The organism is Rahnella sp. CFA14(1/10), from assembly GCF_004195095.1.
GTDB lineage: Bacteria > Pseudomonadota > Gammaproteobacteria > Enterobacterales > Enterobacteriaceae > Rahnella > Rahnella perminowiae.
In genome coordinates, this window is the sequence record NZ_SEWS01000002.1 from 173015 (window position 1) to 288357 (window position 115343).

Sequence of the window (115343 nt, forward strand, 5' to 3'; positions counted from 1 at the left end):
GCATAAAGGTACCGGCGATACCTTTTTGTACCAGCGTGAAGTTTTTGTCGTTGATCAGTGGACGTAACTGTTCAGTGGTGAGGTTCCGGGCGATATCCACATCGCCTTTTTGCAGCATCAGTAACTGTGCGGAAGGGTCAATGATATGACGCATAATGATGCGCTGGATCTTGCCCGCGTGCGGGTTGTTTTTGTTGCTTTCCAGAATCACAGATTCGCTGACTTTCCAGTCGCGCAGTTTGAACGCACCTGAACCGGCACTGTTTTTCTTCAGCCATCCGTTACCCAGATCATCTCCAACCTGATTCGCCAGACAGGCAGATTTTTGCACGATGCTGCCGACGTTGGCGGTCAGGCAATATAGCAGGAAAGATTCAGATGCCGGTTCAGCGGTTTTAATCACCAGCGTTTCGGCGTCAGGGGCGGTGATCAGGCTTTCGACGTTATCTTTGGTGTAACCAAACTGGTTAATAATATAGGCCGGGCTCTTATCAAGTTTTACCACGCGTTGCAGGGAGAAAGCGGCGTCTTCTGCGGTGACCGGTTTGCCATCGGCCCATTTGGCTTTCGGATCCAGCTTGAAGGTAAAGGTTTTTTTGTCGTCAGAAGCGGCCCATGAAACAGCCAGATCACCTTCGATTTCATCAGGGGACGCCAGTTTAGGTTTCACCAGTTGCTGATACATATTGCCGGTAATTTCACTGCCCACGGATTCGAAGCTTTCATGCGGATCAAGGCTGGTAACGATGTCGAGCTGAATGGCCATGACCAGTATTGATGCCGGAGTGGCAGCAAACACGGCATCAAACTTCAGGTAGGACAGCACAGGTATTGCGGAAAAACCGGTAACAAATTGACGCCTGGTAACCATAACTACTCCCATGAGATTGATATATAAAAGTAAAATTAAAAATTACAGTGCCATACCCTTGACTTAATTCCGGGCAACGGGCTTAAATGAAAAACACGTCGTCGACATCTCATATCGAAAACGCATTTGAAGCGTACTGTCTTTGTTCAACGCTGGTGCAGCATGACGGTCTTACTGCACCCCGCACGAACAAATCTCCGTTGTCTTAGTCATGCTTAATCAAAGGTAGAGCTTTTTATGAATAACGTAGCGCACGGAACTGAAGAATTAATGCCGGTTTTTGATGGACATAACGATGTGTTGCTGCAGCTTTGGACAGCACATCGCCAGGATCCTGAGCGTGCATTCCTTCAGGGACCCGCCAGCGGGCAACTGGACCTGCCGCGCTGTCGTGAAGCAGGCTTTGCTGGCGGGCTTTTCGCCGCCTGGGTGCCGACTCCTGATGTTGATCTAGCAAATAGCGTGCCGGATCGTTCAGTGGATACGCGTTTTCTGCCGGAAGGTACTCAAAAACATCCTGATTTTTCCCCGACACCTTCTTTCGATTTTGCACGTGATGTCACATTTGGCATGATGGCATTCCTGCTGAGAATCGAAGCGCAGTCGCAGGGGAAGGTGAAAATTTGCCGCACTGCGCAGGAGATCAGACAGTCAATGGATAATCATGCATTAGCAGTGGTTATGCATATTGAGGGCGCCGAGGCGATTGATGAGGAGTTGTATAATCTCGATGTGCTTTACAGCATGGGGTTGCGTTCTCTGGGGCCGGTATGGAGCCGGCCTAACATTTTCGGTGAGGGTGTCCCGTTTAAATATCAAACCTCACCGGATACCGGGCCGGGGCTGACGGAGGCGGGGGTGCGTCTGGTGAAAGCCTGTAACCAGAAACGCATCATGATTGATCTCTCTCATCTCAACGAAAAAGGGTTCTGGCAGGTGGCTGAGTTAAGTGATGCGCCGCTGGTGGCGAGCCATTCCAATGCATTCAGCATCTGCCCGCAGTCACGTAACCTGACCGATCAACAACTGGGAGCAATCAGAGAAAGCCAGGGGTTCGTCGGGCTGAACTTTGCGGTGCCATTCCTGCGCGAAGATGGCAAGCGCAGCGATGATACCGGCACCGATATCATGGTGCGTCACGTGGATTATCTGCTTGAACACCTGGGTGAGGACGGGGTCGGATTGGGATCGGACTTTGACGGAGCTTCAATGGCGCCGTTTTTAAAAGATGTGCGCGGGTTACCGGTGCTGGTTGAAGCGTTGCGCAAAGCGGGCTACGGCAAGGAACTGCTGGAAAAAATCTGCTATAAAAACTGGGTGAACGTGCTGGAGCGTACCTGGGGAAGCTAATCTGACCAGAAAGGTTCTCGCGGTAAAAAAAGAAAAGGCAGCCACCGGGGCTGCCTTTTTGCTGCTGTTATTCAGACTTATTTGAAGAAGTCTGCGCTCACAGTCAGGTTGCCGCCGCTTTTGTTCTGCCACTGGCGGGTAATGTGGTAGAACTTGGCGCCTTTGGCCGCTGCACGGTTCGCGACTTCTTGCGAAACATCCGTGGTGCTGTTGAAGTGGCCGGTGAAAGTGGTGGAATCAAACGGAACCATCTGAGCAGCGGTCACGTCATTCACTTCCTGAATCTTAGCACCGTTAGTAGCAGTCACCGTGTAGCGCTGACCGGTTGAGGATTGTGTTTCAAAGAAACGGCCGACATCACGGCTTGGGCTACCAGAGGAAGCCACGCCGGGGATCTCAACCCTGGCTGCTGCTGCACCGCCTGCTGCCAGTGCTGCTTTACCGGCTTCAGAATCAGCAGGGATAGCATCCGGAGACTGGACAACACGCTTTTGCGCATCTTTCTTGTAAATAAATGCAGTGATGTACTGATTGCCGCCGCTGTTGGCATCAATCTGGCGAACGATGAAGAAGGAATATGCCCCTTTTTCTTTCGCTGCTTTCGTAATGGCATCATTGACGTCTGGCTGGCTGCGGTAGAAACCGTTAACTGTGACGGTATCGAAAGGTTCGAGGCCGTAAGCAACGTCTTTAGGCAATTCAACCACCCCGTTGATAACACGATAGTGCGGATCTTTGCTGATTTCTGGCGCATCTTTTTTATAGATGTCTGCAACTACGCGCCAGTTGCCGCTATTGTTAGTGCTGTTGGTATCCTGAATATAAAAATAATCTGCACCCAGCGTATCGGCACGGCGGGAAACGGCGTCAGCGGCGTCGCCCAGCGTGTTGAACCGCCCGGTAATAACAATGCGATCAAAAGGCTTGATGGCTGCTGCTTTCTGCGGGCTAATTTCCTGCGCGGCATGTGCAGCAGACAGCGCAGAAACAGAAAACAGGGCCGATGCGATGATCGTTTTTGTCAGCTTCATAAAAATCCTTTCACCTTGCGCAGTAATGTTGAAACGTGCTGAATTTTTGATGTGTAACAGGTTAGCGGCCGATTATTGCATGTAACAATGCCGAGTGTCTCAGCAATTTATGGCAATAATGCGAGCACGTACGACATATCACATTACTTTTTTCACTACACATAACGTATATAAGTTTGTTGAATAATCCAGGTAGTGAAATAAATGTTAATTATTCACTATTTTCTAACTTCTATGCCCACCATGAGCGGGTTAAGGAAGGGGGGAGCTGAGTGATTGATCCGGCGTTATGCGCGTTATAAGGTGGATTAAAGGCTTGGTTCTCAAGGTTTGCAGCAGGTTTGCGGACTATATCAATTTTTTTATTATTAATTACCTGTCTATCACTGTGATACGTAGATTATTGATTAGATATTCAGTAGGTTATAACCAGCCTGAAAAAATAAAATTCGGTGACGGCTATTAACCGACAGGCTTGTACGTGATTTGTTATGTCGATGACAAAATCATCAATGAAAAGGGTGAAGGGAATAAATTATGCGTATTGGTGTACCAAGAGAGCGGTTGACCAATGAAGCCAGGGTCGCAGCTACACCGAAAACGGTGGAACAGTTGCTGAAGCTTGGCTTTACGGTCGCTATCGAACAGGGGGCCGGTAAGTTAGCCAGCTTTGAAGACTCTGCGTATGAACAAGCGGGAGCGACGGTCGTCAGTGGCGATGATGTATGGCAATCCGATATCGTGTTGAAGGTGAATGCGCCTGAAAACGATGAAATCGATAAATTACAGGCAGGCACCACGTTAGTCAGCTTTATCTGGCCTGCGCAAAACCCTGAGCTGATCCAAAAACTGGCCGACCGCCAGGTGACCGCAATGGCTATGGATTCCGTGCCACGAATTTCCCGTGCGCAATCCCTCGATGCCCTGAGTTCCATGGCTAACATCGCCGGTTATCGTGCGATCGTTGAAGCGGCGCACGAATTTGGCCGTTTCTTTACCGGGCAAATCACCGCTGCGGGTAAAGTACCTCCGGCAAAAGTGATGATTATCGGCGCCGGTGTGGCCGGTCTGGCTGCTATTGGTGCGGCAGGTAGCCTCGGTGCTATCGTCCGTGCGTTTGATACCCGTCCTGAAGTGAAAGAGCAAGTCCAGAGTATGGGAGCTGAATTCCTCGAGCTGGATTTCGAGGAAGAAGCGGGCAGCGGTGACGGTTATGCCAAAGTGATGTCCGAAGCGTTCATTAAAGCGGAAATGGCGCTGTTTGCAGCGCAGGCCGAAGAAGTGGACATTATCGTTACGACGGCGCTGATCCCTGGCCGTCCGGCACCGAAGCTCATTACCCAGGAGATGGTCGCATCCATGAAGCCGGGCAGTGTGATCGTCGATCTGGCTGCTCAGACCGGGGGTAACTGTGAACTGACCGTCGCCGACAAAATTACCACCACTGAAAACGGCGTGAAGATTATCGGCTATACCGACTTGCCAAGTCGTCTGCCTACGCAATCTTCCCAGCTTTACGGCACCAACCTGGTTAACCTGTTGAAGCTGCTGTGCAAAGAAAAGAACGGTGAAATTGAGATTGATTTCGAGGATACCGTTGTGCGCGGCGTAACCGTGGTCAGATCCGGTGAAGTCACCTGGCCTGCACCGCCGATTCAGGTATCTGCTCAGCCTCAGGCTGCGAAAGCCGCAGAACCGGTTGCCAAAGTTGAAGCCAAACCGGCGTCGCCGTGGACCAAATTCATCATTATGGCGGTAGCGATTGTATTGTTTGGCTGGCTGGCGAATGTGGCTCCGAAAGAGTTCCTTTCCCACTTTACCGTGTTCGCGTTGTCATGCGTGGTCGGTTATTACGTGGTGTGGAATGTCAGTCATGCGCTGCATACTCCGCTGATGTCGGTCACTAACGCCATCTCAGGGATTATCGTGGTCGGTGCCGTACTGCAAATTGGCCACGGCGGTTGGGTGAGTTTCCTGTCCTTCGTCGCGGTTCTGATTGCCAGTATCAATATTTTCGGCGGATTCACCGTCACTCAGCGCATGCTGAAGATGTTTCGTAAGAACTAAGGGGTAACATATGTCTGGGGGTTTAGTAACAGCAGCATATATTGTTGCCGCCATTTTGTTTATTTGCAGCCTTGCGGGGCTGTCGAAACATGAGACATCGAAGCAGGGTAATATTTTCGGTGTTACCGGGATGGCAATCGCGTTAATCGCGACTATCCTCGGGCCAGACTCCGGCAATGTTGGCTGGATCATCGTTGCTATGGTGATAGGCGGTGCGATTGGGGTTTATCTGGCACGAAAAGTCGAAATGACCGAAATGCCTGAGCTGGTGGCGATATTGCACAGCTTTGTGGGTCTGGCCGCGGTTTTGGTAGGCTTTAACAGCTATCTGGATCATGGTGCAGTGCCGATGGAAGGCGTGATGGAAAATATCCATCTGACCGAAGTGTTTCTCGGTATCTTCATCGGCGCAGTGACCTTTACCGGATCGATTGTGGCGTTTGGCAAACTGCGGGGGATTATCTCTTCCAAACCGCTGGCGTTGCCACACCGTCATAAACTGAATCTGGCGGCGCTGGTTGTTTCCTTCCTGCTGATGGTGATGTTTGTTCGCACTGAAAGCATCGGACTTCAGGTTCTCGCATTACTGATCATGACCGTGATCGCACTGGCGTTTGGCTGGCATCTGGTGTCCTCAATCGGTGGCGCTGATATGCCGGTTGTGGTTTCCATGCTGAACTCCTATTCCGGTTGGGCTGCGGCTGCAGCGGGTTTCATGCTCAGCAACGACTTGCTGATCGTCACCGGTGCGCTGGTGGGGTCTTCCGGTGCGATCCTTTCCTATATCATGTGTAAAGCCATGAACCGTTCATTCATTAGCGTGATTGCAGGCGGCTTCGGTACGGATGGTTCTTCTACCGGTGATGCTGAAGAGATGGGTGAATATCACGAAGCCAGCGCGGAAGAAGTGGCTGACATGCTCAAAAACGCCAGTTCAGTGATCATTACTCCTGGCTACGGAATGGCAGTTGCTCAGGCACAGTATCCGGTACATGACATCACCGCGAAATTACGGGCAAAAGGTATCAAGGTGCGTTTCGGTATTCACCCTGTTGCAGGACGACTGCCGGGACATATGAACGTATTGCTGGCCGAAGCAAAAGTGCCGTATGACATCGTGCTGGAAATGGATGAGATCAATGATGATTTCAGCGATACCGACGTTGTGCTGGTTATCGGGGCCAATGACACCGTGAACCCGGCTGCACAGGAAGATCCGCGCAGTCCGATCGCGGGTATGCCAGTGCTGGAAGTATGGAAAGCGCAGAACGTGATCGTATTTAAACGTTCAATGAATACCGGTTATGCCGGTGTGCAGAACCCGCTGTTCTTCAAAGAAAATACCCAAATGCTGTTTGGTGATGCCAAAGAAAGCGTAGAGAAAATTCTGCGTGCATTGTAATCACCCTCAGTAATGAAAAAGGCCAGTCAGTCGACTGGCCTTTATTTATGCATGAATCAGATTTTATTCGTCTTCATCTTCTTCGTCATCGGGCGTAATAGGGCATTCGAAATCATCCGGTTTGATTGCCAGCAAATCGCATTTCAGATGGTCGATCACCTGCTCGGTTGTGTTACCTAAAAATGCAGCGGAAAGGCCGGTGCGGCCAATAGCGCCGAGAACAACGACACCCGCCTGCAAATGCTCTGCAAGGTCAGGAATGACTTCTTCGGGCAGACCTTTTTCCACATGCGTGAACTTCTCATCCAGCTGGAATTTTTGACGCAACGCTTTCATCGCGATCAGATGCTGACCGCGGATTGCATCGTTATACACGCTCGGGTCAAAATCGGGCAGTTCGATAGCAATGTTGATAGGGGTAACCGGATAAGCGCCCACCAGATGTACTTCCGTCTGGTTAACGTGAGACGCCAATTCAATAGTTTCTTTCACCAGCTTAATGTTGAGCGGATCGTGATAAGGCTCTTCGCTGGAAAGGTTGACGGCAACAACCGCTTTGCCACCTTCCGGCCACGGCTGGTCTTTCACCATCCACACCGGACACGGACATTTACGCAGCAAGTTCCAGTCTGTCGGGGTGAAAATAACTGACTCAAGGCGATCGTGCTGATGGGCCATTTTTAACAGCAAGTCGTGATGTGAGGAAACGACTTCCTGAATAATGGCTTCGAAAGGTTTGTTATGCCAGACAACTTTGATATCAATGGGAATGCCCGCTTCGATATAATACCGACACTGTTCTTTAATCCATTCTTCCCGTTCGCTGATCACACTTTGTCGCATACTGGTCCGTTCGTCTGGCGACAGCATAGTGGTCATCTCATAGGAGAAGTCATAAATGGACAGAAAGGCTTTAATACGGCCGCCATTACGTTGCACCAGATAAACGGCACGACGCAGTGCGGGTTGGTCATCCTGATTGGGGTCTATAGCAACCAGTAAATTCTGATACTTAGCCATGGGGACTCCTTAACACCTGTAAAAGAACGGCGGTCAGTGTATTAAGTACAGAGTAAACCAAGATTAAGCAATCGGACAGAGGAGAAATTGAGTCGGATCAACAAATTATTGCTTGCAGATCCGATTCACAATTATCAGGCAGAAACCGGGGCCGACTGACCGGCTAACTGAGAAAGCATTTCATGATTCTCAATGGTGATATATTTACCTTTTACGCTCAACATTTCTGATTTCTGGAAACGGCCGAGTAAACGGCTGATGGTTTCCACGGTCAGGCCGAGGTAATTACCGATGTCGCCACGGGTCATGGTCAGGCGGAATTCGCGCTGTGAGAAACCACGTTGTGCAAAGCGGCGGGAGAGGTTGTAGATAAATGCAGCCAGTCTTTCTTCCGCATTTTTCTTCGACAACAGCAGGATCATATCCTGGTCGCCTTTAATCTCACCGCTCATCAGACGCATCATTTGCTGGCGCAGATTCGGCATTTTTCCTGAGAGATCGTCGAGGGTCTCAAACGGAATTTCACAAACCATGGACGTTTCCAATGCTTGTGCAAAACTTGGATGCTGTAAACCACCAATGGCATCAAAACCCACTAAATCGCCCGCGAGGTGGAAGCCAGTGATTTGCTCATCGCCTTGCTCAGTGATGGTGTAACTTTTAATGGTGCCGGAACGAATCGCATATAAAGACTTCAGTTCATCACCGGCTTTAAACAATGCCTGACCTTTTTGGATCGGCTTTTTCCTTTCGATAATGTTGTCTAACTGATCGAGTTCATGTTCGTTCAGGGTGAAAGGAATACAAAGCTGGCTGATGCTACAGTCCTGACAATGGATTGCACAGCCACCAGACTGGATACGTCGAATAATACGCTTTTCCGGGATCATAAGAGTCACTCTGGCAATATTGATATGGGTCAATTTTAACATCTTTTGCAGCGAGTGATAAGTGGCTGTAAGGTGCTAAAAGGGCGAAATGTTAAAAAACCCCGTTTTTTAACGGGTTTTTTTTCTAATTATTTTGATCTGCACGAAGAATTAAAGCTAATTGAGAATCAATGAGCTTAAAAGCGGGATCAATTTATTAAGCAAATGAATATTGAGATTTAAGAAAATAAGTCGAATGAATCAATTTAAGAGAGGAAATGTGAACTTCAATATCCGTCTGGGGGCGGTATCGGTCAGATTTTTTGAATCCTGGCAGCAAAAAAACGCTCCGGATTATGGCATAAAACGCCGTGGCGGATCGACTTTGATACCCATTCACCTCACAACCGCTTACAATGCCTTAATTCGTTTAGCTTTCGTTTACTTTTAGGAAAGGTGTAATGCAGTCTGATTCTCTGGGGTTTCCGTTTGAAACCACGATCGTTTTTATTGTTGTAGCCGTTGCGGCATTGCTGACCGACATCTTTGCCCACCGCAGTCATAAGCCTATCGGCCTGATAAGTGCCTCCCTCTGGACCGTATTCTGGATCGCTGTTTCTCTGAGTTTTGCCGGATTTTTATATATTCACCACGGGAAGGAAGTCGCCAGTCTTTTCCTCACCGGTTATGCACTGGAACAGGTACTTTCCATTGATAACCTGTTTGTGATTATGGCCATTTTCGCCTGGTTTAAAGTACCGGATGGCTATCGTCACCGCATTCTTTACTGGGGGGTGATTGGCGCGATTGTTTTCCGCGGCATTTTCGTGGTGATTGGTACCAGTTTGCTGGCACTGGGGCCCTGGGTAGAAATGGTATTTGCGGTGGTTATTCTCTGGACCGCTATTCTGATGATGCGCGCCGGGAAAGATGATGAGGAAACTGATGATTACTCTGATCATATTGCCAACCGACTGGTGCGCCGTTTCTTCCCGGTATTTCCTAAACTGGTGGGGCCACATTTTCTGGTCAGCAGTGAGCAGGTAGAAGCTGAACTGGCAAAGCCTGAAAATCAGGGATTCAGTTTTACCGTGAAGAAGGGCATGCGCTATGCAACGCCGTTATTGCTGTGCATCGCCGTGGTGGAAATTTCTGATCTGATGTTTGCCTTTGACAGCGTGCCCGCGGTGATCGCTGTCAGTCGTGAACCCCTGATTGTGTATTCCGCAATGATGTTTGCCGTTCTCGGTCTGCGTACGATGTATTTTGTGCTGGAAGCGCTGCGTAAATATCTGGTGCATCTGGAGAAATCAGTAATTTTCCTGCTGTTCTTCGTGGCCGCCAAACTGGCGCTGAACGCCAGTAATCACTTGTGGCATCATGGTATTGAAATCAGCGCATTAGCCAGCCTTTATGTGGTGCTGGGCGTTCTGGCGTTAGGTATTATTGCCAGCTTACTTTTCCCCGGAAAAAAAGACGCCGTATAACACAACCCTGAGATTCACCCATAAAAAACGCTGCGATTGCCGCGTTTTTACGTTCAGTGGTCATTCGTTTGAAACGGCGTTACACGTCGCCTTCGTTATCTTTTTCAACCGCCTCATGAATGCGGTCAAGCATATCAGGGAAGGCTGATTGCACGCGGCTCCAGCTGGGGATAAAGGGTTTTTCGCTCGGTGTATCCACAAAAGCCTGACCTGCTTCCATGATCGCACCCGAGAACAATTCTACTGCCGATTCCTCGCTGTGACGGTCAAAAGACAAACCGTTCATACGCGCATCATTTTCAAATCCGTCAATCATATCCAGCGCATTCCGGTAATAAGTGGCTTTCAGTATCCGGAAAGACTCACTGGTAATATTGACACCCAGAATTGCCATCTTACGGTACAGCGCTTTGGTAATATCAATACTCATGCGCTGTAAACCATTTGACGCATCTTCTTCTGACATCGGCTGGTGCTTATGATCGTAATTGTCGGCGATATCCACCTGGCAAATACGTTTGGTCGCCGTATTTCGATGCAATTCTGACAACACGCCAATTTCCAGCCCCCAGTCACTCGGAATACGTAAATCGTTCAGAACATGCGTGCGCATCGCGAATTCACCGGAAAGCGGATAACGGAAAGTACGCAGATACTCAAGAAAATCAGAGTGGCCGTAAACGATTTGCAGGGATTTCAGCAACGGGAAGACCAGCAGGCGGCCGACACGACCGTTGAATTTTCCGTCTGCCACACGGGCATAATAGCCTTTGCAAAAATCGTAGTGGAAGTTCGGATTCGCCACCGGATACATCAGACGCGCCAGCATCTCACGGCTATAAGTGACAATGTCACAATCATGCAGCCCGACGACAGAGGTGCGGCGTGAGGCCAGCGTGTAGCCCACACAAAACCAGACATTACGACCTTTACCGGGTTCATTGGGCGAAAGATTTTCTTTCTTCAGCTCTTCATCCAGTGCTGTCAGGCGCGGACCGTCATTCCATAAAATGCGGTGACGTTGTGGCAGTCGGGAGAAAAATTCGCGGGCAAATAAAAATTGATCGCGGTCAGCGCGATCTAATCCAATAACTATTTCTTCCAGATAGGGGACTTTCGTCAGCTCATCAACGATACGGCTCAGCGCCGGGCCTTCCAGTTCGGAAAATAATGACGGTAATATTAATCCCATCGAACGGCGGCCGGAGAACACCTGCAAATCGTATTCGAGTTCTTCAACTTTACGGTTTGTCAGATTATGGAAATTAGTAATGACACCATCCTGATAAAAATCGCTCATACGGTATTCTCCAATTTTAGAATAGATAAAATTATTGGAAGTCTTCTGTGTAAACACAAAACGTTAAACAATGTGAAAACAATCTATTAATAAAGTCATTTGCCTTTTACGTATTACCGTCAACGAAGGGTAATAAAATTATTCAGCCCCTGACTCCAGCCGTGCGGACCAGGCTCATCAGTGCGGAAAACATGTGCCACATCCTCCCGCTGCAGCGGCATCTCATGCTCATGATGGCCTTTGATCACCACGGCATAATTCACCGCTTCCAGCATTGATAAATCATTCGGACCATCTCCCAGACCCATGCTTATCACCGGCTGACCGCGTTTTTGCTGATAGCGATCTGATAACCATTGCACCGCCTGACCTTTACCGGCACCGGTTCCCATCACATGCCAGAAACGCCCGCCGCGTGTCAGTGAGAGGCCTTCGCGCATCAGACATTTTTTCAGACGTGCGAAATCCAGATCATTACCGAACCAGAGCAGCGGTTCAGATGCATCACGCTGCATCGCCAGTGCTGCCTCTTCCTCTGAGAGTCCGGTCCACAGGGCAACCTGCCTGGCCGTGACATCACCAAAGCCACGAAACTCGAAATCATAACGCTGGCGCAGAGCCACCAGAATCTGGCGGATCTCAGGATAACCCGCGCCGGAAATGTGAAATGGCACGGCGGCTTCGTCCCGCCAGTCAGGCGGCAAGTGAATGATTGCGCCATTTTCTGCAATAAAAGGCTGTTGTGTCAGGTTCAGGGCAGATTGCAATTCCGCCACTTCGGCTGACGTTTTGCTGGTCGTCAAAATTAACGGAACCTGTGCCGCCGAGAGTTTATCCAGCCAGGGCTGCGCGGGTTGCCAACTGTAATCATGATGGTCAAGCAATGAGCCATCCAGGTCAGTGAAAATAATCAAGGGATCATCAAGGTAAGGCATCTTTTCTCCTCAATTGGGGCAGGGAATGTCAGCGTAAGCTCAATGGTTTACTTCTTCCCCAGCAGCTAAGTATAGATATAAAAATGAGTTTTAACGGTTGTCAGGCCATTTCCGGAATTTTTACCGGCGCAGTTCCACAGGCATGCGGCTTTACCCGCAGCGGGTTTATGGCGATAATTTGGTGCAGTTCCACCGCTGAAAAAGAGGTAATCAGATGAGCGAAGATGGTGATTTATTCAGTCAGGAGATGGCAGGTGTACAGCCACTGGCGTCGGATAAACGGGTGGTCTACCTCAAAAACTCCGCTTCCGGGCATAAGGTGAGTGCAGATACGGTGTCAGAAGTGCGTGAGAATCCGCTGACTACCGGTTTTCTGAATATTCAGCCTTGCGATGAGCCTCTCGAATACAAACACGACGGTGTGCAACAGGGAGTGCTGGATAAACTCCGGCAGGGGAAATATCCGCTGGAAGCCAGCCTGAACCTGCTGCGCAAGCCAGTAGAGCAGTGCCGTCAGGAACTTTTCACTTTTTTCTGTCAGGCGCAGGCTGAAAATTTACGCACTTTGCTGATCATTCACGGGCGTGGTCGGGAAGATGAAAGCCATGCAAATATTGTACGCAGTTATATTGCCAAATGGCTGCAGCAGCTCGACGACGTGCAGGCGTTTTGCGTTGCTGTTCAGAAAGACGGCGGAGCCGGTGCCTGTTATGTCGCGTTGAAGAAAACCGCGCAGGCAAAACAGGAGAACTGGGAGCGCCATGCAAAACGCAGCCGATAGTTTTTATGGCGCGACCGGTCATCGGGGTGTCCGTTGTGTCGTGGTTTAAGCATTACCCTTTACTGTCCTGATACTTTTCATGCCCGGTGACGGGCACCTAATCGAGTTATATCCATGTTCTTAAAACCGGTTTACCTGCGCTGTACACTTGTGTTGTGCGGCGTCAGCCTTTTATCTGCCTGCGATCGCAATGTTCCTGAGCCACTGGTGATTGAGGGCAAAACGATGGGTACGTTTTACCGTGTCAGTCTGGCTGGCGTGGATAAAAACCGGGAACCGGCGCTGCGTGAACAAATTGAAATGCAGCTCAAGGAAGATGATCACCAGTTGTCGACTTACAAAGATGATTCTGTACTGTCGCGTTTTAATCAATATCAGGGCAACGTGCCGCAGCCCGTCAGTCAGGGGATGGCGGATGCGGTTGTCACCTCCCTCCGGATTGGCCGACTCACTGGCGGCGCGATGGATATCACTGTCGGCCCGCTGGTGAATCTGTGGGGATTCGGGCCGGACAAACAACCGGTAAAAATCCCGACGCCGGAACAAATCGATGCCGCCCGCGCCCGCACCGGTTTACAGCATCTTAAAGTGATCCAGCAAAGTGACGGACAGTACCTTCAAAAAGATTTAGCCGGTATGTATGTTGATCTCTCGACCGTGGGCGAAGGCTACGCGACTGATCATCTGGCACGTTTAATAGAAGGTAACGGCATCAGCAATTATCTGGTGTCAGTTGGTGGCGCGGTGGTTTCCCGCGGGCATAACGCGCAGGGCAAACCCTGGCAGGTGGCAATTCAGAAACCAACTGATAAAGAAACGGCGGTACAGGCGATTGTTGATTTACAGGGCATGGGGATCAGCACCTCCGGCAGTTATCGTAATTATTACGAACTCAATGGCAAACGTCTCTCGCACATCATTGATCCGGCGACCGGTTCGCCGATCACGCACAAACTGGTATCGGCGACAGTGATTGCGCCGACGGCGCTGGAAGCGGACGGCTGGGATACTGGCCTGATGGTGTTGGGGACCCGTAAAGCGCTGGCGCTGGCAGAGCAACAACATCTGGCGGTGTACCTCATCACCAAAGACGGCGACACGTTTAAAAGCTACATGTCTGAGCAATTCAAAGCCTATCTGAAAGACCCGGAGTAGGTTTCAGGCTAAGGCTCACCGTGCCGTTTTCGGATGCAAAGCCTGGCGGGACAGGGCTGTCTGAAGGCATGACTGTGCACTTTACGCAGCAGGGCGGCAGGCGCGGCTTCAGATGCTTATTAATCTGAAGCCGCGCCAAAACCTTAGTGTTTCGCGGTGCTGAGCAGCTCGAATAACACCACAGTGCGGGACGTGCAGATGTACTCGCGGCCAAATTCAAAGTTATGCTCGTTGATGTCATCCGGCTGGAAGGTATCGAAAATATGTCGCCAGCTTTCACCATGCGCCACCGAAGGCAACGTGAACACCACGTCTTCATGTGACGCGTTGAACAGTAGCAGTACCGTGCTTAGCGAGCCCTGCCGCACCAGACCGGTCGGCTGGGCACGGCCATCGAGCAACATCGCAATGCATTTGGCATGGGGATCTTTCCAGGCTGCATCGGACATTTCCTGCCCCTGTGGCTGGAACCAGCTCACATCCTTCACTCCCAGTTTTTCATGCAGCGCGCCAGTCAGGAAGCGTCCCCGGTGCAATATCGGGAAGCGTTTACGCAAAGCAATGAGCCGGTAGGTGAATAGCAACAGCGCCTTGCCTTTGTCTCCAATATCCCAGTTTACCCAGGCAATATCCGTGTCCTGACAATAGGCGTTGTTATTTCCGTTCTGCGAGCGGCCAAACTCATCACCCGCAAGCAGCATAGGCGTCCCCTGAGAAAGCAACAACGTCGCCAGCATATTGCGCATTTGCCGCTGTCGCAGTTCATTGATGGCCGGATCGTCAGTCGGGCCTTCCACACCATAGTTCGCGGAAATGTTGTTATCGCTGCCATCTTCGCCGTTTTCGCCATTTGCCTCGTTGTGTTTATTGGCATACGACACCCAGTCATTGAGCGTGAAACCGTCGTGGGCAGTAATGAAATTCACGGAAGCATAAGGCTTGCGGCCCCGGTGATTAAACAAGTCTGCTGAACCGGAAAGTCGTGTAACAAACTGCGCCAGCTGACCTTCATCGCCACGCCAGAATTTACGCACCGTGTCACGGAACCGGTCGTTCCATTCCATCCAGCCTGGCGGGAAGCCGCCCACCTGATATCCGCCGGGGCCACAATCCCAGGGTTCGGCGATCAGTTTACATTGGCTGAGGATAGGATCCTGGCGGCAGGTGTCGAGAAAGCCGCAGCCCTCATCAAAACCATAGCTTTCACGTCCTAGGATGGTTGCCAGATCAAAGCGAAAACCATCGACCTGCATTTCAGTTGCCCAGTATCGCAGCGAGTCGGTGACCATCTGTAATACGCGGGGATGGCTGAGATTGAGCGTATTGCCGGTACCGGTATCGTTTATGTAATAACGCTTATTGTCCGGCATCAGCCGGTAATAGCTGGCGTTGTCGATACCTTTGAAAGACAGCGTCGGACCCAGCTCGTTACCTTCGGCGGTGTGGTTATAAACGACATCCAGAATGACCTCAATGCCTGCGGCATGCAGGGTGGCAATCATCTGTTTGAACTCATTAACGGTTTGCGTCGCCATATATTGCGGATGCGGCGCAAAGAAACTCAGCGTGTTATAGCCCCAGAAATTATGCAGACCATTATCCTGCAAATGCCGGTCATCGGTAAAAGCATGAACAGGCATCAGCTCGACAGACGTGACGCCGAGAGAACGGATATAGTCCACGATATGTGGCGTGCTCATGCCGGAAAACGTGCCGCGCAGATGCTCGGGTACTGCCGGATGGCGCATGGTATAACCGCGGACATGGGTCTCATAAATCAGAGTTTTTTCCCAGGGAATGTGTCTTTTTCGGGAACGGGCCCATGAGAATGCGGGATCAATCACCCGGCATTTAGGCAAAAACGCGGCGCTGTCAGTATTATCAATGTGCAAATCTTTCTTCGGGCTTTGCAGGTCATAGGCGAACAGCGCATCGTCCCATTTCAGTTCGCCGACAATCTGTTTGGCGTAAGGGTCGAGCAGTAACTTGGCGGGATTAAACCGGTGGCCATCGTGCGGCGCATAGGGGCCGTGTACGCGATAGGCATACAGCAGGCCGGGACGGGCATCCGGCAGATAACCGTGCCAGACTTCATCGGTATATTCCGGAAGTTCGATGACATCGTATTGCTCACCGTCTTCGTTAAAAAGACACAGCTCAACCTTGGTGGCGTTAGCTGAAAACAGCGCGAAATTGACGCCCAGTCCGTCCCAGGTCGCACCCAGTGGCACCGGCAATCCTTCGCGTACCCGTGTGGTGTGCCCGGAATCGAAACTGCGAACAATCTCACCATCACTGTAAGGCTCAATAATCCGCACGCCAAACTCATCTACTGCAATATCAACCTGTAAATGTGCCGGAATGGTGCGGGTTTCTTCCGTTGTTACAACAGGCTTACTTATCTTCTTGCTGGATCGGGCCTTTGCCATACTTGACGTCACTCCGTTTCAGGGAAATCTGACAAAAATTGCCGAAGGGGTCGACTGCGTGCATGCAGACGATAACAAGCAGTGTAGACCGGACTTGGTAACTTCTCCTGTAAACCGCCGAAAAGCTGTACAAGGGAAAGCGCATCGTTGATAGTGAAAGCGAAAAAGCTAGCCTGCTAGTGATTGACTGACATTATCCCGAGGAAACTCCATGACCATTGCGTTGCTCAGCCATATTGAACTTGATGCTGACTATCCTGGCCGTTTTGAGGCCGCCGGTTTTTGCCTTTATTTTGCGACCTCGCCTGAACAGCGCGCAAACCTTGATCCGCAGATCGCCCGGCAAATCCGCGGGGTATTAACCATTGGCAGCATCGGATTAAGCGCAACGGAAATGGAGGTGTTACCGGCACTGGAAATCATTTGTGCGCAGGGAGTGGGCTTTGAACATATTGATGTCGCTGCAGCAAGACAACGGGGTATTCATGTCACCAATGGCCCCGGCACCAATAACGCCTCAGTGGCGGACCATACGCTGGCCCTGATGCTGGCTATTACCCGAAGAATTCCCCAATTTGATGCCGCCGTACGCACGGGGGAATGGAAAAAAACGCGCTGGAATACACCGGGAATGGCGGGTAAACGTCTGGGTATTATCGGCCTGGGTAACATCGGTGCATTGATTGCCCGCCGCGCATCAGGCGGATTTGATATGGAGATTGGGTATCACAACCGGCGGCAACAGGAAGACAGCCCGTACCGTTATTTCCTCACGACCACGGATCTGGCTGAATGGGCTGATTATCTGGTGGTGGCGACGCCGGGCGGCAAAAACACTGTCAGGCTGGTGGACGCCGCGGTGCTACATGCGCTGGGGCCTGAAGGTTTTTTGATTAATATCGCGCGGGGAAGCGTGGTGGACAGTGCCGCACTGATTGCCAGCCTGCACAATAATGCCATCGCCGGTGCCGCGCTGGATGTGGTGGACGGTGAGCCGCAGGTTCCGCCGGAAATGTTCACGCTGGATAATCTGGTGCTCACGCCACATGTTGCAGGTCGTTCGCCGGAATCCGTCGAAAACATGCTGACACTGGTTCTGGCAAACCTTGAGGCTCATTTTAGCGGGAAACCGGTCATGACGCCGGTGCCAGAGTAATCTGCGGATTGTTAGCATGTTGCTGAGAGGTTTTAAAACCTGAAAACGCCGGTTACCGGCGTTTTTTACGATCGTCAAAAATCATCGCCTGTCTCCTATAGTCGTAAAAAGCATAAGTAACCGCTTTTTCTTATTTGTCTGGCATAGCAACAGATCGTAACAATAGGGTTTTCGGCAAGCAAAGAGGCAGACTGCGGTGAACTTTCAACAACTCAAAATTATACGGGAATCAGCGCGATGCAATTACAACCTGACAGAAGTATCGAACATGCTGTTCACGTCGCAGTCAGGTGTCAGCCGTCATATCCGCGAGCTGGAAGATGAGCTGGGCGTTGAGATATTTATCCGTCGTGGAAAGCGCTTACTGGGGCTGACTGAGCCGGGTAAAGAGTTGCTGGCAGTCGCCGAGAGAATTCTTAACGAGGCGCAGAATATCCGGCGTCTGGCGGATGTTTTCTCCAAAGAAGACGCGGGTGTGCTGACCATCGCCACCACTCACACTCAGGCACGTTACAGTTTGCCTAAAGTTATCAAAGCCTTCCGTGCGATTTATCCGGGGGTCCGTCTCGAGTTACATCAGGGTTCACCACAGGAAGTGCTGGCAATGTTGCTCAGCGGGCAGGCGGATGTGGCCATCGCCAGTGAAAGGCTGATGAATGATCCGTCAGTCGCCGCATTTCCTTATTACCGCTGGCATCATGCCATCGTGGTACCGCAGGGGCATCCGCTGACGCTGCAACACCCGCTGACGTTACAGCATCTGAGCGAACAGCCTTTGATCACCTATCGTCAGGGTATCACCGGACGTTCCCGTCTTGATGAGGCTTTCAGCCGTGCCGCACTGACCGCTGATATCGTGCTGAGTGCGCAGGATTCTGATGTGATTAAGACATACGTCGAGCTGGGACTGGGCGTAGGGATCCTGGCTGATAAAGCATTTGAAGCCAACCGTGATACCGGTCTTCAGTTGATCAACGCGGAACATTTATTTGAAGCCAATACGGTCTGGCTGGGGCTGAAGAAAGCCCAGTTGCAGAGAAACTACGTCTGGCGATTTATCGAGTTATGTAATCCGGGGCTGTCGGTCAATGAGATTAAAGAGAAGGTGTTTGCAACGGGCGGCGAACCGGTGATTGACTATCAGATCTGAGATAACGGGCTGGCTCCCTGCGAAGGGGGAGGAGCGAACAGAGCACTTTCTCAGCACTGCCGCTTTAGGACATAAAAAAACCGGTCAAATGACCGGTTTTTTATCTTCGCTGAAAGCGAAACCTTAAACTGCCGGTTTGGCAATCACATTCCGGTTTTCCATGCGGACTTCCGCAATGTTCACATCAATGATGTCACTCTGACGATAGGCCACTTCACCTTTGATCAGCACGGTGCCCGTCTCTGCGCTGCAGACCAGCTCATCACGCACACTGTGCAGGAACGGAGCCGGGATAAATGCTACGGCACCGATATCTTGCAGACGGACACGCAGGCCGCCGCGCGTGACATCGATGATCTCGGCGCTGAACTTAACCTCAGTACCGACTTTATCTTCCAGATAACGGGCATACAGCCAGTCACCGACGTCACGTTCGGCCATGCGGTTAGCACGGCGACGTTCTGCCAACTGAAGGGTCATGTCATCCTGAGGTTTTTCAGCAGACTGTTGCAGGATCATCGCTTTCAGCAAACGGTGGTTCACCATATCGCCGTATTTACGGATAGGTGATGTCCAGGTGGCGTAAGCTTCCAGGCCCAGACCGAAGTGCGGCCCTGGTGTGGTGCTGATTTCCGCAAAGGTCTGGAAACGGCGGATGCGGCTGTCAAGGAACTGCGTGGGTAAAGCATCAAGCTTGCGACGCAGTGCGCAGAAACCTGGCAGGGTCAGCAGTTCTTCAGCATTAGCCTCAACGTCATTGGCCTGCAACACGGTGATTGCGTTTTCAACCAGTAACGGGTCAAAACCGGTATGCACGTTGTAAACGCCGAAACCGAGGCTGTCACGCAGGGCAATCGCTGCACAGACGTTGGCGGCAATCATCGATTCTTCAACAATGCGGTTGGCAATACGGCGATGCTCAGCGATGATTTCCAGTACATTGCCTTTCTCACCCAGCACGAAGCGGTAATCAGGACGATCTTTGAACACCAGTGCATGCTCGGTACGCCATGCACTGCGCACGTCACAGACGCGTTTCAGCAGACGGATCTGGGAGGCAATCACATCGCTGGCCGGTTGCCATTCGCTTTTCTCATCCGCTTCCAGCCAGTCAGACACGTCGTCGTACGCCAGCTTGGCTTTTGATTCGATAGTCGCGGCGAAGAAGCGAATGTCGCTGCCCAGTGAGCCATCAGTGCCCACGGTAACAGAACACGCCAGAACCGGACGGCTGACGTCCGGCCACAGTGAACAGATATCATCGGACAATTCGCGCGGCAGCATCGGGATGTTGAAGCCTGGCAAATAGTTGGTGAAGGCGCGTTTTTTCGCAATATTGTCCAGATCGCTGCCTTCGCTGACGTAAGCCGTCGGGTCAGCAATCGCGACAGTCATTTGCAGGGTGCCGTCACCGTTGTCTTTAACATACAGTGCGTCATCCATGTCCTGCGTACTGCCGCTGTCAATAGTGACAAATGGCAGGGCAGTCAGGTCTTCGCGGGTCAGACCTTCATCGCGCAGTTCGGCAATATCCGTTTTTGGCGCTTCACGTTCGAGGTTATGACGGGCCAGCGTCACCCACCACGGCGCAAGTTCGTCGGCCCCGGTCGTGATCCATTCGGTGATTTCAGCCTGGAAACTGTGGTCGCCTTCTTTCAGCGGGTGGCGGCGCATCTCAGCCACACACCAGTCACCGTCGCTCACTTCATGATTGATATTGCGGGCAACGCGGCACTGAATAGCATCACGTAATAAAGGATGATCAGGAATGACAGAAAGGCGGTCATCTTTCTTCGTTACACGGCCAACAAAACGGCTGAGAAAAGGTTCAACCAACTTTTCCGGCTGGACGACTTCACGCTCTTTTTCGGTTTGCAGTGAAGCGATAACGCGATCCCCGTGCATGACTTTTTTCATGTACGGAGGGGGAATGAAATAGCTTTTTTGACCCTCTACTTCAAGAAAGCCAAAGCCTTTCTCAGTGCCTTTCACGATGCCTTCAACACGTGGAGTCTGAGAGTGAAGTTGCTGTTTTAGCTGCGCGAGCAGCGGGTTATCTTGAAACATATCGTCCAGAGAATTGGGGGTTAATGTGGCTCGATTAGCGGCAGACAGTTTTACGCGATCTGGCCCCTTCGGGCAAGCAGCATCTGCCCCTTTCGCCTCATAACCCTGAAGCGAAAGGGGAGATTTGCGCGATGTCTCGCAAGTAACACTTATGCGATACGTTGCAGGTCAACTTTTGGTTGGCAGCGACGGATAGTCACCGGCACAGCTTTCGAGGTCGGGGTGTGGGTCTGATCACCAAAACTGGACATCGGCACCAGCGGGTTGGTTTCCGGATAATAGGCCGCCAGGTTACCGCGTGGAATATCATAGCTGACCAGTTTGAAACCTGTGACTTTACGCTCAATACCGTCATTCCACAGCGTTTCGATTTCTACCAGTTCGCCGTCTTGCAGGCCGAGATCCGCCAGATCCTGCGGGTGGATAAACAGCACCTCACGCTGACCGTAAACGCCACGGTAACGGTCATCAAGGCCGTAAATGGTGGTGTTATATTGGTCGTGTGAACGTAACGTTTGCAGGGTGAACGGTGCATTCCGGTCGCCCATCGGAATCAACACTTCTGGCAACGGTGATGCACTGAAATTCGCCTTACCGCTCAGGGTGTTGAATTTCAGTTCTGCTGCCGCATTACCGAGATAGAAACCGCCTTTAATATCGCAGCGCGCATTGAAATCTTTGAAACCCGGAATGGTGGCTTCAATATGATCACGGATCAGATTGTAATCGTCAGCCAGCGCCATCCAGTCAAGGTATTTATCACCCAGAACGGCATTGGCGATACCGCAGACAATTGCCGTTTCCGAACGCTGCTCTTTGGATAACGGGATCCCCACACCTTCGGAGGCATGGACCATGCTGAAGGAGTCTTCAACCGTGATAAATTGCGAACCGGTTGCCTGCATATCCAGCTCGGTACGGCCCAGCGTTGGCAGAATCAGCGCTTCTGCGCCGGGTGTCAGGTGCGTACGGTTTAGTTTGGTGCTGATCTGAACTGACAGTTCCAGATTGCTCAGCGCCTGTTCGGTACGTGGCGTATCCGGTGCCGCCGCCGCCAGATTACCCCCGAGGCAGATCAGGACCTTGGCTTCTTTACGCAGCATGGCTTCCAGTGCTTCAACCGTGTTGTGCCCCGGTACACGCGGTGGCGTGAATTTGAAGTGGCTTTCCATCGCATCCAGCAGGGCGGCTGGCGCTTTTTCATCGATACCCATGGTGCGGTTACCCTGCACATTGCTGTGACCGCGAACCGGACACAAACCGGCGCCAGGCTTGCCAAGCTGACCAAACAACAGTTGCAGGTTGGTGATTTCACGCACGGTCGGTACGGAGTGTTTATGTTGCGTCACACCCATTGCCCAGGTACAAATCACACGTTCTGCATTCATATAAATAGATGCCGCTTCGCGCAAGTCCTGTTCGCTCAGACCTGACTGTCCAGTGATTTTTTCCCAGCTGGTGGCATCGACCACAGCCAGATACTCATCGACACCGGCACAGTGGGCTGCGATAAATTCTTCATCAAACAGGGAAGGCTGGCCGGAAGCAATACGTTCGCGGTGAGTCTGCAATAGCGCTTTAACCATTCCGCGTACGGCGGCCATATCACCGCCAAGGTTTGGCTGATAATAGGCTGCGCTGATGCGACCGGCTTTCGGTGTCACCACTTCCAGCGGTTTTTGCGGATCAGCGAAACGCTCCAGACCCCGTTCACGCAGGGTGTTAAAACTGACCACTTTTGCACCACGGTCGGACGCATGACGCAGGCTGTGCAGCATACGCGGGTGGTTAGTGCCCGGATTCTGACCGAAGACGAAAATCGCATCGGCTTTCTCAAAATCATCCAGGCGGATGGTGCCTTTACCGACGCCGATACTTTGTTTCAGACCAACACCACTGGCTTCGTGGCACATGTTTGAGCAGTCAGGGAAGTTGTTCGTCCCGAACATTCGGCCGAACACCTGATACAAATAAGAGGCTTCGTTACTCGCACGACCGGAGGTGTAGAAATCCGCCTGATCCGGGCTTTCCAGTCCATTCAGATGACTGGCGATCAGTGAGAATGCGGCATCCCAGCTGATAGGTTCGTAATGGTCGGTGGTGCGGTTATAACGCATCGGATGGGTCAGACGACCCTGATATTCGAGGAAGTAATCGCTCTGCGCACGCAGTTTGCTCACACTGTGTTGAGCGAAGAATTCGGGTTCAACGGCTTTACGGGTGGCTTCCCAACTGACGGCTTTCGCACCGTTTTCGCAGAAGCTGAAAGTACTGTGATTATCATCCCCCCAGGCACAACCCGGGCAGTCAAAACCTCGACCTTTGTTAACACGCATCAGGTTACGTAAGTTTGAAAGGACTTTCTTACTGTCGAAGACGAAACGGGTGGTTGATTCAAGTGCACCCCAACCGCCGGCCGCGCCGTGGTAGGGTTTGATCTCAGTTTTGAATTTCATAGTTATGCTTCGCAGGTGGTTTTTGTTTTGTCTGTGAACAAACCGGATGATGAATTGTTATCCGGATTGTTAATTTTATGTCACAAGTTTAGGAGGGGCATGCAAGAACGTCTAATCGAATGCTGTGATGGAGCGATAGAAATCCTCTATCGCAATAAAATATCGGGGAATAACGGAAATTCCCTGAAAGAAAAGGGGTTCATCCCTGTATTTGATCTGTTATGAAAACAGCGTGTTGCGATAACAAAACCTGATTGCAGCGGCGGATGAGGTTTTTGGTGAAAATTAACGCAAGTTGTAACAGAACCGTTTCACTATGAAATGGTTAGCAAAAGACTAAGGGTTTTTCTGACGGGGGTTTTAGTGCAACCTATGCCGCAGATTTTTATCCCATAGGTTTTTGATATATTGCCCCGTCTGTTAATAGATCGGCAATATGGCGCGTTTAAGGAAGATTCAGTGAAACGTAGTGTAATGAGTGTTTTATCTTGTGTATTGATGTTCTCCGCAGGCAGTGCGAAAGCTATCGCACCACTGGATTTCCCTGTCGTGCCACCGAGCATTGACGCAGCGTCTTTTGTGCTGATGGATTATGCCAGTGGTGATGTGCTGGCCGCCGGCAATCCGGATGAACGCCGTAACCCGGCCAGTCTGACCAAACTGATGACCGGTTATGTCATTGACCGCGCGTTAGATCATAAAAAAATCACCATGGATGACGTGGTGACCGTTCCGCAGGAAGCCTGGGTCGCCGGTAATAAAAGTCTGGCCGGTTCCTCACTGATGTTCCTCAAGCCGGGCGACCATGTCACCGTACGTGACCTGATCCGTGGCATTATCATTACTTCTGGTAATGACGCCTGCGTAGCCATGGCTGATTACGTGGCGGGCAGCCAGGATTCATTCGTAGGAATGATGAATCAGTACGTGGTCAGCATGGGCCTGACCAATACCCATTTCGAGACGGTACATGGCCTGGACGCGCCGGGGCAGTACACCACCTCTTACGATCTGGCGAAACTTTCCCGCGCCATTATCGGCGGGGAACCCGAGGAATATCATATGTATGCCGAGAAGTCGCTGACATATGACAACATCACTCAGCAAAACCGTAACGGACTTTTGTGGGATAAAAACCTGCAGGTGGATGGCCTGAAAACGGGTCACACCGAAAGCGCCGGTTTCAACATTATTGCCTCTGCAACACAGGGTGACCGCCGTCTGATCGCTGTTGTGATGGGGGGTAAAAGTGCAAAAGGGCGCGAAGAACAGGCGCGCAAACTGCTGACCTGGGGTTTCCGCGAATACACCAGTAAACAGATTTTCAAAGCTGATCAGACCGTTTCCAACGAACACGTGTGGTTCGGTGCGAATTCACAGGTCAAAGTCGGTTCCCTGAGTGATGTGTTTATCAGTGTGCCGCAGGCCGATGCCGATAAACTGAAAGCCCAGTATGTGCTGAGTAATCCGCAAATTGACGCACCGCTGAAGAAAGGCCAGGCGCTCGGCAGTATCAATATCGTGGATAACGGCAAAGTCATCAAAACCGTGCCGCTGGTAGCGCTGGAAGATGTTGCCCAGGGCGGGATCATCAGCCGTGCGATTGATTATGTGAAACTGAAAATCTAAGTGCTGTCCCGCTTGTCAAAACGCAAACAAAACGCAAAAAGAGCCTGCCCGAAAAGCAGGCTCTTTTTTTGCACCTGCTGCACCACAGGTGAACATTCTGCAAGACCGGCGTGACATCTTTATGACTGTCGGTCGGACAGGGCAGGTGTAATTACCTGAAAAACCTATCGAATCAATGTGGCATGTTTGTTGCTGAGAACTTATTTCTTGCTAGCAATGTTAAAAATCTTTGGCTGGCGTTGACAGGAAATAAGGGAGACGACGAATGACAACATTGAATATGCCCATGACAATCGCGGCTGGCGCACGGTGGCGGCAGTTAGTGCTGGGGCTGATTTGCATGGCGGCGATTTCCAGTCCGCAATATGTCTGGACTCTGCTGACTAAACCGCTCGCGCTTAAACTGGGGGTTCCGCTGGCAGAGTTACAGGTTACGTTCTCGCTACTGATTATTCTGCAGACCTTCTTTTCTCCTTTTCAGGGCAGCCTGATTGAACGTTTTGGCCCGCGGAAACTGATTTCAATCGGCACGCTGTTATCAGGGTTCAGTTGGGTACTGGCCTCACAAGTCAGCAGCATTGCCGGCCTTTATCTGGTCTATGGCTGCATCGGCGGACTGGGTACCGGCATTGTTTATGTCGGTGTCGTCGGGTTGATGGTGCGCTGGTTCCCGCATAAACGTGGCTTTGCGGCGGGAATGGTGGCAGCCGGATACGGCATGGGGGCAATTCTGACCACGTTCCCGGTTTCGACGTCACTGACCAGTCGCGGGCTGGAAAGTACGTTGATTGTCTTTGGCGTTATTTTCGCTGTCATTGGTTTTTTGGCCAGCCAGGGATTACGGCTGCCGCCGTCGCTCAGCGAGCGTCAGGATGTGCCGGTCATGGTTACGGAAGGCAAACAGTACCGTCCGAAACAAATGCTCAGGCAGCCCCTGTTCTGGCTGATGTTTTTCATGATGGCGATGATGTCGACTTCAGGGCTGATGGTTACATCGCAAATGGCGGTGTTTGCCCATGATTTTGGTATCACGGAGGCGGTGGTGTTTGGCATGGCTGCATTGCCGCTCGCACTGACCATTGACCGTTTTACCAACGGGCTGACACGTCCGCTTTTCGGTTTTATTTCGGATAAATTTGGTCGTGAGCAGACGATGTTTATCGCATTTGCGCTGGAAGGCTGTGCGATGATTTTATGGCTGATGTGCCGCGACAATGCTGTCTTGTTTGTTCTGCTCTCCGGTGTGGTGTTTTTTGGCTGGGGAGAAATTTTTTCCTTGTTCCCGTCAACGCTGACCGACACCTTTGGCAGTCAGAATGCCACAGCCAATTATGGCTGGTTGTATATGTCGCAGGGCATAGGATCCATTTTTGGCGGCCCGCTTGCGGCACTGATTTACCAGCACACGGGAGGGTGGAACGTTGTATTCACCTGTGCCATCACGCTGGATTTTGTCACGGCCATTCTGGCACTCTGGGTACTGAAACCCTGGCGCGCCCGTTTTATGCAGGCAGCCCGTGACTGAATAACCTTAAACAGCAAAAAGGCACCCTTTCGGTGCCTTTTTGCTGTTTATACTTTCCTGTCATAACTTCACATCAAATTTCCCGGCCTGATAATCCAGAATTGCCTGGTTAATTTCCTGTGTGGTGTTCATCACAAACGGCCCGTGTGACACCACCGGTTCATTGATTTTATCGGCATGGCCGAACAGGAACGTAGCGTCATCTTTTGCAGTAATGATGACGCGATCTTCATTGTTATCCAGCTCAATCAGATGCCAGGCTTGCGCCTCGTCACCCTCAATCGTCAGGCGGCCTTTCACGGTATACAGAAACACCTGTCGCGCAGCGGGTGCCGGTAAGGTCACTTCACTTCCCGCTGTCATTTCTACCGTCATCATGGTTACGCCGGTGAGTGATGCGATCGGGCCGGTGACGCCTGCTACGCTGCCGGAAATCAGATTGACCGTACCCTGACCTTTGCTCAGCGGGATCTGCGGGATTTCGTTTGCCTGTAAACCAACATAGCCCGGTGCTGTCATTTTCAAACGTGAAGGGAGATTAATCCACAGTTGCAGGATTTCCAGTTCGCCACCGCTACGTTTAAACGATTCCGGAGACAGTTCAGAATGGATCAGGCCGGAACCGGCTGTCATCCATTGCACACCGCCGGGGCCGATAATACTTTCATGACCACCGGTATCGCTGTGTGCCAGCTCACCACGGAGAATAAAGGTCACGGTTTCAAACCCGCGGTGCGGATGCGGACCAAACGGCAGACCGAGATTATCCGGCGCATACACCTGCGGACCGTGATGATTGAGAAACAGGAAAGGGTCGAGTTGTTCGAGCTGCGGTCCGGGGACTGGCCGGCGGGTTTGCAGATCACGAATATCATCGCGATAAGCTTTATATTGCTGAACAATTTTGCGGGTCATGGTGATGCTCCGGGAAAACATTGGGCTTTTTACGAAGACTAGCGAGGTTTTATGATGTTGTCACAGATGAATGTTAATAAGCTGTAATTCAGGAGAGCTCTGAGGGGCGACCGGCTCACGGACGCCCCGGAAACTTCAGAATACTTTGGATGAAAAATCAGTTTTCACTTCGCTTTCGATATAAGTATTTAATCCCCAGCCAGCACGCGCCAGTTCCTTCATCTTTTCAAGATGTTCAGGGCCGGGATGACGGATGTCATAAAGATAAACGTGATTATTTTTAAAGCGGACTTTAATCGAATTGGCATCAATCTGGAAGCTGACAACCTGTGAATCACCGCTTTTGTTGGCGTAATTTTCCATGCTGCATCCTGTTAGCTAAGCCTGATTTCGGGCGACATCCTCTATTAACCACGTCCGGGCTTTACTTGCAGGGCGACAGTTCACAGTTTATCCAACTCGCTGAAAACTTAGCGTATCTGTGTATGAATAAACTAGCCTTTGGGTAATTTAAGCCCTGCGGCGGCTGTCGCGAGGCGCCTTGTCTCAATAAAGGAGGCCATGTTTTTTTTGGCCTGCTCAACGTGTTTCGCGGATGCAACACGGGGAGAACCTGATAAAAAGGGCGGTTCAGGGTCGTATTCCATTTGCAACTGAATACCTTGCGCTATGTCGTTGCCATAAATATCGGCAATGACATTTAAAGCGAAATCTATGCCTGATGTTACTCCCGCACCGGTAATCCTGTTGCGATCCCTGACCACGCGTTCATTCACGGGCTCGGCACCGAGTAAGGTAAGTTGGTCAAGCGAAGCCCAGTGGGACGTGGCTTTGTACCCCTGTAACAGGCCAGCTGCGCCAAGCACAAGAGAACCTGTGCATACGGAAGTCACCAGCCGGGCATTTTCACTTTTATGGCGAATAAAAGTGAGCGTCTCATCATCGGACATCAGTTTTATCTGGCCGGGCCCACCGGGGATGCAGATGACATCCAGTTCAGGGCAATTTTCAAATGTATGCGTAGGTAAAATACGCATGCCCCGGTCAGACGTCACGGGATCCGACGTTTTCCAGATAAGATGGATTTTGGCCCCCGGTGCTCTGGCGAAGACTTCAAACGGCCCCGTCAGATCCAATTGTGTAAGTTGCGGAAACAAAAGCATGCCGATTGATAAAGCCGGAAAGTCGCTCATTTACTGCTCCCTGTTTGCCGGACATCTGAGGTCAGATTGACAAAGAAAGTGATTAAGCAGAGTAGTCAATTAACATCCGGATGACTACATATCCCTCCCCGATTTTTCGGGGAGGGATGCAACAGGCAGTTGTCATGCTTCTTTGCGATTATTTCAGCAGAAACGAGTGATCAAAGGTACCGGCGACGTTCAGGGCGACGGGCAATAATCCCTGCGCATGATAGAAATCCGCCGTTTGCTGTTGCTGCGTCTCGGTCGTGGCATCTATTGGTTGCCAGTAGGACTGACGGCGCTCGAACCCAAGCTTCGCGGCCTCCAGCGGGAAACCGATGATTTTCGCCAGTTTTTCGCTGTACGTATCCAGATTTTTATACGCCCATACCTGCGCATCACTCAGACGTTGCAGATAATCAGCGATGGCCTCGCGTTTAGCCTTTTCTTTCAGCGCCGTATCCGTCGCAGCAAGGAAGCTGTTACCCGACCACAAACCGCGACCATTGACTAAAACACGCAGGTGATCCTGCGTTTCTGCGAATGCAGTGTAGGGCTCCCAGGTCGCCCAGACATCCACAGAACCTTGCGTCAGCGCCAGCTTCGCATCACTGGGTGGCAGGAAGCGGAACGTGACGTCTTTGGCGCTCAGTCCGGCAGAGGCGAGGGCTTTCAGCGCAACGAAGTGGCCTATGGAACCGCGGTTGGTCGCGATACTTTTGCCTTTCAGATCCGCCGCACTTTTGAGCGGGCTGTCTGGTTTTACCAGCAGCGCGGTGCCGTAGGCGTCTGACTTATCCACGGCGATGGCTTTCACTTGCGCACCTGCGGCTTGCGCAAATAACAGCGGCGCATCGCCGATAATACCCACATCCACCGCCTGCGCATTCAGCGCTTCTGCCAGCGGTGCGGCGGCCGGGAACTCTGACCATTCAATCTTATACGGCAGATTTTCCAGCTTATTCGCCGCTTCCAGCTGTGCCCGCATGTTGCCTTTCTGATCGGCGACCCGCAGGGTAATTTGTCCGGCACTGGCAGCAAACACGGCGCCGGTCAGCGTGACCAGCAGAAAAAGATTTCTCACATTCAGTCGCATCGGGGTTCCTTAACTCAGTGCGGTAACGGCGGTATGTTGTCGGGCTTCACGGGTAGCGATTTTCTGCTTCGTCAGCGGGATCAGGCTTTTGCCGTATTCGACGGCGTCGTTAAGGGGATCAAAGCCGCGGATCAGGAAAGTGGTAATGCCCAGATCGTAATATTTGAGCAGTGCATCGGAAACCTGTTCCGGCGTGCCGACCAGGGCCGTAGAGTTGGAACCGCCGCCAATCAGCCCGGCGATGCCAGTCCACAGGCAGGAATCCAGACGGTCACCCTGCGCGACGGCATTGAGTAAACGCTGAGCACCCACACTTTGTGGTTTAGCTGCCAGCGTCTGACCTTTTTCAGCCTGCTGGGCTGTTGCTTTCGCAAGGATTTCATCGGCTTTCGCCCAGGCTTCTTCCTCTGTTTTACCCAGGATCGGGCGGAAGGAAATACTGAAGTTGATCGCCCGGTTGTGTTTTGCCGCTGAGGCTTTCACGGCTTCCACCGTTTCTGCGGCACTGGCCAGTGGCTCTCCCCATAACGCAAACACGTCGGCCTGTTTGCCCGCCACGCGGATGGCATCATCGGAAGATCCGCCGAAAAATACCGGCAGTTTTTTCTGATAAGGTTTAATGGCGGAGAAAGCATTTTCCGCCTGATAAAACTCGCCCTGATGATCAAAACCGGTTTCTGAATACCAGCTCTGTTTCAGCACATCGATATATTCATCCGTGCGCTGATAGCGGCCGGACTTCGCCACGAAATCGCCGTCACGACGTTGTTCCGCATCGCTGCCACCGCTGATAATGTGCACCGCCACGCGGCCATCCAGCAGATGATCGAGGGTCGCCAGCTTTCGCGCAGCCAGCGTCGGTGCGACAAAGCCCGGGCGATGAGCGAGAAGGAAATGAATGCGGGATGTACTGGCCCCGGCATGCGCGGTGACCAGAAAAGCATCGGGCTGGTCGGAGGCATAAGCCACCAGAATACGGTCAAAACCGGCATCTTCATGGGCTTTGGCGAAATCAGAAATGTATTTTTTATCGAAAATGGGACCGGTCGGCGGGATGATTTCAGAAGCCAGACGGTGTCCGATCATACCAATAAATTGCACGCTCATAGGCTGTCACTCCTCGTGATGAGGCCAGCGGATGACATTCTGCGCTGGCAGGAGTTATCACCATAAACGGCAACTTACTATGTGAGAAATTCATTATCTTCATAAGCTAATATGAAAAATGTGCATCACCGGGGCGGGGGAGTGACACCCCGGCTGGCCTTAAGGCCAGTCCGGGGAGGCAGGCATACAGAAACGGTTATTGTTTGCGTAAATGCTCAGCATTCAGCACTATTTCGTGCCCTTTCTTTTCGGTGCGTCCGCTTAAACTCACCAAATCCGCAGGGGTAATTTCCTGACCTTCCCAGGCTGATTTCTTAATAAACACATTCATCGTGCCGGTTTTATCACGGAAAATATACGTATCTTCACCGGTCTTTTTAATTAAATATCCTTCAATCGTCACCCAGTTGAGCGACTGTGTTTTCTGGATATTGGCAACATTATTCTCATGGGCATCCTGCGTGCCACGCTTACCGCTGTCCTGTTTTTGCTGAGGCGGGGGCGTGTCGTCACTTTTAAATCCGCCACCGGTATCGGCCATAGCCTGTGTATTAATAGCGAATGCGGCCAGCAAAATAATAATCCATGATTTCATCATCAGTTTCCTCTGCTTATTTCCAGTAATAAAAAGCATGGCAGAAAATAACTATTTTGCCCGCAAACGGGGATGTTCCAGATTATTCCCCAAAACTGTTCGCGCTGTGCAGCGGTAAATCCAGCCCGTGAGCAATTGCCGCCGCAAACGCATCTATTGCCGGTACCTGACTTGCAGGAACGTTGGGATAAATCAGCCACAACTGGCTGCGGGGGGCGAAATCTTTCAGCGCATACAATGTCAGTTCCGGACGTAGTGCATGTTTTTCAACCAGTGCGCGTGGCATCAGACCGAGGCCGCGCCCTTCGGCGATAAGGGATAACTGTAAGGTAGTGCCAAATGCCTCAAGGTTAATGAGCAAAGGTAAACCCTGTTCTGTCAGCGCGCGTTGCAGGGCGGCACGGAAACCACAACCCTGCGGATTGAGGATCCACCCGTGCTGATAACAATCTTCCAGACGTTGTGGTTCAGCCTGTGTGGCTTTCGGGCCGACAACCACTAAATCGACAGTGCCGAGCGGCTGGCTTTCGACACCCTCCGGGAATTGCTTACTGGCGGGGAACAGCACGACCGCCGCTTCCAGTTCCTGCTGCTGTACCCGTAACAACAACTCTTCGCCCCAGCCACTGGAAAGTCGTGGCTGGATTTCCGAAAACTGTGCAGACAGGGTTTTCAGGGCGGGTAACAGACTGCTTTCACTCAGACTTTGTGGCACGGCCAGACGCAGAAGTCCCGACGGCGGGCTGTCGGCGGCCACCAAATCACTGAGCGCATCCACTTCACGTAAAATATGCCGGCATTGCTGATAAACACGGTTGCCCATCAGCGTCGGTTTCAGGGGCTTGGTCTGGCGGTTGAGCAGCGCAATACCCAGCGATTCCTCAAAATTTTGTACCCGACGGGTAATTGCCGGCTGGGTCAGCCCCAGCTCATCAGCAGCCAGCCGGGTCGATTGCAGGCGGATAACAGCAACGAAAGCAGTCAGGTCTTCAATTTTCATGGGCACTCAGTGTCAGGATTAGTCATAACGTATCCGGGCAGAATAAAACAATTTTATGCAGGAAGCTGGATCCCGATGCACATTTTTATGTGTGATTTGCATATTAGCTTATCCATAAAATGAATTTTGGTTGCATCTGCCCGGTGCTAGCCTGTGAAGAAAATCATGAGACAGGAGCAAAGCGATGACCCCTTTACAGCTCGCGCCGCTGAGAGAGTTTCTGGCGGATTTCACCCGGCTGGTACAGGAACCGCATGAGCAGACGCAAATACTCGCGCAGGGAAGCCATCTGCTGGGCAGGCTAATCCGTGAGGATAACTGGTTGCCGCATGAGTTTGCGCAGCCGCATCCCGGGCATTATCAGCAATATCTGTTGTATGCCGATCCCTTGTCGCGCTTTTCCGTAGTGAGTTTTGTCTGGGGTCCGGGGCAGAAAACACCGGTACATGACCATCGCGTCTGGGGGTTGATAGGAATGCTGCGCGGCGCAGAAGTCAGCCAGAATTTTATCCGCCACCCGGATGGTACCCTGCAGCCCGAAGGAAACGCGGTGACGCTGCAACCGGGGGATGTGGAAAAAATCGCGCCAGATCAGCTGGATATCCACCAGGTCAGCAATTTTTATCAGGACCAGGTATCGGTCAGCATTCATGTTTATGGCGGTAATATCGGCGCGGTATCACGGGCGGTTTACCTGCCAGACGGCACAGAGAAAACCTTTATTTCCGGCTATTCCAGCCCGCATCTTCCCAATATCTGGGACCTGTCAAAAGAGAAAAATCATGTCTGATTCAAATTCGCTGCCTTTACGTCACTTTTCCGAACTCCGCGAAGCCCTGCTCGCCGGTCAGGAGGTGGCGCTGGTTGACCTGCGTGAGGAAGCGGCATTTGCCACCGGGCATCCGCTGTTTGCCGCTAACCTGGCCCTGTCTAAACTGGAACTTGAGGTGCAGGATCGCATTCCCAACCGCCATACACCGGTCACGCTGTATGATAACGGCGAGTTTTATAATGTGCAGCGCGGTGAGCGTAAAACTGTGCGGGCGGCTCAATTACTCAAATCGCTGGGGTATCAGGATATCGCGTTGCTGGCTGGCGATCTGGCGGGCTGGAAAGAGGCGGGCGGTGAGATATTTACGGATGTGAATGCGCCCAGCAAAGCCTTCGGGGAATGGGTTGAACATCACTACCGCACACCGTCACTGAGCGCGGAGCAGGTGCTGGCGTTGCAACAGCAGGGCGCCAATATTGCCGTACTGGATGTGCGCCGGTTTGATGAATTTCAGGTGATGAGTATTCCGGGCGGTGTGAGCGTGCCGGGAGGCGAACTTGTGCTGCGCCTGAAAGATGTGGTGCCTGATGAAAACACACACGTGATCGTTAATTGTGCGGGGCGTACCCGCAGCATTATCGGTGCTCAGTCACTGATTAATGCCGGATTTACGCAGCCGGTGTCTGCACTGCGTAACGGGACAATTGGCTGGACACTGGCGCGACAGAAGCTGTCTCATCTGCAACATACCCAGTTTCCTGCGCTGACTGAAACCTCCCGCAGATTCGCCTTAAAAGGCGCACAGACACTGGCTTTACGCGCAGGCGTGCGTTCAGTGACGCTGTCACAAATACGTGACTGGCAACGAGATGAGACACGCACGTTATACGTGTTTGATGTGCGTACGGCAGAAGAATTTCGTGCCGGGCACCTGGCCGGGGCGCGTCACGTTCCGGGCGGCCAGCTGGTTCAGGAAACCGATCACTACGCCAGCGTTCGCGGCGCACGTGTGGTGCTGGTGGATAATGATGGTGTGCGTGCACACATGGCGGCTTCGTGGCTGGCACAGATGAACTGGGAAGTGTATGTCGCGGAAGTTCAGCCCGAAGATCTGACTGAACAGGGCGACTGGAAATCCCGGGTTGCACCTGCACGGGCAGTGGAATCCATCAAACCGGAGCAACTGTTGGGCTGGCTGAGTGAGGGCAATACCGGCGTTATCGATCTCACGACCAGCGCGAATTTCCGTAACCGGCGCATACCGGGAGCAGTCTGGACCACGCGGGGGAATATCCCGCAGATTATCGCCTTACAGCCGGAGAAAGAACGTTGGGTTGTCACTTGCACCAGCGGTTTACTCGCACGTTACGCTGTCACGGAATTGGCTGAATTAACCGGCAAACCGGTTTACTTACTGGAAAGAGGCACGGTGGGCTGGATTGATCAGGGGCTGCTGCTCGAACGCGGTGATTCTGTTTATCTGAGCGATGCGCAGGACAGGTATCGTCGTCCATATGAAGGCACGGATGTCAGCCCGCAAGCGATGCAGGATTATCTGGACTGGGAATACGGGCTGGTCGGGCAGTTAGAAAAAGACGGAACGCATGGTTTCAGATTACCGGAAGCCTGAGGCTGAGGCCTCTGCGTGATGAACGCAGAGGTTCAGTTAGTTTTTAACGGCGACCGCGCGGATGCGTGCGGGCTGTCCAGTCGTATGTTGCAGAGGTGCTTGGAACGGCTTTATTACGGCGCTTTTCGGCACGCGCTTTCGCAGCGACTTTTTCTTTTTCTGCCATCAATGTATCGATGTAGTCATCTTTAATCCGGTTATTTTCCGAATTCGTCAGCTCACGGCCCTGTGCTTTACGGGCTTTATCCAGCAGAGTTTTCAGCTCACGCTGTTCGCTTTCCGTCATATCTTGTTGGGTCAGTCTTTTCATTTTTACTGCATCCTGTGAGGAAAGTGGCTACCAGTGTAGTCGAAATGACCGCGGGAGTCGCTGCAACATTTTGGGTTGCCACCTAAACACCCCCTGTTGCTGCGCGGTGGCCTCCCACCGGGTTACTCATCCCGATCAAACCCTCACTGCAAGTGAAAAGCCGTCCCGTCATATCCGGTCTGAGATCACTGTGAATCCTGGCTCGTCCCGGTCTTAGGACTGGCTGCTGAATTATCACCTGCGTCTGCAGTTTTGGTATAAACAATCTTCTGACTGTCATTACCGCAGTGACCAACCACCTGACCACCGGCCTGATCGGCCTGATCATTGGGCACGATATCCAGTTTAAATCCTGATTCAGGCAAACCGTTTGCCACGATTTTCTGGGTAATGTCCGCTTTCACGCTTTCACAGGAAGCCTGTGCTACCAGCGGTGCGAGCATAACGACAGCCAGAGCCGCCAGAAGTGTCTTTTTCATCATTCATTCCTTTTATGAAAACCAGTGTACTTATGAGTCTAGCAGACAGGATTTACGGAGCCAGTAACTGACGGCCGGTACGGCGATCAAGACAGCGCTCGGTGTTCGGTTCCCAGTACGCATTGATGTTCTGGCTGGCTTCACACTTGTCACGCAGATCAATTGAATTATCGTATTTGGAGAAATCTTTCTCGTTACGCTGGTTTTTCATGGCCCGCAGGCGCTGAGTTTCATTCCATTGCTCTTTGCTCTGACGTGCTTCTTCGTTGGTCATGGCATCATTGCCGGTTCCGCCAAAGACACAGGTTCCCCCCGCACAGTTGGTGGCCGCGAGCGCAGGCGCCTGCCAGCCGGCGGTCATGACCAGCAAAGCCACCGGCAGTACACTGCGGGTCAGTCGGGTTATAAACGTTGTATTCATTAGCTCATCCTTTTATATAGACATATCGCTCAGGCGAATCCCTAAATTATAACATCCGGCTGAATGACGTCACCTTTTGCCTGTAAACTGGTTGATATCCTATTGAACTACGGACTGTAAACCTGGCCCTGTTATGCTCAAAACATCTTTACTGTTCTTTGCGACTGCGCTGGCAGAAATTATCGGCTGCTTTTTACCTTATCTCTGGCTGAGGAAAGGGGGAAGTATGCTGCTGTTATTGCCTGCGGCGGTCAGTCTGGCAGCCTTTGTCTGGCTGCTGACACTGCATCCTGCGGCCAGCGGCAGGGTGTATGCAGCTTACGGCGGTGTTTATGTCATGACCGCCATGCTGTGGTTGCGCTTTGTCGATGGCATGAAGCTCAGCACCACCGACTGGCTGGGCGCTTTGGTCGCCCTGGCGGGGATGCTGATCATTATTTCAGGCTGGAAACCATCCTGAAGCGTTAATGCGACAATCTTTCCATCAGCACAATCACTTTCTGAATCACAATCTGTGCCGCACGGGATAACTGGCGGCGTGGCGCAACACACAGCGCCAGTGTCAGCGGTTTGGCACTGCGACCCTGCAGCGGCACAAACGCCAGCCGCTTTTCCTGTAAATCCGGCAATACGTCTAACAAACTCAGTACGCCGACACCGGCCCCTTTACGGATAAGTTCGCGCATCATGCGCACGTCATTGCAGACGATCGACGGCGTTTCCAGTAGCTGATAACGGTTATACAGCAATCTGGCGCGGGCATTCACCATCAGCGGCTCAGAGGGAATGATCTGCCGGTAAGCGGCAATATCACTGAACGACAAGGATTCCTGCTGCGACAGTTTATGTCCGACCGGCATCGCGATGCCGATGGGTAATTCCGCAAAAGCGCGCACTTCCAGCCCGGTATGCTCGACGGGGTCAAGCAACAGTCCAAAATCCACTTCCGCTGAACTGACCTGTTCACTGATATTCCGGCTGTCTTCGATGCGGATATCAAAAGTCAGATAAGGGTGCTCTGCACCCACATCGGCAATCAGCTCCGCCACCATGCCTTCACTGAGTGCGGCAATCATGGATATGGTGACATGCCCACGCCGCAGCCCCTGGATTTCATCAAAACGTTCGCGTGTGCGGGAAAACTCTTTCCGCCAGCGGCGGATGTCATCAAATAAAATTTCGCCTGCTGACGTCAGTTTCAGGCCCGTGGGTAAGCGCTCGAACAGCGGAGTTTCCAGCGTTTGTTCAGCCTGCAGGATTTGCCGGTTGATGGCCGATGCTGAGACGTGCAGCACTTCTGCCGCTTTGCGCAAACTTCCTGTTCGGGCGACTTCGGTAAAATATTGCGAAAAACGGGAGAATGGGGACATGGGTGTACTAATTTATGCAGTGAATAAGTGAGATAACTATTATGGACTGCATCACTCATTTTTCCTAGATTGTGCGATGCCCCTTTGTAAAACAATCACCTCAGGTTGTTTTACAGGCAAAGCGGGCAATGACAGGGTTCGTCAAAACACGTTTAAGCTCGCGTGCCTTATTCCACGGGATAATTGTGGGACGAATTGTGGCGTTCGTTCTGCTGTCGCGCGTGCGTGTTTTGAAAAACAACACTAATAACAAGCGTGCATTTTTGATCACCAGACTGAAAGTGATCACGCGACCAAGAGATTCTTTCTCATGTTAGAAAAACTATTTAAGTTAAAAGCTCACCGTACTAACGTGCGGACTGAGATTGTGGCCGGACTGACGACATTTTTAGCAATGGCCTATATTCTGTTTGTTAACCCGTCTATTTTGGGCGCGACGGGGATGGATAAAGGCTCGGTTTTCGTGGCAACTTGTCTTGCTGCCGCAATCGGTTCCGCACTGATGGGCTTTATTGCCAACTACCCGATCGCACTGGCACCGGGCATGGGGTTAAATGCCTTTTTCACCTACACCGTGGTTCTGCATATGGGTTACACCTGGCAGATCGCGCTGGGTGCTGTTTTCCTTTCAGCCTGTATTTTCTTCGCATTATCGATTTTTAAAATCCGCGAATGGATTATCCGCAGTATTCCGCTGCCTCTGCGCTCGGCCATTGCGGCGGGTATCGGTCTATTCCTCGCGCTGATTGCGCTGGAAAACGCCGGTATCGTGATCGCGAACCCAGCAACACTGGTGGGTCTGGGCGATCTGACCAAGCCGGGTCCGTTGTTTGCGATGCTGGGCTTCGTTCTGATTGTGGTGCTGGAAGCCCGTAAAATCACCGGCGCGGTGTTGATCGGCGTGCTGGCCGTGACTGTTCTGGCCATTGTGCTCGGCTACTCACCGTTCGGCGGCGTGATGTCGATGCCACCTTCGATCGCGCCAACCTTCATGCAACTGGACATCAAAGGCGCGTTTAACGTTTCTCTGATAAGCGTGGTGTTTGCCTTCCTGTTCGTGGATGTGTTCGACAACTCCGGCACCCTGATTGGCGTGACCAAACGTGCCGGTCTGGCCGACGAAGATGGCAACATCCCTAAAATGGGCCGTGCACTGGTGGCGGACAGCGCGGCTGCATTGTTCGGTTCACTGCTCGGAACTTCAACGACCACCAGTTACATCGAATCAGCGGCAGGCGTAAGCGCAGGCGGCCGTACCGGTCTGACGGCGATTGTTGTCGCAATCCTGTTCCTGCTGAGCCTGTTCTTCGCTCCGCTGGCGGGTAGCGTTCCGGCCTTTGCAACGGCTCCGGCTCTGCTGTTCATCGCGGTGCTGATGACGTCCGGCCTGGCTGAAATTGACTGGAAAGACATCACCGTGGCAGCGCCGGTCACCGTGACTGCGCTGACCATGCCGTTCACGTATTCCATCGCCAACGGCATCGCGTTTGGCTTCATCACCTGGACGCTGGCAAAACTGCTGACCGGCCGTGCACGTGAACTGAACGCAGCGCTTATCGTCTTGTCGATTCTGTTCGTGATTAAACTGGGCTGGCTGAGCGCGTAATCGTTACGTCAGTCATCAGCAGAAAAGGGGGCGCGGGCAGTATAGCCGCGCCTTTTTTGCAGGCACTGATAACGTGCAGATAATAAAAAAAAGCAGCCGGAGCTGCTTTTTTTGTCAATCAGCAAGCAATATCACTCTTCGCGATGTACCTGTAAACCCGCGAGAGACTGGCTGACCGGCATCATTTCGATGCTGTTGATGTTGACGTGCGCCGGCAGGGTGGATGCCCAGAATACGGATTCGGCCACATCGGCTGCGGTCAGCGGATTCGTATTGTCGTAGGTTTTACTGACTTTCTCATCGTCACCTTTAAAGCGTACGTTGGAGAATTCAGTCCCGCCGCACAGGCCCGGTTCGATGTTAGTGACGCGAACATGGGTGCCGTGCAGGTCGGTGCGCAGGTTCAGACTGAACTGACGGACAAACGCTTTGGTTGCGCCATACACATTGCCACCCGCATAAGGCCAGTTGCCTGCGGTGGAACCAATATTAATCACATGACCGGTGTTGCGTTCCACCATGCCCGGCAGCACGGCGCGGGTCATGTACACCAAGCCTTTGGTGTTGGTGTCGATCATTTTGTCCCAGTCTTCCAGCGAGGCTTTATCCGCTTTTTCCAGACCGAGAGCCAGACCGGCGTTGTTAACCAGAACATCAATGTTACGCCAGTCAGCAGGCAGGCTGGCGATAGCCTCTTCAATAGAAGCACGGTTAGTCACGTCCAGTTCAACCGCGTACAACGCATCTCCCAGTTCGGCTTTCAGGTCATCCAGACGCTCTTTACGGCGGCCGGTGGCAATCACTTTATGACCTTCTTTAACAAACTTACGTGCGATTTCAGCACCAAATCCGGCAGTTGCGCCGGTAACAAAAATAATCATCCCGGTATTCCTCTGTTTTAAAGCAAGGTGTGCACGAGGCCCACTAAAGAAACTCTTTAAGTATTAACACAAAAATAACGAGACCGGCAGAGTTAACCGGTCTCAGTGCGTATCATTTTATTGCAGTTACTTCTTCAGATAGGGCGCGATCAGCGATAAATCCGCCGCAGACAAGCGATCCGGTGCGGTCTGCGCCTGATGCCAGTAAGGATACAACAAAGGCAACTGGCTGACTTTATTAAGTCTTTCAATTTCTTCGTTATTGAGGATTAAACCGGCGGCGAGCAGGTTATCCTGTAACTGTGTGTCGTTGCGCGCGCCGACAATGACCGATGTTACCTGCGGACGGGCAATCAGCCACGCCAGCGCAATTTGCGCCGCAGAAACGCCACGTGCTTCGGCGATATCTACCAGCACATCGACTACGTCATACAGAGCACTTTCGTCACGCACCGGCGGTTCACCCCAGTCGGCCAGATGGCGTGTACCTTCGGGTGCTGCCTGATTACGGCGATATTTACCGGAAAGCAGGCCGCCTGCCAGCGGACTCCAGACCAGTACGCCCAGCCCCTGATCCTGCGCGGCGGGCAGCAACTCATATTCAGCTTCACGTGCCTGCAGGGTGTAATGGATTTGCTGACTGACCGGACGGATGAAGTGATTAGCGTCCGCTACACCCAGCGTTTTCATCACGTGCCAGGCAGAAAAATTGGAGACACCGACATAACGCACTTTGCCGCTGCTGACCAGATCATCGAGCGCCCGCAGCGTTTCTTCCAGCGGTGTCAGGCCGTCCCATTCATGCAACTGGTACAGATCAAGGTAATCTGTATTCAGCCGCTTCAGGCTGGCTTCACAGGCGCGCAGAATATGATGACGTGACGAACCCCGGTCGTTCGGGCCTTCGCCCATCGGGAAGCGGGCTTTACTGGCAACCAGTACGTCGTGACGTTTACTGCCCAGCGCTTTACCGAGAATAACTTCCGATTCACCGCCTGAATAGACATCGGCGGTATCGAACAGGTTAACCCCTGCATCAAGACATAATCCTATCTGGCGCTTTGCGGCCTCAACGTCAGTTTGCCCGGTTTTGGCAAATTTGCCCTGACCACCAAATGTCATGGTGCCGAGACTGAGTACTGAAACTTTCAGGCCAGACCGGCCTAACAGACGGTATTCCATCATTTATCTCCCTCGAGAGTCATTTTTACCTCAAATCTTCCACCAGCCGTTCACCCGTTTGCGCGTCAAACAGATGGATCGCCTCGCAGTTAGCATCCAGATACAGCGGCTGACCGGCACTGACGCGGGCGCGTCCGGCGAACTGAACGTGCAGCGGGAAACCGTTCCAGTCGATGTGCAGCAGGCTGCTTTCTCCGGTCACTTCCAGCAATCGTAATGTGGCGGCGGGTTGAGCGTTGTGCGCTACCGGTTTTAAATCATGCGGACGCACACCGAGCGTGACAGGTTCTCCCTCAGAATGCCGCGCCTGCAATGCCCACTTCTCCGGTAGTGCGAACCACAACTGATTACAGTTCACACCGGGCTGACCGTCAACATGGCAGAAGACACCGCTGAGCAGGTTCATGGGCGGTGAGCCGATAAACCGCGCCACAAAGGTGTTTACCGGTTTGTCGTAAATCGACAGAGGGTCGCCTTGTTGCACGATAAAACCGTCTTTCATTACCACGATATTATCGGCCAGTGTCATGGCTTCAACCTGATCATGCGTCACGTAAACGGTAGTGGTGCGGAACTGCTGATGCAAAGACTTGATTTCGGCGCGCAGTTCCATGCGCAACTGTGCGTCGAGGTTGGACAGGGGTTCGTCAAACAAAAACACTTTTGGATTACGCACCAGCGCGCGACCCATTGCCACACGCTGACGCTGCCCGCCGGACAAATCTTTCGGCAGCCGTTTCAGCAAGTGATCAATACCCAGCACTTTTGCGGCCTGTTGTACTTTGGCCTGCTGCTCGGCTTTAGGCACTTTCTTCACCTGCATGTGGAACGCCATATTCTCGGCCACGGTCAGATGCGGATACAGCGCGTAACTCTGAAATACCATCGCGATATCGCGATCGGCGGGGTCGAAATTGTTGATCTGCTGTTTATCGAGCAGAATATCGCCATCAGACAGGGATTCCAGACCGGCCAGCAGGCGCAGTAAGGTAGATTTTCCGCAGCCCGAGGGGCCGACCAGCACGGTGAAACTGCCGTCAGGGATGGTCAGATCCAGCGGTTTCAGCACCTGTACTTTGCCATAATGTTTGGCGACTTTTACCAGTTCTACCAGAGCCATTTAGATTTTCTCCACAAGGCCAAAAAGCGATTGCCAGTCAGGATAACGGCGCGGGGAACTGCTGATGGCACAACCGGCAACGCGAACTCCCCATTGCAGCGCCGTGGCAGGCGGCAGGCCATAAATCAGCGCGGATAAAAATCCGGCATTAAAACTGTCTCCGGCACCAATGGTATCGACCACCCCGACCGGTTCAGCATGCTGATGCAGCGTCAGGCTGTTTGCCCACAAACGTGCGCCATCCGGTCCGCATTTCGCCACGCAAAAAGCGTTGTCCGCCATCTGTTCCAGTAACATCAGCGCGGCGACATCCAGCGTGACGGCATCCGCCAGCCCGAGGGTTTCCACTTCATTGAGCAACAGTGCATCGCAGAACGGCAGCCATTTTGCTGCCTGTTCGCGCAATGCATCGCTCCAGTCTTCCGGCGGCCAGCCACTGTCGACGGCCACCTGGTAACCACGCTGTTTCAGTTGTGCCAGCAGTTGCGGATAGTCAGCATACAGTGCGGTACACAGCCAGGTACCGCACAGTAATACCCAGTCTCCGTCCTGAGCCGTTTCTGGGATTTGCCCCAGAACGTCCTGCATGGACAGGCGCACAATATGCCCCTGATTACTGAAGAATGTTCTTTCGTGATCAGGATGCGTCACGCCAAAGGTCAGTGAGGTTTCGCAGTCACAGGTTGGCCAGCGCGATGCGCTTTCCGGAAACATACCCGCCAGCCAGCCGCTGAACTGGTCATTGCCCTGATTCGCCACCAGCCGGAAAGGAGAACCGAGCGCAGAGAGCGCCAGCGCGCAGTTTCCCGCTGAACCGCCCGGGCGCAATGAACTGCTTTCGAGCATCGCCTCCGTGCCTTTTTTCGGCCATTCATGCAGCGTACTCATGATCAAATCGACGTTAATATTGCCCGTGACATACAGCGTGGCGCGGGTCTGAGGTTTGGTTGTCATTAATGAGAATTCCCTGGTGTTCATATTCAGCCTTTGCTGCCGCCGGCGGTTAACCCGCTGACCATGGTTTTTTGCAGCCAGAGCGCAATAAAGAGCGGCGGAATGGCCGCAAGGATCCCGACTGCGGCAATCAGACCGTCGTCGGTGGCGCGCCCGGCGGTGAATCCGGCGATGGTCACCGGTAACGTCTGGGCATCGATATTATTGGTAAACAGCAGGGCGTAGAAAAATTCATCCCAGGCCAGCAGCCAGCCAAACATGGCCGAGGCACCCAGCGCCGGTTTAGCCAGCGGCAGCGTAATACGCAGCAACACCTGCCAGTAACGCAACCCGTCAAGGCGCGATGCCTGTTCGATATCCACCGGCAGCGCGTCAAACTGATTTTTCAACATCCAGGTAAGGAACGGCAGGATCATTGAGCAATACACCAGAATCAGCCCGACATGGGTGTTCAGCAGTGTCAGCTGTTGCAGGATGAAATACAGCGGCAACACAAATGCTACCGGCGGCACCATGTAGATCGCCAGGCTGCCAAACAGCCAGCCGTCGCGGCCAGGATAACGGGAGAAACTGTACGCCGCCGGTATCGCCAGTAACAACGACACCAGCGTGGCGCCACAGGCGACCAGCACACTGTTGCCGAGCGCATGCAGGAACAGTACGCCGGGCGTCCCGGCCTGTAAGGTCAGCAGACGGCTATAACGACTGAAATCCCAGTGACGGGGCAACCATTCCAGCGGAATACGGGTCAGATCTTCCGCTGAGCTGACGCTCATCAGGAACATCCACAGCAGCGGGGCAAGGATCGAGACGGCCAGAACCAGCGCCGCGAAGTAGCGTAAAACGAGCCGGATTTTCTGTTTCATTCACTGCTCCCTGAACGGCGCTGGCGCACTAACATCACCATGTAAATCATGATCAGCAGGGCGCAGATCAGCGTCATCAGAATGGCGTACGCGGCACCGCTGCCGGCACGCAAATAGCTGAAGGATTCCTGATAAACAAAGAAGCTGACGGTTTTGGTACTGTCGAGCGGTCCGCCACGGGTCATGACATAAATGATATCGAAGATTTTAAAAGCATCGATGGTACGCAGCACAAGCGCCACCGCCAGAGGGGCGGCAATCGCCGGCAGGGTGATTTTCCGAAAACGACGGAAAGCCGAAGCGCCGTCGAGCCGGGCGGCTTCGAATAAATCTTCCGGGATGGTTTGTAATGCCGCCAGCACCAGCAGAGTGATCAGCGGGTAATTTTTCCAGATGTCTGCAAACATCACGGCATTGATCGCCGAAGCCGGGTCTCCGAGCCAGCTGCGATAGGCATCAATCAGCCCGAGCTGAGAAAGCAGGGCGTTGATGCTGCCATAATCCGGGTTAAAGTTCAGCCGCCACATAGTGGCGTTGACGATAGTCGGTAATGCCCACGGTAAAATCACCAGCACGCGCAGGGCGCTGCGTCCCCAAAAGGGCTGGTTCAGTAACAGGGCCACCAGCACGCCGATGATGCCTTCAATAACCACCGAGACAACAGTGAAGTAGAGCGTCCGCCAGAGTGCGGCGCGAAAATCCGGATCCGTCAGTGCATAGATGAAATTCTCGCTGCCGACCCAGTTGGGGGCAGAACCATCGCCGATTAATCCGGCATCCGTAAAGCTGAGCCAGAATGTACGGGCGAGCGGCCAGGCGGTCAGTAAGAACATCATCAGCAGCATAGGGGCAAGCAGCAGCCAGGCCTGACGTTTCTCGCGTTGGGGTAAAGTCAGCATTCGGTTTTCCCACGCCCGCCGGGACGAAACCCGGCGGGCTTAATCATAGTGTTGGCGAAAAACTTACCGTAAACGATCGGCGGCTTTGGTTGCGGCTTCCATACCGTCCTGTGCCGGGGTTTTACCCTGCAATACCGCCTGAATATTTTGCTGCAATATATTGGATAAACGGGAGTAATCGGCGGTGACCGGGCGTGACAGCATGACATTAAGCGAGGTTTTCGCCGCTGCAATCAGCTGCTCCTGATCTTTCTGCACCGCCGGATCTTCATAAGAGGATTTCCAGATCGGCAGGCTGAGTTTGGCGTATTTGTTCTGTACCGGTTGCGACGTCATATAACTGATGTATTCCCACGCCTGATCCGGATGTGCGCTGGCTTTGGCAATGCCCAGTCCCATCGACCCGTTAACGCCGGATGCGCCGCCCGCGGTTTCTCCCGGCGCCGGAATGACGCCCACGTCACCCGCGACTTTGCTTTGTTTCGGGTCATTGGCCATGTTGTACATGTAGGTCCAGTTCAGGGCGAAAGCCGCATCGCCGTTGGAGAACGATTTACGCACATCTTCTTCCAGATACTCGCGTGAATTCGGGTTAGTCAGCTCTTTATCCAGCGTCTCTTTCATGTAATTGATGGCTTTCATTGCGCCGGAATTGGTGAAGTTCAGCTTGCCGTCTTTGTAGAAATCCCCTTTGAATGCAGACACCAGCGTGGTGTAGTCGCACAGCAGTGCCTCGGATTGTGACCAGCTCCAGACCAGCGGGTATTTCACGATGCCTTTTTCTTTGAGAATTTCAGATTGTTTTTCAACGTCAGCCCAGGTAGCCGGCGGGGTGGTGATCCCGGCTTTGGCCAGCATAGCTTTGTTGTAATACAGATATTTGGTGTCGAGGATCCACGGCATACCCCAGCGTTTGTCTTTGTAGGTCACAGTGGAAATTGCACCGTCAAAGATCTTGTTACTTTCTTCAGCCGGAATGCGCGCCGAGACATCCTGCAACAGGCCGTATTTGTTAAATTCAGCTGGCCAGATCGCATCGAACAGCACCACGTCATAGCCTTTATCACCGGCACCGCGTGCGGCAACGATTTTATCGTGCAGCGCTTCGTACGGCACAAATTCCAGATTCACTTTGATATCCGGATGCTGCTTTGTGAAATCAGCGGTCATTGCGCGGATATCCGCTTCACTGTAGGCCGCCTGAGTCATAAACAGGGCACTGAGCGTGGTTTCCGCCAGCGCGCTGACGGAATATCCCAGGGTGAGGGCAGAGAGGGCGCACAGGGTGGCCGCAGGGGTAAATCGTAAGCTCATCGTCATTCTCCAAAACAGGGTGAAGTTTATTAAATCAATTTGATTGCTTTAATCGGCTAAAAAAAATGGGAAGGCATAACTCTGCCAGTCCCTGCGTCCCTGCCGGATTTACCCTTCATACTTCGGGCTGCTGATGCGTTGGCTGCGCTCCATCACCCGAATCACTGACTTATGTCAGCTCATCGGGATTCACTCGCTTGCCGCCTTCCTGCAACCCGAATTATCTTGGGTATAAAACGTGTGCTACACGGATGATTCAAATCTCAATAGTGACTGGCGATTATTATTAACATGCCAATAACATTCAAAGCTGTGATGCCACCGTCATATTCATCTTCTGTAATTTATAAAATCAATTTGATTGCTGTATTCACTGGCCACATACTGCCCGCAAGGTCTTCACCGTGGAGAGGGATGTGATAACAACTTCTGGCACCAATCTTGAGCACGCCCGTGCTCACAATCGTCGGGTAGTGATCGAAGCCATTCGCCTTAACGGTGAACTGACCCGGGCTGAAATCGCCCGGCTGACGTCGCTCACTCCCCAAACCGTCTCCAACATTGCCACCGAGCTCGAACAGGCGGGAATTCTCTCTTCCCACCTGCCGCGCCGCGCGGGAGGGCGTGGTCAGCCAGCAACGCCACTGACACTCAATCCTGACAGCGCCTATTCAATAGGCATCCATCTTGATCATCAGTCGCTGCTGACTGTGCTGGTGGATCTGACCGGAACCGTTCGTTTTCGCAAACTGATCCATGTGCAGAAACCGCAGCCAGAGCCCACGCTGGCTCTTATCGATCAGGTGCTGCAAGAAATGCGCCAACAGGTGAAAATTGACTGGCGAAAAATGTTAGGAATGGGCGTGGTGATGCCGGGTCCGTTTGGTGTGGAAGGGATTTCCTCACAAGGGCCGACCACGCTGCATGGCTGGGATGATGTTGATATTGAAGCGCGTTTAAGTGCCGCGACCGGCTGGCCGGTGACGCTGGAAAACGATGCGACAGTGGCCGCAATCGGCGAGCGTTTTCACGGTATTGCCAAGCAATTATCGTCGTTTGTGTATCTCTATATTGGTACCGGACTGGGTGCAGGCATTTTCACCGACGGGCGGATTTACACCGGTCATGCACACAATGCGGGCGAAGTCGGCCACATTGTGGTGCAACCAGGCGGTCGCGAATGCTATTGCGGTAACAAAGGGTGTCTGGAGCGCTATGTTTCGTTACAGGCGGCCTACGAAGCCTGTGGCCTGGATCCGATGACCGCCATGCCAGAAGACCTGCTGAACGTCGGTGAGAAGGTGTTTGATAAATGGCTGGATACCGCCATCGAACCCGCGTTGCAGGCCATCAATATTATGGAATGTGTTTTTGACGCGCAGAGCGTCATTATCGGCGGAACCATGCCGAAACCGCTGGTAGAAAAGCTGATTAAGCGCCTGACACCGCTGTATAATTCAGTGCGCAGCCGCTATGCGCAAAGTGCGCGCATTCGTCTCGGCATGTCCGGCAGTGACACACCTGCGCTGGGTGCCGCCGCGCTGCCGATATTTGACGAATTCAATCCGCAATATGAAGTGCTTTTGAAGTAACGATATTCAGGTACCTTGACTGGGTTTCTGACCATCTGGTCTGACTCATTAATCTGACCAGATGGTCAGGTTTGGCATGAGATTTGCAAAAGTTCTGTTATCAATTGTGAACGAGAACGTTGCAGATAAGGTAAATGCCATGAGTCAGATCATCACCCGCGCCGTACGCGGAAATTTCTTCGATATTCGTGAGCCGGTATTACAACCGGAAGAGTGTGAAGCGCAGGTGCGTTATATCGAAGACGGCCTGATGTTGCTCAGCGGCGGCACCATCGTCTGGCTGGGAAGCTGGCAGGAAGGTGAAGGCAAGCTGGCGCTGGCACGCAAAACTGCCGTTCTGGACATTGATGACTATCGCGATAAGCTGATCGTCCCGGGCTTTATTGACACCCATATTCACTATCCGCAAACTGAAATGATCGGCGCGTACGGCGAACAGTTGCTTGAATGGCTGACACGCTACACCTTTCCGACCGAACAACAATATCACTGTGCGGATTACGCCAGGCGCATGTCAAAATTCTTCATCAGCCAGTTGTTGCTTAACGGCACCACCACCGCACTGGTGTTCGGCACCGTCCATCCGCAATCCGTCGACGCCTTGTTTAAAGAAGCGTCCGACATCAATATGCGGCTGGTGGCCGGCAAAGTGATGATGGATAAAAATGCGCCCGCCGGCCTGCTGGAAACCCCTGAAGAAAGTGAACGGGATACGCGTGGACTGATTGCGCGCTGGCATAACCGCCAGCGCCTGAGCTATGCCCTTACACCGCGTTTTGCACCAACGTCTTCACCCGAACTGCTGCAAAGAGTGCGGCTGTTGAAGCAGGAATTCCCCGATGTGTATATGCATACCCATCTGAGCGAAAACGTCGCCGAACTGTCATGGGTGAAAGAAATGCATCCTGATCATCAGCATTATCTTGACGTTTACCACCAGTACGGGCTGACCGGCGAACGTTGCGTGTTTGCGCACTGTCTGCATCTGGATGACAGCGAATGGGATTGCCTGCACGATACAGATTCAACCATTGCTTTTTGCCCGACGTCTAATCTGTTTCTGGGCAGTGGTCTGTTTAACTTACAGAAATCCTGGCAGAAACAAATCCGCGTCGGCATGGGTACGGACGTCGGTGCGGGTACCACATTCAATATGCTGGAAACCCTGTCGGAAGCTTACAAAGTCGGACAGCTTCAGCGCTACCGTTTATCTGCCTTCGAAGCCTTCTATCACGCCACCCTCGGCGGGGCACGGGCACTGCATCTCGACGATAAAATTGGCAACTTTAATACCGGTAAAGAAGCGGATTTTGTGGTGCTCGAACCGGGTGTCAGTGCGTTGCAAAAATTACGTGCCGCCAACAGTGAAACGCTGGCTGAAAAGTTGTTTGTGCTGATGACGCTGGGAGATGACCGCAATGTGTATTGCACCTACGTTGACGGCGAACCGGTTTATGTACGGGATGCTCAGCAGGAGGCACTTCCAGCATGATGAACAGTGATACCGGCGGCAAAGTCCGTCTCGCACGTGAGCGTACGCTGGAGAATATCCATGCGGCGGCCATTGCAGAATTCAGCGAAAAAGGTTTTCAGGGTGCCACCACGCAGGCGATCGCGCAGCGTGCGGGGATCAAAAAAGCCCAGTTGCACTATTACATCGCAGGCAAAGAGGAACTTTACGAAGAACTCTTGCAGAAAGTGCTGAAAGCCTGGGGCGACATTATTCAGTTCGACCCGTCACTCAGCGAGCCGGAAGCCGTGCTAAGCCGCTATATCCGCAATAAGCTGAATTTCTCGTTTGACCAGCCTGAACTGTCGCGCATTTTTACCAGTGAAGTGCTTGGCGGTGGTCATTATTTACATAAATACTGGCCTCAGGCTTCGCAGAATATTCTTGGCAAAGAGAACCTGATCCATCAGTGGATTGTGCAGGGAAAAATCCGCGCACTGGATGCCCGTCTGTTCATCATGCATATCTGGGCGCTGACGCAGTATTACGCCGACTTTGCCGTGCAGGTGAAGCATATGTACGGTGATTTCCAGGGTGATATACAGGCGCGTGAGCACATTATTGATGAGGTTACGACGCTGATACTGAACGGCTGTAAGAAAGGAGACTGCGCATGATCCAATTTCTGATGAACGGCAGGATCCACACGGAAAATCTGCCAGCCGACACGACAGTATTACACTATCTGCGGCGTGACGCGGGGCGTTGTGGAACCAAAGAAGGTTGTGCCTCCGGGGACTGCGGTGCCTGTACGGTGGTGCTGGCAGAAAAGCAGGACGATCAGCTGGTCTACCGCACGGTTAACGCCTGCCTGACATTTATGCCTGCGCTGCATGGCAAGCAACTGATCACCGTGGAAGATCTAAAACATCATGGCGCGCTGCATCATGTGCAACAGGCGATGGTTGATAATCACGCCTCGCAATGCGGTTTCTGCACACCGGGTTTCGTGATGTCGCTTTTTGCGATGGAGAAAAACAAACCCGCTTTTACGGTTGAGGGTGTGCAGGAAACGCTTTCCGGCAATCTTTGCCGCTGCACCGGTTACCGGCCCATCATGGCGGCGGCAAAGGCAATCTGCGAATCGCCTCAGCCCGATCAGTTTGATGCTGATGCCCGGCAAACGCTGGATAAACTCGCGGCGATTTCGGCGACTGAACAGCCGGTAAGTATTGATGAACTGGCCGAACGTTATCTTGCCCAACCGGATTCCCGTCTGGTGGCGGGCGGTACCGATCTGGCGCTGGAAGTGACTCAGCGTTATCAGCAGATACCGAAGCTGATTTCGCTCGCGCATATCCCTGAGCTCAAAGCGATTACGCTGACCGGTCAGGCTATTCATATTGGCGCGGCGGCACCGCTCAGTGAATGCCAACGGGTTTTACAATGTGAGTATCCGCAATTTGGCGAACTGCTTGAGCGGTTTGCCTCGCAACAAATTCGGAATCAGGGCACGTTTGGCGGCAATATTGCCAATGCATCGCCCATCGGTGACGGCGGCCCGGTATTGCTGGCGCTGGGGGCGTCATTGCTGCTGCGGCGTGGCACTGAACGGCGGGAATTACCCCTCGACCAGTTCTTCCTCGGTTACCGTAAAACGGCGTTGCAGCCAGGCGAATTTATCGAACAAATCCGCATTCCCCGCAACACGCCGGTGGCAGGCCAGTTACGGGTGTATAAAGTGTCGAAACGGCTGGAAGACGATATTTCTGCGGTCTGCGCGGCGTTGCATATTGACGTGCAAAACGGCGTAGTGGTGCATGCCCGTGTGGCGTTCGGTGGCATGGCGGAAGTGGCGAAACGGGCCAGTGGCTGTGAAGCGCAGTTACTCGGACAGCCGTGGCAGACGGCAACCATCGAGCGGGCCTGCCAGGCGCTGGAACGGGATTTCACACCAATCAGTGATTTCCGTGCCAGCCGCGAATACCGCATGCAGGTGGCGAAAAATCTGCTGCGCCGCTGCCATATTGAAATGACTTCTCCTGAAACACTGATGCGGGTAACTCATTATGTCTGAATCCAAACCATCACTTTCTCAGGTTGAGATGGAAATGTTGTTCCGCACCGGGTTGCAGAGCGGGGTGGGCAAAAGTCAGAAACACGAAAGCGCGGATAAACACGTCAGCGGTGAAGCCGTTTATGTTGATGACCGGCTGGAGTTCCCCAATCAGTTGCATCTGGTACCGCTGCTCAGCCCGCACGCGCACGCCAGTATTTTACATATCGATACCGAACCTTGCTACACCGTACCGGGCGTGGTGCGGGTCATGACTGCCGCAGATGTGCCCGGTAACCTTGATATTGCGCCCCTGACCCATGGCGATCCGCTGATGGCGCAGGGCTGCGTGGAGTATGTCGGCCAGATCGTGCTGGTCGTCGCCGCAACTTCTGCCCAGGCCGCCCGTGCTGCTGTAGCGCTGGCAAAAGTGGAGTATCAGCCGCTTGAGGCCATACTGACGGTGAAGCAGGCGCTGGCACAGGCACATTACGTAGAAGAACCTCACCAACATAAACGTGGCGATGCGGAAATGGCGCTGGCCTGTGCGCCGCACCGTTTACAGGGCGAGCTGGAAATTGGCGGTCAGGAGCATTTTTATCTCGAAACGCAGATCGCCTCAGTGATGCCCGGCGAAGACGGCGCGATGCTGGTATACAGCTCGACGCAACACCCGACTGAAGTGCAAAAACTGGTGGCCTCAGTGCTGGATTTACCGATGCATAAAGTCGTGGTCGATATGCGGCGCATGGGGGGCGGTTTTGGAGGTAAAGAGACACAGGCAGCGGGCGCGGCCTGCCTTGCCGCTCTGGCGGCGCATCTTACCGGACGTCCGGCAAAAATGCGGTTGTCACGTCAGGACGATATGTTGATCACCGGCAAGCGTCATCCTTTTCATGTCAGCTATGACGTGGGTTTTACTGATGACGGGGTTATTCACGGTATCGACATTAAACTGGCGGCCAACTGCGGGTATTCGCTGGATCTCTCCGGTTCGATTGTCGATCGCGCCATGTTTCATTCTGATAACGCGTATTACCTTGGCGACGCGCTGATCACCGGTTATCGCTGCAGAACCCATATGGCGTCAAACACGGCCTATCGCGGATTTGGCGGTCCGCAGGGCATTGTGGCGATTGAGCATATCGTTGATCACATCGCCCGTGAACTGGGGATGGATCCGCTGACGGTGCGTAAAAATAATTACTACGGTCAGGAAAACCGCAACATCACGCATTATCACCAGCCTGTCGGGCAAAACCTGCTGCAGGAGATGACACAACAGCTGGAAGACAGTGCGGAATATACAGCAAGACGTGACGCTGTCACTAAATTTAACCGCAGCAATCCTTATCTGAAAAAAGGCCTGGCGCTGACGCCGGTGAAATTCGGTATTTCATTTACTGCCAGTTTTCTCAATCAGGCGGGCGCACTGGTGCTGGTGTATACCGACGGCAGTATTCAGCTCAACCACGGCGGCACCGAAATGGGACAAGGGCTGAACACTAAGGTCGCGCAGGTAGTTGCTGAGGTATTTCAGGTGGATATCAGCCGTATTCAGATCACCGCGACCGATACCGGCAAGGTGCCTAATACCTCACCGACTGCGGCTTCATCCGGCGCTGATCTCAACGGTAAGGCCGCGCAAAACGCGGCGGAAATCATTAAAGGGCGCATGGTGGAGATGCTGATGCGTGTCCATGATGTGCAGGACACTGACATTATCTTCAGCAACGGTCAGGTGCGGGTTAAAAATCAATATTTCAGCTTTGAGCAGGTCGCGACACAGTGCTGGCTGAATCAGGTGCCGCTGTCGGCTACCGGTTATTACAAAACACCGAAAATATTCTACGATCGCAGCAAAGCAGCCGGACATCCGTTCTACTACTTTTCCTACGGCGCGGCCTGCGCGGAAGTGCTGGTCGATACCTTAACCGGTGAATATAAACTGTTGCGGGCTGATATTCTGCATGATGTGGGCGACTCGCTGAACCCGGCAATTGATATCGGTCAGGTGGAAGGGGGATTTGTGCAGGGTATGGGCTGGCTGACCACGGAAGAACTGGTGTGGAACGACAAAGGGCGCTTAATGACCAGTGGTCCGGCGGCATACAAAATTCCGGCGATTGGCGACATTCCGCAGGATCTGCGCGTGAAACTGGTAGAGAACCGCAAGAATCCCGAAGATACCGTTTTCCATTCCAAAGCGGTGGGCGAACCGCCGTTTATGCTTGGGATCTCCGTCTGGTGTGCGATTAAAGATGCGGTTGCCAGCCTGGCTGATTACCGGGTGCATCCCCAGCTTGATGCCCCTGCCACGCCGGAGAGAGTGCTTAACGCGGTGAATCACTTGCATTTTAACGGTGACGTTGTCACAGATATCGCTACCACCACCCTAAAAGTTGCCGGCTGAAGGAGGTTCTTATGCGTACTGATGACTGGGTAACCTGTTTACATGATCTGCAAAGTCGCGGGGAGCCGTGTGTGGTGGCGACTCTGGTAGAGAATCAGGGCTCCACGCCGCGTGATGCCGGAAGTAAAATGCTGATCACCGCCAGCCGGCAATTTTATACGCTGGGGGGCGGTAACCTTGAGTTTCAGGTCACGGCCATTGCCCGTGAAATGCTGCAACAGGGCGCCAGTACCAGTCGCTTTGAGCGATTTTCATTAGGAGCACGTCTCGGACAATGCTGCGGAGGTATGGCTTCTGTGTTACTCGAACCGCTCGGGCAACGGCAACCGCATGTGGTGGTTTACGGTGCAGGCCACGTCGGGCGCGCACTGGTGAATATCCTCAGCACGTTACCTTGCCGTATTACCTGGGTGGATGCGCGCGCCAGTGAGTTTCCGCCACAGGTGGACCCGCAAATTACCTGCATCGTGGACGACGAACCGCAGGGTACGGTGGCGCAGATGCCCGCTGACAGTTATTTTCTGGTGCTCACGCACGATCACCAACTGGATTTCGCCCTGAGCGAACGCATTCTGAAACGGGGGGATTTTCGCTATTTCGGGCTGATTGGTTCACAGACCAAGCGTAAACGCTTTGATTACCGCTTAACCGGCAAAGGGATTTCTGACCAACAACTGTCGAGAATGCGTTGCCCGGTGGGGTTGCCTGATGTACGCGGCAAACTCCCGGCCGAAATTGCCGTGGCGATTGCCGGAGAGTTTATCGCGGCATATGGCGCACATTGTCAGGCTGGCAAATGAGTGGGTGAAGTTTCCGTCTCTGCCGGACCAGACACCAGAAAAGCGCGATCCGGGGATTGTGTTTCAGAACTACGCATTGCAGCTATCTGTTCATGCCTGTCATTGTTATTTAATTGCCTTGATTATAATGACAAAAAAAATCATTAATTGGCAGCCAGATGAAGAACCCCCTTTCATATTTCACATTTTAAATATATTTATAACTGCCTGAGTTTATTTCTAAAACCCCGCTTAATTTAATACATGTGATGAATATTCAACTTTATCAAAAAACAATTTTAAAATATTGAAACGCCATTTCATTAAGAATAAATTCATGTTCAGCCTTTGATTCCTTTTGCAGTTAATTATTTAAAAACGGGTTTAACATGAAAAAATACCTTTTACTCTCATTCTCTCTGGCCGTTACCAATGCGCATGCAGTCTATATGGATGTACGTCATGAATATCTTGATGACAGTAAAGCCAACTATGATCGTGTCTATATCTCTAACCGGTTTAGTAATGGTTTTGGTTTTGCTGTTGAAGCCATTTCAAAATCCGGTGGAGATGACACTAACAAAGCGTTTAACGATCTTGAAGTGCAGGGCAACGAATATACCGTTAATTACCAGTTCAGCAAGGGGCCTGTTGCCTGGCAGCCAGGATTCGTACTGGAAACTGGCAGTGGCTATTCCACCTACAAACCCTATTTACGTACGACCTGGACGATTAATGATGCATGGTGGCTGGGTGCACGTTATCGGTTTGAGTACACGCGGCGCTCTTCCGACTCCCGTGAAGACGATACGGTAAATCGTATGGATGTCTGGGCGGGATATAAATGGAATAACTTTGACTGGACGCTTGAAGGTATTTATAAAAAAGCCGATAAATATGACCTTTATAATAACAGCAAGTACAACTATGAATACAATTTCAGAACCGCTTATATTATCGGTGCATGGTCACCTTTTGTAGAAGTGGGTAATGTTTCAGTTCGCAGTAACAGTGATGAACGGCAAAGTCGTTTTCGTGTAGGCCTGGGCTATACGTTTTAATTATAAGGTCTGCATTGGTATTGTTTAAATAAACCTTGTGAAAGCGCTGAGATATTCGAAAAAAGCAGCGCTCATTGTTCAACGCTGGCCACTCAATATTGCATCAGTAATACATATCACCCTCATTATCTGTCTTTCATCAGCCTGGAAAAAAGCCTGCTGCACCCACTTGCAGCAGGCCGGATTTTACAGGGTTTTCAGGGGTTCACTGCGCTGCCGGAAGGCCAGGGCAGAACCCAGACACAACAGATAACCCATCAGTTCAGTGCCTTCTTCGACAATATTTTTCACTGTCCGCACATATTCGCCCTGCATTACCGCTCTCCAGATGATGTTCATTCCAAACACCCGCGAGAACACCAGGATCAGTACCAGACCACAAACCATATAGTGACAGGCCGGATGAGCCAGAAAAGCCGACAATCCGCGCAGGCTGGTTTTGGGTGAGATGCAGGCCCAGGCGATACAATAGACGGCGAACAGGCTGGCAAAATACACCCATGATCCATAGTGAATAAGATCAAAGAGCGCATCCAGCTCACGGATCAGCATGCAACTGAAAAATCCGCCAATCAGGATCATGCCCGCGCGCAATGCCGGATGTTTTTTGGCCTGTAAGAAAAACAATGCACTGATGGTCAGAAGGATCACTTCCTGCAGGAATTCAGTGGCGGAGATTTCCTGCACCCCGTCGTTAAAGACGGCCACGTCCAGCCAGATCACCAGCGCGGTACAAACGGCTCCCAGTGCTAATAAGATAAAATTGATTAAGTGTTTCAAAAGTATGTGTTTCATTATCGTCCTGTGTTCACCAGGTTGACGTACGTACTTACCGGTTCTGAACATTTGTCTGTGTAGTGTGAGAGTTTTTAAGGATACGCAAGCCCATAACAGGGAGATTGTGAATGTGTGCGGGAATGATAATTGCAATGAATGTTATGTGCTATTTGTTGAGATTTGTTACATGATTTAGAACTGAACGTCATTTACTAATGACGAACGTGGGCAGAGGGTGGTAGGTTGCACGGAAACAGCCAGAGAGAGGCCATTTAGCAATCCATGAGTAATCCAACTACAACCGCCAAGCAGCTGGAAGTTCAGCGCATTGTCGATGTTCTGTCTAAAGCCATCGCGCAGCAACGTCTGCGTCCCGGCACCCGTCTGGTGGAATCACAGCTTGTTGACGCGCTCGGCGCTAACCGTAACCACGTTCAGGTGGCGTTACAGCGTCTGGCGATGCAACGCATTGTGACCATTGAACCTAACCGTGGTGCCATGGTGTCGCAGCCGACCGCAAAAGAAGCGCGTGAAGTATTTATCGCCCGTCGTGCTATCGAACGGGCGATTGTTGAATGCATTGGCCCGGAAGTGATCCGCCGCCACCGTCACCGCATCAACAGCCATTTACGCGGCGAACGCGAAGCTGTGCAATCCGAAGACCGGCGCGCCATTGTGCGTGAGCTGAGTGAATTTCATCTCATGCTCGGGGAAGTGTCTGGCAACGATGTGCTGAGTGAAATTTTGTCCAATCTGATGGTGCGCAGCTCGCTGATCGTCGCGCTGTATCAGCGTAATGAAGTGCCGTCGTGTCAGTGTGATGAACATCATGCGATTATTGATGCGCTCGAAGCAGGTGATAATGCGCAGGCGGCAGTCATTATGCAGGAGCATCTGGATGATCTGGAAGGGGTGTTGGATCTGAGTGACGAGGCCGCCGGAGAGGTCAATCTGCGTCAGGTGCTGTCTGATTTATAAAACCTGAAAAAGTCTGCCCGCCGTTTTTTCAGCGGGCAGCGGCACAGGTTACGATGATGTCAAATCGCGTAGCTGCGCACGGTTATTGTAGAAACGTTTGTAGGCAAGATAGCCGGCAATGATCGTTGATAAACTCGCGGTCGCCAGCAGCATAAACGTCACCATAATCTGATATTTAATGGCTTTCACCGGGTCGATACCCGCAAAAATCAGCCCTGACATCATGCCCGGCAGGCTGACTATTCCGACGGTTTTTGCCGCATCCACGGTCGGGATCATGGCGGCACGAATGCTGTCGCGAATAATCCGGCCGGAAGCCATTTTTACCGGTGCACCGAGGCTGAGCATCTCGAGGATTTTTTGCTGATTATCGAGAAAACGCTGGTTAAGGTTGCTGTAACACAGCCCGACTGCCACCATAGCATTTCCGGCAATCATCCCCGAAATCGGAATCACCTGCATAGGCAGGAATTCAATCGAACCGCTCAGGATCAGAATCGTTAATGTCAGCGCGGTACCTGTTGTAATGGCGATAAACGAAATGATGAATCCGTTATCAATATTGCGGCTGCGTTTTTTGGCATTCAGGGCCGCATTTACGCAGATAAACAGCACCATCAGTACGGTTAACAGGCTGTTATTAATATCAAAAATGTATTTTAACACGTAGCCGACGATGATCAGCTGTACGATAGCGCGGGCGACACTCCAGATAATGTCTTTTTCCAGCCCGAGTTTTTCTTTCTTGCTGACGAGCAGGGCGACGACAACCAGGATCAGCGCGAGAGCCAGAGACTGGTTGGTAATATTATGCTGATTCATGCGCCGCGCTTCCTGGTAAATGACGGGACAGGGTAATGACGTTTTTGGCGTGGCGGATTTCGTTGAGATCATGGCTTACCCACAATACGGCGATCTGCTCTTTCTCAACCAGCCCGGCAATAATGTTGTTGATATTGATTTTATTCTCTTCATCCAGCGCGCTGGTGATTTCATCAAGCAATAATATATCCGGCATAAATTGCAGATTGCGCAGCAACGCGACTCGTTGCTTTTCACCCCCCGAAAGTTCCTGCGTGCGTTTGGTCAGCATATCTGCGGATAAGTTGACCCGTTGCAGCCAGCTGCGAAGCTGAGTGTCATCCGGCTTTTTATTGCGGATCTGATAAGGCAGGGCGAGGTTATCGTAAACCGTTTCGCCAAACAGCGACGGCGTCTGGAAGCAGTAGGACACGCGCTGGCGATACATTTCAGGTTTAATCTGCGTAACGTTTTCGCCTTTGAAATAAAGTTCTCCGCCGGTCGGATTTTGCAATGAGGCAATAATCTTCAGCAACGTACTTTTCCCGCTCCCCGAAGGACCGGTCAGTAAGGTAAATTCCCCCGGATTCAGGGTGAGGGAAACAGGTTCGAGCAGCGGTATATGGTTAAGCGTAAAAGAAACGTCTTGCAGACGAAGGAGATCGGTAGGAGTGGTCACGCCTGAAAAATCCTTAGGTAAGGAGGTTTTACTCCTCCCCTTAGCCGGGGAGGAGTAAAGAGGATTACTGAGCCGGTACCGGCGCTGGCGTCGGGGCTACCGGTGCTTCCTGTTCAGGGGTTGGTGCTGGCGCTGCCGGCCCGCCCAGGATCCCGAACAGACCTGCGAATTCCTGCAACGTCATTTTCTGGCCATTCAGGTCAACCTGATTGTCAGCGTAATGGAAGGTGCTGGAAATTGTGTCATCTTTCACCGTGGTCAGTTTGAACATCTGACCCATCGCGGCCAGACCCTGCACCTGCTGTTGCGCCAGTTTAGCGGCGTCGTCTGCATTGTAACCTTCCAGCTGAGCCACCTGTGTGGTCACCTGCGTCGCCATCGGCAGAGGAATTGTCAGTTTAGCATCTACCTTATTCACCATCTGAGATAACATCTGATCCTGAGCGGGTGCCGGGGTTGCGGCCGGATCTTTCAGATCCAGTTGGAGGTTGAAGCTGCTTTCGCCTTTGCTGTTTTTCCAGCTCAGCGGTGCAATGCTGATGCTCGGATTACCTTTGAGCAGCAGAGGCAGGTTAGCCAGCAGTAAATCGGCGGCCTGTTGCTGATAAACAGCCGGATCAATCTGGCCCTGTTGCATCAGAAGTGCGCGGGATTGCTGGTTGTAGTTGTCTGCGAATTGTTTCATCGCAGCGCCATCCAGCTTGTCCAATTTCAGTGTCAGTTTGGCTGAACCGAAATCAGCCCCCTGAATTTTCAGTGCATCGATGGTGTAATCCTGCTGGCCGGCGATGTTATTGCCGTTTTCAGAGAATTTGCTCACCAGTTTGAAATTGTCGAGTGAACCCGCATCTTTGCCGTCAACATTCACCAGGATGTGTTTCACGGTCAGATTCTGATCACCTACACCGACCTGGAACTTACCTTGTTTCGTATCACTGTCCATGCTGAAACCGGCCAGGGTCACTTTTTCAAGCTGACCCCACTGATTTTTAGAGGTCAGGGCGACGCTGTCGGTGCTGGCGTCCAGTTTCATGGCCGTAAGATCTTTGTCCACATCAACATTAATTTTGCCACCGGAGAAGGCCAGCTGGCTTTCATCTTTCTGATAGGTTACCGGAATGATGTCAGCCGCCGAAGAACTCGCACCGCTGTAGGAAATACGGGTGTCAATCGTGACCAGAGACTTGCCTTTAGTCACATCAAACAGGCCTTTCACCGTTGGCGTGTTTTGCAGCTCTGAATGAACGGAAGCCATGCTTGGGATCAGGTTGAATTTTTTCAGCTGAGCGGCAGGGAAAGGGCCATGATCGATAGTTTCGATAAAGGCAATTTCGTCACCGGTTTTCAGTACGCTGGTGCCCGCAGTTGCGGCAGCAGGATCCGGTTGCAGCACAATACGCATCTTGCTGCTGAACAGACCGCGCTGGTAATCCTGATAGCTGACTTTCAGCCCGGCTTTCGGATAAGCACTTTGCAACTGGCCGTTGGCCGCCGCAATCTGTTCATCCATATGTTGTTCGATCAGTTTGCCTGTATACCACGAGACGCCTGTCCAGGCCGCGCCAAGGACTACAATGACGCTTACAGCGACTAACGACTTCTTCATATCTCTGTTTATCCTTATGAAATATCCCGAAAATAAAAAACGCCTTACGGCGTTATTAGTCTACAGAGTGTAGCTGAATCAGCAAATAAATCACCAAAATGGGGCGGTTAGCCCCATTTTGTTTGATCTACTGTTCATTTAGCGAGTGTATTGAACACACGTGCTATGCGGCCGTTACCGCTGACAGTTACCGGTGACTCTGTGGCTGACAGGAAACACGACTCACCCGGATTGAGCACCAGAGTTTGATTGTTCTTTAACAGAACGCTCTGACCTTCAATACAAAAGATGATCGCGGCGCTGTCCTGCTCCAGTGTTTGTGGTTCAGCCGCCAGGCTATGGATCGAAAACGCGAAATCTTCGACCGGGATCGGGAAGTTGAGTTCCGCCCCCTTGACAACCGGCGTGGTCAGCAATTCCGACGCGGGTTTAGCGTTGAATTTCAGGTTCGCCAGCAGCTCAGGAATATCAATGTATTTCGGCGTCAGGCCGGCACGCAGAACATTATCTGAGTTTGCCATCACTTCCAGCGAGACCCCTTTCAGATAAGCATGCGGCGTTTCGGCATACAGGAACATGCCTTCCCCCGGTTGCAGGGTGATCACGTTGAGCAGCAGAGGGGAGAACAGGCCGCTGTCATCAGGATAAAATTCAGAAATGCTGCGGATGGTATCCCACGGCTCACCGTGTTGCTCATCCAGAACCGATTTCAGCACGTCCAGTGCCCGGGATTTATCTTCACCCTCCAGACTCAGCAGACCTGCGAACAAGGTGCGCAGGTGATCCACATCCGGAGACGTCAGGAAAGTCGCAATTAAGGGATGCGCACCGGCGACGGGTTGCAGGAGTGAAACCATTTCGCGTAACTCGCGGAAACCGTTCATGGCCTGGAAAGGCGTAAGGGCATAGACCAGTTCAGGTTTGTGGTTCGGATCTTTGTAATTACGTTCGGCCGCATCCAGCGGAATACCCGCCGCATTTTCTTTGGCGTAACCTATTTCGGCTGCACTCTTGCTCGGGTGAACCTGAATCGACAGAGGCTGATCAGCGCAAAGCACTTTAAACAGGAAAGGTAATTCGCCAAAGCGGCTGGCCACTTTTGCGCCCAACTGGGCAGTCAGATCGGCGGTGATTTGTTCGCGCAGGGAGACAGACTCACCGCGGGAATTCTCAACCTGAGAGCTACTTTTCGGATGCGCCCCCATCCACAGTTCAGCCATCGGACGGCCTTCTGAGTCTTTAATTCCATAGAGTTTGGTCAGCGCGTCTTTGCTGCCCCAGGCGTAATTTTGCACACCGTTATGCATCTTTTGCATTGCTTCATCCTGAATAGAAAATATTGCTGCCTAGTAAACAATGACGACGGGGGCTTTACAACTGCGAAGGCCCAAAAAGTGCGGCTGGCATGTATTTTCAGATTGGAGATCGAATCGAATTATACGCCTGCCTTATATGTCACTATAATCAACAGGCCGCCAACGGAAGCGTGGGAGCGCGTGCGGCAAACAAAAACCTGCGGAAAAACTGATTTTTCATCGTAATAAATATCTAAGGAGACAGTAATGGCATCTACTCGCATTGAAAAAGACTCAATGGGGCCAATTGATGTTCCGGCAGATAAACTTTGGGGCGCACAGACGCAACGTTCCCTCGAGCACTTTCGTATTTCCTCTGAAAAAATGCCTGCGGCGCTGATTCACGCGCTGGCACTGACGAAACGTGCGGCAGCCAGCGTCAATATGGACCTCGGATTACTGCCTGCTGAGCGGGCAAAGGCCATTATTGCCGCCGCTGATGAAGTGCTTGCGGACAAGCATTCTGCCGAATTCCCGCTGTACATCTGGCAGACGGGTTCAGGCACCCAGACCAATATGAATATGAATGAAGTACTGGCTAACCGGGCAAGTGAAATTCTCGGTGGTGTGCGCGGGGAAGAACGTAAAGTTCATCCGAACGATGATGTGAATAAGAGCCAAAGCTCCAACGATGTTTTTCCGACAGCTATGCACGTGGCGGCGGTGATTGAACTGCGCGAAACCCTGATCCCGCAATTGAAAGTGCTGCATAAGACACTGTCTGATAAAGCGACGGCCTATCGTGATATTGTGAAAATTGGTCGTACGCATTTGCAGGACGCCACCCCGCTGACACTGGGCCAGGAAATTTCAGGCTGGGTAGCTATGCTGGGACACAGCCTGACGCACATTGAAAACAGCATACCGCATATTGCTGAACTGGCGCTGGGCGGAACCGCCGTCGGTACTGGCCTGAATACCCACCCCGAATACGCCGTGCGGGTGGCAAAAGCGCTGGCAGAACTGACTCAACAACCCTTCGTGACGTCCCCGAATAAATTTGAAGCACTGGCGACCTGCGATGCACTGGTTCATGGCCACGGTGCGCTGAAAGGGCTGGCCGCTTCGCTGATGAAAATTGCCAACGACGTGCGCTGGTTATCATCCGGCCCGCGCTGCGGGATTGGTGAAATCGCGATCCCGGAAAACGAACCGGGCAGTTCAATCATGCCGGGCAAAGTGAATCCGACACAGTGTGAAGCCATGACCATGTTGTGCGCACAGGTGCTGGGAAATGATGTCGCCGTCAATATTGGTGGCGCATCCGGTAACTTTGAGCTGAACGTATTTCGCCCGCTGGTTATCCATAACTTCCTCCAATCTGTCCGTTTGCTGGCAGATGGCATGAGCGGCTTTAACGAACACTGTGCAGCCGGCATCGAGCCTAACCGTGACCGCATTACTCAGTTGTTGAATGAATCGCTGATGCTGGTTACTGCGCTGAATACACATATCGGCTATGACAAGGCGGCTGAAATCGCCAAGAAAGCCCATAAAGAGGGGCTGACCCTCAAAGCCTCAGCATTAAAACTCGGTTATCTTACCGAAGAACAGTTTGACGAGTGGGTACGTCCTGAAGCCATGGTCGGCAGCATGAAAGTCTAGGAGACCGCTTTTTAATAAGGAAATGAGGTCCGGGAAACCGGACCTTTTTACGTTCCGGGCGGCTTACAACGGAAAATCCGTATATAAATGCAGACGTTTGATCAGCAGGTGCAGAGGTTGCGACTGCGGCTTATATTTATGCTTAACGGAAGATACATCGTAGTCATGCAATTCCCCTAACTTGGGCACCTGCATCATCGGCGAACGCAGGCACAATGCAATCAGCGGCAGCGGGCAGGGGTGTTGCACCTGTTTCTGGTTGTTGCGATACCACACACGGGCGATGGGCTGCACTTTCACCGGACGTTTAAATTTGAGCGCGGCATGTTCGGGCAGGCGCTTCACGTCTATCATCTCTCGGTTAATATTCTCCATCCATTGTTCCCGTGTATAAGGAGAGACTGCGCGTCCGGCATTCAGGCTTTTTTCCAACTGGGCCAGGACTTCTTCGCGGGTTACATTTTTTATGATGTGCTTATTCGCCCAACCAAAGCGCACCGAATCCGGATCATTGAGATAAGTCACCGAACGATAAGCGTTCAGCGTAATCAGGCCGCGAAGGTGGGTATGCACAAACTCAAACCGCTGTTCACGGGCGAGACCGGATTCGACGGTCACGATGTGTTCCAGTTCAGCTTTCAGCTTATTCACTTCTTCAATCAGCAGCAGGGCTGACTGATGCTCAGCCGTGTCTACGGCATAACACAATACACCCGGTAAACGGACGGCGGATTTGCTGCTGATATTCTCGTTATTATGATGAATAAACAGCCGCTTAAAATGTTGTAATGCCAGTTGCTGTGCATCTTCACCGGTATGAGGCGTGACCGTAATTTTGTCCGCCGGATTATGTTCTTCGCCTTTCACGACTTCCGGCAGCGCAAAAACCCGGGCCTGTAATAATTCCAGTTTCCCCAGAAAATTCCCCAGATCGTGCAATGCGATTTCCAGCTCGTTAAAACAACCGTTCATCCGGGCAATTAAATCATAATCTGCCATAAATCCTCCAGTTAGTTACAACATACAGTATAGGCATGATTATTCAATGTGCACACATGAACTTTGCGGAAATCATAAACATCGCATAAAAACAGTTTACCAAGACAGAAACTTAGTGCTTGCGGCTTTCAATGAGTAACCGTCCTAAACGGCCTAAACGGCCTAAACGGCCTAAACGGCCTAAACGGCCTAAACGACTAAACATGGTTCCATCCTTGTTTTAAAGAAGCGCAATATAATGGTTATACGAAAAAAAGATGATGACAAAAATCAATCTCGCTAGAATAAATGACTTTCTGATTTTAGGAGTTCGTGATGACTGACCTAATCCGTTGCCCGTGGGGTACGAATGACCCACTTATGATGGATTATCACGATCATGAATGGGGCAAGCCGGTGCGGGACAGCCGGGCCCTGTGGGAAAAACTGATGCTGGACGGTTTTCAGGCAGGATTATCCTGGCGGATTGTGCTGAAAAAACGTGATGCACTGCGGCTGGCTTTTTGCCAATTTGACCCCGTAAAAGTCGCCGGATTTACCGAAGAAGACATCGAACGGCTGATGAACAACGCCGATATTATCCGCTCCCGTAGTAAAATTACGGCAGTGATCGGGAATGCCCGTGCGTATCTCGCCATGCAGCAAGCCGGAGAAGATTTCGGTGAGTGGATTTGGTCACAAATCGGCGGAAAAGCAATTCAGCATAGCGGTCCGGTACCCACCCGGAATGCGATGTCAGAACGTATTTCGAAAGATTTAAAAAAACGCGGCTTTAAATTCGTCGGGCCGACAATTGTTTACGCCTGGCTGGAAGCCACAGGCCTGATTAATACTCATCATCCGGATTGTTTCCGACGGGCACAGGTGGCGAAAGAAATCTGATTAATGGTTGAAGAGAAGGGCGCGCAGGGAAGGGATCCCGTCGCACCCTGAGTCACTATAGAAGACGAAACTCAATCATAAACAGTTCGTTTAGCCCCGGATAAATCTCACTGATGACTTGTTTCAGTTCTGCCAGCGTCATGTTTTCCTGTATGGCGTGCTGATCGTTCAGATCGGCGAACTGTACGGGAGTAATCGCGATGATCTCAATATTGCAGAAAAATACGTCGTCTTCATAACGGCTGACGCGAACCTGATCCCCTGCTGCAAAATTCGCGTCGCTGGCTTCACGCAGGGTGATCGTTTTACGGCCGGCAAGAATATCAGCCTCAAAACGACCGTAAAAAGTGATGTTTTTCATAAACTTTCCTGCATTATAAGAATTGAAGATCCGGTGGATATGATAACGCGTGCTGCGCCCGCCCGAGGCAGATTTAACCAGGCAGCCACGCGAGACAAGTTCGGTCAGATGCCGTGTTGCGGTGGCCTTACTGACTTTTGCCACTTTCTGATACTGGCTTGCGTTTATGCCTTCAGCGAAACCTTTTTCGCCGCCATCGAGCAAACGGTTAAGCACTTTTATCTGTTCCGCAGACAGATTGCTGGCGTGATAAATCTGCCAGAAACGCGATTTATCCAGCGTCTGGTCAATGCGCTGAATTGCCGTATCCACAGTAGATTCAAGCATTTGCAAAAACCAGCTCAGCCAGTGTGTCAGATCCATGTCACCGCGCTGAGTTTTCTCAAGAACAAAATGCAGCGCGCCATCTTCGCAGGTATTATTCCAGTAAGGACATTTCAAAATGGATTTCATTGAGGTGCGGTCATCAGAATTACCGGGCAATATGAATGACGGGTAAGATCTTTTATTCAGTTGAGCGGCGATGGCGGCATAACCGTCACACCAGTTGTCATCAATCAAATCACCGCTCAGCACAAGAGCGTCAGGCGTAATGAGATCAATCCACGCCAGTGCATGCTCAAAACGTGAGAGATTATCATTATTTTCTGCAGCATGCATGTCGGACACCTGAGCAATAATCACCAGAAACCTCCGGGAAGAAATCCCGTTAACGGAATAAGAACAATTCAATGTAGACGAGATAAGCTGGATAATCAAAGTGCGCATAATGTATATTATGTTAAATAAGATATCCAGCTACGCACCCATTAGCTGTCTGTCCTTTATCAGGCCTCACCTGCTTCGGTGAACATTTCCAGACTGGTCATCAATCACCGGCCAGATTGTTATTTTCTTCAGGCTGCCCATCCGGCCTGGTGTGTACATCTATGATGTTTGATCGCGCTACGTGAATTCTGCGTTACCCTGCGCACAAGACTACTGCAGAATTCATGCAGCCACTCTCTCAAATGCTATAAACCCGCATAGGCTTTTTCGACTTTGGCCATATATCTGGGTGCCTGCGGTGCCGGATGATACTGACGGACATGCCAGTTAAAAGCTTCCGGCGTCAGCTGATTAATCATCTGGATTGCAGTCTGACGATTGCTGGAAAACGTCCGAAGCAGCGCTCCCGCACCGTTGGCATACGCAACTTCTGTAGCATAACGGCGCGTCACCGGATCGTTAATCCAGTTAAGCTGCTGACGTTGCAATGCACTGATATAGGCCGTGCCTAAATCAATGTTAGTTTCAGGATCCCGTAAATCATCATCGTCAGGACAACCTCGTTTCCCTTTATACCGGTAAGCGTCACAACCGCTGGTGGAAGCTTTTAGTTGCATCAAACCAATGGCATTGGAAGGACTGACAGCCCCGGGATTAAATCCGGATTCGACCTCAATAATGGCTTTAACAAGTTTACGGTCGACTTTATATTCATCCGCTGCATCTTCAATTTCATCATCCCAGGCATGGGTGTCATATTTTTTATAATGGGGTTTACTTGAACAGCCAGCCAGAATGATCAGCATAACCAACGTGCTGAATTTTCTGGTTTTTTTAAACGATGAAATCATAATCTTCCAGAATTGAAATGAGTTATTCTCCGCGCTGATAAGATACCGTTATCGTCGCTCAGGATCATGTATTAATGAGAGTTTTACCGCGATTCAGCCGTACTAAAAGTGCGAAATGCGGTATGTCTGCCCTGCTCTCGCCTTGATCCGCTTGCTCAGGGACTCAATAAAAGCATTTGTGGATTTGACATATTTAATACACATTGTATTTTTAATGCCATGAACACATTTCTGATTATCGTCCCCGACGGGGGCATGCTATTCGAAGCAGCAGGTATTGCTGACATCCTGACGCAGGCAAACCGCCTGTTGCCCGATACTCATCCTGAAGCAAAAAACGCACCCTATCAGGTCACGGTGGCGACCACGCAACCGCACCGTGTAGTCCACGGTGTCTCAGGGCTTAACCTTCTTGCGGATCACCGGTTGTGCGATCTTGACCCGACATTGCCCCGTGACACTATCTTAGTGACCGGCAAAGGTCTGTCTGAAGCAGAAGGTTCAGACGTTGTCCGCTGGCTGCAACAGGCTGCACCTTCTGCCCGCCGCGTAGTGTCTGTCTGCGGCGGCGCATTATTGCTCGCCCAGACAGGATTACTCAACGGCCGTCATGCCACCACCCACTGGCGTCTGATCGATACTCTGCAGTCACAATACCCGCAGGTAACGGTTGAGCGCGGCCCGATGTATGTTCAGGACGGGCCAGTATGGACGTCAGGCGGCGTCAGCTCGGGCTTTGATCTCACCCTTGCACTGGTCGAAGAAGATCATGGTTTCAGCATCGCCAAAAGTGTTGCTCAGGATTTAGTCATGTTTCTCCGGCGTCCGGGTGGACAGTCGCAATTTAGCCGCTACCTTTTGAATCAGGCCAGTGATGGCCCTATCCGCAAACTTCAGACGTGGTTACCTGAACATCTCACGGATGATTTGTCGGTTGAAAGTCTTGCTGAACGTGTTGCGATGAGCCCGCGAAACTTTACGCGCGTGTTCACCCGCGAAACAGGTATAACCCCGGCAAAATATGTTGAGGAAGTCCGGCTGAGTGCCGCGCGACAGCTTCTGGAACAAACGACACAAAACATAGAGCGCATTGCCCTCGCAACCGGCTTCGGTGGCGGGCTGAACCTGCGCCGCGTTTTCGAACGTAATTTACAACTGACGCCCACAGAATACAGAGAACGCTTTTGCTCCAAAATATTGGCGTAAATTGATCTTTTATTGTCATTTCCGCCAAATCATCTCCGTACTAGATTAACTGTAAAGCAGATAACTAAGGAGTTCATCATGGTCAAAGTAGGCATTAATGGTTTCGGCAGAATTGGACGGAATGTTTTGCGCGCCGCTCTCGGACGCAATGATTTCCAGGTGGTGGCAATTAACGATCTTACTGACAGTAAGACCCTCGCTCACCTTCTGAAATATGACTCACTCTCCGGTACGTTAAAAGCGGATGTTGAAGCTGGTGACGGCGAATTGCGGGTGGATGGTAAAGCGGTGCGCGTTTTTTCAGAACGTGATCCTGCGGCTATTCCATGGAGCACGGTGGGTGTGGATATCGTTATTGAAGCGACCGGTTTCTTTACTGAAAAAGCTAAAGCCGAAGTTCATATCACCCAAGGCGGAGCAAAACGCGTCATTATTTCCGCACCGGCCAAAAATGATGACATCACTATCGTGATGGGTGTCAATGACGGCGAGTACGATCCGGCAAAACATAAAGTGGTCAGTAACGGCAGCTGTACTACTAACGGTCTGGCCCCTGCCGCTCAGGTTTTGCATCAGACTTTCGGTATTGAACACGGTCTGATGAACACCACACATGCCTATACGAACAGCCAGGCGTTGCATGATCAGCCTGAAAAAGATTTACGGGGTGCACGCGCGGCAGCGGTTTCGATTGTTCCGTATTCCAGCGGCGCAGCGAAGGCGATCGGGAAAGTGATCCCTGAACTGGACGGACGTATGACCGGTTATTCCCTGCGTGTTCCGGTTCCTGTGGTCTCCATCGTTGACTTAACGGTTAACCTGAAACGTGAAGCGACAGTTGAAGAAATTAACGCCGCGTTCCGCAAAGCGGCTGAATCCGGTCCGCTGAAAGGTATTCTTGGTTACAGCGAAGAGCCACTGGTGTCGAGCGATTATCGGGGAGATCCCCGTTCCTCTATTATTGACGGGCTTTCCACACTGGTGATCGGGGGTAAGCTGGTGAAGATTCTGGCCTGGTATGATAACGAATGGGGCTTTTCAAACCGTCTGGTTGATCTGGCGTTGTTAATGGAAAAACGGGGTTTATAACTCTCTCTCTGCCTGAAAAATGACAGACACCGCCTTCAGGCGGTGTTTTTTTATGACTGACAGACTATCACCGGTATTAAAATAACATATTGTATGTTGTAACTAATATAGCAAAAAAGAGAGTCGGACTTTTGGCTCCGCTATCGGGGCTAATGAATCTTTCACTTGTCTCAAAATGTTAATGGCAGCCTGCCTTTTCTGGTAAATGTTGCATATCGTGCTAATCTGACGCCTCAAAAACACGCTTAAGCCCAGACAGTGAGGATCTCCTGTGACCCTATTACGCCGCCGCCCGGAAGCGACCTCGCCAGCCATCCGTTTCCTGCCTGAAACCATTCATATCGGCCGCCAGTTACGAACTTATTGCGATTCACGTTTTAAAACAATCGGTCTGACGCTGGCCCGGGGACAGGTCTTACTGCATCTGGAAGCCGCCAGCGGACGCCTGCCTCAGGGAGAACTGACAGCATTGCTGGAAGTGGAACACCCTACTGCCATTCGCCTGTTCGACAGCCTGGCTGAGCTGGGCCTGCTGGAGCGCTGTCCCGGAGAAACCGATCGTCGCTCAAAAGATATCAAACTGACGGAAACTGGAACCGAACTGGCAAATCAGGTGCGTATCATGACGGATGATATTCTGATCAGCGTTATGGAAGGCATTGAGCCAAAAGATGTGGATATCGCCCGGGGTGTTCTCGCCAGTATTACCGCCAATATCGCTGCGCTTTAAAGAGCGCTTTTTCCTTGTTTGATGCCCTTTCCCGCCTGTAATCATCACTTGGGTTATTGATTAGTTATCCGTTATTTTCACTTGTAAATATCATCAATATGAATAATTGGGTAGACACCCTTGAGATGACTTATTACATTATGTAGCAAGCTACAAACTCGCAAGGTAATGATTTACGAGGCATAACGATGACGACGCGTTCTGATTCAGATGTCCGGCAGGACGCCGGTGAATTATCAACACGGGAAGCATCACCACAGAAAGAACTCCCAGTAAAACCTGATAAACCCGCGCCGGTTCCGCCGTCACAACATCACCCTTTTGCCGTTCAGGTCAGTACCTGGTTGCTGCACTATCCGCGTCTGCGGATGGTTGTCTATGCCACAGCATCACTGATTATCGGGCTGACGCAGGGGCTTGGGATCAATCTGGTCAGCTCCAACCTGCCGGGCATACAGGGCTCGCTGGGCATTTCCAATGTGGAAAGTTACTGGCTGGTGGCAGCCTATACGGCAACCAGCGTTACCGGCACGATCCTGCTGTACAAAATCCGTACCCAGTTTGGTTTTCGTCGGTTTGGTGAATACGGGCTGCTGTTTTTTGCTGTGGCGTCTTTGGGACAGACATTCACTCATGATTTCCAGACCGCCCTGGCCGTGCGGGCTGTCATGGGTTTTGCAATGGCGTCGCTCGGACCGCTGGCATTATTTTATATGTTTGAGATCTTTCCGCCGGCTAAAAAACTGACGGCTGGATTGTGTTTCGGGCTGGCGGGCAGTCAGCTGGCTTTACCTGTCTCGCGCATTATATCCCCGCATTTGTTAGATCTTGGCCACTGGCACCAACTGGCGACGCTGGAATCCGGCCTTTCACTTATCTGCCTTACCATTATCTGGATTTTGCCGCTTACCCATCCGCCACGGGTGAAAGTGTTTGAACGTACAGACTGGATAAGTTATCCGCTCATTGCCACCGCGGTGGCTTGTATGTCGGTGGTGCTGACAATGGGCCGTTATTACTGGTGGCAGGAAAAAGACTGGATTGGTGAAGTGCTGGTGGTCGGGATTATTGCGCTGACGCTGTCATTTATGGTCGAACTGAAACGCAAGAATCCCATTATCGATTTGCGCTGGCTAATGACGCCTGAAATGGTGCTGTTCACCGGGTCGATGCTCTTCGTACGCATGCTGTTGTCGGAACAAACGACCGGCATGGTCGGGTTTCTGAATCTGGTCGGATTGCTTAACGATCAGCTGATGGCGCTGTTTTGCGTCATTCTGGTCGCAACCTTCGCCGGACTGGTGGTAGTCAGTATCATTCACAAAGCCAACCGGATCGTATACATCCATCTGTTTTCGATTGCCCTGATTGCGATTGCCTCATTGACGGACGCCGGTTCCACGGTGGATACCCGCCCGGAGCAATTTTACCTGACACAAGGAATGATCGCCTTTGCCGGGGCGGTATTTCTGCCGACCGCTCTCTGGCTCGGGTTTATCCGCGCCCTGCAGTTTGGGCAAAGCCAGATCATCAGTTTTATCCTGGTGTTTCTCTCTACTGAGAATGTCGGCGCACAGGTTGGCAGCGCCTTCCTCGGGACGATACAGATCCTGAGAGAGAAATTTCATTCCAGCGTATTGGTCGAAAACATCAGCCTGCAAAATCCGCTGGTCAGTGAACGGGTTGCGCAGTACATCCATTTACTGAAACCGGTATTAAACGACGGCACGCAACTCAATGCCGAAGGTCTGGCCCTGCTGAGCCAGAAAGTGACACAACAGGCCGGATTGCTGGCCTATAACGATGTTTTCAGAGTGGTTTTTTATATGTCGCTGGGCTGCTTTGCCGTCCTTGTCGTACACATTATTGTCGGACGGATCCTGATGAAGAAACAGACTGTCGGGTAATTGCCTTGTTTCTATAGATGAATAAAAAGAGTAAAGCGGAAAAACTGATGAAAAATATCTTTCGTTATCCATCGATTATTGTGGTGCTTTGTCTGGGCATTATCGGGGTCATGATCGTGTTGTACAGCTGGCAATTGTTCCCGTTCAACTCGCAGGTGGAATCGACGGATAATGCCTATATCCGGGGCAATGTGACCCTGCTCAGCCCGCAGGTATCGGGTTATATCACTGACGTCAATGTGCAAGATTTCATGCCAGTCAAAAAAGGCGACGTGCTGTTTGTGATTGATGACAGTACCTACCGTCAGGAGTTGTTACAGGCAGAAGCGGCTGCCGCGCAGGCTCAGGTGACGCTGCAAAACTTTGAGCAGAACCGCGCCTCAGGTGCGGCCAACCTGCAACTCGTGGAAGCTGAACTGCAAAGTGCCCAGGCCGTGCACAGCAAAGCCTTGCTTGATACCGGACGTAACGGGCCTTTACTGGAGAAAGGACTGGTTTCTAAAACCACCGGCGACGAGCTTCACGCCGCGCTGCTGACTGCGCAGGCTAATGTGGCTAAAGCCCGTGCTTCGGTGAATATTGCCCGACAGAATCTGGCGCTGGTCGATGCCAACAAAGCTTCACTGGCAGCCGCGTTGAAGGCGGCCCAGGCCAGAGTCGAAGTGGCACAAATCAATCTGCAGCATACGCAGATCGTTGCTCCGTCAGACGGACAACTCGGCGAAGTCAGCGCACGGCTCGGGCAGTACGTCAGTGCCGGAACACAACTGACCTCTGTTACGCCAAAACAGGTCTGGGTGACCGCCAATTTCAAAGAGCGCCAGCTGGCGGGTATGGTTGTTGGCACACCGGCGGTATTCACTGTCGATGCCTTGAATGATCAGGCATTTAAAGGGCATGTGGCCCGTATTTCCCCTGCGGCAGGTTCAGAATTCAGCATCCTTAAAGCGGATAATGCGACGGGTAACTTCACCAAGATTTCACAACGTATCGCCGTGCGCATTGAACTGGAACCTGGCCAACAAAGTGAACGTCTTCGGCCGGGAATGTCGACCGTGGTCAGCGTAGATACTGCGCAGGCGCCTGTCAGCCAGTAATATTCGCCACAAGCAGGTCAGAATAATAGCGCTGCGCGACATCAGGATGTGAGCGCAACCGCCCTTTCAGATAATTGAAACCCACATCGCGGAATAACGGATTCAGAGGATCGCTTGCCTCTCCCCGCGCTTCCTTTGCCAGTTCGGCTGGCAAAGGAAATAATGGCACAACAGCATCAAGCTGAGCCCCCAGGAAAAATGCCAGCGACAGGCGCTCATCCCCTTCAGGGGGTGATACAACCCGGTGTACCGTAGCACGCAAATAACCGTGGGTAGCAAGTTCAAGCAACTCGCCGATATTGACCACCAGCGTATCAGGGACAGGCAACACATTGACCCACTGCCCTGCTTCTACTTCAACCTGTAAACCGCGCTGTTCATCCTGCAACAGAAAACTGAGGAATCCGGAATCCTTATGTGCACCGACCCCCTGGTTTCCGGCACCCGGCGTACGCCCCGGATAACGGATCAGTTTGATATGTTCATTCGGTTTTTCACCGTACAGCGGATCAAAGGCCTCTTCCGGCAGTTTCAGTGCCAGCGCAAAAGCACGCAAAAGACGCAACGACATCGCCGTCATTTCCCTTTGCCAGCGAAGCAATAACGGGCGCAATTCCGGCAATGCTTCCGGCCACTGATTCGGCCCCTGTAATCTTGCCCATGCAGGCGTACTTTCTGTCACCGGTAGTTTTGGCCGCTCCGCGCCGAGATCAAACTGTTCGCGCCAGTCCGGCTGACCGCGGGTAATCTCCGAGGCAGCACGGTTATAGCCACGAAAGTGTGACGAATTAATCATCGCCACAGCCAGTTTGGCTTCCTCAGGCAGTGCAAAAAATTGCCGGGCAACCCGCTGAACATCCTTCAGTAACTGCGCATCAACGCCATGATTTTTGAGGTAGAAAAAACCAATCTCACGGGCGGCGTAACGCAGTTGTGCAAGGAATTCTTCCCTCTGTCCGGGCGTTGTGGAAAACTGGCTGAAATCGATCAGAGGGATAGGGGAAGATATCTGGCTCATCGCGCGCTCCGCAGTGATGTTGTTAATAATCATCAACGCTATCACGGTTGCCCGATAACAGACCAATAGCCAGATGGTCTGGTTTATACTTCAGGGTTATGAACGAAAGGCAAAAATATCCGGCCCTTCCGTGGACCGGACAACGCATTTATTCGCAGGTTTTTAAAGACTTAACGTTTAGTGCCGAGATAGCGATATACCACCGCCAGATCCTTCCCGCCATAACCGGCATCGACCGCGCCCTGCCAGGTCTGACTGATTCGTTTCATGACCGGCAGTTCAAGATGACTGCCAGCCTCCAGTGCCAGATTGATGTCTTTCAGCGCCCAGGTCAGTTGCATCTGCGGGGTATAATCACCGCTTTTGAACATCTCCATTTTGCCCCTGATATAGGGGGCTGCCAGCGGACCGCCTTCCAGCACATTCCACAGATCGTCAGTGGTGAATCCCAGTGCTTGTGCAAGCTGCGTCGTTTCTGCAATACCTTCCATCATGGCAATCAGCCAGGCATTGACCACCAGTTTCATTCTGGAGGCACGTCCGGCTTCACCGAGCCATTTTGTCGCTTTGGAGATAGCGGCGAATACCGGTTCAATGGCGGCACCGGCTTCACGATCACCGCTGGCCAGCACCACAATTTGCGCCTGCTCGGCCGGGGCTTTGGTGCCGGAAACCGGGGCATCAAAGAATACGACATCAGGACGCTGCGCTTTAATCAGCGCAATCAGCGCGTCTGTCGCTTCAACGCCGAGGGTTCCCATCTGGGCAATAATCCCTCCCTGTTTCAGACCGGCGAGCACACCGTTGTCCCCCTGACAGACTTCAAGTGACGTTTTGCCGTCGGACAACATCGTGATTACCACGTCCGCGCCTTCAGCCGTTTCGCGTGGTGTACGGCCTTGTGTAGCACCGGCTTCCACCAAATCATCACCGCGTGAAGCCGTCCGGTTCCAGACACGGGTAGAGAACCCTTTTTTGATCAGGTTAGCGGCGAACGCATGCCCCATTGCGCCCAGACCCAGTACCGCGACCGTGGGTTGTTGCTGACTCATACCTGACTCCTTACGTGAATAATGTATGTATAAAAAGGCTACCACCCCGGCTCTCTGTCCGCGGCATGGCTTCTGTAAGCGAATGCAACAGAAAGGCTGATATTACTTAACCTGTGCTAACTAAGTGGCGTAACATACGCGCTTTCGTGCCTGGCGTTAGCGATGGGTTTATCCGGGCAGCTAATGATTTGACTGATATTTTTCAGGAGTGACAAGCATTATGAGTAAAGTCGTATTAATCGGGATTGTTTCGGTCATTTTCGTTTTGATGGTGCTGATGCTGGGCTCAGTGTATGTCTATCCGTGGTGGATGCAACGCTCCACAGAAGGCGCCTGTGCCGATATCAGCAAGAACAATGCCATCGATACTGTCACCCGTGATTACATGGAAAACCGCATTCCAAACTGGGGTAACGACAAAGACAATATGGGCACATCAGTGCCGGTACTGAATTTCATCAGCGATGATGTTAAAGAAGACAAAGGGACTTACCACATCCCGTTCAGCGCAAAAGGCCCGAATGGCACCCTGGGCTATGTCGCTCACTTCAACTGTTCCAACCATTATGTGAAGTATTCAACTGTCGAGTGATTTTAGGGCCTGGCGACCCGGCGGACCTTTAGGTCAATACCCTGGGTCGCCGCCCTCCTTAAGGATGCGCGCTCAGTCACCCGCTAAGCCGATTCCCTCTCCACCAGCGCTGGCGGCAGGATAATATTCTGTGCCTCCAGATTTTGTCCCCCGATCCTCATCAGTAAGCGCCTCGCTGTCGCATAACCGATTTCGCGTGCGGAATTGGCAATGGAGGTCAGCGGAGGTTCCGTCAGTTCCGATTCCGGCGCATCTTCCATTCCAATCAGGGCAATTTTTTGCTGGAAGAAGCTGTCTACTGCCCCGCCACCCACTTGCGCACCGGTGCGCAGCACGCCGAAATAGGCACCCAGCGCGACGGATGATTTATGGCAGACAATTGCACTGATTTTCGGGTAGCGGGATAATAAAGTTTCGGCAGCATCGGCGGCACATTTATGCTGATAATCACACTCGATAATCCATTCGCTGCGAAATGGCAGGCCGTATTGCAGCAGCGTGGCGCAGAAACCGCCGAGACGTTCGGCACGGGTTAACGAATTGCTCAAACCGCCGAGATAGGCAATTTGTTTGTGACCATGTTTGATCAGATATTCGGTGGCCATTTTCGCTGCGAGCATATTATCGGGTCGGACAACATCAACCCCTTCGATCCCCCCGGAACGTGCCGCGCAGATCAGCGGGACGTCATATTCTTCGGCCTTTTCTTTCAGCCCGGCGAGAGTATTTACGCCACCGGCGATCACAATGCCATCTACGCCGTGGGTCAGCAAAGTCTCGAAACAGCGCATCAGCCCTTTACCGGACGGGCCGCTTTGCAGCAGAAACAACACTTTGCCCTGCGCTTCAAACATCTCACTGAGACCGGCAGTCATTTCGGCATAAAACGGTTCACAAATATCGCGGACAATCAGCCCGACCACGCCGGATTCGCCACCGCGCAGCGTACTCGCCTGCCGGTTGCGCACAAAACCCAGCTCATCAACCGCACGGTTAACCCGTTCTGCTGTTATCCGGGAAATACGCCCCTTACCGCTGAGCACCAGCGAAACCGTGGTAACGGAAACGCCGGCATGCTGCGCCACATCTGTAATGGTGATTTTTTTATGATTCATCGGCTGTTGTCGTTCATTTGAAATTCCATAAAACGGGGTCCCTTCCCGCCCGCCGTATCCGAAAACCGGAATAATTAGCGTGGTCAGACAGTTATACCTAATCCAGCCTGCCGAGTAAAACGTTTAACCTTATTTAACCCATGTTGCAGAAGGCACCATCAAATAGTGTGAGTTCAGACACGTATTATTTAGGTAAAACGTTTTATCTTAGCCGCCATCAACAAGTCGCTTAATAAAACAACTCAGGGAGCGGGTATGCCTGCCAACAAAAAACAACGTGTTACGCTTTGGGAGTTCTTCCAAAGCTTAGGGAAAACTTTCATGCTGCCGGTCGCTCTGCTGTCGTTTTGCGGCATCATGCTGGGCATCGGCAGTTCGTTAAGCAGTCATGATGTGGTGACGCTGATCCCCGCATTAGGTAATCCGATCCTCCAGCTGGTTTTCGTCTGGATGAGCAAAGTCGGGTCGTTTGCCTTCAGTTTCCTGCCGGTGATGTTTGCTATCGCTATCCCGCTGGGTATGGCGCGTGAAAACAAAGGCGTTGCCGCCTTCTCCGGTTTCGTCGGTTTCGCTGTACTGAATCTGGCAATTAATTTCTTTCTGACCGCTAACGGCACCTTGCCAACCGTCGATCCGCTGGTGCTGAAGGCCAATAATATCCAGATGATCCTCGGCATCCAGTCTATCGACACCGGTATTCTGGGCGCGGTCATCGTCGGTATCATTGTGTACATGTTGCACGAACGCTACAACACGATCCGTCTGCCGGATGCGCTGGCATTCTTCGGTGGCACGCGTTTCGTCCCGATTGTTACCACCGTGGTGCTTGGTCTGGTCGGTTTGCTGATCCCCCTGATCTGGCCTTTCTTCGCTGCTGGCATTAACGGTCTGGGCCGTCTTATTCAGGGAGCAGGTGTATTTGGCCCGATGATTTTCGGTTCCGGTGAGCGTCTGCTGTTACCCTTTGGCCTGCATCACATTCTGGTTGCATTGATCCGCTTCACCGAAGCTGGCGGCACGCTGGATGTCTGTGGCCGCGAAGTGAGCGGCGCACTGACCATCTTCCAGGCTCAACTATCCTGCCCGACCACGCACGGTTTCTCTGAAAGCGCGACGCAGTTCCTTTCTCAGGGCAAAATGCCTGCCTTCCTCGGTGGCCTGCCGGGTGCGGCTCTGGCGATGTACCACTGCGCGAAACCTGAAAATCGTCATAAAATTAAAGGCCTGCTTATTTCCGGCGTCGTAGCCTGCGTTGTTGGCGGCACCACTGAACCGATCGAATTCCTGTTCCTGTTTGTGGCGCCGGTTCTCTATGTGATCCACGCCATCCTGACCGGCCTGGGCTTCACCATCATGTCCGTGCTGGGTGTGACCATCGGTAATACCGACGGCAATATCATCGACTTTGTGGTATTCGGGATCCTGCATGGCACTGCGACCAAGTGGTATCTGGTGCCGGTAGTGGCCGCTATCTGGTTCGCTGCTTATTACGCTATCTTCCGCTTCTCTATCGTGCGCTTTAACATCAAAACGCCGGGTCGTGAATCTGAGAATATGCCTGCTGCCGCCGCCGTGCCGTCTTCCAGTAAATCTGGCTACAACGTGCCGGTTATTTTGAGTGCGCTGGGCGGTGCCGGTAATATTGTTTCACTGGATAACTGCATCACCCGCCTGCGTCTTTCCGTTGCGGATATGTCGCGGGTTGACGATGCCACACTGAAAGCTAACCGCGCTATCGGTGTCGTTCATCTTAACGAACATAATCTGCAGGTCGTCATTGGTCCGCAGGTACAGTCGGTAAAAGATGAACTGGATTATCTGATCCGTACCGCAGCCAGTCAGCCAGCACCGGAACCGGAACCGGTGATAGCGTAATACGATTAACAGGGCGCCTCCGGTCGCCCTTTTCAGCTTTATTCAGGGAGTGAAAAAATGACTTTTGATTTCTCCACCGTTACTGACCGTCATGGCACCTGGTGCACCCAGTGGGATTACGTCGCTGACCGTTTCGGCAGTGCGGATCTGCTGCCATTTACCATCTCTGACATGGATTTCCCCGCCGCACCCTGCATTCTCGATGCGCTGCAAAAACGGTTGCAACACGGCGTGCTCGGTTACAGCCGCTGGCATCACGATGATTTCCTCGGCGCGGTAGCACACTGGTTTCAGCAGCGTTTTAACAGCCGGATTGACCGGGAAAGCGTGGTCTACGGCCCGTCGGTGATTTACATGGTTGCGCAACTGATCCGTCAGTGGAGCCAGCCGGATGATGGCGTGGTGACCTTCACTCCGGCCTATGATGCGTTTTTCAACGTGGTAAACGGTAATCAGCGCAATATGATGGCCTGCCCGCTGCTTAAAAACGGTAATGACTGGTCGCTGGATGCGCAACATCTGGAAAGCCTGCTGGTGCAACCAACCTGTTCTGTACTGTTGCTGTGCAGCCCGCACAATCCGACCGGTAAAGTCTGGACACGGGAAGAACTGACACTTATCGCTGAACTGTGTGAGCGTCACAATGTGCGGGTGATCAGCGATGAAATTCACATGGATATGGTCTGGGGCGAACACCGCCACACGCCGTGGAATGACGTGGGACGCGGAGAATGGGCGTTACTGACCTCCGGGTCGAAAAGTTTTAACATTCCGGCGCTGACCGGTGCTTACGGACTGATCAGCCATAAAGCCTCACGCGAGGCGTATCTGCACCAGCTGAAAGCCTGCGACGGCTTATCATCTCCGGCCGTGCTTGCCGTTCATGCGCACGTTGCGGCTTATCATCACGGTGAACCCTGGCTGGATGCATTACGGGAATATTTACAGGGCAATCTGCGTTACGTGGCGGAACAACTGAACGCCGCATTCCCGCCGCTCAACTGGCAGCCGCCACAATCCACCTATCTGGCGTGGATTGATTTACGCCCGCTGGGTATTGACGATAAGCAGTTACAAAATGAGCTGATCAGGCATCAAAAAGTCGCCATTATGCCGGGTTATACCTATGGTGAAGAAGGTAGCGGTTTCCTGCGTCTGAATGTCGGCTGCCCGCGATCGAAGGTGGAAGCAGGTGTTGAAAAATTAATCACTGGCATCAGAGAGTTGGTCTAACTCCTCCCCCTGCGAAGGGGAGGAAGCAAATTCACCCCCCTTCTTGTTGCGCAACAACATTTCATTCAGGGTGATTCTCCCGTTATAATGCCCCGCACATTTCAATAATAATGAGTGCACACCATGATCGACACACGCCTTCCCCTGACAGACATTCACCGCCACCTTGATGGCAACATCCGCGCTCAGACTATTCTGGATTTAGGCCGTCAGTTTAATCTGACCTTACCTGCCAGTGAACTTGAAGCGCTGCGCCCGCATGTACAGGTGATGCATACTGAACCGGATCTGGTAAGTTTCCTGCAGAAACTCGACTGGGGCGTTAAAGTGCTCGGCGATCTGGATGCCTGCCGCCGCATTGCTAAAGAAAACGTTGAAGATGCGGCGCGCGCCGGTCTGCATTACACCGAACTGCGTTTCTCTCCCTATTACATGGCAATGAACCACAAACTTCCGGTCGCGGGTGTGGTGGAAGCGGTCATTGAAGGGATCCGCGAAGGTCAGCAGCATCATGACATCGATGTGCGTTTGATCGGCATTCTGAGCCGTACGTTTGGTGAAGACGCCTGTCTGCAAGAACTGGAAGGTTTGCTGGCGTACCGCGACGGTATTACCGCGCTGGATCTGGCCGGTGATGAACTGGGTTTCCCGGGCAGTCTGTTCCTCAGCCATTTTAACCGTGCGCGCGACGCAGGCTGGCATATTACCGTTCATGCCGGTGAAGCCGCAGGCCCGGAAAGCATCTGGCAGGCAATCCGTGAACTGGGCGCTGAGCGTATCGGCCATGGGGTAAAAGCCGCACAGGATCCTGAACTGATGGATTTTCTGGCCAAACATCAGATTGGTATCGAATCCTGCCTGACCTCTAACATTCAGACCAGCACCGTCGCGTCTTTTGAGCAGCATCCGCTGGCGATTTTTCTGCGCCATGGCGTGCTGGCCTCCATCAATACCGATGATCCGGCAGTTCAGGGCATTGAGATTGCTAACGAATATCATGTCGCTGCACCGGCTGCCGGACTGACGCAAAACGAAATCCGCAAGGCACAGGAAAACGGCCTGACGATGGCATTCCTGACAGCCGCTGAGAAGCAGGCAATTCGCGACAAAGTGTCGGCATAACGCTTTTCACCCAATAAAAAAGGGCGGGAATGTTCTCCGCCCTTTTCTTTTCATTCAACGGATTACACCGTTTTCACTTCTTCTTTCTTCACCTGCGCGGCGGCGTCTTCACGCGCCACACGTCTGGCATAGCGTGAGGCCAGTACCGCACAGACCATCAGCTGGATCTGATGGAAAATCATCAGCGGCAGCACCATCGCGCCCACGGCAGCAGCCGGGAACAGCACGTTCGCCATCGGAATACCGTTCGCCAGACTTTTCTTCGACCCGCAAAATACAATGGTGATTTCGTCTTTGGTGTTAAAGCCAAACAGCCGCGCCACACAGGTGTTGATGATCAGCACAATGGTCAGGAGAACAATCGAACAACCGAGGATCGCCAGCAGCGACCAGCCGTTGATCTGATGCCAGATCCCCTGCACAACCGCTTCACTGAATGCCACATAGACCACCAGCAGAATCGATGAACGGTCGGTGACGTTGACGATTTTCTTGTGCCGCTGTACCCAGGCACCGATCAGCGGACGGCAAAGATGCCCGATGATAAACGGCACCATCAGTTGCAGCACAATGGAACCGATGGCATGTAAGGTGTCACTGGTACCGCCCTGTGTATGCATCAGCAAACCAACCAGCACCGGTGAAAGGAACACCCCGAGAATACTGGACGCCGACGCGCTGCAAATTGCCGCCGGAATGTTACCGCCAGCCACCGAGGTGTAAGCAATCGCAGACTGCACGGTCGCAGGCAATGCACAAAGATACAGAAAACCGTAGTACAACGTCGGCGTCAGAATGCCCACCGGCACCAGCCATTTCATGCCAAGACCGAGCAGCGGGAACAACGCGAAAGTGCTAAGGAACACCACTACATGCAAACGCCAGTGGCTGATACCCGCCATGATCGCTTCGCGGGAAAGCTTCGCGCCGTGCATGAAAAACAGCAGTGCAATAGCGGCTGTGGTCAGATAGCCGAAGAAGGTTTTATAAATCCCTTCACAGGGAAAAAATGAAGCGATCACGACAACACAGACCAGGATCAGCAAAAACTTATCGATTTTCAGACGTTGTAACCAGGACATGAACCTTCCTTGCAAAATGAATAACAAATGAAAAATAAGAGTGTCACCGGCGTGACACTCTGGAAAACGGGATCCTGTGTTAGTTGCTGATGACTTTCAGGGTCGCCTGTTGTTCTGAGGACTGCATCCCCAGTTCGAGCATTTCCATCACGCGGATGGCATCCCCGGCGGGTACCGGATTTTCACCCAGCCCGTTAATTGCATCGCGTACACCGGCATAATAAGCCGGATAGTTGCCCGGAATGGTCAACAGCGATTTCTCTGCCAATACGCCGTCGTGGCTGAGCGTAATGACGCCATCACGTTTATCAACCCCCCAGTCCGGCTGCGGCAGACGTTCACCGGCTTTCAGACGATCTTCCTGCGGATCCAGCCCAAATTTCACGTAGCTGCCTTTTTCACCCTGCACGATAAACCGCGCCGTTTCAGCAACGGCATAAACCGTGCTGTGCAACACCACGCGACGTCGCGGATAAGTCAGCACTGCGTTGAAGTAGTCGACGGCTTTACCGCCCGGCCGCAGTACAGCCAGATCCGCCTGCAATGTTTCCGGCAATCCGAACAATTGCAGCGCCTGATCCAGCAGATGCGAACCCAGATCGAACCAGATGCCGCTGCCCGGCGCCTCACTTTCACGCCACCGTTGCAGCACCTGGGGTTTATAACGGTCATAATGGGATTCGAAATAGACAATATCGCCGAGCGCCCCTTCTTCAATCAGTGTCTTAACCGTGAGGAAATCCGAATCCCAGCGACGGTTATGGAACACCGACAGCACCTTACCTTTTGCACGCGCCAGCGCGTCAAGTTCGCGGGCTTCATCCAGCGTCACGGTAAAAGGCTTGTCGACGATGACATGTTTACCGGCCTCCAGCGCCAGTTTCGCCAGCGGGAAATGGGTGGTATTGGGCGTCGGGATCACCACCAGATCAATGGACGCATCGGCAAACAGCTTTTCCGGCGAATCTACCACCTCCACATTGGGCCAGTCCGCATGGACTTTGCCCGCATCACTGCTGGAAACCACCGCCAGCTCGATACCGGGCGTGCCGTCAATCAGAGGTGAATGAAAGGTTTTGCTGGCGAAGCCGTAGCCGACAAGGCCTGTACGTAGGGTCTGGGTCATGAGAGGTTCCTTTTTTTGGCGGTCTTATTCGCAGGACGCTAATCCTCTGATTTGACACCAGCTCCGCAGGATGAACAAGTGAAAATTTGTCCTGTCTCTTTGCACCTCCCCCACACCGAACCGGGTCGGTGTTTTGCTCCTCCCCCTTCGCAGGGAAGAGAGCTACCGCCCGATGAATGCATTAATATCTCGCGCCAGATCCAGCCGCATCCCCTGCTCCCATATCCTCTCTGCCCCTTCCACCGAAATCACCCGTGTCGCCAGCGAGATAAATTTCTCTTTCAGTTGCTCATCAGAAACCGGATTCCCCGGTGCGCCGAGCGCAATATCTACCCGCACGGTTTGCGATGCGCCAGAGCGGGTGATGAGCGTAACATCCGGCTCGCCGTCGGCACTCAGGGTATCGTCTTCCTGCAAATCAATCCGGCGGATCATCGCCAGTAAATCCGGATCCTGGCGTTTATCGGTGTCATACGCCGGCAGACCTGCGTGTCCGAACACCACGCGGGCGGCAATGGCGTAACGGATACTCATCTGCGCGGCGGCCAGTGTGGCAATTTCGTTGTCACCGCACATGCCACTGAGGAACGGGCAAAGACGCACGACGATTTTTTCGACATCCCCTGCGCCGGCATTCAGCCTTTCCAGCAAAATACCGGTGGCATCGATGGCGGAATGTGTGCCACGACACGAGGCATAAGGTTTGATGGAACAGCGTTCCAGCTTCCAGATCTCCCCCAGTTGTGCCGTCAGGGCTTGCGGCGTCGCACTGGCCGGTGCCAGCGTGGAAAAAAATCCACCCCATTTATCCCCGAATAACTGCGACGGTCCGCTGATGCCTTGTCTGGCGCTCAGCGCAGCCAGCACCCCTCCTTCGGCAGCGCGTCCTGCATGCAATTTTTTACTCTGCGAACCGTCGTGGATAAACGCCCACAATCCGCCGCTGAAACTGCCAGAAATGCCTAACGCCGCGCTGACTTGTTCCGCATTCAGCCCCATTAATTTTCCGGCTGCAGCCGCCGCACCAAACACACCGCAGGTAGAGGTCGAATGCCAGCCCGCACCATTATGGGGTGAATATCCGCCACAGGCTTCAAGCACGCGGCGCGCCACGTCATAACCGATCACGACCGCCGTGATAAATGCTTTTCCGCTGACCGGCTGCGGACATAACGGCAGGACCGCCAGCAAAGCAGGAATGACCACTGCGCCGGAATGATCGCAGCCACCGGTGTCATCGAGTTCCAGCGCATGTGCCGCCACGCCGTTAAGCAGCGCGGCGTTGCGCGGCGATGTCAGTTCACGATAGCCCCACACCGGCGAAAGTGGGAAAGCGCCTTCACTGAGGATCATCGCCGCCACCTCTTTTGCGACATCGCTGGTGGAACCCACCAGCCCCGCGCCGAGCGTGTCGAGGATGTGTCGTTTGGTGCGCTCAACCAGCCGTCCTGGCAAATCATCAAAACGGGTATTCACCACGAATTCGGCCAACATTTGCTGCTGTGTGATATTACTCATGGCTGACTCCCGGCGCAGTGTGTTGCATCCAGATTTGCGCCGGATGCGACGCCTCGTTTTGCGGCCGGTTCTGCGACCACCAGTCAGCGACTTCCCCGGCCGTCGCTACCCAGACATCAGGATGTGACGTGATGTGATCCAACAGTTCCGCCAGCATACCAATCCGCCCCGCCGTGCCGATCACTTCCGGATGCAGTCGCAGCACGTAGCACAAACCAAAACGGTGAAATCCGTCAAAATCCATCTTCATATTACCGAGGGTGTGGCGGTAAGAGGCAATCCGCGACTGTGCCGGCGGCACCGCCGGGCTGAGGTTAAACGCGAAATACGGTTCGTCTTCCATTTCATAATGCAGCGGCAATTCCACCAGCCGCGACGGCTGGCCGTCCTGCACCGGCTGGAAATACGGTAAATCATCGCCGCGCCAGCCGGATGTCCAGCTGAACCCTTCGTCCGCCAGCACATCCGTAAAGCCCGGTGCCCAGTTACCTGCAGGCAAACGAAAGCCGCGCGGCACTTTCCCGGTCAGCGCTTTCAGCGCCGCTTTACCTCTTTGCAGGCTGTCGGTTTGCTGATGCAACGACAGACCGTCAAAATGAGCGAATTCATAGCCGCAGGTCGCCAGTTCGTGCCCGGCGCGGTCTATGTCACGGATCTTCTGTGGATTCTCATCCGCCACAATGCCCGGTACGCACCACGAGCTGCGCAGATTTTTCCTCTCCAGTAACGCCAGCAACCGGTCGATACCGCGCAGCGTGCCATAACGCCAGACGGACAACGTTTTTTCGCGTCCGGCCACCGCAGGTACCTGGCTGAGAATGCCGTGAATATCATTGAAATCAACGGTGATTACCACTGCAGAGCGGTAACCTGCCGGCCAGTTATGATCAGTCATTGGCATGCTCCTGCATCCACCAGTGGGCGACTTCCCGGCAACGCGCAAACCACACGTCATCCCGCGCTTTCAGGTGCGCAAAAAAAAGGTCGAGTAACATAATGCGGCCAGGTTTTCCGCTGATTTTCGGATGGAACAACGTGGTCAGACTCAGCCCTTCGTTCATGGCACCGTCGAATTCACGGCACCAGTTATCCAGCGTCAGTTCATAACTGGCGGTGCGGTCTAACCCTGAGGGGAAATTCGGCTCGCGGGTATAGGCTATAGAGGCGTAATCGTCCATTTCCCAGCGGCCGGGGATTTCCACCAGCGGGCGTTCATAACCGGGAACGCTGATGAGATAAGGCCGGTCGTCGCCGCGCATGCTGCTGGAATAGGTCACGCCGGCTTCCAGTAGCATGGCAGGCGTTTCCGGATGCCAGTCACCGGAAGGCGTACGAAAACCTTCGGCACGGATGCCCAGAAACTGCCAGAAAATCTCACGGGATTTTTGCATCACCCATAACTGTTTCTCCGCGCTGATGGCGTAAAAAGACTCATGACGATAGCCGTGATACGCCACTTCATGCCCGCGTCCGACAATCGCCTGACACTGTTTCGGCCAGTTTTCCACCACCCACGCCGGAATAAAAAAAGTCGCCGGAAGCTGGTGGTCATCGAGCAAATCAAGGATGCGCTCCAGCGCGCGATAGGGCCCGTAAGCGCCGAAGGTAAAATAATCCGCTTTCTGCCAGAGGGTGCCGTTAAGCATTGCATCACCGGTCGGGCCGTCGAGATCAAACGCCAGCGCCATGCAGCCGCGTTTGCCTTGCGGCCATAAACTGGCCGCCTGTTGTGAAATCGTCATGAGTCAGTCCGTCGCCTGAGGTTATTTGCCTTTGTTAATGGTCACTTCTTTGATTGCGCCATCCTGCAGGCCCCATTTGGTGAGGATTTTCAGATAAGTGCCGTCAGCGATCATGTCAGTCAGCGCACCTTTCACCGCATCAATCAGCGGCTGATCGTCTTTGCTGATCCCCATGCCGGTCACCTGATAGGCAAAGGCTTTACCCAGTGGTTTATAAGTGTCTTTTTCCAGGTTCATGATGTACGGCAGGGTTTCGCTGCCCTGCACCACGCCTTCAATGCGCCCCTGGCGCAGCTGGGTACGTGCATCCGCCGTGCCTTCCGCACCAATCACCACAATGGCGGGTTTGCCTGCCGGAACACAGTTGGCTTCGCTCCATGCAGCGATTTCAGCCGGGAATGTGGTACGGCGGCTGGTGCCGACTTTTTTGCCACACAAGTCCAGCATGGTATTGATTTCTTTGTGCGCGACGGTGGTATAGAACTGCGGTCCGCTGTTGTAGTAATCAACAAAGGTCGCGATATCCTGACGCGGTTTGGTGTCGGTCATGCCGGATAAGATCATATCGACACGTTTAGTGGCGACGGCGTTAACCATTTGTTCGAAGCCGATTTCCTGCCAGCTGATTTTGCGGTTCAGGCGTTTGCCGATTTCCGTGCCCAGATCGTAATCCATACCGGTCAGATTACCGGTCGCGGGATCTTTGAATTCCAGCGGCGGATAGTTCGGCATCATCGCCACTTTGATTTCGTCTTTTTGCTTCAGCTCCGCCGCACCGGCACCGGAAACAACGCCGTTCAGCAGGACGCCGGAGGTAATGAGGGACAACAATGTTTTTTTCATAAAGGCATTCCCATAGTCAAAAGTTAACGTCAAAAAGGTCAGATCAGGACGGCAGAAATAAAGTTCTGCGTCCGTGGATTTTGCGGGTTGAGCAAAATATCTTCCGGATTACCGCTTTCTATAATTCCGCCTTCGTCCATAAAGACCACGCGGTTTGCCACTTCCCGCGCGAAACCTAATTCATGCGTGACCACAATCATGGTCATGCCCTCTGCCGCCAGGCCGCGCATCACCGCCAGCACCTCGCCGACCATCTCAGGATCGAGCGCCGAGGTCGGTTCATCGAACAGCATCACTTTGGGTTTCATCGCCAGCGCCCGGGCAATCGCCACGCGTTGTTGCTGGCCGCCGGAAAGTTCCAGCGGATAAGCATCGCGTTTATGCGCCAGCCCGACACGTTCGAGCAGCGCCATCGCTTCCCGTGTGGCCTCTTTCACTGGACGCAGCAGCACCTGACACGGCCCTTCAATGATATTTTCCAGCGCGGTTTTATCCGGGAACAGATTGAAACGCTGGAACACCATGCCGGTTTTCAGCCTCTGACGGGCAATCTGCCGGTCGTTAAGCGGGTACAGCTTTTTGCCGTCCATGCGGTAACCGACCAGTTCGTCATCGACCCACACCCCGCCGCTGTCGATGCGTTCGAGCTGATTGATGCAGCGCAAAAATGTGCTTTTCCCTGAACCGGAAGGGCCAATGATGCACATCACTTCACCGTGTTTAACTTCAAGATTGATGTTTTTCAGCGCCTGAAACTGATCAAAGTACTTATTAACATTGACGGCTTTGATAATGCTTTTCATGGTCGGGCTCCTGTCAGTGGCGGGTGCGGCGGCGGGTGCCACGGCCAAAATAACGCTCAAGACGGTTCTGCCCGAGCGACAGCACAGTCACCACCACCAGATACCAGATGCCTGCCACAAACAGCAGTTCCATTACCCGCGCATTGGCGAAGTAAATGGTCTGTGCGTTATAGAGCACTTCGGAATACTGGATCATGCTGGCAAGACTGGTGGTTTTGACCATGCTGATAAATTCGTTACCGATGGGCGGGATTATCACCCGCATTGCCTGCGGCAAAATAATCCGCCGCAGTGCATGCAGGCGGGTCATACCGATGGATTTCGCGGCCTCATACTGCCCGAGATCGACCGAAATCAGCCCGGCACGCACCACTTCCGAGGTGTACGCGCCCTGATTAATGCTCAGGCCGAGCAGTGCGGCGGCGAACGGCGTCATGATGTCAACGGTCTGAAGGCTGAATACGCCGGGAATGGCGATGGTCGGAAAAATCAGTGCCAGGTTAAACCACAGCAGCAATTGTAAAATCAGCGGTGTGCCGCGGAAAATCCACGTATACCCCATTGCCACGCTGCGCAGCACCGGGTTTTGTGACATGCGCATGACGGCAATAATCACGCCGAACACGATCCCCAGTGCCATCGCCAGCACCGACATGACAATGGTATTGCCCAGACCAAAAAGAATGGCTTTGGCGGTGAGAAACTGTGCCACGTACTGCCATTCGATTTTGCCATGCGCAAAGGCGTTCACCAGCAACGCCAGCAGCAGCAGGATCACTGCCGAGGCAAAAATCCGGCCGTAATAACGCTGGGGTACAGCGTGATATTCACTGAGATCAATCTCTGCGCTTTTCGCACTTTCTGACGTTTTAGTGTAAAGGGTCATCAGGCTTCTCCCGCACGATTATAAAGACAGGCCAGCGTAACCATTGACCCAGTTTGCCTGCGCCTCGAGACGGGTTTTCAGCCGCGCAATCTGCTCTGCTACCCGTACCGGCGCCGTGCCACCCTTACCGCTGCGGGCGTTGATCGCCGCTTCCAGTGTCAGGCATTCACGCACATCAGCACTCAGGCGGGCATCAACCGCCAGTAACTGCGCATCACTGACTTCGTGCAGCGCCAGATTGTATTGCTCGCACACCTGCACCAGTTTGCCGGTGATTTCGTGGGCTTCCTTGAACGGCACACCACGACGCGAGAGCCAGTCGGCCACTTCCGTCGCCAGCGTAAAACCTTCCGGAGCCTGTTCACGCAAACGCTCGACATTGACGGTCATGGTGTCGATCATGCCCGCCATCGCAGGCAGCACTAACAGCAACTGCTCAACGGTATCCATCGCATTACGTTTGTCTTCGACAAGGTCACGGTTATAGGAGAGCGGCAGGCCTTTCAGGGTGCTCAGCATGGCAGTAACGTTGCCAATCAGCCGGCCACTTTTACCGCGTGTCAGTTCAGCAATATCCGGATTTTTCTTCTGCGGCATGATGGAACTGCCGGTGGCGTAGCCGTCATCGAGCTCAACCCAGCGGAACTGGCGCGAGGCCCACAGGCACACTTCTTCACTGATGCGGGAAAGATTGACGCTCAGCATACTGCCTGCAAACAGGAATTCTGCGACATGATCACGGCTGGCCACGGCATCAATTGAGTTCTCGCAGGCACCGTCGTAACCGAGATCTTTGGCGGAAAGTTCAGGATGCAGGGCAATGGCTGAACCGGCCATCGCCGCCGCGCCCAGCGGCGACAGTGCACAACGTTTATCCCAGTCCTGGAAACGTTCAACGTCACGGCAAAATGACTGTGCATGCGCCATCAGCTGATGCCCGAATACAATCGGCTGTGCCTGCTGAAGATGGGTAAAACCCGGTGCCAGCGTATGAATATGCTGTTCCGCCTGCTTCACCAGCGCGGTCTGAAGTCCGAGCAGAGCCGCCACAATCTTGCGGGCGTTATCGCGCAGGTAGAGACGTAAATCGTTAGCGGTCTGATCATTACGTGAGCGCCCTGCCCGCAATTTGCCGCCGAGTTCGCCAAGCCGCCCGGTCAGGCTGCGCTCGATAAACGTATGCACGTCTTCATCCGCCTGAATCGGCGCAAGAATGCCGGCACGGAAATCCTTCGCCAGTTGTTTAATCGCATCGACCATCAGAACCGTTTCGTTTTCATCAAGCAAACCGGCCCGGTTTAATTCATAAGCATGGGCGCGGCAACCTTCCAGATCATATTCAGCGAGGGAAAAATAATATTCCGGGCTGCGCGATAACGCGCTTAAGGTGGCAGCTGGACCGTGTTTAAAACGGGCTCCCCAAAGCAGTTCTGGCTGTTGTGACATATTTTTTCCTTGTATGGCATAAATGTTGCAAAGCTGGTTCGGGCAGCATGTCTGGCGGTGAGTGAAATTAACTTCCTTCCGGCCACATGACAAAGGGCACTGAACAATCCGGGCTTGCAAAGTAATAACGAGTGAGGCTAGGTGAATTTGATATTGTAGATTTTAAAGGCGGGGGTAAATATTAATTATGGAAAGTCCACTTTCCAAATCAGGAAACACATCACCCGCAAAAAGTGATATTAATCAGCACAACCTTGGCGTCGCCGATTTAAAGCTTTTGCGCGTCTTTAAAACCGTGGTAGAAGCCGGTGGCTTTACCGCAGCATGCAACGAACTGAATATTGGACTCGCGGCGATCAGCAAACAAATCTCTGATCTCGAAATCCGTTTTGGCATGAAACTTTGTACCCGGGGGCGCGAAGGATTTTATTTAACCGAACACGGTAAAGTGGCTTATCAGGCATGCCTGGATTTATTTTCATCCATTAATCAGTTTCGCGACAAACTCAATCACGCCCGTCACGAGCTGTTCGGCGAGCTGAATATTGGTATTATCGACAACACCATCACCGACCCGCAATCACCGGTAATCAGTGCATTAGGCGAGATTTATCGCCAGGCTCCGAAGGTCAGTATACGCCTGCACGCCACCCAGCTGGACGAGATTGAACGCGGGATTATCGACGGACGTTTCACCTGCGGTATTATGCCGGTCTATCAGGAAAAACCCGAGTTTGATTATTACTTTCTCTATCACGAAATGGCCTACCTTTATTGCGGCAATAAACACCCGCTGTTCAGTGTTCCTGCCAGTGAAATAAAAGAGTCGCAGATCAAATCATCACAAATGGTGAATCATTTCTATGCTAATCACAGCAAGAAAAATATCTTTTCGGATGTCACTTCCTCGCATGCTATTGCGGTACAAGTCGAAGCCGTTACCATGTTACTGATGACGGGGAATTATCTCGGATTTCTGCCGGAACATTATGCCAGTGCCTTTATGGGAGGACAAAAACTTCGCGCACTGATGCCGGATAATATTGAGATTGCCACACCGTTCAGTCTGGTACTGAAAAAAGGTGCACCTTTTAATTCTGTAATGACTTTATTCTCCAATGCACTTAAACAGGCATTAATCCCCGTTCCTGAAGCCAGAGCCAGCTGAAACCCTGTGCGCTATTAGGGCACAATCGCTTTTCCTGCACCCTGAGAGAGCAAAGAAAGTCATGTTGTGGTGCACATTATCACTTTTAATTATAAATTCGTTTACCTTCTTCTCATCAATTATCTAAAAATGTATAACATCAATGCCCTGCATGATTTCCTTCCGCGATTTCAACTGTGGCGTGGTAATTGCTTTATCAGCTTGTCTATACAGGGTTGCACATTAGGATTTTTATTAGCCGTTTTTTTCTCTTCCCACACCAAGCGAGGAAATTATGTCACCTTCTCAGACCTTTACGGGTTTTTTCAAAAACAAACTGGCACTGGCCTGCTGCCTTAGTGCCCTCGGCACATTCAGTCTGAGCGCCTCCGCTGCTGCACCCGAAGCGGGCACCTTCAAAATGGGCATTGAGCCCTGGCTGGGTTACGGCCAGTGGCATGTCGCGCAAAGTCAGGGCATTTTTAAACAGCAGGGGCTGGAAAAGGTCGATATCGTTAACTTCGCCGAAGATAAAGACATCAACGCCGCTTTAGCCAGCGGCCAGATTGACGGTGCAAATATTGCCACACATACCGCAATGGCGATGGTGTCCGCCGGTTTACCCATAAAAGTCGTGCTGTTGCTGGATCAAAGTGAAACCGCTGACGCCCTGCTGGTCGGCAAAGACATCACTACCCTTAAGGATCTGAAAGGCAAACAGATAGCCTTTGAAGAAGGCACGACCAGCGATATTTTACTGCACAGTGCGGTGAATGCCGCAGGTCTGAAATGGAGTGATATCACACCAGTGCCGATGCCAGCCGATTCAGCGGGCAGCGCGCTGATCGCTAAACGTGTGACTGCCGCCGTGACTTACGAACCCTATATTTCTGCCGCGAAAAAGCAGGACCCGTCACTGAAAATGCTCTACAGCGGCTCTTCCGATCCCGGACTGATTGGCGATGTGCTGGTGGTGCGTGATTCGGTGCTGAAAGAAAAACCGGGGCAAATCGCCGCCCTGATTAAAAGCTGGGACGCCGCCCTCACCCACTATCAGGCCAATACCACGGCGGATCGTGCCATCATCGCCAAAGCGGTTGGCGCAACACCGGCTGATCTGGAAACCGCGTTTGACGGCGTGAAATATTACTCGCTGGCGGAAAACAAACAGGTACTCAGCCATTCCTTCTCCGGCCAGACCTTTGCGCACGTGCTCAAAGCCGCCACGGCCGCCGGGCTTATTCCAAAACCGGTGACGGCTGCGCAAGTGATTGACGCCAGCTTCGTGAACAGCCTGCCATGAGTTCACGTCGTAAACCGCTCAATCTGATGGTGATTGGCCGCCTGCCGTCGCGCAAATTGTTCGTCGGCATCGCCGTGGCGCTGTTCGTGGTCCTGTTTCTTGCCTGGGGACTGGCAACCCGCAGCGGCGCGATCCCGCCGATTTTCCTGCCCAAACTGACCGATGTCTGGCTGAAGATGGTCAGTCTGGCGCAGGACGGCACGCTGTGGAGCGACATTAAAAGCAGCCTGTACCGCATCAGTATTGCCTTCGCAATCTCCTCGGTGATGTCGATTGTGATTGGTGTGCTGGCGGGCTGCTACGGCTTCTTCAAAGCGCTGACCGAACCGCTGGTGGATTTCATCCGTTATATGCCGGTGGTGGCGTTTGTACCGCTGACCATTCTGTGGACCGGCACTGACGATGTACAAAAATTCCTGATTATCTGGATCGGCACCTTCTTCCAGCAGGTTCTGATGGTGATTGACGCCGTGAAACGGGTACCCGGCGATTTTGTCGGTTTAGGCCGCACGTTAGGCATGCCGGATCGCAAAATCCTGTTCCGTATCGTGTTACCGGGCGCACTGCCGGGCATCTGGGATGCCCTGCGCATCAGTCTTGGCTGGGCGTGGACGTGGCTGGTGCTGGCCGAACTGGTGGCATCCACTTCGGGCCTCGGTTACCGCATCGTGGTGTCGCAACGTTTCTTCCAGACTGACACCATCATCGGTTACATCCTGCTGCTGGGTATTCTGGGTTTAATCAGCGATCAGATCATGCGTGCACTGGAGCGCGTTCTGTTCCGCTACAACAAGAGGCGTGCCTGATGTCGGTGTTAACCATTTCCCATCTGCACAAAAGTTTTCAGGTTGGCAGGCAAACGCGCGAGGTATTGCACGACATCAGCCTGACGCTGGCAGACAACGAATTTGTTTCGGTGGTCGGTACGTCCGGCTGCGGTAAAAGTACGTTGTTGTCAATTGCGGCCGGGCTTGAAGATTACGACAGCGGCGACGTTCAGGTGGACGGCAAAACCATTCGCGGCGCGGGCATTGACCGTGGCGTGGTGTTTCAGTCATACACCCTGCTGCCCTGGCTGACGGCGCGCCAAAACATTGAGTTTGCGCTGAAAGCCGCCGGATTCAACCGCGCACAATGTCGTGAAAAGGCCAGTGAGCATCTCGAACTGGTGCAACTGACATCGTTTGCTGATGCCTGGCCAGCGGAGCTTTCCGGCGGCATGAAACAGCGCGTCGCCATCGCCCGTGCACTGTCTTACCGCCCTAAAATCTTGCTGATGGATGAACCCTTTGGCGCGCTGGATGCCATGACCCGCCACCAGATGCAGGAATTACTGACCGGCATCTGGGAACAGCACCGGCTGACCGTCATGTTCGTCACACACGATATTGAAGAAGCGGTGTATCTGTCTGACCGTATTGTGGTGATGGGCCCCGGCACGATTGCGGCGACTTACAACGTGCCGCTACCCCGTCCGCGTCGTGAGGAACTGACCGCCAGCCCTGAATTCACCGACCTGCAACGCCAGGTTCTGCATACTATCCGCAGCGGCCATCCCCGCGCTGCACTGGCCTGATAACCGGAGATTGACCATGTCTGCACCTTTTCAAGCCGTGACTTTTCATGATCTGAGTGGTTCTTCCGAACTGCCAGCGGAGTTGTTCAAACGTACAGAAGCCGATTTATCCTTTTTCACCGAGCGCGTCGCGCCGATCATTGAAGCGGTGCGTACCGAAGGTGATGCCGCCCTGCGCCGTTTTGCCCGCGATTTCGACGGCGTTAGCGTGCCGCATATGAGCATTCTGGCGGAAGACACGGAATTCGAAACGGCATTCGAACGCCTCGATCCGCAGGTGGTGGAATCGATCCGCTTCGCCGTCGAAAACGTCCGTGCGTTCCATGAAGCACAAAAACCGGAAGATATGTGGATGAAAGAAATCCGCCCGGGCGCGTTTGCCGGTGACCGGCATGTGCCGATCGATTCCGTCGCCTGTTACGTGCCACGCGGTAAAGGCTCATTCCCGAGCGTATTACTGATGACCACCATTCCGGCGGTGGTGGCAGGCGTAAAACGCGCCATTGTCATTACCCCGCCGGGGCCGGATGGTAAAGTCGATGACGCCACGCTGGTGGCCGCACGTCTGGTTGGCATCACCGAAGTGTACAAATGCGGCGGCGCACAGGGCGTGGCAGCCGTGGCGTTCGGTACTGAAACCGTGCCGAAATGCCTGAAAATTGTCGGCCCCGGCAGCCCGTGGGTGGTGGCGGCCAAACGTCAGCTTTCCGGTCTTATCGACCCCGGTGTTCCGGCCGGTCCGAGCGAAAGTCTGATCCTCGCTGATGACAGTGTGGACGGCGCGCTGGCGGCGCTGGATCTGATTATCGAGTCTGAACATGGCCCGGATTCTTCGGCGTATCTGGTCACCAGCAGCCGTCGGGTCGCGGAACAGGCCATCGCCGCACTGCCCGGTTACTGGGCACAGCTCGACGAAAAACGGGCCGGATTCTCCCAGGCCGTATTGTGCGGAACGCATGGCGGCGTAGTGCTGACCGAAGATTTCGCTGCCGCCGTTGAATTTGTTAATCAGTACGCGCCGGAGCATCTGGAAATTCTGGCCGAGGAACCGATGGCTGTCATGGGCAAAATCCGTAATGCCGGTGAAATACTGCTCGGTAATTACACGCCGATCACGCTGGGCAATTTCGTTCTCGGACCGAATGCGGTTCTGCCGACTAACGGTGCCGCCAAAACTGTCGGACCTTTGTCTGTATTCGATTACATGAAACGGATCTCCGTAGGCTACGTCACCCGCGAAGGCTATCAGCCACTGGCCGATAAAGCGCACGCCTTTGCGTTGTATGAGGGATTCCCCGGCCACGCGCTGGCGGTATCGGCATTACGCACTGAGATCCTCAACAAAAAAGGCCAGTAATGATGAGCAATATGACGGGCAGTGAACCGCTGGCCGCGCAGGCGCGTCAGTTAGTGCAGGCGGGAGAATGGCAGCAGGCGGCGGACGTTTTGCGCCAGCTTATCGGCGAAGTGACCGGCGTGGCAGCCGGTCAGCTAACCATCAACCGCGATCAGTACAGCCTCAACTCCCTCAACGGCACCGTGACCCTTGATGATGGCCGCGCCCTGTTCTTCAAATATCACAATGAAGAAGGGGAAGATAAAACCATTGAGGAGTATTACAACGCGGAACTGTTGCGTGAAAGCGGCTTTCGGGTAGACGTGCCGGTGTATGCCTGCGGCGAGCCGGGACGGCAGATCCTGATGTACACCCTGCGTCATGACCGGCGCATGGCAGACATCTGCCGCGATATCGAACAACAACAGGCGTGGGATCAGGAAGCAGAAATTGAAGAAGCGCAGCGTCGCGCCGACCGCGATATTCTGACTCACACCCTGCCGACGCTGAAGCCCGGCCTGGTCAGTGCGGTGGCGGCCGAACCTGTCCATCAGTTGTTCTATCACCGTCTGATTTCTCCGGAAAACCCGGAAATCACTGCCGGTTTGGGTGGCCGTGTGGCCCGTTTTTACGTCGGTAAAACTTTCCGTCTGGAAGATGAAGAACTGGAATGGCAGACACTGAGCAACCTGCGCTGGGTGATCAACGGCGTGACCTATCAGCACAGCCTGCGGCAATTATTCACTGAAGCCGGGATCCGCCTGGCACCGGCAGCGCTGGCCGGCCACGGTGTGATTACCGCGCACGGTGATGCGCATAATGCGAATGTCTGGTACGACACTTCGGAGGAAATTCCGCAACTGGTCAGCTTCGACCCGGCGTTTGCCGGTCGCAATATTCCGGCGCTGCTGGCGGAAATAAAAGCCACCTTCCACAACATTTTTGCCCATCCGTTATGGTTGTATGAGCCTTCCCGTTGCGGCGAACTTTACAAAGTAACCGTCATGAGACGGGGTGACACATTATATGTCGATCATAACTGGCAGTTAACCCCGCTGCGCGCCGCATTTTTACGCGATAAAGGTGAGGAATACTGGCAGCCGTTACTGGCGCAACTCGCCCGCCGCGGCTGGCTGCCGCCCCACTGGCAGCGGATTTTCCGGCTCGCCATGTTCTGCTGCCCGACGCTGGTCCTTGATTTACGCGCCGGGGGGTTCAGCGGCCATACACAGACCAGTTCCGCCCTCGGGCTGGCGATGGCAATGATGCTCGGGAGCGAACCGGTTGAAGACACTGATGAATTCAGCGACTGGCTGGCGGGGATCAGCCCGGCGGAGCAACCATTATGATATCTCCTTTCTCCCTGCAACGTTTCTCGCTGCAAGGCAGGCGGGTGCTGATCACCGGCAGTTCACGCGGCATCGGTCAGGCACTGGCTGTTGGCATGGCACAGGCGGGGGCCCGCGTGACGGTCAGCGGACGCGATATCACCACCCTGAATACCGTTTGTGAGCAGATCCGCCGGCAAGGCGGTGATGCCACACCGCTGGTGCTGGATGTCACAAAACCCGCCACCTTTGCCGACGCTTTCGCCTCCCTGTCCGCGCCACCGGATGTGCTGGTTAATAATGCCGGTACCGAACAATTATGTCCCTCAATGGAGGTTGACGAAGTGCTATGGGATACCATTCTGACCACTAATCTCAAAGGCGCATTTTTCTGTGCCCAGGCCGCTGCGCGTCTGATGGCTGAAAACGGCGGCGGCAGCATTCTGAACTTGTGTTCCCTGACCAGCCAGGTCGGGGTGCCCGGCGCGGCTGCCTACGGTGCATCGAAATCGGCCATGGTTGGCCTGACACATACTCTGGCGACAGAATGGGCCGCCAGAAACATCCGCGTGAACGGCATCGGGCCGGGATATTTCAAAACAGATCTCACCGCTGAGTTTTATGATAACGCCAGCTGGTGCCAGCAGATGCAGGCAAAAATCCCGCTGGGAAGATTTGGTGAACTGGATGATTTGATCGGCGCAGCCGTGTTTCTGAGCAGTCCGGCAGCGGCCTATATCACCGGGCAGGTGTTGTATGTGGACGGGGGATACCTGGCGGGGATCTGATGTCAGACCGGACATCGAAGCGGTTTCTCACTTGCCGTGAGGGCTTTTTCGCTTGCAGCGTAGTGCAGGATTGAGACAATTTCGGTTTTTCAATAACAGTTATCACACAGCCTCTCATGCCTAAACCGACCAAAGAGGGCTATGACGGGCCCTCTTTGGAATCTCCACGTCTTAAACTGCGTGCTCCGCTCGCTGACAATGTTTCAGGTATCACAGCTATAGCCGCAAAATCCCGCCGCTGCGCGGTTCCCTACGTTCGGGTTACAACCCGCGTAAAAAGATACGCGGTTTTTCACCTCTCCGTCGGCGTGATTTTGGAACCGGCCGCAGCCTTCTACTTCACAACCTCACCTCTCTTGGTAAACCCGATCCGCCATTTTCTCTACCCGCGAAATCGCCGCATACAACGTCTCTGCCGTCACCTGCCCCGGCATATTCTCCATATCTGGCGCGTGCAGTGATGCCTGCACAATACTTTCCAGCTCATCCTCATTGAGATCTGCTATCTCACTCAGACGCAGCGGCACCGCGCAGGCCTGAGCAAGTTTGATCGCTTCCAGCAATTCCTCATTGCTGCGGTTTTCCAGCGCCAGCAGACACAGGTTGCCGAAACCGACCAGCAGGCCGTGGCCAAATTCGCGGGTTTTATCACACACCGTAAAACCTTCATAGATGGCGTGGGAAGCAGCGGCGTGCGCCCCGCTGCTCATCAGCGATGTCAGGCCCGCAAACATGAAAATGGCATCAAGCACCTGATCAAGTTCGGCGTTCGGTTTACCGGCACGGACCGCGTCGCAGGCCGCAGGGCCGTAAGATGCGATCAGGTCATAGCAGATCCGGCTGTTGGCACTGGAAGAACGTGCGACGCCGCTCAGCTGACCGTGATGAGTGCTGATGGCGCGAAATTCATACCATTTCGCCAGCGTGTCCCCAAGTCCAGCCGCCAGCCAGCGCAAAGGTGAAGCGGCCAGAATTTCGCTGTCGATAATCACTGCAGCCGGTGCCTGTGACAGCGGGAATAAATCCCGGAAATGACCGTCGTCGTGATAACGGATGGTCAGCGGTGTGACGGCCGCGCAGGTCGCAGCAATCGTTGGGATCGTGACGACCGGCACGTTAGTTTCTGCGCCAACCGCTTTACAGGTATCAAGAGATTTACCGCCGCCCACGGCAATCACAATATCGGCTTTTTTATCTTTAACGATTTTCGCCAGACGGCTGATATGACGCTCGCTGCTTTCACCGCCGAACCATTCACTGCCGGCAAGTTCCACGGCAGAACCTTCCAGCTGATGACGGATTTTATCCCCCACGACGGCCAGTGACTGATGCCCGCCAATCACCAGCGCACGCGTGCCCAGCAGTGCGCAAATGTCACCAAGCTGAGAGATAACGCCGGGCCCGCGCAGAATTTGTGCCGGGAAGATAATATTCTGTGCCTGCATAACTGCCTCTTCGTAATGTTGTGTTTGACGGATCGGATGAAAATGCTCAAAGGATCTTTCTGTTCATTCAACTGCTTATGGCTGAAGACGTAACAAATGCGGCCCCAGCTGGCTGACCGACGTGCAACCAAGCTGCGCGATTGTGCGGTCAACTTCCTGCAAAATAATCTCCAGTGCCCGTTGCGCACCCGCCTCACCGGCTGCGGCGACGCCATACAGCATCGGTCTGCCGAGCAGGACCGCATCCGCACCGAGCGCCAGTGCTTTAACGACATCAGTGCCACGACGAAAGCCACTGTCAATAAGGATCGTCGCCTGCGAACCGCACAGTGTGCGGATGTCCGGCAGCACTTCAAGCGCACTCACCGAGCCGTCAAGCTGACGTCCGCCGTGGTTTGACAACACAATGCCATCGGCTCCGCTCGCAAAAGCAAGTTGTGCATCTTCCGGCGACAGGATCCCTTTGATCAACAAGGCGCCCTGCCACTGACTGCGGATCCAGCGCAGAGTTTCCCAGCTGAGACGGGTATCCATCTGCGCCGAGAAGTAGCTCGCCCCACCCGCCCCGCGTTGCTTATCCGCCGGAACATAGGGTTTGAGATTGCCGAACCCGGGCATTCCCGCCGGTTTTAAGGTTCGCCATACCCAACCCGGATGCAGCGCAACATCAAGCATGCTCCAAAGCGATAGCTTCATTGGCCGCCGGTAATTACGCTTATCTTTTTCACGGTTACCGAAATGCACCGCATCAACCGAGACCACCAGCGTGGTGCAACCGGCCGCTTTCGCGCGCGCCAAAAGTCCGGCAGTGACGGCACGGTCTTTGAGCACATACAACTGAAACCAATGCTGCGGCAGGTTTTCTGCCGCGATTTCTTCAACCGATGCAGTTGAAACGGTGCTCTGGATATAACCGATACCCGCATGTTTCGCTGTACGGGCCAGCATGGCATCCGCACCGAAACGCAACATGCCGTTATAGCCGGTCGGCGCAATCAGCAACGGCGCTGAAAGGCGCTGTCCGCACACCGTGACGGATAAATCGCGCTGGCTGGAATCGTTCAGCACCGGCGGAATAAAGCGCCAGCGCCCGAAAATCTCCCGGTTGTCTTTCAGCGTTTGTTCATCATCCGCCCCGCCTTCGACATAGCTGAATGCAAAACGGGGCAATGCGCATTTCGCCTGCCGGCGCAAATCGTCAATGTTCAGCGCAACACGTTTCACGCTGCCCCCTCCGCCAGGATACATTTCAGGCTGTCGATAAACTGACGGTTATCCTGTTCATTACCGATGGACACGCGGATCCAGTTTTCATAACCGGTTTCCCGCCAGGGTTTGATAATTACACCGAAACTAAGCAAGCGTTGTGCCAGTTCTGTGGCCGGGCGGCCGCAATCAAAGAAGAGGAAGTTGGCATACGATGAGGCGACGTTAAAACCAAGCGAGGTAAGTTCTGTCGCAACGCGTCCGCGCTGCGTGCTGACCAGCGCAATGCTCTCGCGGACATGATCTTTATCCCGCAATGCCGCCACGGCAGCGATCTGCGCCGAACGGTTGATGTTGAAAGGCGTACGCACTCTGTCCAGCAGGTTAACCAGTTCAGGATGACTGGCTAAACCATACCCCACCCGCAACCCGGCCAGCCCGTACGCTTTCGAGAAAGTCCGCAGCACGATCCACGGTCGTGGCTGGTCAGCCAGTACGCGCAGACTATCAGGGTATTCAGGATCGGTTTCGCAATATTCGAAATAGGCTTCGTCAATCACCAGCACACAATCCGCTGGCGCGGCATTAATGATACGGGCGAATCCTTCCCGGTTGAGCATGCAGCCCACCGGATTGGAAGGGTTGCTGAAAATCAACATCTTCGCCGGTCCGGACAGCGCGTTTTCCCAGGCTTCGATATCAAATTCCTGCTGTGCATTAACACCCACCATGGTGACATCGGCACCCATCATGCGCGGGAAGATTTCATGTAAACCAAACGAGGGGATCAGCGTGACCACGCGGTCGCCGGGGCTAAGAAACGCCAGCGCCAGCATATGCAGAATGTCTTCCGAACCGTTGCCGATAACAATATTTCCGGCTGCCACCCCGGTATCTGCTGCCAGCGCATCACGCAGCGCCATGCTTGATGCATCAGAATAAATCGCACTGAAACAGGCGTCCGCTTCTAATGCGGCCCTCGCCAGCGGACTGGCACCCAACGGATTTTCATTACTGGCCAGTTTGGCAACATGCGTCACGCCATATTTTTTTTGCACAGCCTCTGCCGCAAGCCCGGCGTTATAAGCGCTCAGCGACCGTGCTGCGGGCCTTGCCAGTTTTTCCAGGAGCTGTTGCTGTTTTTCAAATACCGAATCAGAAACTGCCAGATCTGAAGCCATTATTCACCTCACGCTGCTAAGTTGCTCCCGAGTATGCCGTAAATCAGCGGTGTTTTACGCCTCTTTTTGCAGCATTTTCCGAATACTTTAGAAACAAAACGGGCAACGGCCTGCGCCGCTGCCCGTGAGTATTGTTCAATTTAATTTCCTGACGTATTAATCACTTACAGTGATGACTTGCCAGGCATCGGCAAATTCAGATGATGGCGTTCAGCACAGTCTTGTGCCTGTTCATAACCAGCATCTGCATGGCGCATCACCCCTGTCGCCGGGTCATTCCACAGCACACGTTCAAGACGGGCATCTGCTTCTCGGGTACCGTCAGCAACGATCACCATTCCGGCGTGCTGTGAGAATCCCATTCCGACGCCACCGCCGTGATGCAGACTCACCCAGGTTGCGCCGCCCGCCGTATTAAGCAATGCGTTCAGCAGCGGCCAGTCAGAAACCGCATCAGAACCGTCTTTCATGGCTTCCGTTTCACGGTTTGGTGAGGCAACAGAACCGGTGTCGAGATGGTCACGACCGATAACAACCGGTGCTTTCAGTTCACCGTTACGGACCATTTCATTGAATGCCAGACCGGCAAGGTGGCGCTCGCCAAGACCCAGCCAGCAGATCCGCGCCGGTAACCCCTGGAAGGCAATGCGTTCACGCGCCATATCCAGCCAGTTGATGAGGTTTGCGTTGTCCGGGAACAGTTCCTTCAGTTTTGCGTCGGTTTTGTAGATATCTTCCGGGTCACCGGAAAGCGCCACCCAGCGGAACGGACCTTTACCTTCGCAGAATAGCGGACGGATATAGGCCGGCACAAAGCCCGGAAAATCAAAGGCATTTTCCACGCCTTCGTCTTTGGCAACCTGACGGATGTTGTTGCCATAATCGACAGTCGGAATGCCCATAGCATGAAAATCGAGCATTGCCTGAACATGTCTGGCCATTGACGCACGGGCAGCTTTCACCACCGATTGCGGATCTGCCTGCCGCGCATCCTGCCATTTTTCCAGGCTCCAGCCTTCCGGCAGGTAACCGTTCAACGGGTCATGTGCCGAGGTCTGATCAGTGACAATATCCGGGCGCAGACCGCCTTCTTTCGCGCGGGCAACCAGTTGTGGCATCACCTCTGCGGCATTGCCCAGCAGGCCGACGGAAATGGCTTTTTTCTCAGCGCAGGCTTTTTCAATCATGGCCAGCGCTTCATCAATGCTGTGTGCTTTGTAATCGAGATAGCGGGTGCGCAGACGGAAATCGATGCGCGACTCCTGGCATTCAATCGCCAGCACGCAGGCTCCGGCCAGTACGCCAGCCAGTGGCTGAGCGCCGCCCATGCCGCCCAGACCGGCCGTCAGGATCCATTTGCCACGCAGGTCACTGTTGTAATGTTGACGCCCCGCTTCCGCGAAGGTTTCATAAGTGCCCTGCACGATGCCCTGCGCACCGATATAAATCCAGGAACCGGCAGTCATCTGGCCGTACATCATCAGGCCGGCTTTATCCAGTTCATGAAAGTGATCCCAGTTTGCCCAGTGCGGGACAATGTTGGAATTGGCAATCAGCACGCGCGGTGCATCAGTATGCGTGCGGAAAACGCCGACCGGCTTGCCGGATTGCACCAGCAGCGTTTCGTCTTCACGCAGCTTACGTAAACTGTCGAGAATGCCTTCAAACGCCGGCCAGTTGCGCGCCGCTTTACCGATACCGCCATAAACCACCAGATCTTCCGGACGCTCAGCGACATCCGGATCGAGATTGTTCTGGATCATGCGGTATGCCGCTTCAATCAGCCAGTTCTGACAGCTCAGTTCCGTGCCCTGTGGCGCACGGATAACGCGGGCAACGGCCGTTTTTTGTGGAGCGTTCATCGTCGTTTCCTTCTCTAAAATAAGGGGTTATAAATCAGTCGGTATAAGACAAAATTGCTCAGGCAAAGCTTGGCAGCAGCGCTTCAATCGCAGCAGGCCAATGCTCGCGGGAAGCCCAAAGACGCATCATTTCAACGTCCGGTGCCATCAGGCGGTCTTTTTCAAGAAACGCTACGTTTTCACGGATCGCTTTCATTTCATTTTCCAGCGTGGCTGAACTGCGCAGCGGACGATGGAAATCAATACCTTGTGCGGCGGCCATCGCTTCTATGCCTACGACCACACTGGTGTTAAAACACATGTCCCCCAGACGGCGGGCGGCATAGGTGGCCATGGATACATGATCTTCCTGATTCGCCGAAGTCGGCAGGCTGTCAACGCTGCCCGGATGCGCCAGCGATTTGTTTTCCGACGCCAGAGCCGCTGCGGTAACCTGCGCAATCATGAAACCTGAATTCACACCACCGTCATTAACCAGAAACGCAGGCAAACCGGAAAGCCCGGTATCGAGCAGCAGCGCCATACGGCGTTCGGAAATCGCACCGATCTCAGCGACGGCCAGCGCAATGATATCGGCGGCAAAAGCCACCGGTTCGGCATGGAAGTTACCACCGGAAATCACATCACCGTTTTCGGAAAATACCAGCGGGTTATCGGAGGCCGCATTCGCTTCGATGCGCAGAATGCGCGCAGCGTGGTGCAGATTATCCAGACAGGCCCCCATCACCTGCGGTACACAGCGGATGGAGTAAGGATCCTGTACCCGGCCGCAATCCGCATGAGACGTGACAATGTCACTACCTGAGAGAATAGCGGTCAACGCGGCTGCAACCCCCATCTGCCCCTGCTGCCCCCGGGCTTCGTGAATCCGCGCATCCAGCGGTTTCACTGAACCTTTAATCGCTTCGAGCGACAATGCGCCCGCCACCAGCCCGGCAGAAAATACACGTTCGGCCTCAAACAGGCCGGACAGTGCAAGAGAAGTGGAAACCTGAGTGCCGTTCAGCAGTGCCAGCCCTTCTTTCGGACCGAGTTCAAACGGCTTCAGACCCGCCGTCGCCAGACCGTCAGTTGCCGACATTTTTACGCCTTGTGCCGTAACCTGACCCTCGCCAATCAGCATCAGGGAAAGATGTGCCAGCGGTGCTAAGTCACCGGATGCACCCACAGAGCCTTTCTCAGGAATACAGGGATAAACCCCGGCATTAAACAAAGCAATCAGCGCATCGATAATCTCAATACGGATACCGGAATGGCCGCGCGACAGACTCAGCACTTTGGTCGCCATCACCAGACGCACCACGTTATCCGCCAGATCCTTGCCGATCCCGACGCTGTGTGACAACACCAGATTGCGTTGCAGTTCCGCCAGACGTTCCGCCGGAATACGCGTTTGGGCCAGCTTGCCGAAACCGGTATTGATGCCGTAAACCACTTTTCCTGATTCAACAATGCGGGTGACCGTTTCCTGTGACGCCAGCACGCCCGCGCGCGCCTCCTCAGCCAGTTCAAGGCGAACATTGCCCTGATAAATCTTGCGCAGCATCGGCAGATCAACATGACCCGGTTGCAGGCGGCAAAGGGTTAACACATGGGATGAAGAAGCCATAATCTATTCCTGTATAGACAAGTTAAACCGGAAGTAAACCCGGCGAAGGACTCAGCCCGCCGGGTATATATGTATTACATGACGAATCAAAAACCTGTTATCTGCAGACACATGGCAACGAAATCAGTGTTCGATTGTCTGCATCGTTTCGGTCCGAATTTCTTCGGTAACCTGCGCTTTCAGCGCCATAAATTCCGGCGAGGTTTTCAGGGTATAGTCCCGCGGATGCGGGAAATTAACCGCCACCTCGGTTTTGATCCGCCCCGGTCGCGCACTGAAAATCGCCACTTTGTTGGCCATAAAAATGGCTTCATCAATATCGTGCGTCACGAACAACACGGTTTTGCGTGAGGATTCCCAGATCGATAACAGCAGTTCCTGCATCATCACGCGGGTCTGGTTATCCAGGGCGCCAAAAGGCTCATCCATCAGCAAAATTTTTGGATCATTCGCCAGCGCGCGGGCGATGGCGGTACGTTGCTGCATCCCGCCGGAAAGCTGACGCGGGAAATGCTGCTCAAAACCCCGCAGCCCGACCTTATGAATAAAGTAGTCGCTGCGTTCTTTTTGCGCTGCCTTACTTACACCACGCTCCTGCAAACCAAAACAAATGTTTTGCTCAACGGTCAGCCAGGGGAACAAGGTATAACTTTGAAAAACCATGCCACGATCGGCACCGGGTCCCTCCACGCGTTCACCGTCTAACCACACTTCGCCACGCGTCGGTTGATCCAGCCCGGCAACAATACGCAGTAATGTAGATTTACCGCAGCCGGAAGGCCCGAGGATGGTGATAAAGTCGTTTTCATTAACCTGATAATCCACCGGTAACAGCGCCTGTGTTTTCTCACCCTGCGGACCGGTAAAGATACGTTCAACCTGACGGACACTCAGTTTCGGATGGCTCATCACAATGAACTCCATACAAACAGGCGACGGTTGGCCGCTTTGAACAACAGATCGGAGAGCAAACCAATGCAACCAATCACGATAATGCCGAAGATCATTTGCCCGGTATTGAGCAGCGCCTGGCTGTTAACAATCATATGACCGATACCGCTTGAAGAGCCGATAAGCTCTGCCACAATCACGTAAGTCCACGCCCAGCCAAGCACGAGGCGCAGCAACTCGGCTATTTCCGGTGCCGCACCGGGAATGATTACCCGGCGCACGACACTCCGGTTGGTTGCGCCTAATGTATACGCAGCTTCGACCAGATCACGCCGCGCTGCACCTACGGTCACCGCCACCATCAGGGTTATCTGGAAAAAAGAGCCAATGAAAATCACCAGTATTTTCTGCATTTCACCAATACCCGCCCACAGGATCAGCAACGGCACAAATGCTGACGCAGGCAGATAACGGCAAAACGATACAAACGGCTCGAAAAAAGCCTCAATCAGTTTGTAAGACCCCATGAAGATGCCGAGCGGAACGGCAATGGCGCAAGCCAGAATAAATCCACCCAGCACCCGCATGACGGTCATGCCGATGTCGGTTGTAAAATCAAAATCGGTAAACAGTAAAATACCTTCCTGCAACATACTCGCCGGACTGGCAAGAAATGTGGCGGAGACGAGGCCGGTAAACGTCACCAGCGCCCATACGGCAAAAAACAGCACAAAGAAACAGAACCCGAGGAACACGCGATGCCGCGCGGCAACCGGCCGCAAAGGCACCATCATGGGGTTATGCCAGACTTTTTTGCTTGCCGGCAACGGTGCCGGCTCACGTAAGGCTGACTCTGTCGTCATGGGTTGTTCTGCTGCCTGACTGACAGGAGTGTTCATATCGCCGTCCTTCATTGCTATTTCACATACTTCGCGTCATAGAGTGTGTTGATGTCCGGCGTTTTACGCAGAATTTTCATCTCCGTCAGCAGTCGCGCCGCTTCGTTAGTGAAGGTCACAATCTCACCGCTGAAGAATTTCTTATTGGCATCCCGATCCTGCCAGCGCAGATAACTGGATTCTTCTGCAAACTGTTTTCCGGTCTCTTTCGCCGCTGCGCCCATGATTTCGTTGGACTTTTCCGGTTCGTTCTTAATCATATCCAGCGCTTCAAAATAGCTGTTCACCAGCGCCTGCGCGGCTTTTGGGTTTTTATCCAGCCAGGCTGGCGTACAGCCCAGCGTGTCCATGACCATCGGATAGTCCAGCGTGGTTGCCAGAATTTTTCCTTTGTCCGGGCTCTGACGGATGGTGGAAAGGTAGGGTTCGTAAGTCACGGCGGCATCATTCTGTCCGGCAATAAAGGCATGTGCGGCGGCGTCCGGCCCGAGAGTGGCGAGTTTGACGTCTTTCATCGTCATGCCGTTTTTATCCAGGATCCACGCCAGCAGGAAATAAGAAGACGTGCCCGGGGCATCCACGCTGATGGTTTTGCCTTTCAGGTCGCTGACTTTGCTGATGCCATTGCGTACGGCAATACCGTCCGCGCCGTAGGATTTGTCCAGCTGTACGATCTGTTTGATCGGCACGCCGCTGGCGTTCCAGGTTAAATAGGTTTCAACCGTGGTCGCCGCACATTGCAGGGAACCGGAAGCGATGGCCAGATGACGCGACTGCTGGGGCACCATTTTTAACGTGACATCCAGACCGTTCTTTTTAAAGATGCCTGCTTTGTCTGCCAGTGTCAGGGGGGCAAACCCCGTCCAGCCCGAAATACCCACAGCAACCGGCGTATCGGCCGCCTGCGCCGCACTGACAGCCATACTGCCCAGCGCTACTGCCAGCCCTAACAACGACAACGAACGTTTCAGTACAACCCTGGTAATCTTGTTGCTCATCTGCCACTCCTGCCAATATGCCTGTCTCGGGGAAATGCCTGTGACTGTCAAACGCCGCAAGCAAATTACGCTACTGTATATTCTTGTCTATACAAGTGAGTCGAAAATAACAAAGCAAGCTTTATGCCAGTTTATGCTGATGCCGTTTTGCCACATCCGGCGCCGGTTACGCCTCGTCCCATGCGGGCTGGTGAATCAATTCAGTGCGTTGCATGCTCCCTTTTAGCGCAACCCTGCAGGGTATTTATCGTGTAATGGCCGCCCATAACAGCAGGCCTCTCTGTACCTGATCAACAGGGGTCAGACTCACCGATGCCTGTCGCGATGCTGCCGCTGTTTCAGACCAGTAATATCCCTCGCCCGCCCGCAGGGGCTGGCCATCTGCCTGTTGCCACGTCCCGCTGATAACATAAACCACCCCGCCGTTTTCACGGGTCACATGAAGATGTTGTTGCGCGGTAACCACCCGTGACACACATTCAGTCCGTCGCGTCATGATGTTAAAATCGGTCGTCACACCGCCCAGAAGACGGGCACTGAGCGCACTATCACCGCTGAAGGCAAACGGCTCACCGGTAACATTGAGTAAGTGATCAACCTCAGGCGGTGCCTGCAGATGCACGCCCTCCCCGTTCAGCAAAGTGATGGAGCGGTCAATGCCGGGAAATGCCGAGAACGGCCCGTCCTGTGCGATAGTGGCAATGCTGGCGCGCCAGTCAAAATCATGACTACCGGCAGGAAAACTGAAGATTTCACGGGTCTCGCCACCGCCGTTACGCCATGGGCTGACCGGCAGTTCATCGAAGGCAAAATGGTGCCAGGCGATCATGCGGCATCCTCCGCAAGATGGCGGAGAAGTGTCAGAAAATCCGCCGCCGCAGCCTGTTGTTGCTCATGCTGGCCGTCCACAATGCGCGGTACGCCGCCAACATACACATCACGAATTTGTCCGGCATTACCGGCGAATAACCAGCGGTTAAGCAGTTCATGATTTTTTGCCGCAGCGAGATAAGGATCCTGCCCGTCGAGCACCAGCCAGTCGGCACGATAGCCGACAGAAAGCTGCCCGATGGCCGCGCCGCAAGCCTGCGCGCCGCCCTGTAATGCCTGCGTGTAAAGCACATCGCCCACCGAGTTTTGCGCTGAAGTCGTCAGCCGGTTACGCCGCTGGTCACGCAGGCGTTGCCCGTATTCAAACCAACGCAGTTCTTCAACCACATTCAGGGAAACATGGCTGTCGGAACCGATGCCCCAATGCCCTGACTGTGCCAGATAATCGACGCCGGGAAAAATCCCGTCCCCCAGATTAGCCTCAGTAGTCAGGCACAACCCCGCGACTGCTCCGCTGTTTGCCATACTTGCCAGCTCGAAACGGTCAGCGTGCGTGGCGTGGATCAGGCACCAGCGGGAATCAATATCCAGATTGTCATACAGCCAGGAAATCGGACGCTGCCCGCTCCAGCCCAGACAATCGTTCACTTCTTTCTGCTGCTCGGCGATATGAATATGCACCGGCAGGGTTTTATCGCCGGACTGCAACACCTGCTGCATTTGCTCAAGGGTTACGGCGCGCAGGGAATGGAAGCACAACCCCTGATTTTGCAGGCTTTTACCACTGAGCCGTTTACGGATAATTTCCTGTTGCCTGAGATAACTGTCCGTATCCTGAATAAACCGTTTCTGTCCGGCCTGTGCCGGTTGTGCGCCAAATCCGGCATAACTGTAAAGCACCGGTAGCATGGTCAGCCCGATGCCGGTTTGCGAGGCGGCTTCACTGAGATGCGCGGCCATTTCGCCGGGGTCGGCATAAGCCTGTCCGCTGATATCATTATGCAGATAGTGGAATTCGGCCACCTGTGTGTAGCCACCTTTCAGCATTTCTATGTAGAGCTGACGCGCAATGACACCCACCTGCTCAGGTGTAAGGCGCTGCACCATGCGGTACATCAGATCACGCCAGGTCCAGAAACTGTCCTGAGGATCCCCGGCGATTTCCGCCAGTCCGGCCATCACCCGCTGAAATGCATGCGAATGGAGGTTCGGCATGCCCGGAACCACCGGGCCGGAAAGGGGCAGACAACCCTGCGGATCGCCGTCCGGGATCACCGCAGTCAGCATTCCGGCAACATCGACATCCAGCCGCACGTTGTGCGCCCAGCCATCAGCAAGTAAAGCGCGTGGAGCAAAATAAGCAGGCATGACAGCATTCCTGAGCAGTAAGAAGAAACATAAACGCAATTTTATGGAAACAATTGCAAAACTTTTAAGCGACTTGTCTATACATATACATATGCCTGATTGCGCTGTAAACTTGCAACAACCCTTTTTTTATAAATTTCGTTTTCTGTCACGCCCTTTCCGTTTACTTTCCTCTGATGGAAACTGCCGGGCGGACAGGCAAACTTTCCCAATATTTCTGGAATTTCATTGAGTGAGGTAAGAGTCATGTCGGAGCCCATACCACTTTTGCAAAATGGTGCCGTGCCACAGCAGGGAGTGTCGCAGCAGACATTGTCTGAACTGGCGGCCGCGATGAGCGATACACCCGCGCCAATTTATCAGCGGGTTAAACAGGCGATCATCAGCCAAATCCGCGCCGGTGTCTGGAAACCGCATCAGCGGGTGCCGTCTGAAAGTGAACTGGTCAATGAGATTGGCGTCAGCCGGATGACCATCAACCGTGCCCTGCGCGAACTCACCAGCGAGGGATTTTTGATCCGCATGCAGGGCGTCGGAACCTTCGTGGCCGAAGCCAAGGCTTATACCCCGATGCTGGAAGTGCACAACATTGCCGATGAAATTGCCCGGCGCGGTCATCGTCATGACAGCAAGATTCTGGTGTGCGAGGCACGCCTGGCCGACGCTGATCAGGCGCTGCAACTGGGTATCGCCACGGGTACGATGATATTTTATTCGCAGATTGTTCATTACGAGAACAACGTACCGGTGCAGATTGAAGACCGTTTTGTGAACCCGGAAACCGCCCCCGATTATCTGCAACAGGTGCTGAACAAGCAGACACCCTATACGTATCTGATGGAAATCGCGCCGCTGACGGCGGGTGAACATCGCGTTGAAGCCATCAGTGCCAGCGATGAGCAGCGCGAATTGTTGCAACTTAATGAACATGAGCCTTGCCTCCTGATCCACCGCCGGACCTGGAGCGGCAGCCGCGTAGTGACTTCCGCGCGTCTGATTTATCCGGGTTCCCGTTATCAATTATTTGGACGTTTCACCAGCCATGGCTGATTCCGGCACACCTTAATGGCGGCTTTGCATGGCCGCTATCGCTTCGTTCGAATTTTGGAAGACGTCTCGTAATAAGAAAAAACTATCGCTGGCTGACTTGCCGGTTTTACCGTTATGGGTTAGGTTGACTTTAGTTGTCTATACAAGATGAATTCAGCCTGGAGCCTGTCATGCCGGTAGCAATATCCCCTTCTTTTTCCTCCGAGCCGCCTGCGCGTTGTGACAGCGTATGGCGTGGTGCCACCCTGGTGACCATGCAGGACGGGCATTACAACCTGATTGAAAACGGCGCGATTGCGGTCGCAGGCGGGAAGATCGTCTGGACCGGCCCCGCCCGAGATTGTCCGGTTTTCGCAGGCGCCACACAGCATGAATTCGAGGGAGGGATCATCACCCCGGGCTTCGTTGACTGCCATACGCATCTGGTATTTGGCGGTGACCGAAGCGCAGAATTTGAACAGCGACTGAACGGCGTCAGCTATGCGGAAATTGCTGCAGGCGGTGGCGGTATTCTGTCCACCGTGAATGCGACCCGTGAGGCCACTGAAGATGAACTTCTGGCACAGGCGCTGTTCCGTTTACAACCGTTGCTGGCCGAAGGCGTGACCTGTGTTGAGATTAAATCCGGTTACGGACTGAGCGTAGAAAGTGAACTGAAAATGCTGCGGGTGATCCGCCGGTTGGGCGTCATGCTGCCGGTCGACGTGAAATCCACCTGCCTTGCCGCCCATGCCCTGCCGCCGGAATTCAAAGGATGCGCGGATGACTATATAGATCTCATCTGCAACACATTGCTGCCAGTCGTTGCCAGTGAAAATCTGGCCGACGCCGTCGATGCCTTTTGTGAACACCTGGCATTCTCACCGGACCAGGTTGAACGGGTTTTTAATGCCGCAGAAGCCTTAGGTTTGCCGGTAAAATTACACGCCGAGCAACTGTCTTCGCTGCATGGCAGCGCGCTGGCGGCAAAACATCATGCACTGTCAGCCGACCATCTGGAATACGCCACGGACGAAGATGCGCAGGCCATGGCCGCCGGCGGCACCGTCGCGGTATTACTGCCGGGGGCATATTATTTGCTGCGCGAAACGCAATGCCCGCCTGTGGAGGCGTTCCGCAAACATCAGGTGCCGATGGCGCTGGCCAGTGATGCTAATCCGGGCACATCGCCTGCGCTTTCTTTGCGTCTGATGCTGAATATGGGGTGTACGTTATTCCGACTGACGCCTGAGGAAGCACTGGCCGGGATCACCTGCCACGGTGCGTGCGCGCTCGGTTTACAGGAAACACACGGCACGCTGGAAGCGGGAAAAGTTGCTGATTTTATACACTGGCCGCTGTCACGTCCTGCGGAACTGGTTTACTGGCTGGGTGGTCAGTTGCCCTGCACTGTTGTCTATCGTGGAGAAGTACGAGGAGAGTTCCGTTCATGAGTCTTTCAACTGCTAATGTTATCGCTGAGCCATACCATTTTACCCTGGGTACCGCGCCGTTACTGATCAGCATTCCCCATGCAGGGACGCAGCTTACGCCAGAAGTGGCCAGCGGTCTGAGCGATGCCGCTCTTCCGCTTTCCGATACCGACTGGCATATCCCGCAGCTGTATGATTTTGCGCGTTCACTGGGTGCCAGTATTCTGGTCGGCCAGTATTCACGGTTCGTTATCGACCTGAACCGGCCTGCTGACGATAAACCGTTATATACCACCGCCACGACAGGTTTATACCCCGAGACGCTTTTTGACGGACGCGAGACCTTTAAACCAGGCATGACGCCGGCAGACACTCAGCGCCAGCAATATCTCGATCAAATCTGGCAACCCTATCACCAGAAAATACAGTCAGAACTGGCGCGTATGAAACAGGAATCCGGCTATGCGCTGCTGTTTGATGCACATTCGATTGCGTCAGTGATACCGCGTCTTTTCGACGGCCGGCTACCGGATCTCAATCTGGGCACCAACAGCGGCGCAAGCTGTTCACCGGCGCTGAGTGAAATTCTCGACAGAACCTGCCAGCAACAAACCCGCTTCAGTCATGTGCTTAATGGTCGGTTTAAAGGGGGATATATCACGAGAGCTTATGGTCAGCCTGACCGGGATATTCATGCCGTTCAGCTTGAGCTGGCGCAGGTGAATTATATGGAGGAGATTGAACCGTTTTCGTATTCACCTGACAAGGCGGCCGAATTACAGGTGTTGTTGAGGCAGTTGCTGGAGAGAATGGTGGATTGGGGGACGGACAGCTATAAACAAGGCGCTGGTTAATTTCACTTTTCGCTGGCCGCTAAGGATAGCCGCTAAATCCCGCCGCTGCGCGGTTCCCTTCGTTCGGGTTATAACCCGCGTAAAAAGACACGCGGTTTTCCACCTCTGCCTCCGGCGGTATTTGGAAACGGCCTCAGGCTTCTACGTCGCAACCTTACTTGTTTTGTTTTTTTAAAAGCCAGGGGCGATTCAGAAAGCTTGCTGAACGGAGCGGCCTGGAGACCAAAGGCTCCAGGACCGAGTGAAGGAACCGCAACGCGGCAAGATTTCCAGCCTGTCACTGCGGTACCTGAAACATAGCCAGCGAGCGAAGCGCGCAGTGAAAAAGCGCGGAATCCGGAGGGCGCGCGCTTACGCGTCCTCTGGGCCAGTTTGGGCGGCGAGCCCAAGGTCTTGAGGTTTAACCGTCATAACCGCTGTTAAGAAACCGAAATCATCTCGATTCAGCTTTCGCGGCGAGCAAGAAACCGCCCTAATGCCCGGTCTGGCATTACTTAAAGTCCGCATACGGCACTAACGGTTCCGGTGGCATATCCAGATCCCCTTGCCAGCCGCTCATCGAGTATCTCGCGTACAGCAGGAAATGGCTTGGCGTATAATCCTTCGCTTGCTGAATATCAATTCCCCCGCCGATGGTCCAGTGAGAACTGACACGCCGTTCAACCAGTGCCTGCAACGTGTAACCAAAACCAGAACCACTACTGCCGGTTTCAATGGCATTTTTATCCGGTAATGAATCCGGGATCAGATTCTGGATCGGATAACGTTTTTGATCGCTGGTTGAGGAGCGAGACCAGGAGACGGAACCGCCGAGTTGCCATGACCAGTTCTCCGTGCGCTGCCGGTAATTCACCGGTACGGCAAGCGAGAAATATTGTTGCGGACTGTAGTATCCCCCCTGTCCCAGGGTGTAGCCGCTAAGGTCTTTCTGATAATGCCAGAGCATGGAGCTGAGGCCCACCGTCGCGCGGCGGTTATCTTCGTTGATAACCTTGTAGTAATACCCCCCCATCAGGCGTTCGCGGGTATTGTCTTCGACATTTTCACCGGTCAGCTGATGCGCGCTGAGGTCAGCCCACACCCCGTTGGCCAGCCCCTGATCGTAACTTAACCCAAGGCTGGCACCGGTTGCGCGAACGCCGCCCCAGGTGGTGCCGGTGCCCGGATCTTTTGCGCCAGCGAAAGAAAGTAACGAACTGGACACCGGACGGCGTGAAACCGTGGTCGTCCAGCCGATATCACCCCAGTCTCCGCTGTAAGCCAGCCCGCCTACCCAGTCAACCACCGGGAAACCCAGCGGCGTGGTGCCTAAATCCCCTTTCCATTGTTCATTTTCCCAGCCCGCGCCAAGGCTGACACCGTTAGCGGTCTGGCTGCGATATC

Annotated in this window: 101 protein-coding genes and 2 pseudogenes (2 of these 103 running past the window's edge); 43 read left to right on the forward strand and 60 right to left on the reverse strand. The window is 53.1% G+C overall.

Going from position 1 to position 115343, the window contains the following annotated elements:
• Positions 1-871 carry the 5' portion of an ABC transporter substrate-binding protein gene (locus EVX52_RS04490; protein WP_129951332.1) on the reverse strand. It extends 725 nt beyond the left edge of the window, so 871 of the gene's 1596 nt are visible here — the first part of the coding sequence; its start codon is at positions 869-871; the stop codon falls past the left edge of the window.
• Positions 872-1108: 237 nt separating this feature from the next.
• On the opposite strand from EVX52_RS04490, the gene EVX52_RS04495 reads away from it, so the two are divergent.
• Complete coding sequence (locus EVX52_RS04495; RefSeq protein WP_129951331.1) at positions 1109-2221, forward strand: dipeptidase; 1113 nt, start codon at positions 1109-1111, stop codon at positions 2219-2221.
• 77 nt (positions 2222-2298) lie between these two features.
• Here EVX52_RS04495 and ydgH read toward each other — a convergent pair whose 3' ends face one another.
• Positions 2299-3252: a DUF1471 family protein YdgH gene (gene ydgH / locus EVX52_RS04500; RefSeq protein ID WP_129951330.1), complete on the reverse strand. Its 954-nt coding sequence runs from the start codon at positions 3250-3252 to the stop codon at positions 2299-2301.
• Positions 3253-3789: 537 nt separating this feature from the next.
• Here ydgH and pntA point away from each other — a divergent pair.
• Together pntA and pntB are read left to right on the forward strand one after the other, a co-directional pair.
• Positions 3790-5319, forward strand: a complete 1530-nt coding sequence (gene pntA / locus EVX52_RS04505) for a Re/Si-specific NAD(P)(+) transhydrogenase subunit alpha (protein WP_129951329.1) — start codon at positions 3790-3792, stop codon at positions 5317-5319.
• A 10-nt stretch (positions 5320-5329) separates the two neighbouring features.
• Positions 5330-6721 (forward strand): Re/Si-specific NAD(P)(+) transhydrogenase subunit beta, encoded by a 1392-nt coding sequence (gene pntB, locus EVX52_RS04510; protein ID WP_129951328.1) that lies wholly within the window; start codon positions 5330-5332, stop codon positions 6719-6721.
• Between the two features lie 63 nt (positions 6722-6784).
• On the opposite strand, the gene uspE is transcribed toward pntB, so the two are convergent.
• Both uspE and EVX52_RS04520 read right to left on the reverse strand, forming a co-directional pair.
• Positions 6785-7741 carry a universal stress protein UspE gene (gene uspE, locus EVX52_RS04515; RefSeq protein ID WP_129951327.1) on the reverse strand — a complete coding sequence of 319 codons (957 nt, stop codon included), beginning with the start codon at positions 7739-7741 and terminating at the stop codon, positions 6785-6787.
• 134 nt (positions 7742-7875) lie between these two features.
• Positions 7876-8631 carry an FNR family transcription factor gene (locus EVX52_RS04520; protein WP_013575564.1) on the reverse strand — a complete coding sequence of 252 codons (756 nt, stop codon included), beginning with the start codon at positions 8629-8631 and terminating at the stop codon, positions 7876-7878.
• Between the two features lie 440 nt (positions 8632-9071).
• On the opposite strand from EVX52_RS04520, the gene EVX52_RS04525 reads away from it, so the two are divergent.
• Entirely contained in the window at positions 9072-10097 is a 1026-nt protein-coding gene (locus tag EVX52_RS04525) for a TerC/Alx family metal homeostasis membrane protein (protein ID WP_129990698.1), read from the forward strand.
• A 79-nt stretch (positions 10098-10176) separates the two neighbouring features.
• On the opposite strand, the gene EVX52_RS04530 is transcribed toward EVX52_RS04525, so the two are convergent.
• Complete coding sequence (locus tag EVX52_RS04530; RefSeq protein ID WP_129951325.1) at positions 10177-11397, reverse strand: glycosyl transferase; 1221 nt, start codon at positions 11395-11397, stop codon at positions 10177-10179.
• 119 nt (positions 11398-11516) lie between these two features.
• A complete protein-coding gene (locus EVX52_RS04535; protein ID WP_129990699.1) occupies positions 11517-12332 on the reverse strand; it encodes a mannosyl-3-phosphoglycerate phosphatase-related protein in 816 nt (271 codons plus the stop codon).
• Positions 12333-12546: 214 nt separating this feature from the next.
• Here EVX52_RS04535 and smrA point away from each other — a divergent pair, with 214 nt between their 5' ends.
• Together smrA and apbE are read left to right on the forward strand one after the other, a co-directional pair.
• Positions 12547-13113, forward strand: coding sequence for a DNA endonuclease SmrA (smrA, locus tag EVX52_RS04540; RefSeq protein WP_129990700.1), 567 nt, complete (start codon positions 12547-12549; stop codon positions 13111-13113).
• A gap of 114 nt (positions 13114-13227) precedes the next feature.
• Entirely contained in the window at positions 13228-14268 is a 1041-nt protein-coding gene (apbE, locus tag EVX52_RS04545; protein ID WP_129990701.1) for an FAD:protein FMN transferase ApbE, read from the forward strand.
• Positions 14269-14411: 143 nt separating this feature from the next.
• Here apbE and glgX read toward each other — a convergent pair whose 3' ends face one another.
• Positions 14412-16697: a glycogen debranching protein GlgX gene (gene glgX, locus EVX52_RS04550; protein WP_129951321.1), complete on the reverse strand. Its 2286-nt coding sequence runs from the start codon at positions 16695-16697 to the stop codon at positions 14412-14414.
• A 211-nt stretch (positions 16698-16908) separates the two neighbouring features.
• On the opposite strand from glgX, the gene EVX52_RS04555 reads away from it, so the two are divergent.
• On the forward strand, positions 16909-17853 hold the full coding sequence (locus tag EVX52_RS04555) for a 2-hydroxyacid dehydrogenase (RefSeq protein ID WP_129990702.1): 945 nt from the start codon (positions 16909-16911) through the stop codon (positions 17851-17853).
• 196 nt (positions 17854-18049) lie between these two features.
• Positions 18050-19003, forward strand: a complete 954-nt coding sequence (cbl, locus tag EVX52_RS04560; RefSeq protein ID WP_129951319.1) for an HTH-type transcriptional regulator Cbl — start codon at positions 18050-18052, stop codon at positions 19001-19003.
• A 123-nt stretch (positions 19004-19126) separates the two neighbouring features.
• Here cbl and EVX52_RS04565 read toward each other — a convergent pair whose 3' ends face one another.
• Positions 19127-21070, reverse strand: a complete 1944-nt coding sequence (locus tag EVX52_RS04565; protein WP_129951318.1) for an exoribonuclease II — start codon at positions 21068-21070, stop codon at positions 19127-19129.
• Positions 21071-21219: 149 nt separating this feature from the next.
• A complete protein-coding gene (locus EVX52_RS04570; protein ID WP_129951317.1) occupies positions 21220-23526 on the reverse strand; it encodes an FdhF/YdeP family oxidoreductase in 2307 nt (768 codons plus the stop codon).
• 459 nt (positions 23527-23985) lie between these two features.
• Between EVX52_RS04570 and EVX52_RS04575 the strand changes: the two genes are divergently transcribed.
• Positions 23986-25155, forward strand: coding sequence for a serine hydrolase (locus tag EVX52_RS04575; RefSeq protein ID WP_129951316.1), 1170 nt, complete (start codon positions 23986-23988; stop codon positions 25153-25155).
• 265 nt (positions 25156-25420) lie between these two features.
• The gene (gene oxlT / locus EVX52_RS04580; RefSeq protein ID WP_129951315.1) at positions 25421-26680 is read left to right on the forward strand and encodes an oxalate/formate MFS antiporter; all 1260 of its coding nucleotides are present in this window, start codon (positions 25421-25423) and stop codon (positions 26678-26680) included.
• Between the two features lie 60 nt (positions 26681-26740).
• Here the strand turns inward: oxlT and EVX52_RS04585 are convergent, their stop codons facing one another.
• The 7 genes from EVX52_RS04585 to EVX52_RS04615 all read right to left on the reverse strand — a co-directional run bounded on the left by EVX52_RS04585 (position 26741) and on the right by EVX52_RS04615 (position 32577).
• The gene (locus EVX52_RS04585; protein WP_129990703.1) at positions 26741-27595 is read right to left on the reverse strand and encodes a pirin family protein; all 855 of its coding nucleotides are present in this window, start codon (positions 27593-27595) and stop codon (positions 26741-26743) included.
• 135 nt (positions 27596-27730) lie between these two features.
• Positions 27731-27958 carry a hypothetical protein gene (locus EVX52_RS04590; protein WP_015697366.1) on the reverse strand — a complete coding sequence of 76 codons (228 nt, stop codon included), beginning with the start codon at positions 27956-27958 and terminating at the stop codon, positions 27731-27733.
• Positions 27959-28089: 131 nt separating this feature from the next.
• Positions 28090-28788 (reverse strand): DJ-1/PfpI family protein, encoded by a 699-nt coding sequence (locus EVX52_RS04595; protein ID WP_129990704.1) that lies wholly within the window; start codon positions 28786-28788, stop codon positions 28090-28092.
• Positions 28789-28936: 148 nt separating this feature from the next.
• The gene (locus EVX52_RS04600; RefSeq protein WP_129990705.1) at positions 28937-29875 is read right to left on the reverse strand and encodes an ABC transporter substrate-binding protein; all 939 of its coding nucleotides are present in this window, start codon (positions 29873-29875) and stop codon (positions 28937-28939) included.
• Between the two features lie 9 nt (positions 29876-29884).
• Entirely contained in the window at positions 29885-30982 is a 1098-nt protein-coding gene (locus tag EVX52_RS04605; protein WP_129990706.1) for an LLM class flavin-dependent oxidoreductase, read from the reverse strand.
• A gap of 196 nt (positions 30983-31178) precedes the next feature.
• The gene (locus EVX52_RS04610; protein ID WP_165383683.1) at positions 31179-31580 is read right to left on the reverse strand and encodes a NirD/YgiW/YdeI family stress tolerance protein; all 402 of its coding nucleotides are present in this window, start codon (positions 31578-31580) and stop codon (positions 31179-31181) included.
• A 79-nt stretch (positions 31581-31659) separates the two neighbouring features.
• A complete protein-coding gene (locus tag EVX52_RS04615; RefSeq protein WP_129990707.1) occupies positions 31660-32577 on the reverse strand; it encodes a LysR family transcriptional regulator in 918 nt (305 codons plus the stop codon).
• 184 nt (positions 32578-32761) lie between these two features.
• Between EVX52_RS04615 and EVX52_RS04620 the strand changes: the two genes are divergently transcribed.
• Together EVX52_RS04620 and EVX52_RS04625 are read left to right on the forward strand one after the other, a co-directional pair.
• Positions 32762-33367 (forward strand): cysteine dioxygenase, encoded by a 606-nt coding sequence (locus EVX52_RS04620; protein ID WP_129951308.1) that lies wholly within the window; start codon positions 32762-32764, stop codon positions 33365-33367.
• The gene (locus EVX52_RS04625) at positions 33360-34979 is read left to right on the forward strand and encodes a rhodanese-like domain-containing protein (RefSeq protein WP_129990708.1); all 1620 of its coding nucleotides are present in this window, start codon (positions 33360-33362) and stop codon (positions 34977-34979) included. The genes EVX52_RS04620 and EVX52_RS04625 overlap by 8 nt, the downstream gene beginning before the upstream one ends.
• Positions 34980-35022: 43 nt before the next feature.
• On the opposite strand, the gene EVX52_RS04630 is transcribed toward EVX52_RS04625, so the two are convergent.
• The 3 genes from EVX52_RS04630 to EVX52_RS04640 form a co-directional block, all read right to left on the reverse strand.
• Positions 35023-35289, reverse strand: coding sequence for a DUF3811 domain-containing protein (locus EVX52_RS04630; RefSeq protein WP_015697358.1), 267 nt, complete (start codon positions 35287-35289; stop codon positions 35023-35025).
• A gap of 185 nt (positions 35290-35474) precedes the next feature.
• Positions 35475-35768, reverse strand: a complete 294-nt coding sequence (locus EVX52_RS04635) for a DUF1161 domain-containing protein (protein ID WP_129951306.1) — start codon at positions 35766-35768, stop codon at positions 35475-35477.
• Between the two features lie 52 nt (positions 35769-35820).
• Entirely contained in the window at positions 35821-36189 is a 369-nt protein-coding gene (locus EVX52_RS04640) for a DUF1283 family protein (RefSeq protein ID WP_129951305.1), read from the reverse strand.
• A gap of 133 nt (positions 36190-36322) precedes the next feature.
• On the opposite strand from EVX52_RS04640, the gene EVX52_RS04645 reads away from it, so the two are divergent.
• Entirely contained in the window at positions 36323-36649 is a 327-nt protein-coding gene (locus EVX52_RS04645; RefSeq protein WP_129951304.1) for a YnfA family protein, read from the forward strand.
• A gap of 4 nt (positions 36650-36653) precedes the next feature.
• Here EVX52_RS04645 and EVX52_RS04650 read toward each other — a convergent pair whose 3' ends face one another.
• Positions 36654-37559, reverse strand: coding sequence for a LysR family transcriptional regulator (locus tag EVX52_RS04650; RefSeq protein WP_129951303.1), 906 nt, complete (start codon positions 37557-37559; stop codon positions 36654-36656).
• A 310-nt stretch (positions 37560-37869) separates the two neighbouring features.
• On the opposite strand from EVX52_RS04650, the gene EVX52_RS04655 reads away from it, so the two are divergent.
• The gene (locus tag EVX52_RS04655; protein ID WP_129990709.1) at positions 37870-39165 is read left to right on the forward strand and encodes an NCS2 family permease; all 1296 of its coding nucleotides are present in this window, start codon (positions 37870-37872) and stop codon (positions 39163-39165) included.
• A gap of 131 nt (positions 39166-39296) precedes the next feature.
• On the opposite strand, the gene ydfG is transcribed toward EVX52_RS04655, so the two are convergent.
• From ydfG to EVX52_RS04690, 7 genes are all read right to left on the reverse strand, one after another.
• The gene (gene ydfG, locus EVX52_RS04660; RefSeq protein ID WP_129951301.1) at positions 39297-40046 is read right to left on the reverse strand and encodes a bifunctional NADP-dependent 3-hydroxy acid dehydrogenase/3-hydroxypropionate dehydrogenase YdfG; all 750 of its coding nucleotides are present in this window, start codon (positions 40044-40046) and stop codon (positions 39297-39299) included.
• Positions 40047-40172: 126 nt separating this feature from the next.
• Positions 40173-41228, reverse strand: coding sequence for an aldo/keto reductase (locus EVX52_RS04665; RefSeq protein ID WP_129990908.1), 1056 nt, complete (start codon positions 41226-41228; stop codon positions 40173-40175).
• A 25-nt stretch (positions 41229-41253) separates the two neighbouring features.
• Entirely contained in the window at positions 41254-42348 is a 1095-nt protein-coding gene (locus EVX52_RS04670) for an ABC transporter ATP-binding protein (RefSeq protein WP_129990710.1), read from the reverse strand.
• A complete protein-coding gene (locus EVX52_RS04675; protein ID WP_129990711.1) occupies positions 42349-43302 on the reverse strand; it encodes a carbohydrate kinase family protein in 954 nt (317 codons plus the stop codon).
• A 26-nt stretch (positions 43303-43328) separates the two neighbouring features.
• The gene (locus tag EVX52_RS04680) at positions 43329-44168 is read right to left on the reverse strand and encodes a carbohydrate ABC transporter permease (protein ID WP_129951298.1); all 840 of its coding nucleotides are present in this window, start codon (positions 44166-44168) and stop codon (positions 43329-43331) included.
• On the reverse strand, positions 44165-45067 hold the full coding sequence (locus EVX52_RS04685; protein WP_129951297.1) for a carbohydrate ABC transporter permease: 903 nt from the start codon (positions 45065-45067) through the stop codon (positions 44165-44167). Before EVX52_RS04685 ends, EVX52_RS04680 begins: the two co-directional genes overlap by 4 nt.
• Positions 45068-45130: 63 nt before the next feature.
• Positions 45131-46381 (reverse strand): extracellular solute-binding protein, encoded by a 1251-nt coding sequence (locus EVX52_RS04690; RefSeq protein ID WP_129990712.1) that lies wholly within the window; start codon positions 46379-46381, stop codon positions 45131-45133.
• 419 nt (positions 46382-46800) lie between these two features.
• Between EVX52_RS04690 and EVX52_RS04695 the strand changes: the two genes are divergently transcribed.
• The 7 genes from EVX52_RS04695 (at position 46801) to EVX52_RS04725 (ending at position 55732) form a co-directional block, all read left to right on the forward strand.
• On the forward strand, positions 46801-47973 hold the full coding sequence (locus tag EVX52_RS04695) for an ROK family transcriptional regulator (protein ID WP_205951560.1): 1173 nt from the start codon (positions 46801-46803) through the stop codon (positions 47971-47973).
• A gap of 139 nt (positions 47974-48112) precedes the next feature.
• The gene (gene guaD, locus EVX52_RS04700; protein WP_129990713.1) at positions 48113-49465 is read left to right on the forward strand and encodes a guanine deaminase; all 1353 of its coding nucleotides are present in this window, start codon (positions 48113-48115) and stop codon (positions 49463-49465) included.
• Positions 49462-50100, forward strand: coding sequence for a TetR family transcriptional regulator C-terminal domain-containing protein (locus EVX52_RS04705; RefSeq protein ID WP_129951293.1), 639 nt, complete (start codon positions 49462-49464; stop codon positions 50098-50100). Before guaD ends, EVX52_RS04705 begins: the two co-directional genes overlap by 4 nt.
• Positions 50097-51500 carry a xanthine dehydrogenase small subunit gene (gene xdhA / locus EVX52_RS04710; protein WP_129990714.1) on the forward strand — a complete coding sequence of 468 codons (1404 nt, stop codon included), beginning with the start codon at positions 50097-50099 and terminating at the stop codon, positions 51498-51500. The genes EVX52_RS04705 and xdhA overlap by 4 nt, the downstream gene beginning before the upstream one ends.
• On the forward strand, positions 51493-53892 hold the full coding sequence (xdhB, locus tag EVX52_RS04715; RefSeq protein WP_129990715.1) for a xanthine dehydrogenase molybdopterin binding subunit: 2400 nt from the start codon (positions 51493-51495) through the stop codon (positions 53890-53892). The genes xdhA and xdhB overlap by 8 nt, the downstream gene beginning before the upstream one ends.
• An 11-nt stretch (positions 53893-53903) precedes the next feature.
• Positions 53904-54692 carry a xanthine dehydrogenase accessory protein XdhC gene (xdhC, locus tag EVX52_RS04720; protein ID WP_129990716.1) on the forward strand — a complete coding sequence of 263 codons (789 nt, stop codon included), beginning with the start codon at positions 53904-53906 and terminating at the stop codon, positions 54690-54692.
• 368 nt (positions 54693-55060) lie between these two features.
• Entirely contained in the window at positions 55061-55732 is a 672-nt protein-coding gene (locus tag EVX52_RS04725) for an oligogalacturonate-specific porin KdgM family protein (RefSeq protein WP_129951289.1), read from the forward strand.
• A 186-nt stretch (positions 55733-55918) separates the two neighbouring features.
• Here EVX52_RS04725 and EVX52_RS04730 read toward each other — a convergent pair whose 3' ends face one another.
• The gene (locus EVX52_RS04730; protein ID WP_129990717.1) at positions 55919-56527 is read right to left on the reverse strand and encodes a hypothetical protein; all 609 of its coding nucleotides are present in this window, start codon (positions 56525-56527) and stop codon (positions 55919-55921) included.
• A 264-nt stretch (positions 56528-56791) separates the two neighbouring features.
• On the opposite strand from EVX52_RS04730, the gene EVX52_RS04735 reads away from it, so the two are divergent.
• A complete protein-coding gene (locus tag EVX52_RS04735) occupies positions 56792-57487 on the forward strand; it encodes a GntR family transcriptional regulator (RefSeq protein WP_129951287.1) in 696 nt (231 codons plus the stop codon).
• Between the two features lie 48 nt (positions 57488-57535).
• On the opposite strand, the gene fetB is transcribed toward EVX52_RS04735, so the two are convergent.
• From fetB to manA, 4 genes are all read right to left on the reverse strand, one after another.
• Positions 57536-58309, reverse strand: coding sequence for an iron export ABC transporter permease subunit FetB (gene fetB, locus EVX52_RS04740; RefSeq protein ID WP_129990718.1), 774 nt, complete (start codon positions 58307-58309; stop codon positions 57536-57538).
• Complete coding sequence (gene fetA / locus EVX52_RS04745) at positions 58296-58967, reverse strand: iron ABC transporter ATP-binding protein FetA (protein ID WP_129990719.1); 672 nt, start codon at positions 58965-58967, stop codon at positions 58296-58298. Before fetA ends, fetB begins: the two co-directional genes overlap by 14 nt.
• A 64-nt stretch (positions 58968-59031) precedes the next feature.
• Positions 59032-60573, reverse strand: a complete 1542-nt coding sequence (locus tag EVX52_RS04750; RefSeq protein WP_129951284.1) for a YdgA family protein — start codon at positions 60571-60573, stop codon at positions 59032-59034.
• A gap of 134 nt (positions 60574-60707) precedes the next feature.
• Complete coding sequence (manA, locus tag EVX52_RS04755) at positions 60708-61889, reverse strand: mannose-6-phosphate isomerase (RefSeq protein WP_129990720.1); 1182 nt, start codon at positions 61887-61889, stop codon at positions 60708-60710.
• 246 nt (positions 61890-62135) lie between these two features.
• On the opposite strand from manA, the gene fumC reads away from it, so the two are divergent.
• Complete coding sequence (gene fumC, locus EVX52_RS04760; protein ID WP_129990721.1) at positions 62136-63533, forward strand: class II fumarate hydratase; 1398 nt, start codon at positions 62136-62138, stop codon at positions 63531-63533.
• A gap of 63 nt (positions 63534-63596) precedes the next feature.
• Here fumC and tus read toward each other — a convergent pair whose 3' ends face one another.
• Entirely contained in the window at positions 63597-64532 is a 936-nt protein-coding gene (tus, locus tag EVX52_RS04765) for a DNA replication terminus site-binding protein (protein WP_129951281.1), read from the reverse strand.
• 315 nt (positions 64533-64847) lie between these two features.
• On the opposite strand from tus, the gene EVX52_RS04770 reads away from it, so the two are divergent.
• Positions 64848-65414, forward strand: coding sequence for a DNA-3-methyladenine glycosylase I (locus tag EVX52_RS04770; protein ID WP_129951280.1), 567 nt, complete (start codon positions 64848-64850; stop codon positions 65412-65414).
• A 55-nt stretch (positions 65415-65469) separates the two neighbouring features.
• Here the strand turns inward: EVX52_RS04770 and yqfB are convergent, their stop codons facing one another.
• From yqfB to EVX52_RS04785, 4 genes and pseudogenes are all read right to left on the reverse strand, one after another.
• Positions 65470-65775 (reverse strand): N(4)-acetylcytidine aminohydrolase, encoded by a 306-nt coding sequence (gene yqfB / locus EVX52_RS04775; protein WP_129952112.1) that lies wholly within the window; start codon positions 65773-65775, stop codon positions 65470-65472.
• Positions 65776-65817: 42 nt separating this feature from the next.
• Positions 65818-66177: pseudogene (locus EVX52_RS25435) on the reverse strand (DUF4172 domain-containing protein); the annotation flags it as partial.
• 51 nt (positions 66178-66228) lie between these two features.
• Positions 66229-66543, reverse strand: a pseudogene (locus tag EVX52_RS25670) (metallophosphoesterase); the annotation flags it as partial.
• A 245-nt stretch (positions 66544-66788) separates the two neighbouring features.
• Complete coding sequence (locus EVX52_RS04785; protein WP_129951279.1) at positions 66789-67394, reverse strand: transglycosylase SLT domain-containing protein; 606 nt, start codon at positions 67392-67394, stop codon at positions 66789-66791.
• Positions 67395-67613: 219 nt separating this feature from the next.
• Between EVX52_RS04785 and EVX52_RS04790 the strand changes: the two genes are divergently transcribed.
• The 5 genes from EVX52_RS04790 (at position 67614) to EVX52_RS04810 (ending at position 73423) form a co-directional block, all read left to right on the forward strand.
• A complete protein-coding gene (locus EVX52_RS04790; RefSeq protein WP_129990722.1) occupies positions 67614-68600 on the forward strand; it encodes a GlxA family transcriptional regulator in 987 nt (328 codons plus the stop codon).
• Between the two features lie 78 nt (positions 68601-68678).
• The gene (gap, locus tag EVX52_RS04795) at positions 68679-69689 is read left to right on the forward strand and encodes a type I glyceraldehyde-3-phosphate dehydrogenase (RefSeq protein ID WP_129951277.1); all 1011 of its coding nucleotides are present in this window, start codon (positions 68679-68681) and stop codon (positions 69687-69689) included.
• A 271-nt stretch (positions 69690-69960) separates the two neighbouring features.
• Positions 69961-70419, forward strand: a complete 459-nt coding sequence (locus EVX52_RS04800) for a MarR family winged helix-turn-helix transcriptional regulator (RefSeq protein ID WP_129951276.1) — start codon at positions 69961-69963, stop codon at positions 70417-70419.
• 188 nt (positions 70420-70607) lie between these two features.
• A complete protein-coding gene (locus tag EVX52_RS04805) occupies positions 70608-72326 on the forward strand; it encodes an MFS transporter (protein WP_129990723.1) in 1719 nt (572 codons plus the stop codon).
• Between the two features lie 47 nt (positions 72327-72373).
• Positions 72374-73423, forward strand: coding sequence for an HlyD family secretion protein (locus EVX52_RS04810; protein ID WP_129990724.1), 1050 nt, complete (start codon positions 72374-72376; stop codon positions 73421-73423).
• Here the strand turns inward: EVX52_RS04810 and EVX52_RS04815 are convergent.
• Positions 73413-74441, reverse strand: coding sequence for an isopenicillin N synthase family oxygenase (locus EVX52_RS04815; protein WP_129990725.1), 1029 nt, complete (start codon positions 74439-74441; stop codon positions 73413-73415). The genes EVX52_RS04810 and EVX52_RS04815 overlap by 11 nt on opposite strands.
• A 170-nt stretch (positions 74442-74611) precedes the next feature.
• Positions 74612-75520: an NAD(P)-dependent oxidoreductase gene (locus tag EVX52_RS04820; protein ID WP_255466694.1), complete on the reverse strand. Its 909-nt coding sequence runs from the start codon at positions 75518-75520 to the stop codon at positions 74612-74614.
• 193 nt (positions 75521-75713) lie between these two features.
• Between EVX52_RS04820 and EVX52_RS04825 the strand changes: the two genes are divergently transcribed.
• Positions 75714-76085, forward strand: a complete 372-nt coding sequence (locus EVX52_RS04825) for a protein YebF (protein WP_129951270.1) — start codon at positions 75714-75716, stop codon at positions 76083-76085.
• A gap of 83 nt (positions 76086-76168) precedes the next feature.
• Here the strand turns inward: EVX52_RS04825 and malI are convergent, their stop codons facing one another.
• Positions 76169-77200, reverse strand: a complete 1032-nt coding sequence (malI, locus tag EVX52_RS04830; protein WP_129951269.1) for a Mal regulon transcriptional regulator MalI — start codon at positions 77198-77200, stop codon at positions 76169-76171.
• Positions 77201-77455: 255 nt separating this feature from the next.
• On the opposite strand from malI, the gene malX reads away from it, so the two are divergent.
• From malX to add, 3 genes are all read left to right on the forward strand, one after another.
• A complete protein-coding gene (gene malX, locus EVX52_RS04835; protein ID WP_129951268.1) occupies positions 77456-79075 on the forward strand; it encodes a maltose/glucose-specific PTS transporter subunit IIBC in 1620 nt (539 codons plus the stop codon).
• Between the two features lie 57 nt (positions 79076-79132).
• On the forward strand, positions 79133-80308 hold the full coding sequence (locus EVX52_RS04840) for a MalY/PatB family protein (protein ID WP_129990727.1): 1176 nt from the start codon (positions 79133-79135) through the stop codon (positions 80306-80308).
• Between the two features lie 123 nt (positions 80309-80431).
• On the forward strand, positions 80432-81430 hold the full coding sequence (gene add, locus EVX52_RS04845; protein ID WP_129951266.1) for an adenosine deaminase: 999 nt from the start codon (positions 80432-80434) through the stop codon (positions 81428-81430).
• Positions 81431-81492: 62 nt separating this feature from the next.
• Here the strand turns inward: add and EVX52_RS04850 are convergent, their stop codons facing one another.
• The 9 genes from EVX52_RS04850 to argH form a co-directional block, all read right to left on the reverse strand.
• Positions 81493-82512 (reverse strand): bile acid:sodium symporter family protein, encoded by a 1020-nt coding sequence (locus EVX52_RS04850; protein WP_129951265.1) that lies wholly within the window; start codon positions 82510-82512, stop codon positions 81493-81495.
• Between the two features lie 79 nt (positions 82513-82591).
• A complete protein-coding gene (locus EVX52_RS04855; protein WP_129990728.1) occupies positions 82592-83638 on the reverse strand; it encodes an oxidoreductase in 1047 nt (348 codons plus the stop codon).
• A gap of 162 nt (positions 83639-83800) precedes the next feature.
• On the reverse strand, positions 83801-85156 hold the full coding sequence (locus tag EVX52_RS04860; RefSeq protein WP_129990729.1) for an MmgE/PrpD family protein: 1356 nt from the start codon (positions 85154-85156) through the stop codon (positions 83801-83803).
• Positions 85149-86051 (reverse strand): polysaccharide deacetylase, encoded by a 903-nt coding sequence (locus tag EVX52_RS04865; RefSeq protein ID WP_129951262.1) that lies wholly within the window; start codon positions 86049-86051, stop codon positions 85149-85151. The genes EVX52_RS04860 and EVX52_RS04865 overlap by 8 nt, the downstream gene beginning before the upstream one ends.
• The gene (locus EVX52_RS04870) at positions 86044-86898 is read right to left on the reverse strand and encodes a polysaccharide deacetylase (RefSeq protein WP_129951261.1); all 855 of its coding nucleotides are present in this window, start codon (positions 86896-86898) and stop codon (positions 86044-86046) included. Before EVX52_RS04870 ends, EVX52_RS04865 begins: the two co-directional genes overlap by 8 nt.
• 21 nt (positions 86899-86919) lie before the next feature.
• Complete coding sequence (locus tag EVX52_RS04875) at positions 86920-87741, reverse strand: ABC transporter substrate-binding protein (RefSeq protein ID WP_129990730.1); 822 nt, start codon at positions 87739-87741, stop codon at positions 86920-86922.
• 38 nt (positions 87742-87779) lie between these two features.
• The gene (locus EVX52_RS04880) at positions 87780-88544 is read right to left on the reverse strand and encodes an amino acid ABC transporter ATP-binding protein (protein WP_129951259.1); all 765 of its coding nucleotides are present in this window, start codon (positions 88542-88544) and stop codon (positions 87780-87782) included.
• A 13-nt stretch (positions 88545-88557) separates the two neighbouring features.
• Positions 88558-89430, reverse strand: coding sequence for an amino acid ABC transporter permease (locus EVX52_RS04885; RefSeq protein WP_129951258.1), 873 nt, complete (start codon positions 89428-89430; stop codon positions 88558-88560).
• A gap of 18 nt (positions 89431-89448) precedes the next feature.
• On the reverse strand, positions 89449-90876 hold the full coding sequence (argH, locus tag EVX52_RS04890) for an argininosuccinate lyase (RefSeq protein ID WP_129990731.1): 1428 nt from the start codon (positions 90874-90876) through the stop codon (positions 89449-89451).
• 187 nt (positions 90877-91063) lie between these two features.
• Between argH and EVX52_RS04895 the strand changes: the two genes are divergently transcribed.
• The 7 genes from EVX52_RS04895 to EVX52_RS04925 all read left to right on the forward strand — a co-directional run bounded on the left by EVX52_RS04895 (position 91064) and on the right by EVX52_RS04925 (position 98354).
• Positions 91064-92044, forward strand: coding sequence for a LysR family transcriptional regulator (locus EVX52_RS04895; RefSeq protein WP_129990732.1), 981 nt, complete (start codon positions 91064-91066; stop codon positions 92042-92044).
• Between the two features lie 274 nt (positions 92045-92318).
• A complete protein-coding gene (locus EVX52_RS04900; RefSeq protein ID WP_129990733.1) occupies positions 92319-93326 on the forward strand; it encodes an ABC transporter substrate-binding protein in 1008 nt (335 codons plus the stop codon).
• Positions 93323-94132, forward strand: a complete 810-nt coding sequence (locus tag EVX52_RS04905) for an ABC transporter permease (RefSeq protein WP_129951254.1) — start codon at positions 93323-93325, stop codon at positions 94130-94132. The genes EVX52_RS04900 and EVX52_RS04905 overlap by 4 nt, the downstream gene beginning before the upstream one ends.
• Positions 94132-94902 carry an ABC transporter ATP-binding protein gene (locus tag EVX52_RS04910; protein ID WP_129990734.1) on the forward strand — a complete coding sequence of 257 codons (771 nt, stop codon included), beginning with the start codon at positions 94132-94134 and terminating at the stop codon, positions 94900-94902. The genes EVX52_RS04905 and EVX52_RS04910 overlap by 1 nt, the downstream gene beginning before the upstream one ends.
• A 16-nt stretch (positions 94903-94918) precedes the next feature.
• Complete coding sequence (hisD, locus tag EVX52_RS04915; protein ID WP_129951252.1) at positions 94919-96259, forward strand: histidinol dehydrogenase; 1341 nt, start codon at positions 94919-94921, stop codon at positions 96257-96259.
• Between the two features lie 2 nt (positions 96260-96261).
• Positions 96262-97587 carry a hypothetical protein gene (locus EVX52_RS04920; protein ID WP_129990909.1) on the forward strand — a complete coding sequence of 442 codons (1326 nt, stop codon included), beginning with the start codon at positions 96262-96264 and terminating at the stop codon, positions 97585-97587.
• The gene (locus tag EVX52_RS04925; protein ID WP_129990735.1) at positions 97584-98354 is read left to right on the forward strand and encodes an SDR family NAD(P)-dependent oxidoreductase; all 771 of its coding nucleotides are present in this window, start codon (positions 97584-97586) and stop codon (positions 98352-98354) included. The genes EVX52_RS04920 and EVX52_RS04925 overlap by 4 nt, the downstream gene beginning before the upstream one ends.
• A 347-nt stretch (positions 98355-98701) precedes the next feature.
• Here the strand turns inward: EVX52_RS04925 and EVX52_RS04930 are convergent, their stop codons facing one another.
• The 10 genes from EVX52_RS04930 to EVX52_RS04975 form a co-directional block, all read right to left on the reverse strand.
• The gene (locus tag EVX52_RS04930) at positions 98702-99799 is read right to left on the reverse strand and encodes an iron-containing alcohol dehydrogenase family protein (RefSeq protein WP_129990736.1); all 1098 of its coding nucleotides are present in this window, start codon (positions 99797-99799) and stop codon (positions 98702-98704) included.
• A 75-nt stretch (positions 99800-99874) separates the two neighbouring features.
• Complete coding sequence (locus EVX52_RS04935) at positions 99875-101047, reverse strand: alpha-hydroxy acid oxidase (protein ID WP_205952624.1); 1173 nt, start codon at positions 101045-101047, stop codon at positions 99875-99877.
• Positions 101020-102186, reverse strand: coding sequence for a histidinol-phosphate transaminase (hisC, locus tag EVX52_RS04940; protein ID WP_129990738.1), 1167 nt, complete (start codon positions 102184-102186; stop codon positions 101020-101022). The genes EVX52_RS04935 and hisC overlap by 28 nt, the downstream gene beginning before the upstream one ends.
• 164 nt (positions 102187-102350) lie before the next feature.
• The gene (gene hutU / locus EVX52_RS04945; RefSeq protein WP_129951247.1) at positions 102351-104048 is read right to left on the reverse strand and encodes a urocanate hydratase; all 1698 of its coding nucleotides are present in this window, start codon (positions 104046-104048) and stop codon (positions 102351-102353) included.
• Positions 104049-104106: 58 nt separating this feature from the next.
• Positions 104107-105657, reverse strand: a complete 1551-nt coding sequence (gene hutH / locus EVX52_RS04950) for a histidine ammonia-lyase (protein ID WP_129951246.1) — start codon at positions 105655-105657, stop codon at positions 104107-104109.
• Positions 105658-105780: 123 nt separating this feature from the next.
• Positions 105781-106566 (reverse strand): ABC transporter ATP-binding protein, encoded by a 786-nt coding sequence (locus EVX52_RS04955; RefSeq protein WP_129990739.1) that lies wholly within the window; start codon positions 106564-106566, stop codon positions 105781-105783.
• On the reverse strand, positions 106566-107447 hold the full coding sequence (locus tag EVX52_RS04960; RefSeq protein ID WP_129990740.1) for an ABC transporter permease: 882 nt from the start codon (positions 107445-107447) through the stop codon (positions 106566-106568). Before EVX52_RS04960 ends, EVX52_RS04955 begins: the two co-directional genes overlap by 1 nt.
• Before the next feature lie 17 nt (positions 107448-107464).
• Complete coding sequence (locus tag EVX52_RS04965; protein WP_129951243.1) at positions 107465-108445, reverse strand: ABC transporter substrate-binding protein; 981 nt, start codon at positions 108443-108445, stop codon at positions 107465-107467.
• 244 nt (positions 108446-108689) lie between these two features.
• Positions 108690-109274 carry a HutD family protein gene (locus EVX52_RS04970; protein ID WP_129990741.1) on the reverse strand — a complete coding sequence of 195 codons (585 nt, stop codon included), beginning with the start codon at positions 109272-109274 and terminating at the stop codon, positions 108690-108692.
• Complete coding sequence (locus EVX52_RS04975) at positions 109271-110644, reverse strand: formimidoylglutamate deiminase (protein WP_129990742.1); 1374 nt, start codon at positions 110642-110644, stop codon at positions 109271-109273. The genes EVX52_RS04970 and EVX52_RS04975 overlap by 4 nt, the downstream gene beginning before the upstream one ends.
• Before the next feature lie 246 nt (positions 110645-110890).
• On the opposite strand from EVX52_RS04975, the gene hutC reads away from it, so the two are divergent.
• The 3 genes from hutC (at position 110891) to hutG (ending at position 113960) form a co-directional block, all read left to right on the forward strand.
• The gene (gene hutC, locus EVX52_RS04980) at positions 110891-111694 is read left to right on the forward strand and encodes a histidine utilization repressor (protein ID WP_129990743.1); all 804 of its coding nucleotides are present in this window, start codon (positions 110891-110893) and stop codon (positions 111692-111694) included.
• Positions 111695-111864: 170 nt separating this feature from the next.
• Positions 111865-113127, forward strand: coding sequence for an imidazolonepropionase (gene hutI / locus EVX52_RS04985; protein ID WP_129990744.1), 1263 nt, complete (start codon positions 111865-111867; stop codon positions 113125-113127).
• Complete coding sequence (gene hutG / locus EVX52_RS04990) at positions 113124-113960, forward strand: N-formylglutamate deformylase (protein WP_129990745.1); 837 nt, start codon at positions 113124-113126, stop codon at positions 113958-113960. Before hutI ends, hutG begins: the two co-directional genes overlap by 4 nt.
• 490 nt (positions 113961-114450) lie before the next feature.
• Here the strand turns inward: hutG and EVX52_RS04995 are convergent, their stop codons facing one another.
• Positions 114451-115343: the end of a cellulose synthase subunit BcsC-related outer membrane protein gene (locus EVX52_RS04995; protein WP_240783437.1), read on the reverse strand. It continues 2332 nt past the right edge of the window; 893 of the gene's 3225 nt are visible here — the last part of the coding sequence; its start codon lies beyond the right edge, outside the window; its stop codon occupies positions 114451-114453.

Bases quoted from the DNA above. Each gene is read 5' to 3' on its own strand.
- EVX52_RS04495 (WP_129951331.1), top strand. From the start codon at position 1,109: ATGAATAACGTAGCGCACGGAACTGAAGAATTAATGCCGGTTTTTGAT.
- ydgH (WP_129951330.1), bottom strand. From the start codon at position 3,252: ATGAAGCTGACAAAAACGATCATCGCATCGGCCCTGTTTTCTGTTTCT.
- pntA (WP_129951329.1), top strand. From the start codon at position 3,790: ATGCGTATTGGTGTACCAAGAGAGCGGTTGACCAATGAAGCCAGGGTC.
- pntB (WP_129951328.1), top strand. From the start codon at position 5,330: ATGTCTGGGGGTTTAGTAACAGCAGCATATATTGTTGCCGCCATTTTG.
- uspE (WP_129951327.1), bottom strand. From the start codon at position 7,741: ATGGCTAAGTATCAGAATTTACTGGTTGCTATAGACCCCAATCAGGAT.
- EVX52_RS04520 (WP_013575564.1), bottom strand. From the start codon at position 8,631: ATGATCCCGGAAAAGCGTATTATTCGACGTATCCAGTCTGGTGGCTGT.
- EVX52_RS04525 (WP_129990698.1), top strand. From the start codon at position 9,072: ATGCAGTCTGATTCTCTGGGGTTTCCGTTTGAAACCACGATCGTTTTT.
- EVX52_RS04530 (WP_129951325.1), bottom strand. From the start codon at position 11,397: ATGAGCGATTTTTATCAGGATGGTGTCATTACTAATTTCCATAATCTG.
- EVX52_RS04535 (WP_129990699.1), bottom strand. From the start codon at position 12,332: ATGCCTTACCTTGATGATCCCTTGATTATTTTCACTGACCTGGATGGC.
- smrA (WP_129990700.1), top strand. From the start codon at position 12,547: ATGAGCGAAGATGGTGATTTATTCAGTCAGGAGATGGCAGGTGTACAG.
- apbE (WP_129990701.1), top strand. From the start codon at position 13,228: ATGTTCTTAAAACCGGTTTACCTGCGCTGTACACTTGTGTTGTGCGGC.
- glgX (WP_129951321.1), bottom strand. From the start codon at position 16,697: ATGGCAAAGGCCCGATCCAGCAAGAAGATAAGTAAGCCTGTTGTAACA.
- EVX52_RS04555 (WP_129990702.1), top strand. From the start codon at position 16,909: ATGACCATTGCGTTGCTCAGCCATATTGAACTTGATGCTGACTATCCT.
- EVX52_RS04565 (WP_129951318.1), bottom strand. From the start codon at position 21,070: ATGTTTCAAGATAACCCGCTGCTCGCGCAGCTAAAACAGCAACTTCAC.
- EVX52_RS04570 (WP_129951317.1), bottom strand. From the start codon at position 23,526: ATGAAATTCAAAACTGAGATCAAACCCTACCACGGCGCGGCCGGCGGT.
- oxlT (WP_129951315.1), top strand. From the start codon at position 25,421: ATGACAACATTGAATATGCCCATGACAATCGCGGCTGGCGCACGGTGG.
- EVX52_RS04585 (WP_129990703.1), bottom strand. From the start codon at position 27,595: ATGACCCGCAAAATTGTTCAGCAATATAAAGCTTATCGCGATGATATT.
- EVX52_RS04590 (WP_015697366.1), bottom strand. From the start codon at position 27,958: ATGGAAAATTACGCCAACAAAAGCGGTGATTCACAGGTTGTCAGCTTC.
- EVX52_RS04595 (WP_129990704.1), bottom strand. From the start codon at position 28,788: ATGAGCGACTTTCCGGCTTTATCAATCGGCATGCTTTTGTTTCCGCAA.
- EVX52_RS04600 (WP_129990705.1), bottom strand. From the start codon at position 29,875: ATGCGACTGAATGTGAGAAATCTTTTTCTGCTGGTCACGCTGACCGGC.
- EVX52_RS04605 (WP_129990706.1), bottom strand. From the start codon at position 30,982: ATGAGCGTGCAATTTATTGGTATGATCGGACACCGTCTGGCTTCTGAA.
- EVX52_RS04610 (WP_165383683.1), bottom strand. From the start codon at position 31,580: ATGATGAAATCATGGATTATTATTTTGCTGGCCGCATTCGCTATTAAT.
- EVX52_RS04615 (WP_129990707.1), bottom strand. From the start codon at position 32,577: ATGAAAATTGAAGACCTGACTGCTTTCGTTGCTGTTATCCGCCTGCAA.
- EVX52_RS04620 (WP_129951308.1), top strand. From the start codon at position 32,762: ATGACCCCTTTACAGCTCGCGCCGCTGAGAGAGTTTCTGGCGGATTTC.
- EVX52_RS04625 (WP_129990708.1), top strand. From the start codon at position 33,360: ATGTCTGATTCAAATTCGCTGCCTTTACGTCACTTTTCCGAACTCCGC.
- EVX52_RS04630 (WP_015697358.1), bottom strand. From the start codon at position 35,289: ATGAAAAGACTGACCCAACAAGATATGACGGAAAGCGAACAGCGTGAG.
- EVX52_RS04635 (WP_129951306.1), bottom strand. From the start codon at position 35,768: ATGAAAAAGACACTTCTGGCGGCTCTGGCTGTCGTTATGCTCGCACCG.
- EVX52_RS04640 (WP_129951305.1), bottom strand. From the start codon at position 36,189: ATGAATACAACGTTTATAACCCGACTGACCCGCAGTGTACTGCCGGTG.
- EVX52_RS04645 (WP_129951304.1), top strand. From the start codon at position 36,323: ATGCTCAAAACATCTTTACTGTTCTTTGCGACTGCGCTGGCAGAAATT.
- EVX52_RS04650 (WP_129951303.1), bottom strand. From the start codon at position 37,559: ATGTCCCCATTCTCCCGTTTTTCGCAATATTTTACCGAAGTCGCCCGA.
- EVX52_RS04655 (WP_129990709.1), top strand. From the start codon at position 37,870: ATGTTAGAAAAACTATTTAAGTTAAAAGCTCACCGTACTAACGTGCGG.
- ydfG (WP_129951301.1), bottom strand. From the start codon at position 40,046: ATGATTATTTTTGTTACCGGCGCAACTGCCGGATTTGGTGCTGAAATC.
- EVX52_RS04665 (WP_129990908.1), bottom strand. From the start codon at position 41,228: ATGGAATACCGTCTGTTAGGCCGGTCTGGCCTGAAAGTTTCAGTACTC.
- EVX52_RS04670 (WP_129990710.1), bottom strand. From the start codon at position 42,348: ATGGCTCTGGTAGAACTGGTAAAAGTCGCCAAACATTATGGCAAAGTA.
- EVX52_RS04675 (WP_129990711.1), bottom strand. From the start codon at position 43,302: ATGACAACCAAACCTCAGACCCGCGCCACGCTGTATGTCACGGGCAAT.
- EVX52_RS04680 (WP_129951298.1), bottom strand. From the start codon at position 44,168: ATGAAACAGAAAATCCGGCTCGTTTTACGCTACTTCGCGGCGCTGGTT.
- EVX52_RS04685 (WP_129951297.1), bottom strand. From the start codon at position 45,067: ATGCTGACTTTACCCCAACGCGAGAAACGTCAGGCCTGGCTGCTGCTT.
- EVX52_RS04690 (WP_129990712.1), bottom strand. From the start codon at position 46,381: ATGAGCTTACGATTTACCCCTGCGGCCACCCTGTGCGCCCTCTCTGCC.
- guaD (WP_129990713.1), top strand. From the start codon at position 48,113: ATGAGTCAGATCATCACCCGCGCCGTACGCGGAAATTTCTTCGATATT.
- EVX52_RS04705 (WP_129951293.1), top strand. From the start codon at position 49,462: ATGATGAACAGTGATACCGGCGGCAAAGTCCGTCTCGCACGTGAGCGT.
- xdhA (WP_129990714.1), top strand. From the start codon at position 50,097: ATGATCCAATTTCTGATGAACGGCAGGATCCACACGGAAAATCTGCCA.
- xdhB (WP_129990715.1), top strand. From the start codon at position 51,493: ATGTCTGAATCCAAACCATCACTTTCTCAGGTTGAGATGGAAATGTTG.
- xdhC (WP_129990716.1), top strand. From the start codon at position 53,904: ATGCGTACTGATGACTGGGTAACCTGTTTACATGATCTGCAAAGTCGC.
- EVX52_RS04725 (WP_129951289.1), top strand. From the start codon at position 55,061: ATGAAAAAATACCTTTTACTCTCATTCTCTCTGGCCGTTACCAATGCG.
- EVX52_RS04730 (WP_129990717.1), bottom strand. From the start codon at position 56,527: ATGAAACACATACTTTTGAAACACTTAATCAATTTTATCTTATTAGCA.
- EVX52_RS04735 (WP_129951287.1), top strand. From the start codon at position 56,792: ATGAGTAATCCAACTACAACCGCCAAGCAGCTGGAAGTTCAGCGCATT.
- fetB (WP_129990718.1), bottom strand. From the start codon at position 58,309: ATGAATCAGCATAATATTACCAACCAGTCTCTGGCTCTCGCGCTGATC.
- EVX52_RS04750 (WP_129951284.1), bottom strand. From the start codon at position 60,573: ATGAAGAAGTCGTTAGTCGCTGTAAGCGTCATTGTAGTCCTTGGCGCG.
- manA (WP_129990720.1), bottom strand. From the start codon at position 61,889: ATGCAAAAGATGCATAACGGTGTGCAAAATTACGCCTGGGGCAGCAAA.
- fumC (WP_129990721.1), top strand. From the start codon at position 62,136: ATGGCATCTACTCGCATTGAAAAAGACTCAATGGGGCCAATTGATGTT.
- tus (WP_129951281.1), bottom strand. From the start codon at position 64,532: ATGGCAGATTATGATTTAATTGCCCGGATGAACGGTTGTTTTAACGAG.
- EVX52_RS04770 (WP_129951280.1), top strand. From the start codon at position 64,848: ATGACTGACCTAATCCGTTGCCCGTGGGGTACGAATGACCCACTTATG.
- yqfB (WP_129952112.1), bottom strand. From the start codon at position 65,775: ATGAAAAACATCACTTTTTACGGTCGTTTTGAGGCTGATATTCTTGCC.
- EVX52_RS04785 (WP_129951279.1), bottom strand. From the start codon at position 67,394: ATGATTTCATCGTTTAAAAAAACCAGAAAATTCAGCACGTTGGTTATG.
- EVX52_RS04790 (WP_129990722.1), top strand. From the start codon at position 67,614: ATGAACACATTTCTGATTATCGTCCCCGACGGGGGCATGCTATTCGAA.
- gap (WP_129951277.1), top strand. From the start codon at position 68,679: ATGGTCAAAGTAGGCATTAATGGTTTCGGCAGAATTGGACGGAATGTT.
- EVX52_RS04805 (WP_129990723.1), top strand. From the start codon at position 70,608: ATGACGACGCGTTCTGATTCAGATGTCCGGCAGGACGCCGGTGAATTA.
- EVX52_RS04810 (WP_129990724.1), top strand. From the start codon at position 72,374: ATGAAAAATATCTTTCGTTATCCATCGATTATTGTGGTGCTTTGTCTG.
- EVX52_RS04815 (WP_129990725.1), bottom strand. From the start codon at position 74,441: ATGAGCCAGATATCTTCCCCTATCCCTCTGATCGATTTCAGCCAGTTT.
- EVX52_RS04825 (WP_129951270.1), top strand. From the start codon at position 75,714: ATGAGTAAAGTCGTATTAATCGGGATTGTTTCGGTCATTTTCGTTTTG.
- malI (WP_129951269.1), bottom strand. From the start codon at position 77,200: ATGAATCATAAAAAAATCACCATTACAGATGTGGCGCAGCATGCCGGC.
- malX (WP_129951268.1), top strand. From the start codon at position 77,456: ATGCCTGCCAACAAAAAACAACGTGTTACGCTTTGGGAGTTCTTCCAA.
- EVX52_RS04840 (WP_129990727.1), top strand. From the start codon at position 79,133: ATGACTTTTGATTTCTCCACCGTTACTGACCGTCATGGCACCTGGTGC.
- add (WP_129951266.1), top strand. From the start codon at position 80,432: ATGATCGACACACGCCTTCCCCTGACAGACATTCACCGCCACCTTGAT.
- EVX52_RS04850 (WP_129951265.1), bottom strand. From the start codon at position 82,512: ATGTCCTGGTTACAACGTCTGAAAATCGATAAGTTTTTGCTGATCCTG.
- EVX52_RS04855 (WP_129990728.1), bottom strand. From the start codon at position 83,638: ATGACCCAGACCCTACGTACAGGCCTTGTCGGCTACGGCTTCGCCAGC.
- EVX52_RS04860 (WP_129990729.1), bottom strand. From the start codon at position 85,156: ATGAGTAATATCACACAGCAGCAAATGTTGGCCGAATTCGTGGTGAAT.
- EVX52_RS04865 (WP_129951262.1), bottom strand. From the start codon at position 86,051: ATGACTGATCATAACTGGCCGGCAGGTTACCGCTCTGCAGTGGTAATC.
- EVX52_RS04870 (WP_129951261.1), bottom strand. From the start codon at position 86,898: ATGACGATTTCACAACAGGCGGCCAGTTTATGGCCGCAAGGCAAACGC.
- EVX52_RS04875 (WP_129990730.1), bottom strand. From the start codon at position 87,741: ATGAAAAAAACATTGTTGTCCCTCATTACCTCCGGCGTCCTGCTGAAC.
- EVX52_RS04880 (WP_129951259.1), bottom strand. From the start codon at position 88,544: ATGAAAAGCATTATCAAAGCCGTCAATGTTAATAAGTACTTTGATCAG.
- EVX52_RS04885 (WP_129951258.1), bottom strand. From the start codon at position 89,430: ATGACCCTTTACACTAAAACGTCAGAAAGTGCGAAAAGCGCAGAGATT.
- argH (WP_129990731.1), bottom strand. From the start codon at position 90,876: ATGTCACAACAGCCAGAACTGCTTTGGGGAGCCCGTTTTAAACACGGT.
- EVX52_RS04895 (WP_129990732.1), top strand. From the start codon at position 91,064: ATGGAAAGTCCACTTTCCAAATCAGGAAACACATCACCCGCAAAAAGT.
- EVX52_RS04900 (WP_129990733.1), top strand. From the start codon at position 92,319: ATGTCACCTTCTCAGACCTTTACGGGTTTTTTCAAAAACAAACTGGCA.
- EVX52_RS04905 (WP_129951254.1), top strand. From the start codon at position 93,323: ATGAGTTCACGTCGTAAACCGCTCAATCTGATGGTGATTGGCCGCCTG.
- EVX52_RS04910 (WP_129990734.1), top strand. From the start codon at position 94,132: ATGTCGGTGTTAACCATTTCCCATCTGCACAAAAGTTTTCAGGTTGGC.
- hisD (WP_129951252.1), top strand. From the start codon at position 94,919: ATGTCTGCACCTTTTCAAGCCGTGACTTTTCATGATCTGAGTGGTTCT.
- EVX52_RS04920 (WP_129990909.1), top strand. From the start codon at position 96,262: ATGAGCAATATGACGGGCAGTGAACCGCTGGCCGCGCAGGCGCGTCAG.
- EVX52_RS04925 (WP_129990735.1), top strand. From the start codon at position 97,584: ATGATATCTCCTTTCTCCCTGCAACGTTTCTCGCTGCAAGGCAGGCGG.
- EVX52_RS04930 (WP_129990736.1), bottom strand. From the start codon at position 99,799: ATGCAGGCACAGAATATTATCTTCCCGGCACAAATTCTGCGCGGGCCC.
- EVX52_RS04935 (WP_205952624.1), bottom strand. From the start codon at position 101,047: ATGTATCCTGGCGGAGGGGGCAGCGTGAAACGTGTTGCGCTGAACATT.
- hisC (WP_129990738.1), bottom strand. From the start codon at position 102,186: ATGGCTTCAGATCTGGCAGTTTCTGATTCGGTATTTGAAAAACAGCAA.
- hutU (WP_129951247.1), bottom strand. From the start codon at position 104,048: ATGAACGCTCCACAAAAAACGGCCGTTGCCCGCGTTATCCGTGCGCCA.
- hutH (WP_129951246.1), bottom strand. From the start codon at position 105,657: ATGGCTTCTTCATCCCATGTGTTAACCCTTTGCCGCCTGCAACCGGGT.
- EVX52_RS04955 (WP_129990739.1), bottom strand. From the start codon at position 106,566: ATGAGCCATCCGAAACTGAGTGTCCGTCAGGTTGAACGTATCTTTACC.
- EVX52_RS04960 (WP_129990740.1), bottom strand. From the start codon at position 107,447: ATGAACACTCCTGTCAGTCAGGCAGCAGAACAACCCATGACGACAGAG.
- EVX52_RS04965 (WP_129951243.1), bottom strand. From the start codon at position 108,445: ATGAGCAACAAGATTACCAGGGTTGTACTGAAACGTTCGTTGTCGTTG.
- EVX52_RS04970 (WP_129990741.1), bottom strand. From the start codon at position 109,274: ATGATCGCCTGGCACCATTTTGCCTTCGATGAACTGCCGGTCAGCCCA.
- EVX52_RS04975 (WP_129990742.1), bottom strand. From the start codon at position 110,644: ATGCCTGCTTATTTTGCTCCACGCGCTTTACTTGCTGATGGCTGGGCG.
- hutC (WP_129990743.1), top strand. From the start codon at position 110,891: ATGTCGGAGCCCATACCACTTTTGCAAAATGGTGCCGTGCCACAGCAG.
- hutI (WP_129990744.1), top strand. From the start codon at position 111,865: ATGCCGGTAGCAATATCCCCTTCTTTTTCCTCCGAGCCGCCTGCGCGT.
- hutG (WP_129990745.1), top strand. From the start codon at position 113,124: ATGAGTCTTTCAACTGCTAATGTTATCGCTGAGCCATACCATTTTACC.